At 67.9% G+C, this 115,343-nt stretch carries 99 protein-coding genes and 5 pseudogenes; 34 read left to right on the plus strand and 70 right to left on the minus strand.

All coding sequences use genetic code 11. From position 1 onward, the window contains the following. Nucleotides 1-358: 358 nt before the first annotated feature. The 4 genes from EIZ45_RS28915 to EIZ45_RS28930 all read right to left on the minus strand — a co-directional run bounded on the left by EIZ45_RS28915 (nt 359) and on the right by EIZ45_RS28930 (nt 3,894). Nucleotides 359-1,138 (minus strand): class I SAM-dependent methyltransferase, encoded by a 780-nt coding sequence (locus EIZ45_RS28915; protein ID WP_101438577.1) that lies wholly within the window; start codon nt 1,136-1,138, stop codon nt 359-361. Between the two features lie 95 nt (nt 1,139-1,233). Continuing rightward, nucleotides 1,234-1,824, minus strand: coding sequence for a hypothetical protein (locus tag EIZ45_RS28920; protein ID WP_101438576.1), 591 nt, complete (start codon nt 1,822-1,824; stop codon nt 1,234-1,236). A 95-nt stretch (nt 1,825-1,919) separates the two neighbouring features. Beyond that, nucleotides 1,920-3,200, minus strand: a complete 1,281-nt coding sequence (locus EIZ45_RS28925) for a HAMP domain-containing sensor histidine kinase (protein ID WP_101438575.1) — start codon at nt 3,198-3,200, stop codon at nt 1,920-1,922. 4 nt (nt 3,201-3,204) lie between these two features. Further along, nucleotides 3,205-3,894, minus strand: coding sequence for a response regulator transcription factor (locus tag EIZ45_RS28930; protein ID WP_101438574.1), 690 nt, complete (start codon nt 3,892-3,894; stop codon nt 3,205-3,207). A gap of 169 nt (nt 3,895-4,063) precedes the next feature. On the opposite strand from EIZ45_RS28930, the gene EIZ45_RS28935 reads away from it, so the two are divergent. The 3 genes from EIZ45_RS28935 to EIZ45_RS28945 all read left to right on the plus strand — a co-directional run bounded on the left by EIZ45_RS28935 (nt 4,064) and on the right by EIZ45_RS28945 (nt 7,704). Further along, nucleotides 4,064-5,224: a phosphodiester glycosidase family protein gene (locus EIZ45_RS28935; protein ID WP_101438573.1), complete on the plus strand. Its 1,161-nt coding sequence runs from the start codon at nt 4,064-4,066 to the stop codon at nt 5,222-5,224. Nucleotides 5,225-5,589: 365 nt separating this feature from the next. Next, nucleotides 5,590-6,333, plus strand: a complete 744-nt coding sequence (locus EIZ45_RS28940; protein WP_101438572.1) for a type 1 glutamine amidotransferase — start codon at nt 5,590-5,592, stop codon at nt 6,331-6,333. A 144-nt stretch (nt 6,334-6,477) separates the two neighbouring features. Further along, a complete protein-coding gene (locus EIZ45_RS28945) occupies nt 6,478-7,704 on the plus strand; it encodes a hypothetical protein (protein ID WP_101438571.1) in 1,227 nt (408 codons plus the stop codon). A 939-nt stretch (nt 7,705-8,643) separates the two neighbouring features. On the opposite strand, the gene EIZ45_RS28950 is transcribed toward EIZ45_RS28945, so the two are convergent. Next, nucleotides 8,644-8,832: a CsbD family protein gene (locus EIZ45_RS28950; RefSeq protein ID WP_101438570.1), complete on the minus strand. Its 189-nt coding sequence runs from the start codon at nt 8,830-8,832 to the stop codon at nt 8,644-8,646. A 264-nt stretch (nt 8,833-9,096) separates the two neighbouring features. Between EIZ45_RS28950 and EIZ45_RS28955 the strand changes: the two genes are divergently transcribed. Further along, on the plus strand, nt 9,097-10,065 hold the full coding sequence (locus EIZ45_RS28955) for a magnesium transporter CorA family protein (protein WP_101438569.1): 969 nt from the start codon (nt 9,097-9,099) through the stop codon (nt 10,063-10,065). Nucleotides 10,066-10,367: 302 nt separating this feature from the next. Here the strand turns inward: EIZ45_RS28955 and EIZ45_RS28960 are convergent, their stop codons facing one another. The 7 genes from EIZ45_RS28960 to EIZ45_RS46525 all read right to left on the minus strand — a co-directional run bounded on the left by EIZ45_RS28960 (nt 10,368) and on the right by EIZ45_RS46525 (nt 17,166). Further along, nucleotides 10,368-10,754, minus strand: a complete 387-nt coding sequence (locus EIZ45_RS28960) for a hypothetical protein (RefSeq protein WP_134667126.1) — start codon at nt 10,752-10,754, stop codon at nt 10,368-10,370. An 88-nt stretch (nt 10,755-10,842) separates the two neighbouring features. Beyond that, nucleotides 10,843-12,876 (minus strand): glycosyltransferase, encoded by a 2,034-nt coding sequence (locus EIZ45_RS46980; RefSeq protein ID WP_240690807.1) that lies wholly within the window; start codon nt 12,874-12,876, stop codon nt 10,843-10,845. Continuing rightward, entirely contained in the window at nt 12,873-13,502 is a 630-nt protein-coding gene (locus EIZ45_RS28970; protein ID WP_158242528.1) for a DUF998 domain-containing protein, read from the minus strand. The genes EIZ45_RS46980 and EIZ45_RS28970 overlap by 4 nt, the downstream gene beginning before the upstream one ends. Before the next feature lie 248 nt (nt 13,503-13,750). After that, on the minus strand, nt 13,751-15,142 hold the full coding sequence (locus EIZ45_RS28975) for a sensor histidine kinase (RefSeq protein ID WP_101438566.1): 1,392 nt from the start codon (nt 15,140-15,142) through the stop codon (nt 13,751-13,753). Continuing rightward, nucleotides 15,139-15,831, minus strand: a complete 693-nt coding sequence (locus EIZ45_RS28980; protein ID WP_101438565.1) for a response regulator transcription factor — start codon at nt 15,829-15,831, stop codon at nt 15,139-15,141. The genes EIZ45_RS28975 and EIZ45_RS28980 overlap by 4 nt, the downstream gene beginning before the upstream one ends. A gap of 266 nt (nt 15,832-16,097) precedes the next feature. After that, on the minus strand, nt 16,098-16,853 hold the full coding sequence (locus tag EIZ45_RS46520; protein ID WP_240690808.1) for an integrase core domain-containing protein: 756 nt from the start codon (nt 16,851-16,853) through the stop codon (nt 16,098-16,100). Further along, on the minus strand, nt 16,816-17,166 hold the full coding sequence (locus tag EIZ45_RS46525) for an integrase (protein WP_240690809.1): 351 nt from the start codon (nt 17,164-17,166) through the stop codon (nt 16,816-16,818). The genes EIZ45_RS46520 and EIZ45_RS46525 overlap by 38 nt, the downstream gene beginning before the upstream one ends. A 1,812-nt stretch (nt 17,167-18,978) precedes the next feature. On the opposite strand from EIZ45_RS46525, the gene EIZ45_RS28990 reads away from it, so the two are divergent. The 3 genes from EIZ45_RS28990 to EIZ45_RS29000 all read left to right on the plus strand — a co-directional run bounded on the left by EIZ45_RS28990 (nt 18,979) and on the right by EIZ45_RS29000 (nt 22,448). After that, on the plus strand, nt 18,979-20,472 hold the full coding sequence (locus tag EIZ45_RS28990; RefSeq protein WP_158242527.1) for an alpha-L-fucosidase: 1,494 nt from the start codon (nt 18,979-18,981) through the stop codon (nt 20,470-20,472). A gap of 133 nt (nt 20,473-20,605) precedes the next feature. Beyond that, nucleotides 20,606-21,223 carry a cysteine hydrolase family protein gene (locus EIZ45_RS28995; protein WP_101438562.1) on the plus strand — a complete coding sequence of 206 codons (618 nt, stop codon included), beginning with the start codon at nt 20,606-20,608 and terminating at the stop codon, nt 21,221-21,223. Between the two features lie 1,000 nt (nt 21,224-22,223). Continuing rightward, complete coding sequence (locus EIZ45_RS29000) at nt 22,224-22,448, plus strand: hypothetical protein (RefSeq protein WP_134667128.1); 225 nt, start codon at nt 22,224-22,226, stop codon at nt 22,446-22,448. Between the two features lie 787 nt (nt 22,449-23,235). Here EIZ45_RS29000 and EIZ45_RS29005 read toward each other — a convergent pair. The 11 genes and pseudogenes from EIZ45_RS29005 to EIZ45_RS47690 form a co-directional block, all read right to left on the minus strand. Continuing rightward, entirely contained in the window at nt 23,236-23,955 is a 720-nt protein-coding gene (locus EIZ45_RS29005) for an MgtC/SapB family protein (RefSeq protein ID WP_101438560.1), read from the minus strand. An 809-nt stretch (nt 23,956-24,764) separates the two neighbouring features. Beyond that, entirely contained in the window at nt 24,765-25,562 is a 798-nt protein-coding gene (locus tag EIZ45_RS29010) for a hypothetical protein (RefSeq protein WP_101438559.1), read from the minus strand. A gap of 210 nt (nt 25,563-25,772) precedes the next feature. Further along, nucleotides 25,773-26,144, minus strand: a complete 372-nt coding sequence (locus tag EIZ45_RS29015) for a hypothetical protein (protein WP_101438558.1) — start codon at nt 26,142-26,144, stop codon at nt 25,773-25,775. A gap of 211 nt (nt 26,145-26,355) precedes the next feature. Further along, complete coding sequence (locus EIZ45_RS29020) at nt 26,356-27,672, minus strand: D-arabinono-1,4-lactone oxidase (protein ID WP_240690810.1); 1,317 nt, start codon at nt 27,670-27,672, stop codon at nt 26,356-26,358. A 1,102-nt stretch (nt 27,673-28,774) separates the two neighbouring features. Then, nucleotides 28,775-30,208: pseudogene (locus EIZ45_RS29025) on the minus strand (M1 family metallopeptidase); the annotation flags it as partial. A 102-nt stretch (nt 30,209-30,310) separates the two neighbouring features. Then, entirely contained in the window at nt 30,311-31,294 is a 984-nt protein-coding gene (locus tag EIZ45_RS29030) for a hypothetical protein (RefSeq protein ID WP_240690811.1), read from the minus strand. Between the two features lie 409 nt (nt 31,295-31,703). Beyond that, nucleotides 31,704-32,783: a lytic murein transglycosylase gene (locus tag EIZ45_RS29035; RefSeq protein ID WP_101438556.1), complete on the minus strand. Its 1,080-nt coding sequence runs from the start codon at nt 32,781-32,783 to the stop codon at nt 31,704-31,706. Nucleotides 32,784-33,231: 448 nt separating this feature from the next. Beyond that, nucleotides 33,232-36,156: a penicillin acylase family protein gene (locus EIZ45_RS29040; RefSeq protein WP_205670153.1), complete on the minus strand. Its 2,925-nt coding sequence runs from the start codon at nt 36,154-36,156 to the stop codon at nt 33,232-33,234. 256 nt (nt 36,157-36,412) lie between these two features. After that, nucleotides 36,413-38,116 (minus strand): hypothetical protein, encoded by a 1,704-nt coding sequence (locus EIZ45_RS29045; RefSeq protein WP_134667131.1) that lies wholly within the window; start codon nt 38,114-38,116, stop codon nt 36,413-36,415. Nucleotides 38,117-38,534: 418 nt separating this feature from the next. Next, on the minus strand, nt 38,535-38,894 hold the full coding sequence (locus EIZ45_RS29050; RefSeq protein WP_134667133.1) for a hypothetical protein: 360 nt from the start codon (nt 38,892-38,894) through the stop codon (nt 38,535-38,537). A gap of 81 nt (nt 38,895-38,975) precedes the next feature. Next, on the minus strand, nt 38,976-39,143 hold the full coding sequence (locus EIZ45_RS47690) for a hypothetical protein (RefSeq protein ID WP_369333437.1): 168 nt from the start codon (nt 39,141-39,143) through the stop codon (nt 38,976-38,978). A 7-nt stretch (nt 39,144-39,150) separates the two neighbouring features. Here EIZ45_RS47690 and EIZ45_RS46535 point away from each other — a divergent pair, with 7 nt between their 5' ends. Further along, on the plus strand, nt 39,151-39,324 hold the full coding sequence (locus tag EIZ45_RS46535) for a hypothetical protein (RefSeq protein ID WP_205670154.1): 174 nt from the start codon (nt 39,151-39,153) through the stop codon (nt 39,322-39,324). 181 nt (nt 39,325-39,505) lie between these two features. Here EIZ45_RS46535 and EIZ45_RS29060 read toward each other — a convergent pair whose 3' ends face one another. From EIZ45_RS29060 to EIZ45_RS29070, 3 genes are read right to left on the minus strand one after another with little or no spacing between them, the layout of a single operon-like run. Further along, complete coding sequence (locus EIZ45_RS29060; RefSeq protein ID WP_101438554.1) at nt 39,506-40,405, minus strand: SDR family oxidoreductase; 900 nt, start codon at nt 40,403-40,405, stop codon at nt 39,506-39,508. A gap of 34 nt (nt 40,406-40,439) precedes the next feature. Then, the gene (locus tag EIZ45_RS29065; RefSeq protein WP_101438553.1) at nt 40,440-40,769 is read right to left on the minus strand and encodes an adenylate cyclase; all 330 of its coding nucleotides are present in this window, start codon (nt 40,767-40,769) and stop codon (nt 40,440-40,442) included. Nucleotides 40,770-40,787: 18 nt separating this feature from the next. Beyond that, nucleotides 40,788-41,543 carry a nuclear transport factor 2 family protein gene (locus tag EIZ45_RS29070; RefSeq protein ID WP_205670155.1) on the minus strand — a complete coding sequence of 252 codons (756 nt, stop codon included), beginning with the start codon at nt 41,541-41,543 and terminating at the stop codon, nt 40,788-40,790. 123 nt (nt 41,544-41,666) lie between these two features. On the opposite strand from EIZ45_RS29070, the gene EIZ45_RS29075 reads away from it, so the two are divergent. Further along, entirely contained in the window at nt 41,667-42,530 is an 864-nt protein-coding gene (locus EIZ45_RS29075; RefSeq protein WP_158242526.1) for a helix-turn-helix transcriptional regulator, read from the plus strand. 302 nt (nt 42,531-42,832) lie between these two features. On the opposite strand, the gene EIZ45_RS29080 is transcribed toward EIZ45_RS29075, so the two are convergent. Next, nucleotides 42,833-43,252: an AMP-binding protein gene (locus EIZ45_RS29080; protein ID WP_240690812.1), complete on the minus strand. Its 420-nt coding sequence runs from the start codon at nt 43,250-43,252 to the stop codon at nt 42,833-42,835. A 1,241-nt stretch (nt 43,253-44,493) separates the two neighbouring features. On the opposite strand from EIZ45_RS29080, the gene EIZ45_RS29085 reads away from it, so the two are divergent. Next, nucleotides 44,494-44,742 (plus strand): hypothetical protein, encoded by a 249-nt coding sequence (locus EIZ45_RS29085; protein ID WP_134667137.1) that lies wholly within the window; start codon nt 44,494-44,496, stop codon nt 44,740-44,742. Nucleotides 44,743-45,934: 1,192 nt separating this feature from the next. On the opposite strand, the gene EIZ45_RS29090 is transcribed toward EIZ45_RS29085, so the two are convergent. Then, nucleotides 45,935-46,876: a hypothetical protein gene (locus tag EIZ45_RS29090; protein ID WP_134667140.1), complete on the minus strand. Its 942-nt coding sequence runs from the start codon at nt 46,874-46,876 to the stop codon at nt 45,935-45,937. Nucleotides 46,877-46,937: 61 nt separating this feature from the next. Continuing rightward, the gene (locus EIZ45_RS29095; protein ID WP_134667142.1) at nt 46,938-47,606 is read right to left on the minus strand and encodes an HAD family phosphatase; all 669 of its coding nucleotides are present in this window, start codon (nt 47,604-47,606) and stop codon (nt 46,938-46,940) included. 567 nt (nt 47,607-48,173) lie between these two features. On the opposite strand from EIZ45_RS29095, the gene EIZ45_RS29100 reads away from it, so the two are divergent. From EIZ45_RS29100 to EIZ45_RS46985, 3 genes are all read left to right on the plus strand, one after another. Further along, nucleotides 48,174-49,208, plus strand: coding sequence for a DUF2891 family protein (locus tag EIZ45_RS29100; protein ID WP_158242525.1), 1,035 nt, complete (start codon nt 48,174-48,176; stop codon nt 49,206-49,208). A 302-nt stretch (nt 49,209-49,510) separates the two neighbouring features. Beyond that, nucleotides 49,511-49,714, plus strand: coding sequence for an LxmA leader domain family RiPP (locus EIZ45_RS29105; RefSeq protein ID WP_101438547.1), 204 nt, complete (start codon nt 49,511-49,513; stop codon nt 49,712-49,714). Between the two features lie 115 nt (nt 49,715-49,829). After that, nucleotides 49,830-50,180, plus strand: a complete 351-nt coding sequence (locus tag EIZ45_RS46985; RefSeq protein ID WP_183123040.1) for a hypothetical protein — start codon at nt 49,830-49,832, stop codon at nt 50,178-50,180. A gap of 14 nt (nt 50,181-50,194) precedes the next feature. Here EIZ45_RS46985 and EIZ45_RS47695 read toward each other — a convergent pair. From EIZ45_RS47695 to EIZ45_RS29155, 9 genes and pseudogenes are all read right to left on the minus strand, one after another. Further along, nucleotides 50,195-50,386, minus strand: a pseudogene (locus tag EIZ45_RS47695) (hypothetical protein); the annotation flags it as partial. Between the two features lie 41 nt (nt 50,387-50,427). Further along, on the minus strand, nt 50,428-50,862 hold the full coding sequence (locus EIZ45_RS29120; protein WP_101438546.1) for a heme-binding protein: 435 nt from the start codon (nt 50,860-50,862) through the stop codon (nt 50,428-50,430). Nucleotides 50,863-50,973: 111 nt separating this feature from the next. Then, entirely contained in the window at nt 50,974-51,402 is a 429-nt protein-coding gene (locus EIZ45_RS29125) for a helix-turn-helix transcriptional regulator (protein ID WP_158242524.1), read from the minus strand. A 53-nt stretch (nt 51,403-51,455) separates the two neighbouring features. After that, a complete protein-coding gene (locus EIZ45_RS29130; RefSeq protein WP_101438544.1) occupies nt 51,456-52,952 on the minus strand; it encodes an aldehyde dehydrogenase family protein in 1,497 nt (498 codons plus the stop codon). A gap of 422 nt (nt 52,953-53,374) precedes the next feature. Beyond that, on the minus strand, nt 53,375-54,634 hold the full coding sequence (locus EIZ45_RS29135) for an MFS transporter (protein ID WP_101438543.1): 1,260 nt from the start codon (nt 54,632-54,634) through the stop codon (nt 53,375-53,377). Then, nucleotides 54,631-55,521: a sphingomyelin phosphodiesterase gene (locus EIZ45_RS29140; RefSeq protein WP_101438542.1), complete on the minus strand. Its 891-nt coding sequence runs from the start codon at nt 55,519-55,521 to the stop codon at nt 54,631-54,633. Before EIZ45_RS29140 ends, EIZ45_RS29135 begins: the two co-directional genes overlap by 4 nt. Nucleotides 55,522-55,677: 156 nt before the next feature. Next, the gene (locus EIZ45_RS29145) at nt 55,678-56,883 is read right to left on the minus strand and encodes a sensor histidine kinase (protein WP_101438541.1); all 1,206 of its coding nucleotides are present in this window, start codon (nt 56,881-56,883) and stop codon (nt 55,678-55,680) included. 173 nt (nt 56,884-57,056) lie between these two features. Then, nucleotides 57,057-59,288, minus strand: coding sequence for a hypothetical protein (locus tag EIZ45_RS29150; RefSeq protein WP_101438540.1), 2,232 nt, complete (start codon nt 59,286-59,288; stop codon nt 57,057-57,059). Between the two features lie 162 nt (nt 59,289-59,450). Further along, on the minus strand, nt 59,451-61,235 hold the full coding sequence (locus tag EIZ45_RS29155; RefSeq protein ID WP_134667147.1) for an Ig-like domain-containing protein: 1,785 nt from the start codon (nt 61,233-61,235) through the stop codon (nt 59,451-59,453). 541 nt (nt 61,236-61,776) lie between these two features. Here EIZ45_RS29155 and murC point away from each other — a divergent pair. Next, on the plus strand, nt 61,777-63,207 hold the full coding sequence (gene murC / locus EIZ45_RS29160) for a UDP-N-acetylmuramate--L-alanine ligase (RefSeq protein ID WP_101438538.1): 1,431 nt from the start codon (nt 61,777-61,779) through the stop codon (nt 63,205-63,207). Nucleotides 63,208-63,238: 31 nt separating this feature from the next. On the opposite strand, the gene EIZ45_RS46990 is transcribed toward murC, so the two are convergent. Continuing rightward, nucleotides 63,239-63,451 carry a hypothetical protein gene (locus EIZ45_RS46990; protein WP_240690813.1) on the minus strand — a complete coding sequence of 71 codons (213 nt, stop codon included), beginning with the start codon at nt 63,449-63,451 and terminating at the stop codon, nt 63,239-63,241. Here EIZ45_RS46990 and EIZ45_RS29165 point away from each other — a divergent pair. From EIZ45_RS29165 to EIZ45_RS29195, 7 genes are all read left to right on the plus strand, one after another. Then, nucleotides 63,444-63,872 carry a hypothetical protein gene (locus tag EIZ45_RS29165; RefSeq protein WP_240690814.1) on the plus strand — a complete coding sequence of 143 codons (429 nt, stop codon included), beginning with the start codon at nt 63,444-63,446 and terminating at the stop codon, nt 63,870-63,872. The two genes, EIZ45_RS46990 and EIZ45_RS29165, sit on opposite strands and share 8 nt — an antisense overlap. After that, nucleotides 63,869-64,876: an NAD(P)-dependent oxidoreductase gene (locus EIZ45_RS29170; RefSeq protein ID WP_101438536.1), complete on the plus strand. Its 1,008-nt coding sequence runs from the start codon at nt 63,869-63,871 to the stop codon at nt 64,874-64,876. The genes EIZ45_RS29165 and EIZ45_RS29170 overlap by 4 nt, the downstream gene beginning before the upstream one ends. Next, complete coding sequence (gene vanA / locus EIZ45_RS29175) at nt 64,869-65,903, plus strand: D-alanine--(R)-lactate ligase (RefSeq protein ID WP_101438535.1); 1,035 nt, start codon at nt 64,869-64,871, stop codon at nt 65,901-65,903. Before EIZ45_RS29170 ends, vanA begins: the two co-directional genes overlap by 8 nt. Beyond that, nucleotides 65,900-66,508, plus strand: coding sequence for a D-Ala-D-Ala dipeptidase VanX (gene vanX, locus EIZ45_RS29180; protein ID WP_101438534.1), 609 nt, complete (start codon nt 65,900-65,902; stop codon nt 66,506-66,508). The genes vanA and vanX overlap by 4 nt, the downstream gene beginning before the upstream one ends. Continuing rightward, the gene (locus tag EIZ45_RS29185) at nt 66,498-67,595 is read left to right on the plus strand and encodes a glycosyltransferase (RefSeq protein WP_255443453.1); all 1,098 of its coding nucleotides are present in this window, start codon (nt 66,498-66,500) and stop codon (nt 67,593-67,595) included. The genes vanX and EIZ45_RS29185 overlap by 11 nt, the downstream gene beginning before the upstream one ends. 190 nt (nt 67,596-67,785) lie before the next feature. Continuing rightward, complete coding sequence (locus EIZ45_RS29190; RefSeq protein ID WP_158242523.1) at nt 67,786-68,520, plus strand: LuxR family transcriptional regulator; 735 nt, start codon at nt 67,786-67,788, stop codon at nt 68,518-68,520. 51 nt (nt 68,521-68,571) lie between these two features. After that, nucleotides 68,572-68,943 (plus strand): helix-turn-helix transcriptional regulator, encoded by a 372-nt coding sequence (locus EIZ45_RS29195; RefSeq protein WP_101438531.1) that lies wholly within the window; start codon nt 68,572-68,574, stop codon nt 68,941-68,943. A 217-nt stretch (nt 68,944-69,160) separates the two neighbouring features. Here EIZ45_RS29195 and EIZ45_RS46240 read toward each other — a convergent pair whose 3' ends face one another. From EIZ45_RS46240 to EIZ45_RS29225, 7 genes are all read right to left on the minus strand, one after another. Then, nucleotides 69,161-69,316 carry a hypothetical protein gene (locus EIZ45_RS46240; RefSeq protein WP_167442035.1) on the minus strand — a complete coding sequence of 52 codons (156 nt, stop codon included), beginning with the start codon at nt 69,314-69,316 and terminating at the stop codon, nt 69,161-69,163. Further along, nucleotides 69,313-70,035, minus strand: a complete 723-nt coding sequence (locus tag EIZ45_RS29200) for a class E sortase (RefSeq protein ID WP_101438530.1) — start codon at nt 70,033-70,035, stop codon at nt 69,313-69,315. Before EIZ45_RS29200 ends, EIZ45_RS46240 begins: the two co-directional genes overlap by 4 nt. Beyond that, a complete protein-coding gene (gene wecB, locus EIZ45_RS29205) occupies nt 70,032-71,180 on the minus strand; it encodes a non-hydrolyzing UDP-N-acetylglucosamine 2-epimerase (RefSeq protein WP_101438529.1) in 1,149 nt (382 codons plus the stop codon). Before wecB ends, EIZ45_RS29200 begins: the two co-directional genes overlap by 4 nt. 59 nt (nt 71,181-71,239) lie before the next feature. Next, nucleotides 71,240-71,407: an LPXTG cell wall anchor domain-containing protein gene (locus EIZ45_RS29210; RefSeq protein WP_101438528.1), complete on the minus strand. Its 168-nt coding sequence runs from the start codon at nt 71,405-71,407 to the stop codon at nt 71,240-71,242. A 58-nt stretch (nt 71,408-71,465) separates the two neighbouring features. Then, nucleotides 71,466-72,827, minus strand: a complete 1,362-nt coding sequence (locus tag EIZ45_RS29215) for a glycosyltransferase family 2 protein (RefSeq protein ID WP_134667149.1) — start codon at nt 72,825-72,827, stop codon at nt 71,466-71,468. A gap of 332 nt (nt 72,828-73,159) precedes the next feature. After that, nucleotides 73,160-74,362, minus strand: a complete 1,203-nt coding sequence (locus EIZ45_RS29220; RefSeq protein ID WP_158242522.1) for an iron-containing alcohol dehydrogenase — start codon at nt 74,360-74,362, stop codon at nt 73,160-73,162. A gap of 567 nt (nt 74,363-74,929) precedes the next feature. Beyond that, nucleotides 74,930-75,139, minus strand: a complete 210-nt coding sequence (locus EIZ45_RS29225) for a hypothetical protein (protein WP_134667151.1) — start codon at nt 75,137-75,139, stop codon at nt 74,930-74,932. Nucleotides 75,140-75,141: 2 nt separating this feature from the next. Between EIZ45_RS29225 and EIZ45_RS29230 the strand changes: the two genes are divergently transcribed. Both EIZ45_RS29230 and EIZ45_RS29235 read left to right on the plus strand, forming a co-directional pair. Beyond that, nucleotides 75,142-76,356 (plus strand): sensor histidine kinase, encoded by a 1,215-nt coding sequence (locus EIZ45_RS29230; protein ID WP_101438525.1) that lies wholly within the window; start codon nt 75,142-75,144, stop codon nt 76,354-76,356. Continuing rightward, the gene (locus tag EIZ45_RS29235) at nt 76,350-76,958 is read left to right on the plus strand and encodes a response regulator transcription factor (RefSeq protein WP_101438524.1); all 609 of its coding nucleotides are present in this window, start codon (nt 76,350-76,352) and stop codon (nt 76,956-76,958) included. The genes EIZ45_RS29230 and EIZ45_RS29235 overlap by 7 nt, the downstream gene beginning before the upstream one ends. Before the next feature lie 486 nt (nt 76,959-77,444). On the opposite strand, the gene EIZ45_RS46995 is transcribed toward EIZ45_RS29235, so the two are convergent. The 3 genes and pseudogenes from EIZ45_RS46995 to EIZ45_RS46545 form a co-directional block, all read right to left on the minus strand. Beyond that, on the minus strand, nt 77,445-78,191 hold the full coding sequence (locus EIZ45_RS46995; RefSeq protein WP_240690823.1) for a DUF2637 domain-containing protein: 747 nt from the start codon (nt 78,189-78,191) through the stop codon (nt 77,445-77,447). A gap of 459 nt (nt 78,192-78,650) precedes the next feature. Further along, a pseudogene (locus EIZ45_RS47000) lies at nt 78,651-79,265 on the minus strand (site-specific integrase); the annotation flags it as partial. 134 nt (nt 79,266-79,399) lie between these two features. Then, nucleotides 79,400-79,693 (minus strand): annotated as a pseudogene (locus tag EIZ45_RS46545) (NlpC/P60 family protein); the annotation flags it as partial. 52 nt (nt 79,694-79,745) lie between these two features. Between EIZ45_RS46545 and EIZ45_RS46245 the strand changes: the two are divergent. Continuing rightward, complete coding sequence (locus EIZ45_RS46245; RefSeq protein ID WP_158714542.1) at nt 79,746-80,072, plus strand: hypothetical protein; 327 nt, start codon at nt 79,746-79,748, stop codon at nt 80,070-80,072. 298 nt (nt 80,073-80,370) lie between these two features. On the opposite strand, the gene EIZ45_RS29250 is transcribed toward EIZ45_RS46245, so the two are convergent. The 13 genes from EIZ45_RS29250 to EIZ45_RS29310 form a co-directional block, all read right to left on the minus strand. Continuing rightward, on the minus strand, nt 80,371-80,985 hold the full coding sequence (locus EIZ45_RS29250; protein WP_240690815.1) for a TetR/AcrR family transcriptional regulator: 615 nt from the start codon (nt 80,983-80,985) through the stop codon (nt 80,371-80,373). 17 nt (nt 80,986-81,002) lie between these two features. Beyond that, a complete protein-coding gene (locus EIZ45_RS29255; RefSeq protein WP_158242519.1) occupies nt 81,003-81,506 on the minus strand; it encodes an LLM class flavin-dependent oxidoreductase in 504 nt (167 codons plus the stop codon). Continuing rightward, the gene (locus tag EIZ45_RS29260) at nt 81,503-81,985 is read right to left on the minus strand and encodes a (2Fe-2S)-binding protein (RefSeq protein WP_020661359.1); all 483 of its coding nucleotides are present in this window, start codon (nt 81,983-81,985) and stop codon (nt 81,503-81,505) included. Before EIZ45_RS29260 ends, EIZ45_RS29255 begins: the two co-directional genes overlap by 4 nt. Then, nucleotides 81,982-82,800: a xanthine dehydrogenase family protein subunit M gene (locus tag EIZ45_RS29265; protein WP_020661360.1), complete on the minus strand. Its 819-nt coding sequence runs from the start codon at nt 82,798-82,800 to the stop codon at nt 81,982-81,984. Before EIZ45_RS29265 ends, EIZ45_RS29260 begins: the two co-directional genes overlap by 4 nt. 10 nt (nt 82,801-82,810) lie before the next feature. Beyond that, entirely contained in the window at nt 82,811-83,536 is a 726-nt protein-coding gene (locus EIZ45_RS29270; protein ID WP_020661361.1) for an enoyl-CoA hydratase, read from the minus strand. Further along, a complete protein-coding gene (locus EIZ45_RS29275) occupies nt 83,533-85,866 on the minus strand; it encodes a xanthine dehydrogenase family protein molybdopterin-binding subunit (protein ID WP_101438521.1) in 2,334 nt (777 codons plus the stop codon). Before EIZ45_RS29275 ends, EIZ45_RS29270 begins: the two co-directional genes overlap by 4 nt. Continuing rightward, nucleotides 85,863-86,627 (minus strand): SDR family NAD(P)-dependent oxidoreductase, encoded by a 765-nt coding sequence (locus tag EIZ45_RS29280; protein WP_134667155.1) that lies wholly within the window; start codon nt 86,625-86,627, stop codon nt 85,863-85,865. Before EIZ45_RS29280 ends, EIZ45_RS29275 begins: the two co-directional genes overlap by 4 nt. A 2-nt stretch (nt 86,628-86,629) precedes the next feature. Continuing rightward, nucleotides 86,630-87,424: an MBL fold metallo-hydrolase gene (locus EIZ45_RS29285; protein WP_134736087.1), complete on the minus strand. Its 795-nt coding sequence runs from the start codon at nt 87,422-87,424 to the stop codon at nt 86,630-86,632. After that, nucleotides 87,421-88,533 (minus strand): zinc-binding dehydrogenase, encoded by a 1,113-nt coding sequence (locus EIZ45_RS29290; RefSeq protein WP_037817659.1) that lies wholly within the window; start codon nt 88,531-88,533, stop codon nt 87,421-87,423. The genes EIZ45_RS29285 and EIZ45_RS29290 overlap by 4 nt, the downstream gene beginning before the upstream one ends. Beyond that, nucleotides 88,530-89,930, minus strand: a complete 1,401-nt coding sequence (locus EIZ45_RS29295) for an aldehyde dehydrogenase family protein (protein ID WP_101438520.1) — start codon at nt 89,928-89,930, stop codon at nt 88,530-88,532. The genes EIZ45_RS29290 and EIZ45_RS29295 overlap by 4 nt, the downstream gene beginning before the upstream one ends. Next, nucleotides 89,927-90,637: an SRPBCC family protein gene (locus tag EIZ45_RS29300; RefSeq protein ID WP_101438519.1), complete on the minus strand. Its 711-nt coding sequence runs from the start codon at nt 90,635-90,637 to the stop codon at nt 89,927-89,929. The genes EIZ45_RS29295 and EIZ45_RS29300 overlap by 4 nt, the downstream gene beginning before the upstream one ends. A gap of 75 nt (nt 90,638-90,712) precedes the next feature. Beyond that, nucleotides 90,713-92,257 (minus strand): class I adenylate-forming enzyme family protein, encoded by a 1,545-nt coding sequence (locus tag EIZ45_RS29305; RefSeq protein ID WP_101438518.1) that lies wholly within the window; start codon nt 92,255-92,257, stop codon nt 90,713-90,715. A 111-nt stretch (nt 92,258-92,368) separates the two neighbouring features. Beyond that, nucleotides 92,369-92,980: a TetR/AcrR family transcriptional regulator gene (locus EIZ45_RS29310; protein ID WP_037817664.1), complete on the minus strand. Its 612-nt coding sequence runs from the start codon at nt 92,978-92,980 to the stop codon at nt 92,369-92,371. 686 nt (nt 92,981-93,666) lie between these two features. Here EIZ45_RS29310 and EIZ45_RS29320 point away from each other — a divergent pair. Next, nucleotides 93,667-95,031, plus strand: a complete 1,365-nt coding sequence (locus tag EIZ45_RS29320) for an MFS transporter (RefSeq protein WP_134667157.1) — start codon at nt 93,667-93,669, stop codon at nt 95,029-95,031. Nucleotides 95,032-95,104: 73 nt separating this feature from the next. On the opposite strand, the gene EIZ45_RS29325 is transcribed toward EIZ45_RS29320, so the two are convergent. From EIZ45_RS29325 to EIZ45_RS29340, 4 genes are all read right to left on the minus strand, one after another. Then, the gene (locus EIZ45_RS29325) at nt 95,105-96,715 is read right to left on the minus strand and encodes a CdaR family transcriptional regulator (RefSeq protein ID WP_134667159.1); all 1,611 of its coding nucleotides are present in this window, start codon (nt 96,713-96,715) and stop codon (nt 95,105-95,107) included. After that, a complete protein-coding gene (locus tag EIZ45_RS29330) occupies nt 96,712-97,788 on the minus strand; it encodes a DUF917 domain-containing protein (protein ID WP_101438515.1) in 1,077 nt (358 codons plus the stop codon). The genes EIZ45_RS29325 and EIZ45_RS29330 overlap by 4 nt, the downstream gene beginning before the upstream one ends. Nucleotides 97,789-98,022: 234 nt before the next feature. Beyond that, complete coding sequence (locus tag EIZ45_RS29335) at nt 98,023-99,285, minus strand: FAD-binding oxidoreductase (RefSeq protein WP_167756589.1); 1,263 nt, start codon at nt 99,283-99,285, stop codon at nt 98,023-98,025. After that, the gene (locus EIZ45_RS29340; RefSeq protein ID WP_037817670.1) at nt 99,282-100,247 is read right to left on the minus strand and encodes an ornithine cyclodeaminase family protein; all 966 of its coding nucleotides are present in this window, start codon (nt 100,245-100,247) and stop codon (nt 99,282-99,284) included. Before EIZ45_RS29340 ends, EIZ45_RS29335 begins: the two co-directional genes overlap by 4 nt. 161 nt (nt 100,248-100,408) lie before the next feature. Here EIZ45_RS29340 and EIZ45_RS29345 point away from each other — a divergent pair, with 161 nt between their 5' ends. From EIZ45_RS29345 to EIZ45_RS29380, 8 genes are all read left to right on the plus strand, one after another. Continuing rightward, a complete protein-coding gene (locus EIZ45_RS29345) occupies nt 100,409-101,476 on the plus strand; it encodes a DUF917 domain-containing protein (protein ID WP_020661376.1) in 1,068 nt (355 codons plus the stop codon). Nucleotides 101,477-101,484: 8 nt separating this feature from the next. Next, a complete protein-coding gene (locus EIZ45_RS29350) occupies nt 101,485-103,035 on the plus strand; it encodes a hydantoinase/oxoprolinase family protein (protein WP_134667163.1) in 1,551 nt (516 codons plus the stop codon). A gap of 11 nt (nt 103,036-103,046) precedes the next feature. Further along, entirely contained in the window at nt 103,047-103,442 is a 396-nt protein-coding gene (locus EIZ45_RS29355) for a nuclear transport factor 2 family protein (protein WP_167756590.1), read from the plus strand. After that, on the plus strand, nt 103,439-104,482 hold the full coding sequence (locus tag EIZ45_RS29360; RefSeq protein ID WP_134667167.1) for a dipeptidase: 1,044 nt from the start codon (nt 103,439-103,441) through the stop codon (nt 104,480-104,482). The genes EIZ45_RS29355 and EIZ45_RS29360 overlap by 4 nt, the downstream gene beginning before the upstream one ends. Further along, nucleotides 104,479-105,255 carry an aspartate/glutamate racemase family protein gene (locus EIZ45_RS29365; RefSeq protein ID WP_051729383.1) on the plus strand — a complete coding sequence of 259 codons (777 nt, stop codon included), beginning with the start codon at nt 104,479-104,481 and terminating at the stop codon, nt 105,253-105,255. Before EIZ45_RS29360 ends, EIZ45_RS29365 begins: the two co-directional genes overlap by 4 nt. Continuing rightward, the gene (locus tag EIZ45_RS29370) at nt 105,252-106,235 is read left to right on the plus strand and encodes a zinc-dependent alcohol dehydrogenase family protein (protein WP_134667169.1); all 984 of its coding nucleotides are present in this window, start codon (nt 105,252-105,254) and stop codon (nt 106,233-106,235) included. Before EIZ45_RS29365 ends, EIZ45_RS29370 begins: the two co-directional genes overlap by 4 nt. A gap of 367 nt (nt 106,236-106,602) precedes the next feature. Continuing rightward, the gene (locus EIZ45_RS29375; protein WP_134667171.1) at nt 106,603-108,300 is read left to right on the plus strand and encodes a cytosine permease; all 1,698 of its coding nucleotides are present in this window, start codon (nt 106,603-106,605) and stop codon (nt 108,298-108,300) included. Between the two features lie 20 nt (nt 108,301-108,320). Further along, nucleotides 108,321-109,166, plus strand: coding sequence for a carcinine hydrolase/isopenicillin-N N-acyltransferase family protein (locus EIZ45_RS29380; RefSeq protein ID WP_134667173.1), 846 nt, complete (start codon nt 108,321-108,323; stop codon nt 109,164-109,166). A 247-nt stretch (nt 109,167-109,413) separates the two neighbouring features. Here EIZ45_RS29380 and EIZ45_RS29385 read toward each other — a convergent pair. From EIZ45_RS29385 to EIZ45_RS29400, 4 genes and pseudogenes are all read right to left on the minus strand, one after another. Continuing rightward, nucleotides 109,414-109,625 (minus strand): annotated as a pseudogene (locus EIZ45_RS29385) (sugar kinase); the annotation flags it as partial. Between the two features lie 1,064 nt (nt 109,626-110,689). Further along, entirely contained in the window at nt 110,690-111,640 is a 951-nt protein-coding gene (locus EIZ45_RS29390; RefSeq protein ID WP_199817981.1) for a nucleoside hydrolase, read from the minus strand. A gap of 127 nt (nt 111,641-111,767) precedes the next feature. Then, nucleotides 111,768-112,130, minus strand: a complete 363-nt coding sequence (locus EIZ45_RS29395) for a cupin domain-containing protein (protein ID WP_027927857.1) — start codon at nt 112,128-112,130, stop codon at nt 111,768-111,770. A gap of 216 nt (nt 112,131-112,346) precedes the next feature. Further along, a complete protein-coding gene (locus tag EIZ45_RS29400) occupies nt 112,347-113,444 on the minus strand; it encodes a phosphotriesterase (RefSeq protein ID WP_101438507.1) in 1,098 nt (365 codons plus the stop codon). Between the two features lie 861 nt (nt 113,445-114,305). Between EIZ45_RS29400 and EIZ45_RS29405 the strand changes: the two genes are divergently transcribed. After that, nucleotides 114,306-115,256, plus strand: coding sequence for a flavin reductase (locus tag EIZ45_RS29405; protein WP_037817683.1), 951 nt, complete (start codon nt 114,306-114,308; stop codon nt 115,254-115,256). The last annotated feature ends 87 nt before the right edge of the window (nt 115,257-115,343 follow it).

Here is a 115,343-nt window from a genome sequence, read left to right on the forward strand (position 1 = left end):
GGTCAAACCGGGGTTGCCGCATTCTCGACCAGGACAGGCCGCATTCCTCCTGCACAAGGCACGAGGGCGGCAGAGCTGCGTTCAGGCTCAAATGCCAGGAACCCAGGGCTGCGAAGTGGACGCGCTTCCGGCGTGTTCCCAGCTCAGCTGGTTCGGTCAGGTTGCTCGCCGGACGCTGCGGGCTCCCGATGCCGCGAACTCAAGCCCCGAGGCCTCGGCCCGCTGACCGTCTGCAAAGGACGCCAATGGCATCGAAATACCCGATTTGTCGCCAGGTGACCGTGTCTTGTGGTCCCGGCTTCCGCTCCCGGGTCCCAGGCCCACGGCGGCTTGAGTTCCTGGCACTGGGTGAAGCCGGCTACCGCACCGCCAGCAGCACACGATTGGACAGTTCCTGCCAGATCGTGCCCGCCTCGCGGAATCCAGCGTCACGAAGTGCCGCGACGTGCGCGTCGAGATCGAGCCGCGTCTCCGGCCGCCGCTTGCCGGCGAACCGTGCCTTCCGCTTCGCCAGCAGCGGCGCGGCAGCCGGGTCCGCCGCGAATGCCTCCCACCATTGCTCCGCGGTCTCGATCCCCCGCGCCGCGAACTCGGAGTCCGACCACTGCTCGGCCAAGGCGCGTTCGCTGAGGCCGGCGAAGGTGGGCAGCTCGGGGCCGAACGGCAGATGGTCGCCGTTGAGGAACAGGCCGCCGGGCGGCAAAACCCGCGACAGATCACGGTAAAGGCGGGTCAGCGCGGCCGGCTCCAGCCAATGCAACGCCGTCGAACTGAACGCCGCGTCCACCCGCGCGCCGCCGAGCAGGCTCAGCCACTCCGAGGACGCCAGATCCGCCTCGATCCAGCGCAACCGCCCGCCACCGGAGCCGAGAGCCCCTCGCCCGACCTCCAGCATCACCGGATCGATGTCCACGGCGAGGACCCGCGCTTCGGGGAACCGGGCGAGCAGCCGCTGGCTCATCGACCCCGGCCCGCAAGCAAGGTCCAGTGCGACGAACGACGCGGGAAGCAGCCGCGCCGCCACGTCGAGCATCGCGCTGAACCGTGCTTCGCGGCGGTCGACATAGCCCTCCTGCTGCGCGTCCCACCGCCGCAGCCATCCCGCCCAGTCGGTCCCGCCGCGCCGTGTCCGGTCCATGGGGCCCCTCACCGCCATCCGCGACCGTGCGGGTCACGGCCGATCGCACGATACGACCCGGACTCGGCGGCGAGCGCGAGAAGCGCTCGTTTGTGTCACGAAGAGTTTCTCGCGTCGTCGAGGCGCGCCCATTGCCGTGCCCACGTTCGGTGCCGTCCGGCGTCGAGCAGCCCCCGGACCGACCGGTACAGACCGGCCAGCAGGATGAGCGTGCTGGCTTCCCAGCCCGCGGCGAACGCGATCGCGACGACCAGCGCGTGCGCGGGATCGTCAGGCGCCGCGACGCGGTCGCCGCGGCCGTCCACCCAGATCCGGGTGGTGGCGGCAGCGGGCGAACCCGATCGAAGCGGGAGGTCGGCCTCGCGAAGCGAGCCGTCTGGCGCATGCCAGCTGACGCGATACCGTCGCAGCAGCGGAAAACCGGCGGCGCCTGCCTCGGCCGCCGGGCGCTGATCCGGGTGCACGAAAGCAGTCACCGCGTGGCCCGAGCCGCCGGTTCCGGAGTGGACAATCGCGGCGGCGAACCAGATCCCGGCCGCCGACGAGACGGCGACGACCGCCCCGAGGACGATCAGCACCCAAGCCTCGAGGCGGTCCGACCACCGCACGAGCGGCCCGCCGCGGACCGCCGGCCGGAGCAGCCGCGCGAACGCGCGCAGCCGGTACCTGCCGCCGGAACGATCCACTCGGCAAGAATGCGCCGGAAAATCGGCGGGCGCAGCCGAGTTAGCCGAAGTTTTACCGGCCGCTCGCGATCTTCGGGGATCGGACAGCCCTCCGTTCAGCGCCGCAGCGGCAGCAACAGCGTGAAGATCGCCGGAATCGGCTGCTTCACCCGAAGGCGGCCCCCTTCGGCCTCGGCCAGACGACGGGCGAGAGCCAGCCCGATGCCGGTGCCCCGCGCGCCTGGCGAACGTCGGCGGAAGATGTCCGCTCCGGCGGGAATTCCAGGGCCTTCGTCGCCGACGTCGACCGCGAACGCGCCGCCGGCGTCCCGTGCCACGACGGTCACAGCGCCGCTTCCGTGCCGGGCGGCGTTGTCGAGCAGCACCGACAGCACTTGGCGCAGCACCGCCTCGGAGACCGGGCTGTCGGCGACGCCCCGTTCGACCGTCACCGTCAGCTCGCGTCCTCGGCGGCGGAGCACGGGAGTCCACTCGCGTTCGATCTCGGACAGTTGGAGGTGCGCCGCCGCCGCGTCGCGTACCGGGGGCGTGTCCCGAGCCAAGGCCAGCAGATCGGTGACGGTCCGGTCCAGCCGGTCGAGCGCGCGCAGATTCGCCTCGGCCGCTTCGCGGCCGTTGCTGTCCGGGTCCTCCAGAGCGACCTCGATCTGGAGCCGCATCGCGGCCAGCGGCGTACGAAGCTGGTGGGACGCGTCCGCGGTGAAGGCCCGTTCCCGGGCGAGGAGGTCATCCAGCCGGGCCGCGGTCGAGTCGAGGGACTCCCCCACCGAATCGATCTCCGCGATCCCGGACCGTCCGGCGCGCGCGGTCAGATCGCCGTCGCCGAGCCGGGTCGCCGCCTCCGACAGCGACTCGAGCGGGCGGGCCAGCCGCCGGCTTTGCCGCCGGGCGACCAGATAGGCCGACAACAGAGCGACCGCCGCCAGGCCGGCCATGCCGGCCCACACGGCGACCGTGCGCTGGAAAAGCTCGGTGCGCGGAGTCGCGGCCCGCACCAGTCCCACGACCGTCCCGTCCTCGGCGATCGGGATGATCGCGACGAGGTTGTCCGGATCGTCCGCCGCGCGGACCTCGTCCGGCCGCACGTCGCGGTCAGCGGGGTCCAGCGCCGCCGGGCCGCTTCCGGCCAGCAGGCTCCCGGAGGCGCGGTAGACGGCGAGTTCGGTCGGATCCTCGCCTGCCGCCGACGGGTCCGGCGCACGGTTGCGCAGGACGTCCGCCGACACTTCCAGCGCATACCCCTCGGCCGCACGTTCGAGCTCGGCTCGTTCGGTAGCGGTGAAGTACCGCGTCGCTGCCACCGCGAGCGGCACCCCGAAAAGGCAGATCGCCACGAGTGCGGCGAGCATGGTGCCGACCGCGATCCGCCGCCGCACGCGTTCAGCCCGCCGGGGCTTCGAGCCGGTAGCCGTGCCGCCGCAAGGTCACGATCTCCGGCATCTCGCTGCTGCCCCCCGCGTCGGCGAGTTTGCGGCGGAGGGCGGCGATGTGCACGTCGAGCGTCTTGGTCGACCCGAACCAATGCGCGTCCCACACGTCCGCCATCAGTTCTTCCCGGCTGACCGCCTGGCCCGCGACCGCGGCCAGCCGCAGCAGCAGCTCGAACTCCTTGGCTCGCAAGGCTATTTCAGTTCCGTCCACGGTCACCCGCCGCGCGACGGCGTCGATCCGCAATCTTCCCAGGGAAAGGTCAGGCGGCGCTTGGCCGCCGACGCGCCGCAGATGCGCCCGCAGCCGCGCGTGCAGTTCGCCGAGCGGAACCGGCTTGACCAGATAGTCGTCCGCGCCGGCCTCGAGCCCCACGATGACGTCCATCTCCTGCCCCCGCGCGGTCAGGACCACGATCACCGACCCCGGGCACTGCGCGCGCAGCTCGCGGCACACTTCCGTGCCGTCGAGGTCGGGCAGGCCCAGGTCCAGCAACGCGAGATCCCAGTTCTGCCGCGCCCCCGCGCGCACCGCGGCCCGCCCCTCGGTGACCCAGGCGACCTCGTGGCCGTGCTGAGCCAGGCTGGTGCGCAGCATTTCGCCGATCGCTTCGTCGTCTTCCACGAGCAGGATCCCGGCCATGCGGAACAGTTTATCGCGACGCGATCCCGGCATTCGGCCGCGCACGATTTTGCCGCGCGTTAACTTTATGGTGATTTCGCGATACGCGACAGCTGAACCCGAATGCGTTTTCCCGTTTCCTAACGTTCCGCTGCCTGGCCGCACACCTGAGCGAATCTAGCGTTGGGTCATGGCGGCTGTGCCCACTCTGACCGGATCTCCCCGCCGACGACCGCGCCGGAGGCTCCGCATCGCGCTGATTCTCGTCGTCGCGCTGCTGGCCTACCCGGCCGGCAGCTACGTCCGCGCCCTCACCTACCCCGGCGACGCCAGTTTCGCGGTCCGCACCGTCGATTGGCTGCGCGACCTAGGTCTCGGCGGCGTGGTCAACACGGTCGAAAATTGGTGGTACACCCGGCATCCGCCCGCCAACGCGATGCCGCGTTCGTCCGATCTGCCCGCACCTGCCGGTTCCCGCGTCGCGGCCGCCGGGCCGCGGCCTGCTCCGCTCCGGCCGAGCCCGGGCGCACCGGCAGGCGAAGGCGTCTGGGTCGCCGGGGCTCGCGCCGGCGGTCAGACAGCCGAGTACACTACGTTCATCCAGCCGGATCCGCGGCACGCCAGCGTCGTCGCGGGAGTCGCCTGGCTCGACCAGAACCTGGTGCGCACCCAGCTCTTCGCCGGCACCAAAGACCCCCAAGGTCCCGGGCCCAACGCCGTTCCCGCCGCGCTGCGCGACTCCCTCGTCGCCGTCTTCAATTCAGGGTTCAAAATGAAAGACAGCCGCGGCGGCGTCTATCTCGACGGCGCCACGCTTGCCCCGCTGCGAGCAGGAAAGGCTTCGGCGGTAATCGACGACAGCGGACGCGTCGCGATCGTCCAATGGGGACACGACCCCTCTCCGGGCCGCCAGGTCGCCGCGGTCCGGCAGAATCTCGATCTGGTCGTCGACCACGGCAGTCCGGTCCCCGCTCTGGACCGCAACCCCGCCGGAGCCTGGGGCAGCGCCTCCAACCAGTACCAGTACACCTGGCGCTCCGGACTCGGCACCGACCGGGACGGCAACCTGATCTACGTCGCGGGCAACGGACTGACCCTGACCACGCTCGCCGCCGCGATGACCCAGGCCGGCATCCAGCAGGGCATGGAACTCGACATCCACTCGCCGATGGTCACCTTCGACAGCTATCGTCCTGATCTGCCCGGCCACGGACCGGTGAAGCTTCTGCCCGGAATCCCCGGTGCCGCGGACCGGTACCTGCAGCCCGATCAACGCGACTTCTTCGCGACCACGCTGCGACCGCCTGGATCGTTGCCCGCCAACGCCTCCCGCGCCGCCCCCAGTGGATGACCGGCGCGAAACAGCGTGTCCGCTCAACGTTACGGCCTGGTGCCGCACGCCGGGAGAGGTGCGGCCGGCCTTCGGCCCGGGTCAGCGATCGCGAGTCCAGCGGTGAAACTGTCTGCCTGCCTTGCCGGGAATCCAGCGCCTTCCAGAACACGGTGACCGGGTTGTCCCGGTCGCCGTTGACGTCGCAGACAGCGAGACGTCTGCCGTCGCGGGTGCTCGTCAGCACGTCCAGAACCGTCGCTCGAGGGGCGCGCGAGCACAGCCGCGACCTGGTGTGGGGACAACCCACGGTTTGCTGCGCGTTGCCCCGATCCGGCGCATGATCGGAAGCATGAACAGACCAGCCCGCCTCGTCCCCCGCGCCGATGCGTGAGTCGGTGGCGCGCGTCGGGCTCGTCCTCCCCGAAATACTGGGCACCTACGGCGATTCCGGCAACGCCACAGTCCTGGTCCAGCGACTGCGCTGGCGAGGCATCCCCGCCGCCGTCACAGAGATCGGCCACAACACCCCGATCCCGTCGTCCCTCGACCTTTACCTCCTCGGCGGCGGCGAGGACGCCGCGCAAGAGCTCGCCGCGAGCCGCCTGCGCCGCGACCCCGGTCTGCGGCTCGCCGTCGCCCGAGGCGCCGCGGTGCTGGGGGTCTGCGCCGGTCTGCAAATCCTCGGCTGCGGATTCGCCGCCGGCGCGGGGTCCTGGCAGGCCGGCACCGGGCTGCTCGACCTGACGACCGTCCCCGGCCGATGCCGCTCGGTCGGGGAGATCGTGGTGCGAGCAGGCTCCGGAATCGGGCTCCTGACCGGATTCGAGAACCACCTCGGCAGGACCCGGCTCGGGCCGGACTGCCAACCTCTCGGCAGCATAGTGACCGGCTCCGGCAACGGAGACGGAACTGACGGCGCCGTCGCCGGCAAGGTCGTGGCGACCTATCTCCACGGGCCGGTGCTCGCACGGAACCCGGCGCTGGCCGACTTTCTGCTGAGCTCGGCGCTCGCGACCACGCTGTGCCCCCTGCCGCTGCCCGAGGTCGACACAATGCGCGAAGAACGCATGCGAGCGGCCGGATGCCGCCGGACCCGTCTCGGCCGCATGGCTTTCAGCCGGCGGTAGGCCGTCGCACGGAGATCATTTGCCGCACCCTTACCTCGCGCACGCCAACTCCTCACCAGCTCTCCCCTAGCGTCGCAAACGCCCGCCGTGCTACGCGGAGTAGCCGGGCTGTCCCTCTCCCAGACCGAAACGGACCAGCACCCCATGACCGCACCCAGCACCCTCGCCGGGCAGCGCACCCTGCTCAACAAGGTTCCCGAAGTCACCGCCTGGTTCTGGATCGTCAAGGTCCTCTGCACGACCGTCGGCGAATCCGCGGCCGACTTCCTCAACGTGAACCTGAACCTCGGACTGACCGGCGTATCCGTCGTCACCGGCGTCCTGCTGGCCGTCGCGCTCGCGGTCCAGTTCCGCGCGGACCGCTACCGCCCGGTCGCCTACTGGGTCGCCGTGGCGCTCGTCAGCGTGTTCGGCACACTGGTGACGGACAACCTCACCGACGCGGCCAGCGTGCCCCTGGAGACCAGCACCATCATCTTCGGGGTGCTGCTCGCGGTCACGTTCCTCGCCTGGTACCGCTCGGAAAAGACGCTGTCCATCCACTCCATCGTCACCCGGCGGCGCGAAGCCTTCTACTGGCTGGCAATCCTCTTCACCTTCGCGCTCGGCACCGCGACCGGCGACCTGATGGCCGAAGTCCTCGGCCTCGGCTACCTGCCCACCGGACTCATCGTCGCCGGGCTCATCGCCGTCCTCGCGATCGGCTGGCGGCTCGGGCTGCACCCGGTCCTGGCGTTCTGGTTCATCTACGTGCTCACCCGCCCGCTCGGCGCGTCGATCGGCGACTACCTCTCCCAATCCCCCGACAACGGCGGCCTCGGCCTCGGCACCACGACGACCAGCCTGATCTTCACCCTCGGCATCATCGCGGTCGTCGTCTACCTGAGCCTGTCCAAAATCGACGTCACACCCCGGGAAACGACCTCACAGAACACCGCGCGCGGCGGGCTGTGGCAGACGGTCGCCGTCGTCGGCCTCGTGGTCTTCGCCTCTATCGTCGGCTACTCGCTGCGGACTTCCGCGCTCCAGGGCGAAACCGCCTCAGCCTCGCCCGCGCCCGGGCAGACCGGAACCAGCGGCGCCCAGCCGGTCCACCAGTCCCCGCTGGGCGACCTGTCCCAGTTCAAAACCATCACCCAGGACACGTTGGCCAAGCTGAACTCCGGCGACCAGTCCGGCGCGACCAGCCGCGTCGACGACCTCGAAACCGGCTGGGACGACGCCGAAGCCCGGCTCAAACCCAAGAATCAAGCTGCCTGGACGACCGTCGACGGCAAGATCGACACCGTTCTCCGTCAGCTGCGCGCGACCAGCCCCAACCCCACGACCGAAAAAGCCGCGCTCAACGACCTGCTCTCCGCCCTCGGATAGCGTCGCCTGGCTCGTGCCGGTCCGCCTCCGCGCACCGTCCCGAGTCGGACCGGGAAAACGGTTTGCCCGGGTATCGGCACCCACGCTGCGCCGCTGTCGCTCACACGTCATGGCGCGGCTGGCCTCCGAGACGCCGAGCCGAGCGGCCTGCGGAAAAGGGCCGCGGCAGTCGCATTTCGCGGTTTCCCAGCACACCCGATCGCCAAACCGGCGGGTCGGCTGGTGCACGCACCCGCGCTTGGGCGGCGGGGCCAGGCGGGCTGCCGGTCAGTCTCGACCGTGCTTTGCGGGAAGATCCTCCGGCCGACAACGGGGGCGGATTCGCCGCTGGCCGGCAGGAGAACGCCCGGCAGCACTGGACAAGATGCGTCGCCGCCGCCCGGGAAATCCGCGGGAAGGCCAAAAGCCGGCCCGACCGCCGCTGCGACCTCGACCGGACTGGCGGTTCCGACGAGGATCGCGCTGCTCCTGTTCGCGCCGCCCGCTGCACCGGACGCACGTCCAGCTGCTAGAGCCGCTGAACAAGGTGCATCCCAGTGCCGCGGCGGGCTGCCACCGGTGATCCGCCGGGTGGGGAGCTGTCTGTCTTGAACGGCGACCAGGTCACCACTTCGCGCCAGGACGCGGCGGGCTGTGTCGACACGAGCGGGGTCAGCCCTCGCCGCGCCCGAGAGCTTCGCGTTTCACGAGGCCGGTCGCCGTGGTGGCGACGAACAGGATCCCGCCGAAGATCAGCAGTCAGAGCAATCCCTTCGCGACGATCCGGGCCACGAGGCACATTGCTCAGATCGCCAGCAGTAAACCCAGCAATGCCACCGTGTTCTTCTCCTAGTCGCCTCGTTGATCCGGCCGCCGCCCGGAAACGGCTGCGCGGCGGGCCGCACCCCGCGGCGCGGCCCCGCCAAGCCCCTGCGCTGACCGTGCAGCCGCGGCCGATCGTCACTCGTCCACGACGTCTTTGACCGCGTCCTTGATCTTTTCGCCGGATTGCTTCAGATTCCCTTTGCCCTGCTCGGCTTTGCCCTCTGCTTCCCACTGCTCGTTGCCGGTCGCCTTGCCGACGGCTTCCTTGGCCCGGCCTTTCAGCTCCTCTGCCTTGTTCCGGGCTTTGTCGCCGACACTCGTCACGGATCCTTTCCTCGCTGAACCTCGACAGTCCGGGAATCCGGGGTATCCCCCGTCATCGCCGCTCCGAAACCTCGCTTCGCCGAACCGGGCAGCCCAGTTCTCAGTGTCCTCACAGCGACTCTCGTGGAGGGTGCGCCAGTGGCCCGTTCGCCGTGAACAGGCCGGTCCCGCGATGCGTTTGGAGCTGCTGACGTGCTGGTTGCCGCGATATCTTCCCGTGCCGTTGCCGGTGACCTGGCGTCGTCGTTCTGAGCGGGGCCCGTCATGGCACGCACACGGGTGTATCGCGACGGAGTGCTCGCGGCCGAAGGGATCCCGGTCGCGGAGGTGTCCGACTACCTCGCCGACCCCGAAACCACTGTGTGGCTCGACTTCTGCGCTCCGACCGAAGCCGACCTGGCAGCCATCAGCGAAGAACTCGGCCTGCACCCCCTCGCCGTCGAGGACGCCGTGCACGAACACCAACGCGCGAAGCTCGACCGGTACGACTCTCATTCTTTCCTGACCGCCTATTCGGCCGCGCTCGACACCGACGGAACACTGCTCGTATCGGAACTAGCGGCCTTCATCACCGACCAGGCCCTGGTCACCGTCCGCAAAGACGAGAACTTCCCCGTCGACGCGGTCGTCGCTCGCTGGGACTCCGCGGCGGACCTGGCGAAAAACGGCGTCGGATTCCTGCTGCACGGGCTGCTCGACCACATCGTCGACGGTCATTTCGAAGTCGTGCAATCTCTCGACGAGCAGATCGAGGAACTCGAAGACCTCGTCTTCGACGAACGTCCACGCTACGCCGACATGCAACGGCGCTCATTCGCCCTGCGCAAGAGCCTCGTGCGCATCCGGCGCGTCGTGCTCCCGATGCGCGAAGTCGTCAACACCGTCATGCGCCGCGACATGCACCTCGTCGACGCCGAGCTGCAGCCCTACTTCCAGGACATCTACGACCACGTCCTGCGCGCCTCGGAATGGACCGAATCCCTGCGAGACCTGGTAACCACGATCCGCGAGACGCAACTCAACATCCAGGGCAACCGCCTCAACACCATCATGAAAAAAGTCACCAGCTGGGCGGCCATCATCGCCATCCCGACCGCCGTCACCGGTTTCTACGGCCAAAACGTTCCCTACCCCGGTTTCCAGACCACAGCCGGGTTCTGGACGTCCACCCTCGTCATCGTCATTCTTTCCGCCGGCCTCTACGCATCCTTCAAAAAACGGGACTGGCTGTAATCCGGCCATCGCACCGGGCCTCCGACGGTCCGGTGCGTTCCGGCGGTTCAATCAGCGGGACCGCCGGCAACCAGGAACGGCGGCACTGCCCGTTGAGCGGGGCCAGCTGACAGAATCTGGTCGCTTAAGGTCTGGCTTGCCCGTGCTGCCATCGGCTCAAGGCGAGACAGGTTGAGCCATTGACCGCGGTAGCACGAAGCACGGCACTTCCCAGCTCGCCGGGCGCTCACCGGGCTCCGCCGTCACTCCGGCTCGCCCCGCTGGCAGCTCACGATCCCCGCCACGGGCAGAAACCCCGGAGCTCAGAGGCCGTTCTTTCTGACGCGGACGTTGTCCGAACCACCCGGGGGGCGGACGACCTCTGCGCACAAGCGAGCGCTCGCCTGAGCGGGTGAACCTTGTGCGTCAGTCATCTGATCCGCGATTCCTTCCGCCGCGTCCGGAACGTCCCCGGCGGGCGGAGTGACGGCAATCTCGACAGGATCGTCATACAGCAATCGTAGTTCGAGCCGGAGCACGTCGAAGAACTTCCTCAGCAGCTCCGGCGGTGCCGCGGCGAGCTTCAGTGCAAGCACGGGCAACGGGTCAAGCAGAGCCGCCTTGTCGGGCCCCGGCCGCTTCAGTTGGCTTTCCGCCTCCATGTCCAAAGCCGCTATCCGCGCGGCAATCGTTTCTTTCTCGGCCTCCAACTCGTTGTGTGTGCCTCGAATCGCTGGATGTGTTCCGGACGAAAGGGGGTGCGGGCGCCTGAGCCGCGAGACTGCGGCAGGCGCTGGGCTAGGGCTGGAAGAGCGGCGGTAGCGGCGTTTGCGCTACACCGCCGGGTCGGCTGCGCGGGTGTGCCCCAGTCGCGGCTCGGTAGAGATCCTCGTAGGCGTCCAGGGTCCGGGCTATTCCGTGCCTGGCAACGGCTTCTTGGCCGGCTCGGCCCATTCTCGCGCGCAGGGCGGGATCGGCGGTCAGTTCCAGCAAACGTTCCCCCAGCACCTCCGTCTCGCCGGGCGGGTAGAGCCACCCGGTCCGGCCCGGGGTCACCAGGTGGGGCAGGGCCATCGCGTCGGCGGCGAGCACCGGGAGGCCGGCGGCCATCGCTTCCATCGTTGCCAGGCTTTGCAGTTCGGCGGTGCCCGGCATGCAGAAGAGGTGGCTGGTCCGGTACGCGCGCACCAGTTCGGCGTCGGGCACGAAACCGCGGAACGTCACCCGGTCCGCGACGTCCAGGCGGGCGGCGAGGTGTTCCAGTTCGGTCCGGCACGAACCGTCGCCGATGAGGGTGGCGTGCAGGGTCGGGACTTTCGGCAGGGCCCGGAGAAGGTCGTGCACGTTCTTCTCCGCGTCCAGGCGGCCGACGAACAGGACGCGGACGGGATCGGCGGGCGCGGGTACGGCCGGGGCGTAGTGGCCCAGGTCGATTCCGCACGAGACCACTGCGACCGGGCCGGGGAAACCTTTTTCCTCCAGCAGTTGCGCGGCGCGCGGGGTCGGCGTGGTGACGACGCCGGCGCGGCGGAAGACCCGGACGAAGTCGCGCCAGGCCCAGCGGGTCAGCGCCGACGTCACCGGTTCGGGCAGCGATACGAAGCCGAGCAGGTTTTCCGGCATGAAGTGGTTTGTCGCGACGGCGGGGACGCCGCGTTCTCCGGCGGCGGCCAGCAGACCGCGGCCGACCGAGAAGTGCGACTGGACGTGGACGACGTCGGGGCGGAGGTTGTCCAGCAGTTCGGCGGCGGTGCGACGGGCGCGGCGCGGGGTGCTGAAGCGGAACGTCGGGTGGAAGGGCGTGCGGTGGGACGGCACGTAATGGAGCGCGTAGCCCGCGTCCGGACCGGGGACCTCGGCGCGCTGCGGGGTGAGGATGTGGACCTCGTGGCCGCGGGCGCTCAATCCGCGGGCCAGGCGTTCGGCGAAGTGGGCGGCGCCGTTCACATCGGGAGGGAAGGTGTCGGCGCCGATGACGATACGCAACCGGGAATGCGGCATGGGACGCTCCTGAACAGTTCGAGGTGACGGTTTCGCGTAGGCCAGCACGACGACGCCGGCGATGGCGACGGCGGCCAGTCCTATTTGGACAGTGGCGGCGACGGGCGACGCGACTGGTCGCTCGCCGAACAGCAAGGCGCTGGCGAGGATTGCGGTGAACGGGTCCACGACAGTTGTCGCCGCGACAGCGACCGCGGCGGGACCGCTGGCGTAGGCCCGGTGCATCAGCCAGCCGCCGGTCAGCAGGAGCAGTCCGGCTTCGGCGGCCACTACCGCGCCCGTGCCGGGAGTCCCGTGGACAAGATGCAGGGCAGCGACGCGCATCGTGGCGGAGCCGAGTCCGAAAAGGACTGCCGCGGCGGCGGCTTGGGTCAGGCATCTCGCACGGCCGCGGACAAACCATGCTCCGGCGGCCGCGCACGCTCCGGCCAGCAGCGCCGGTTGGACGCTGGCGAGGCTGGGGACGGCAGCGACTCCGACGGACGTGGCGGAGAGCAGGACGAATCCGCCGACTCCCGCACATACCGCGACAGTCGCGCCGACTGCCCGGCTGGAACGGTCCGGGTTTCGGAAGCCGACGGTCAAAACCAGGCTGAGCACGCCGATCGGCTGGACAACCGCCAGCGGCGCCAGCGAAAGCGCGATCAGGTGCAGCGCGCTGCCCAGAACGGCGAGGCTGGTGCCGCCGAGCCAGATCGGGTTGCGCAGGACTGCGCTGACGGCGCGCAGACCGGTCCCGTCGGCGGATTCGACCGATCGGTGCTGAAAGCGGACGGCGGCGGCGAAGAAACACGCGGCGAGCACCGCCAGCGCGATCGCGACGAGGGTCATCGGCCCGCCCTTCCGATCGCGCGGGCACCGGTGATCAGGATGACCAGTTCCGCGGTGAGCGCGACGCGTTCGAGCAATCCGGCCGGCAATGCCGTGACGAACTGGGCGGCGCCGAAACCAGCGGCGGTGACCAGGCCCGCGATCGCGCAACCGGTGAGGCGGCGCGCGGTCCTCGCCCAATGCGGCTGGGCGCTCAGCCGTCGCCCCAGCGACGCGCAGGCCAGCGGCAACGCTCCGAAAAGGACAGCGCCGCCGATCCGGTGGACAGTGCCGTGAAAGGTCGATTCGCCCACCGTCGCGTTTCCCTGGAACACCAGCTCGATCACCAGCGCGACGCCCCACAGTCCGAAAAGGACGATGGTGGTGCGCCCGGCGGGCAACGCCGTGGCCCGGGCGGCCGCGACGAGCAGGACTCCGGCGGTCAGCACCAGGAGCACGGCCAGGGCGAACCAGATCCGGGCGACCCGGTGCAGGGCGTAGTCGCTGACCGGGTCGCGGAACGGGTCGACGGTCGAGTCGAAGGCGAACGACAACGTGCCGATCAGCGAAAGCGCGGCCGTGGTGAGGCCGATCGCCCACCAGGCGAGCCGCTTCGCGGGAGTGGCGCTGACAAGGCTTCCGGTCACCTGCCCCACAGTCGGCGGGCCGGATGAGAAGCTGATGAGAATTCCCCGGGGTTCGGTTAAGAAGCGCTCGGCGGGGTTCGGACTCGGGGGCGGAACCCGCCGATATCGGTATCGGACGGGAGAATTCGCGGCGGATTCGCCCGGCGCGGCGAGTCCTTCAGCGGCACGAGCGGATCCGGCCGGTTCGGGCGGGATGCCGCATTCCGCTCAACCGTCGCCCTGCGACCGGATCCTCCCGACTGACCCGATCACGCGCCCGCGGCCGGGAACGCCAGCTCGAACCGCGCTCCCCCGCCGTCGGCGGCTCCGGCGCGGACCGTCCCGCCGTGCTGGCCGACCACCTGCTCCACGATCGCCAACCCCAGCCCGGAACCCGGCTTCGACCGCGCCGCCTCGGCCCGGTAGAACCGCTCGAACACGTGCGGCAGGTCGACCTCGGCGATGCCCGGCCCCTGGTCCGAGACGACGATCGCCGGGATCTCCGGCAGCACCGCCGCCCGGACCGTCCCGCCCGGCGGGCTCCACTTCGCGGCGTTGTCGAGCACGTTCAGCACCGCCCGCTCCAGCGCCCCGGCCCGGCCCTTCACCTCGGCGCTCGCCAGCGTCACGGCGAACTCCACCTGCGGCGACCGGGCCCGGACCCGGTCCGCGGCGGCGGCGAGCACGTCCGCGAGATCGACCCGGTCCACCGGTTCCGGCTCCCGCTCGCCGGTGGACAGGTCCACCAGCTCCCCGACCAAAGTGGTGAGTTCGACCGACTGGACATCGAGGTCCGCGAGCAGCCGGGTCCGGTCCTCCGGCGGCAACGCCCGGTCCTGGCCCTCGGCGTGGATCAGCAGCTCGATGTTGTTGCGCAGGCTGGTCAACGGAGTCCTCAGCTCGTGCCCGGCGTCCTGCACGAGCCGCCGCTGCTCGTCGCGCGAAAGGCGGAGCGCGCCGAGCATTTCGTTGAACGCGTCGGCCAGCCGCGCCAGTTCGTCCTTGCCCGCGACAGTGATGCCGGCGGCGAGTTCCTGAGTCCTGGCGACGTCCTCGGCGGCGACCGTCAGCGCGGCGACCGGACGCAGCGCGGTCTTGGCGATCGCGCGCCCGGCCAGCGCCGCACCGGCAACGCCGACCAGCCCAGCCAGGGTCAGCCACCCGCCGAGTTCGGCGAGAGTTCCTTCCAGGCCTTCGGAATTGCGCGCGACCAGCACCGCTCCCCCACCGGGCCGCGGCACGCTGCGCACCCGGTAGCGGTCCCCGCCGATGCGTTCGACATCGAAGCCGAGCGCCGCGTCCCCCGCCGCGACGAACCGGGCCTGCGGGCCAGTCGGAAACGGCGGCGCGCCCGCCACGCCGACGCTCGCCCCGTCCGCGTCGACGAACTCCACCGCCATCCCCTCGGCCCGCCCGGAGCCTGGACCCGACTTGTCCTGCTGCACCGCACGCAGCGTGGCCAGCGCCTCCGCCGGATCCGCGGCCTTCGCGGCGACCTGCGCGTAAGTCTGCAACTGGGCGTCGAACTGCTGATACAGATTGGCCCGGGTCAGGAACCACGCGGCCGAGAACGTCGCGACCACCGCGACGGCCATGGCGAGCGCGACCATCGCGGTGAGCCGGGTGCGCAGCGAGCGCTCCCGCCACCGCAGCCGTTTCACAGCGGGTCGTCCCGCAGCACGTAGCCGACCCCGCGCACGGTGTGCAGCAGCCGGGATTCGCCGCCCTCTTCGAGTTTCCGGCGCAGATAGCTGACGTAGACGTCCAGGCCGTTGGACGAACTGCCGAAGTCGTAGCCCCACACCTGGTCGAACATCGCCGCCCGGGTCAGCACGATCCGCGGATGCCGCAGGAACGCCTCCAGCATCGCGAACTCGGTGCGGGTCAGCCGGATCGGCCGGTCGCCCCGGCGAACCTCCCTGGTCTCCGGGTCCAGGACCAGGTCGGCGAAGGAGAGCGCGGCCCCGGCCGGACGCGCCGGGGCGTCGTACTCGACCCGGCGCAGCAGCGCCCGCACCCGGGCCAGCAGTTCCAGCAGCGCGAATGGTTTCACCAGGTAGTCGTCGGCACCCGCGTCGAGACCCGCGACCCGGTCCGTGACGCCCGTGCGCGCGGTCAGCATCAGGATCGGCACGAAGTTGCCCTCGGCACGCAGCACTCGACAGCTGTCCAGACCGTCGAGCACCGGCATCATCACGTCGAGCACGACGCCGTCCGGCTTCTCCGCCCGGATCACGTCGAGACCTTCCGCCCCGTCCCGCGCGAGCGAAACGGTATAACCCTCGAAGCGCAGCGTCCGCGACAGCGAATCCCGGACCGCTTCCTCGTCGTCGACCACGACCAGATGCACCGCAGCCTCCTTCCGCCTGGCCCCACTCTCCCGCACGAAAATGAGAACTCAGTGAGAAGTCGCCCGTTCCGGGAGTTCAGTACCAGCCGCGCGCCAGCCGCCAAACCTGTTCCCTCAGATCGGGCCGAAGACAGTGCGCCGCGTTCAGAACGGGTTGGTTGTTTCCGTTTGACCTCCGTCTGGCGGATCGTCGACAGGCGGGTCGCGGAGACAGCGGTGCAGCCTGTGGGGTTCCAAAAGTCAGTCACCGGCGCTGACCAGTAGCTTTACGCGGCCCGTTCGTACTCGTTGATCAGGCCTCCGAGAAGCCGCTGTCGCTTGATCCGTCGGGAGCCGAGGTTAGTCACGGGGTGGGTCGGCCGTGGCGGACGAAGCTCGCGGGACCGGTGCGGCCGCCGACCGTCGTAGTGCCGGACGTACTCGGCGAGCACGGCCTGCAGATGCCGCTCGCCCACGAGCAACATACGATCAGTGAGTTCAGTCCTGACCGTGAGCACAAAACGTTCCGCGTAGCTGTTAGCCCGTGGACAGCGCGGAGAGATCTTTACCGCCTCGATGCCCGCGTCGGCCAGGACGGCGTCGAACGACGCCGTGAACTGGCCAGCCCGGTCACGGACGAGCACTCTGAACTCGTTCACTCGATCACCGAGATCGATCACGAGGTCGCGGATCTGCTGCGTGGCCCACCCGCCGTCCGGGCGGGCGGTCGTGCCGAGAACGTGGACGTAACGGCTGCCGACCTCCACCACGAACAACACGCAGATCCGCTTCAGGGCGAGCGCGCAGTCGACATGGAAGAAGTCGCAGGCCAGCATCGTCGAGGCCTGCGTGCGCAGGAACTGCCGCCACGTCGTGTCGTTCTGCCGGCCCGGCGCAGGAGGTATCCGAGCCCGCTTCAGGACCCGCCGGACCGTCGAAGAACCGACCCGGTGTCCAAGCTTGAGCAGCTCACCTTGAATCCTCTTGTATCCCCAGTGCTGGTTCTCAGCGGCCATCCGTTCGATCAACTCGGCGAGCGCCACGTCGACAGGCGGACGGCCGACTCGGTGTCGATACGTCCGACTTCCCGGCGACCAGACGCCGGTGCCAGCGCAAGATCGTGGCCGGAGTGACCAACCGGCGCAGCCGCAACCCTGTGGGCAGCACGCGAACCAAGGCAGCAATCACCGCCCGGTCGGCCCAATCCAGGCGCTGCTTCGGGTTGCCGCCGCGCAGCACGGCCACCTCGTGGCGAAGCACCAACAACTCGATGTTCTCGGACGCTGACGAACGACCGAGCAACACCAGCAGACCCACCAGCCGGAGGAAGATCAGATACACCAAACGCAGCGCCACGACCGGCGATCACGCGACGTCCTCGACGACTGGCACCGCGAACACTGATCCACTCCCCGCTTGCTCCGGGCCGTTCCCCGCTCAGGTCCGCATAGCGAATCCGGCAGGTTCGTAACCGACGGACGCTCGACACCGATTCAGCTCGTGACCATTGCCGACGATATTGATGCGCCAGTGCGCGGACTGGTACGGCTACGTCAAGGACGAGTCCCGCACATCGCACCGCCCGCCGATACATCCGCTCGCGAACCTCAGCCCGTCAACGCTCACCGGCTGAGCATTGTCCGTGTCAATCAGCACCGCCGAATTCGCAAGGTTCTCACTCACGAGGTACACGCTTCCTGTGTCTCGGGCGCTGCTGGCTCCGCAGGAAAGGTTCGATTGGGCAGGTATTTCAGGTAGTGGATCTCTGCCAGAGTCCGGGCGAGGGCGTCGGGAGTTCGGGGGTCTGCAGATCCCCTTGCGCAGCGAACGCCCGATGCTCTCCAGAACGCGTTCGGCGCGCCATCGAGCGGTCCGCCGAGCCAACGCCGTGGAGTTTGTCGCCGACACCCGCCGCGACGTGCAGGAACGCAAGTTCGCCGCAGCGACGGCCTTCACAGACCCGCGGGAACACCTCGATGTCCCCGCGGGTCTGTCCGTCCATGGGATCCGACTCGACCGATTCCTCCCCATAGCCCGCGCACAGCACTCTCGCGGCGACCTCCCCGGCCGATGAGAAAAAGCCTCGATTCGATCGGCATACGCTGGGAACTCGCGACGCAGAAGTCACGCGCCCGTGACGACAACGCTTCCCGCCGGCCCCGCGAGATACCCATTGGTGCGTCACGTGCCCCACCCTCCGGCCGAGCCGGTCTCGGGCTGAGTCCCGCAACCGAACTTCAGAACAGCCCCAACGCGGACAACAGGACGATCCACTTCCCACGCATCCAAATCACCCCTAACGTCACCTAGTCAGCACTTCATAACCCCACGGCGCGCGTAGATGCTCCGCAGCAGTCTCACGTCATGTTCGCAAGACGGAGGCGGAATCGGCAAGCATTCCCCAGGGTCGTTCATCCAGGTAATGAATTTCTTCATATCGCAGTAGTGGATCGTTCATGCCGAACTCGGGAAATCCGCTACTGACAACCGGTGCGGTTGCCACTCGTGATTAGGGCAGAATTCCGCATGGCGATCGACGCGCACCCGTCCGCGGTTGACTGCCTGGCGTGGCTCGCAGCCCGTCAGAGGCTCGCTAGTTCCAGCGCGTTTCTGTCGGGAGGTTCTTGACCTCCACCTCCGTCCTTGCCCTTGACGAGAGGATCTGGCGAATCGCTGCGATTGCACAACCACGCACCGCGCGCCGGTTCGACAACCGGGCAGTGAACATAAATTCTTCACCAATCGCCACTAGCACTGGACACGAAATCGATGTTCAGGCATCGTGCGGTTACACTGGTCATACTCCGCTGCGGACTCTCACCCCCTCCCCCACGGCCCACAGCGGAGTTCAAGTTCCCCGATGGCAAGCGGTCTGGGCCGGATTGCGCCGCCTAAGGGTCCCGCTCGGGCACGCATTGCACCAGAAAGCCCAGCGGGGGCGCTGGTTCGCTCGACCGCGGAGGTGCTGGGGGGGACCAGCACCGACTACTCAAGACTCGCATGCGAGTCGCAGGAATCGGGCGATTCTCACGAAGTCCGTATCCCGGGAATCGGAAATATTCATGATACTGTTTCGGAACTCTCGCGGAAGTTCCAGCTTCCCCGCGAAAGTTCCGACGCGTCCGGGATGCGAACGAAAGGCCGGGGATCACGATGACAGGTGACCCAGTGGAGCTGCCACTCGGCAGAGACAGCTCGCACACTGGGGAGCGGCCAGCGTACGAACCGACGCGGGAGTCGCTGGCCCGCCATCCGCTGCCCGAGTGGTGGGACGACGGCAAGTTCGGCATTTTCGTGCATTGGGGCGCGTATTCGGTGCCCGCGTTCGGTTCCACGTTGCTACCGGGCACGGACCGAATTCGCTCCCGGCTGCCGAAGACGCTCGGGGAGTACTGCGCGGGCGAGTGGTACGCGCGCCTGCAGCAGATCCCGGGCACCTCGGCCTGGCTGCACCACCTGCGCCGCTACGGCCCGGCCGCGCCCTACGACCATTTCATCGAGCAATTCGGCGCGGAACGATTCGACCCCGACGACTGGGTGAGCCTGTTCGACGACGCCGGCGCACGCTATTTCGTGCTGACCGCCAAACACCACGACGGGCTCGCCCTGTGGCCGACCGCCACCACGGGCCGCAATACGGCCGAGTTGGGGCCGCGACGCGACCTGGTCGGCGAACTGGTCGACGCGGCCCGCAACCACGGCGGCGTCAAACCGGGGCTGTACTACTCCGTGCCGGAATGGTTCAACCCCGCGCCCTACCGAGGCGGCAGGTCGAGCTGGGGCGAGAGCGCGCTGGTCAACCGGCTGATGTTCCCCCAACGGCCGCCGCGCAATGCCTACACGCGCCGTCGCGTCCCGTACACCGGCCAAGGAATGGTCTACGACTACGCCGAGAGCATCGTCCGTCCCCAGCTGCGCGAACTCGTCGACCGGTACCGCCCGTCGATGATCTGGTGCGACATCGGCGGCGACGAGAAGTACTTCCGCAGCAACGAAACCATCGCGTATTACTACAACCGGGCAGCCGCCGCGAATCCGGACGGCGTCCTGGTCAACGACCGATTCGGCGACGGCCGCACCCACCGCGACTACACCACCGTCGAGCAGGGCGCCGGCATGAACCAGCAGCCCACCGGCGAACGCTCCGAAGTGTGCCGCACGATGGCGGAATCCTGGGGCTACGACAGCCGCGAAACCGCGGACTCCCTGCGCGGCACCAGCGAACTGGTGCACCTGCTCGTCAATTCCGTCGCGGCCAACGCGAACCTGTTGCTCAACATCGGCCCACGCGCAGACGGCACCATCCCCGAACCGATGCGCGAGCGGCTGCGCGGCATCGGCGCGTGGCTGAAACTCAACGGCGAGGCAATCTACGGCACGAGACCGTGGACCCAGCCTACGACGGGAAAGCTTCGATGCACGGCAAGCAAGACCACCGGTGTGCTCTACCTGACCGCGCTGTCCTGGCCTGGCCGCGAACTCGTCGCCGACTTCGACGTCCCGACCAGCGAGCGGACGCGGATCACGCTGCTCGGCTCCGACGGACGGCCGCTGGCCTGGCACCGCGACGGCCCCCGCCTCGTCATCACCACCCCGGGCACCGACCCAGCCTGCGCCACCACCAGCCAGCACGCCTACGTCTTCCGCATCGACAACCAGTGAACGGATCCGCCGCAGGGACGGATTTCGTCGTGGTCCGCGTCGGCTCATGGCGTCCACCGCGGCTGGAATGGTTAGCTCGGCACGGCTTCGCCGCACACATTGACCTGTTCCCGACCAGAAGGGACCCTCCCCCATGCCCACTATCGACCCGACGCGCACCGCATTGATCGCGATCCACCTGCAGCACGACATCGTCGGCGCCGACGGTGCCTTCGCACCGTTCTTCCGCGCCGAAGTCGAGCGCACCGGCGTGCTCGACACATCCGCTCGGGTCTTGGCCGGAGCACGCCAAGCTGGCGCGAAGATCATCTACACCCGCGTCGCATTCAAGCCCGGACATCCTGACCTCGTCGCGAACTCACCCCTCCTGGGCATGGTCGCCGCGAACAACTGCCTCCTCGACGGAACGCCCGGCGCGGCACTCGTCGAATCGGCCGCCCCAGCAGACACCGACACGATCGTGACCCACACGCGGATCACTGGTTTCCACGCCAGCGCACTGGATGTGGTCCTGCGTGCCGGCGGAATCGACACCGTCGCGTTCGTCGGCGTGGCCACCAACATCTCGGTCGAAGGCACCGCACGAATCGCCTCGGAACTGGGCTACCGCACCATCGTGCTTTCCGATGCCTGCTCCGCCGGATCCGAAGCCGCGCACCAGGCGTCGCTGGAGTCGCTCAACCTCCTGGCCGAGGTCATCACCGCCGACGATTTGCTCTCCGCACTCACCGGCGAACGCGCGGCCGGATGAACAGCCGCATGGGTCTCGAGCCGACCGCGTTGGCGCGCCCGGGCAGGAGCCCGCCGCAGTGGCGATCGTCTGTTTGGCGGCCCCACCTGCCGTCAAGACGGTGCCCGCATCGAGCACGAGCCCGTTGATCCCAGGCCCGCCAGATCACCGGCGCCGTGATCGCCGAACCGGTGACCTCTCCGGAACCCGTTGCCCAGTGCGTGCTGTCAGCCGCCGCGGTGCTGAGCCATCGAATAGGAGGCGTTCTGGATCACTGTGTGCTGAGCCGTTAGAGTTACCCCGTCTCGCACGTACGTGATCGTCCAGGTGAATACATAGTCTCTCCGCCGCGATGGAACGTGACAAGTGCGTTTCGACCCGTGATCTCAACCGTGATCCGCCCCTCCAGAGCCCGCAGGATTGACGGCAAGCCGCGCTGATTCCCATTCTTTCCATTGGCGAACTTTCCGCCGCAGGCTTGGCTTCCCTGTCCGCCTTCAGTCGGACACCGGCTGCAATCGGCAATTATCTCCGCCTTTCGACGAATCCGCCAAGTCCCGGACTACCTCCCCCTCCGGCGGCGTAGTACCTTAACCGCCGATCGGAGGGGAGTAAACCTCGCATGGGGATCATGCCTAAAGGAAGCATCGCCAGCGAAGCGCCGACAGCTTAACCGGAAATGCCGCCGTGCGCGCCATAGAGCGAATTCTCTTCAGCCCAGAAGCCGATTTTTGACGTGCCGCATTGTAGGCGACGACGCCCGTTGAAATACACTGCCGGGAACGAGTGAATAATTCATGTCGGATTATATGTTTGCAGACTGAGCACCATTGATCCTCAACAATGGAGTGCCAACCCGGAAGGCAGCGCACTGTTCGACTTCTCGATCACCAAGATCAAGGTCCATCCGAAATGCGGTCCGACCGGCCGGCGAACGGCCAGCAGGCACGTCGTAGTCCTGGACCTGACGGACTGGACGCACAGTCCGCAGAATCCAGGCGACCTCAGCGGCATCAGCGCGTTGCTGAACTGGGGATCGTTCCAGACCAGCGGTACAGGCGACGTCGCCCACACCGTGGATGCCAGCAGCTGCGCGGAGATCACGGCCTTGCCGATCGCCCACGCGGCCAGCAGCAAGTACACCGGACAGGTCGAGAACGCGGCGGTCGACAAGAGCAGGCCGCTGTTGCTGCTGGCAGGCACCAGATCCACCAGCAGCTCCCTCGGCTGGATGTGGACCTACTAGCGGCCGTCGCCAGGACAAGTCGGCTGCGAAGCGAGAATCCGGCGCGGGCGGGAACCGAGCGCCGTCCGCGCGGGAAGATCGGCACCGCGGGTACTGCGCGTGCGGCTCGCGGTTTGCTCAAAACGGTGTTCCGCACGGTCAAGTCCAGTCCACTCCGGACTCGACCAACAGAAACTCGGCCCGCCACGGACCACCGTGCGTCTCCGCGAAGACCGTGTTGCGGGCGTTCGCCTGATCGGACCGCTTCGGTTGGCTCGCCCAGTACCCGAGGCTCCCGCCGCGCACGCTGGTGTCAGCGCGATCACGGTCTATCGCTGCCGGAACCGTCGCGCCAGCTGCCGTTGCTCGCTGGCTGCACGATGTTGCCAGCCGAACCGCAGGTGTCCTGTTGGACCGCACCTGCCGATTTGTCGGCGCGCTGGGTGGCTTTTTCCGCTGCTGCCGTTCGCGGTTTGCCGCACGCGCACGGCCGACGACCTCGTTCACGCTGGCCAGGAACTCGTTCGCGGAATTCCTCCACGCCCGTCGAACCCGCTGATCTCGACGCCCTTGCTGACGACCACGGTAGTCGGATAGGTTCGCACGCCATATTTGGCGGCAAGGCCGGGTGTTCGTCGGCGGCCTCGTGGACATGCGGCCAGGAACCGTTCGACGTGGCCGCGGCCCGAGAGGCGACCAGCGCCAGCCGGTTGCGGTAGCGCGCCAACGGGTCCAGGACCACCGGGGTGCGCTGCCTCGCCGAAGTCGGAGTCCGGCCCGACCACCGCACGGCGGGCCAGGAGAGACCTCACCCCTCGATCCGGCGGGCCCGTCCGGCCACCGCGCTGCGGACTCCGGGGATTTCCGACAACTCCGCGGTCAACTCGAACAGGTCGCCCCGTCCGTCGAGACGCAGCGCGACTGCAGTGGCCTTCCGTCCATCGTCGTGCACTGTCTCCGGCTCGACCACGATCTCCCGCACTGTCCAGCCCCGGCTGGTGCAGGCTGCGAGAGCGGCCCGCAGGACCCCTTGGCCGTCGTCGTAGCCCAGCTGCAGGATCGGCGGTTCGCGCCGATGTCTCGCGGCGAATATCGCGAGACGCGACAGCCCCCGGGTCGCCAGGAAGAACCCGGCGGTCCCTGCGGCGGCGAGCACAGGGAGCCCCGCTCCGCACGCCATTCCGATCGCCGCGGTGACCCAGACCGTCGCCGCCGTCGTCAGTCCCTGCACCGCGTTGCTGCGAATGAAGATCAAGCCGCCGCCGAGGAATCCCACGCCCGAAACGACCTGCGCGGCGACTCGCGACGGGTCAAGCGAGACGTGCGGGTTGGCCAGGAAGTCGTCGAAGCCGTACTTGGACACCAGCATGAACACCGCTGACCCGACTCCGACCAGCGCGTGCGTCCGCAGCCCCGCGGACTTCATGCTCAATTCCCGTTCCAGTCCGATCAAAGTGCTCAGCACGAGCGCGACCAGAACCGGGGCCAGCAGCGACCACTGCTGACCGGTAGACCACAACGGCCCCATGAACCCTCCCGCGGAAGCTGAGCGCGCGGTGCCGCATCAAGGCAGCACAATCGCATGACCGCATGAATTGACCAAGCTAATTTGGGGACGGCCGCCGCGCTACTGCAACCGGTCACATCATGGGAATGAATTGTTCAATTACGGCTTCGAAACGACATCGGCATATCCGCCGCCCTCACAGAACGCGGGTCTCGGCGTTGTCATCGAGCGGACAGCGGCCAAGGCGGTTTCAGGGTGAACCACGCCGTAATGCGTCGTCCGGCGATCCGGCGGCCGCTCCTCTGCTCGCGGGCGGCGAGCCGGAAACCTTGCTGATCGCCTGGTCCGTGCCGGGACCGCATGCTCCGGGGCCAACGACATTCGCGGAACCGACCACGATGCCGACGACCAAGGCCGCGCCCAGGCCGAGCAGCCACGACACCCATCGCAGGCTCCTCGGCGCAGATCGTTCCGGCACGAGCGCGGGTACCTGTGGCTCGGGTAGGTCGTGCCGCTGATCATGCGCGGCATGCCGAGGCGTACTGCTTCGCGGATTCCGCCGATCGTGCGGCGCAGGCCTGCGGTCAGCGTGGCCTGGCGAACCGTCCGATGGCTCCGATCGAGGGGAAGGGATGGACACGGAATGCTCCTCAAACGACGACGGCGCATGCTTTGCCAGCTTGAGTTCACAACATGTCAGGCATTCGCGCCGCATCGAGTCACTGATTCACGACCATCGAGGAAAAGCGATGGGAAACAGCATGATTTCATCACGAATCCGGGGCTGGAAGTGTCCGCTGCCGCTCTCACGCTCATGCTGCCGCGGGGGGCTACCCGGCGTTCGCCTCGGCCGCGCCCGGGTGGCATTCGACGTGCCCGAGGTTGACCTTCTGGTCCCCTGTGCCGACCGAAACCGCGTCGAACGAGACACCGCCGTCCGGCAGTTTCTGTACCACCTTCGTGCTCAGGGTCAGCCCCCTGCCGAAGTCGTACCCGCTCCCCTCGAACCGCTTCACATCGACCGACTGGTCGATCTTCGCGCCGAATGGCAGATCTGCCTCGAACCTGCCCTCCGCCAAAGACCCGCCTGCGGTCGCCCCGGCCGGACCGGCCTGACAGCTCTCATTGAGCCCCGTGACGTACAGAGTGGCCGTAACAACTGGGAGGTCGGAAATGACATCCAGCCGATCCATCAGCTTAGGGAAGTCGGAATTGACGACGTGTGCGTCGACCAGATTGACCACCTGGCGGAGAGTCAGCTTCAGGGTGACCTTGACGCCCGCACCGGAGATCTGCGCTGCCGACCTGCCCGCGGCTGGGTCCGCGGTCGTGGTCGCCTTGAGCTTTTCGAGACTGCCGTCCGCCAAGCCGAGCTTGAACTCGCTGGCGCCCAGCACCTCGCTCTCCGAGGCGGTGGCGTCGGAATCAGTCGCCGGCGCCACCGGCGACGCCGCCGACCCGACAGGCGCGTGGAGATGGACGGCGACCAGCCCGTCCAGCCCGGCGAGGTAAGCGTACGAGGTGGGACCTTGTTCGGCAGTGCTGGCCAGGCCGGCCGTTCCAAATATGCCCGCGAAGCCTACTGCCCCTGCCGTCGTGGACAACGCGACGATCCGTTTGATTCCCATCCGAAACCAGCCCTAACGTCGTTGTCGAAGCACGTTCACCCGCGGCACGAAGTCGACCCTCAGATTCAGAAGCAATTCTTTCGCCCGAGACTCTGAACTGTCAAGGACATGCTTCGGATTCACTCTTTAAGCAATGTAATTATTCCTGCTGACTACGGGAATAATTCACGTCTGCCGAAATGAGGCGGCGAAGTGGCTCCTGGCTGCGTTCTAAGAGGGTGCGTCGCTCGCCCTCGCCTCGACCGTCAACGGGTCGGTGCGCTCCTTGCCGCAGCTCGCGCTCATGGCGTAGGTACCAGGCTTGGCATCGGCGCTGATCGCGCCTTCGCCGCAGGCGACGTTCTTGATCGGACCACGGTACTCGGCGAGTTTGATCGCGCCAGTGACCGGTGAGACGACTGTCCCCCCGCCCGGCCCGCAGGAGAACGCGACCACGATAAAACGGTGCCCCGGCTCGACGGGGACGGGAAACACGGGCCTCGCGGTCGTGCTCGCCGACTGAGCCGATGCGGCCGGAGCGAGCCCGATCGCGCACGCGGCCACCCCTAGCGCCACGGTCCACTTAGTCCGCTTTGCCGCCATCGCAATCTCCTCGCGTTTCCCGAAGGGCCTAGCCACCTTCGTACCGGCAACGACGCGTCAACGCTCGAAACCGTTGGGTTCGGGTACCAGAAATGCCCCGAAAAGGGGGCTATTCTCAGGCAGGTGGGCCACCGAATGCCCGCTCAGGCGCGTCATTTCGCGCGGTCGCGGCAGCGCGGTCTTCCCGCCCTCGCTGTTCGAGCCGAACTGATCAGGCGCTGCCGAGGACCCGGTCGAGGTAGGTGTTGGCGAACGTCCCGGCCGGGTCGCATTCCTTGCGGATCCGCAGGAAATCGTCGAAGTGCGGATAGCGGGTGCGCAGCACGGACGCGTCGAGGTCGTGCATCTTGCCCCAGTGCGGCCGTCCGCCGACCTGGCCGACGACGTTCTCGAACGCGGAGAAGTACTCGCGATAGGGCATGCCGAGGAACTGGTGGATCGCGATGTACGCGGAATCGCGGCCGTTCGCGGTGGACAGCCAGATGTCGTCCGCCGCGGCCACGCGCACCTCGACCGGGAACGCCACCGGGTCTTTCAGCCGCGGCACCACTGTCCGCAGTTCGGCCAGCACATCAAGCACTGATTCGCGCGGGACCGCGTACTCCGACTCCACGAACCGCACGCCGCGATGGGTCACGAAAACGCGGTGCGAAAGATCGCTGTACTCCCGAGGCGACGACACCTGCGAGGCGAACGCGCCCAGCGGCCGCACCAGCTTCGGCACCGCACGGCCGAGCCGGCAGAGCCCGCCGAACGCGACGTTCTCGGTGAGCTCGTAGTCGACGAACTGCTTGAGGCGGGACAACGGTTTCCGCTCGGCGTCCACCGGCAGCCGGTTGTTGCGCTTCACCAATGCCTTGGCTCCGTAGGGAAACCAGTAGAACTCGAAGTGGTCGTTGTTCGCCGCGTTGTCGTCGAAACCCTCGAGAACCTGCTCCAGCGGCTCCGGACGTTCTTGCGCGGAGAGCACAAAGGACGGTTCGCATTGGAGGGTCACGGTGCTGATGACGCCCAGCGCGCCAAGGCCGACGCGGGCGGCGTGGAACAACTCCGGCCGCTCGTCGGCCGAGCAGCGGGCCACCGAACCGTCCGCGAGCACCAGTTCCAGCGCGACGATCTGCGTCGAGATTCCGCCGAACCGCGCACCGGTGCCGTGCGTGCCGGTGGAAATCGCGCCGGCGATCGTCTGTGCGTCGATGTCGCCGAGGTTCGTCATCGCGAGCCCGAGCGCGTCCAGCGCCGCGTTGAGAGTGCGGAGAGTGGTGCCGGAACGGACCGTGACCTGCTGCGTTTCGAGGTCGGCGCGTTCGATGCCGGTCCAGGCGGCGAGGTCGAGCGCGTCGGAATCGGCGGCGGCGATCGCGGTGAACGAATGCCCGCTGCCGAGCGCGCGGACGCGGTGCCCCGCCTCGGCGACCCCGGCCACGACCTCGGCGATCTCGGCCGCGCTGCGCGGCCGGTGCACCCGTTGCGGGGTGGCCTTGGCCGTTCCGGCCCAGTTGCTCCACTGGCGACGCTGAATCGGCAAGAATATCGCTCGGCCCCTTTGAGGGATACAATTATTCCCGTTGACTACGGGAATAATTCAGTTCACTCGGCTGAGCAGCACATAGATTCGAAGGCAGTTCGCGCACCGTGAATCGAATCCCGCTGGATTCACCCTCCGGACGAACTCGGGACTCAGGGAAAGCGGAATCCCCTCCGGTCGGCGGAGTCCCTGAACCGCCAACCGGAGGGGAAGAAGCCCCGCCATGGACTGCACTGGAAGGGAACAGCCCATCGCGAAGCACTGCCCGTCTAACCCGAAATACCTTCGCGCGCAGCATATCCGCGAACATTTTCAGCCAAAACCCCGACATTTCCAAGGTGTCGCATAATACCTCGCAGAACCCTTTTAATCCTGCCGCGCGGAAGGATGGTTGAGAAATTCATGCCGGGTTGCGGATTTCCGTCCCGAGCGCTCAGGCGGCACGAATTGTCCCGGAAAGGGGGACCGCGGGTTGGGTGCCGATGGTGAGCTGTCCGTCGGTGTGCGGGCCGATGGCGCTCTTGTCCGCGGTGACGGTCATCTGCAGGGTGCGGTGGTCGGCGCCCGCGGGGGATCCGGGAAGGTTGAGCTGGATCGGGTCGAGCACGACGAGGATTCGGCCGTCGTCCTCGATCCGGGTGCGGAGATCGCGTCCCGGGCCGCCGGTGTCGGCGACGTGGGTCGCCAGGCCGGTGAACCGGAAGCCGGTGGGTGCGACGAATCGCTGTTCGGCCGTGGTGGACACGGGCATGCCCTTGGGGGCGGCGAACGACACGGTCAGGACGGTGTTCGCGCCGGCTCGCGCCTCCGGGACGAAGGTCTGCTCGGTGTGCAGTGCCGACTCCCCTGCCGGCGTCAGAGTGAAGGGGACCGGCGCGGACTGACGCTTCTGTCCGGCGGACGCGGCGGTCAGGGTGTGCTGCCCGGGTGCCAGGTTCACCGGCAGCGTCGTGCGCCAGGCACCGTCCTTCGACGCTCCCGTTTCAGCAACGGCGGCACCGTCAACGGTCACGCTCACCCGCTGGCCCGGCGCGGCGGTGCCGCTCACCGCGGCGCCGGGCCGCACCGACGCGCCCTTTGCCGGCGAAGCTACTACTGGCACTGGTTTGAGGTCGCCTGGATAGAGGTACTCCGGGGCCGGCTTGCCATTGCGGTAGATCCAGGCATCGAAAAAGCCCTGCAGATCCTTGTGCGACACCTCTTCGACGTAGCGCTGGAACTCCTGCATGTTCACGTTTCCGTCGCGATGCAGTGCGGGCCAAGTCTTGAGCACGCGGTCGAACGCCTCCTGCCCCACATACTTGCTCAGTGCGTGCAGCATGACCGGGCCCTTGAAGTACACGTCGGTGAATTCGTTGCCCGGGCCCATGTCGTAGAGCTTGCCCGCCCAGAACTTTTCACCGTTCGCGGCGATTTCGTCGAAGTACCTGGCGTCGAGGTCCACGCCGTCCTTCGCCTGCTCCCACTGCCAGGTCGCATACGACGCGAAGCATTCGTTGAGGCAGATGTCCTTCCACTTGTCGACGGCCACCGAGTCGCCGTACCACTGGTGCGCGTTCTCGTGCACGATCGTGCCGATGTCGCCCGCGCCGCCGGAGTAGATCGGACGGCTCATGGTCTCGAGCGAGTAGGGGATCTGCTCGTTCAGGTAGATGCCGCCCGCGGCGCTGGCCGGGTACTTCCCGAACTTCGACTCCAGGAAGTCGAGGATCTCCGGCAGCCTCGCGTCGGCCTGCTTGGTGGTGTCCGGGATACCCGGGGCGTACGCGCTGACGATCGGGGTGCCGTCCGCGCGCTGACGCTTGTTCAAGGTCCACTTGTCGATCGCGAGCGTGGTCATGTAGGGCGCGGCCGGAGTGTCCTCGGACCACACGTGCGTGGTGCCCCCAGCGGTCTTGAACGTTCCCGCCTCGCGGCCGTTGGAAATCGCCTTCCACTCGTCCGGAACCGTGACGGCCAACCGGAACCGGGCCTTGTCGCGGGGAGTCTCGTTGGCCGGGTACCAGGTCATGGCCGACTGCGGCTGGCCTGCCGCGAACGCTCCGCCGGACCTGGTGTGCTGCCAGCCGTTCGAGCCGTCCTCGCCGATAGCACCCGGTATCGCCTCCGGGACGCCGTGGTAGGCGATCTCGGCGCTGAAGCGCAGCCCGCGCGCGAGCGAGTTGCGCGGCGTGATCACGAGTTCGTGGTCGCCAGTGCGGCTGAACTGGGCGGGAAGGCCGTTGACCTTGACCGAGTCGACGGTGAGGCCGCGCAAGTCGAGGTTGAACGAACTGAGCGATTGGGTCGCCCGTGCGTTGACTGTCTGCAGGCCGGTGAGCTGGCGGCTGTCCGGCGCGTAGGCGACCTTGAGGTCGTAGTCGGACACGTCGTACCCGCCGTTGCCGTCCTGCGGGTAGTAGCTGTCCCCGGCCCCGTCCGCGCCCGGGGCCGGCCTGTCCTGGCCGGCCGAGGCGACGGTGGCGCCGAACGTCAATGCGGTGAGGGTGGCGGCGACGGTAACTGCCGGACGACGCCAGCGTTGCGGTGCTGTCATGACACTCCTGATCGTGGTGGAAACGTCGGTGCCCTGAGTCCGTGGGTCGTCTCGAGAGGACCGCGACGGCCCACGGTCAGGTCAACGTGCGGCGACGAGCGCCTAGGCCTGCGACTTCATCAGCTTCGGGTATTCCTTCTGGAACTTCTCGATCACCGTGGCGGACGGAACGATCTTGTTCGGGTTGTCCTGCTTGAGGGCTTGCTGCTCGCCCCACGTACCCGCGGCTTTGCGCTGGGCGGGAGTGCCGTGGCTGTGCTCGCAGTCGCCGATGGAAGCACTCAGGTAGGCGAACTCCTGCTGCGCGCGGGCATCCCACGCCGCGCCCTTCGCATGCGCGAGGAAATAGCCCGCGTAGGCGTCCGGACCCATTTCCCCGGACTCGTCGCTCGGCGAGTTGTCGTGCGCGAAATCGACGTGGTGCCCGTACTCGTGTCCCAAGATCCCTTCCACCGACACATCGCCGAAGCCGTCCTGGCCGACCAGGTCGAGCAGGCCGTCGCCCAGCAGGATGCGCTTGCCGCCCGCGCTGTCAGGCGGAGCCGCGAACGCGTTGCCCGAAAGCAATGGGTTCCGTCCGCCCTGCAAGGCCGGCACCTCGTGCACGACCTTGCTCGCCAGCGCGCCCGCCGCCGCGGCCCGCTCCGGGGCGAAGCCGCGCGCGAACGTCTCCTTCATTTTCTCCGGGCTGGCCGCGTCCGTGCCCTTATACGCCACCAGCTGAATGTTCCAGCTCTCGATGTCCCAGAACCCGCGCAGCTTGTCGATCGCGGCAGTGGCGCGGGGCGTGTACTGGCCGTCGGTGCCGAAGACCTGCGGGCTCTTGTCGTTCGCGACAACCGACGCGTACAGGTTGTTGAGGCTGTCGACCACGGACGCCGCTCGCCTTTCCACATCCGTGAGCGATGCTTGGAGCTTTTCGAACTCGGAAATCAGCGCCCCGGGGGTGCAACCCGGAATGGCGCCCGGCTCGCCTTCGGCTTTCCGGCCGGACCCGAAAATCGGCGACTCGATCAGCGGCTTGCTGTCGCGCAGCACGCTGGCGACTCCCGGCTCCTGCACGAGATCCTGGAATTCCCGCTCCAACTGTGCGATGTCCTTCTCTACCGAAGAAGGCTTCGCCGGATTCGGCGCGGCCGCTTCCGCCGGGACGGCCGTACCGGCCGCAGCCGCTACGAGAACACCGACTGCGACAAAGGTCCTGCTGAGAGTTCGGGGGCGTAGTGACACGAGGTACCTCTCCTCCGGTTCATCAGTGCGAAGCTGCGAACGTAAGTCAATATCCGCCGAGAGAACAGGTACGCGAACTAAAAACCCCAGCATCGAGGCAGAACTTTAGTATTGAATCGGACCGCCGGGTTCCCCTTTGCCGGAACGCGAGCGAATGGTCAAGCGTTCCCACGAAAGTCATGAGAAAAATAATGTCCACGAGCCGATTCCGTCCAGGACGGTCAGAGCGCGGAACGGGAACGACCGCGCCAGCAGCGAAAGCGGACTATCGCGGCTCGTGCCCCGAACCGCTGGCCGGAGAACTCGCTGAACTGGCCGCCGACGTTTCGGTGCTTGGCCCGCATTCGCCGCCAACTCCGTCGCCGGGGGACTTCTCTCCGCTGCGGCGGCTTTCTCGCGTCGATGACTCCGGAGACCGCGACGCCTTTTCGTCAAGCGTCGACGGAACTTCGTCCGGACTCGGCGTTTCGCACCTCGGGGGCGTCGTGCTGGCCGAGGTCGGCGGGGTGCCGGTCGTGCTGGCCGGCGGAGTCGTCGGTTCCGGCTTCGTCGAGGTGGCGGGCAACTCCCCGCTGGCGGGTGCGCCGCTGCTCGGCGAGTTCGAGTTCGCAGGCCCCGTGCTGTCGGGAGCCGCGGAGGTCGGTGCCGCGGGCGCTTGCGGGACCGGTACCGCGCTCGGCGTGCTCTCGGCCGGTTTCCCCGGCGGAACACCGATCGGCGCGTCGGCGTCGGGCAGTTCCGCGGCTCCGCCGCGGTAGCGGACCGCCCAGGCCATTACAGTGTCCACATAGGATTGCGAGTTGTTGTACCGGCGCACGGCGACCCGCTGGCCGCCGTCCGAGGAAAGGTCAAGACCGCCCGAGCAGAGGTAGCGGCCCGCGGCGAGAGTTTCGTCGTAAACGTTGTTCGGGTCGGAAACCCCGTCGCCGTTGCCGTCGGAAGCGTACTGGCGCCAGGTGCCGGTGATGAACTGCATCGCGCCGACGGCGTGATCCCACACCGGGTCGCCGGTGAACACGCCGCCGTCGGAGGAGCGGATCGCCGCGAATCCGCCCGTCCCGTTGAGCGCCGGGCCCAGGATGCGCTCGAGGGTGTTCCCCTTCTCGTCGACGTAGCCGCCGCGCGCGTGGTTCGACTCGATGCGGCCAACGCTGGCGAGCAGTGCCCAGTCGACGCGACAGCCCGGCTGTTGCTTGCCCATGAGGGCGGCCGCGTTCCGGTATGCCTTGAGCATGCTGGCGGGAATTCCCAGCGGGCCGGACGCTCCGGCTGAGCCGGAATCGGCGCGCGGCTCGGGCGGCTCGGGTATCTCGGGCAGCTGCGGCAGACGTCCGTCGACCGACATCGGCGGGACTTCGGCACGAGGGCCCGCCGGCGCGGGGAGCTGCTGAGCTCCAGGCCGGGTGAGCGCGACCGGCGAACTCGGCCCGCTGGCCGCGACCCCTGGCAGGATCGCCAGGACGCCGCCAGCGAGGGCAGCCGCAGTCCGCCCTCGAGCCGAACGCGTTCCGCGTTTCCCATCAGGCCACATCGCCGCCTACTCCCCGCCATTCCAGCCAAGCGTTGAGCGTTAATTACGAATCCCCTCGATGGGTCCGCGTAACGTCTCCTCGATCCACGTTAACTCGCGCTGATGCGGCTTTCGACAATGAAATATCACTGACCCGCTGTGCAATTTTTCATGCGGTCAGTCTCACTTTCGCGCGGGCGCGCTTCAGCAACGCGAGCCGCCGTGGCGGAGAGGCTTTCGCCTCGCCTCCACGGCGGCTCGTCAACCCCGGCCCCGCTGGTGATCAGCGGTGTTTCGGGAACTCCACCAGCTGTTGATACGTCGGACGGTTCTGCCATCCGATGCTGGGCGCCAACGCCGCGCCCATGGGCGTGAACCGGATCTTGTCAGCGCACCACGCGTCGCCGGCCTTGCACTCGTCGTCGCCCGGGTAGACCTCTGAACTCGGCGTGTCGACGGCTTCCTTGAGCGTGCGCAGCAGGGTGCCGCGGCAGTCTTCCAGCGTTCCGCAGAAGCGGGTCGGCATCGGACCGTTCACCTGCTGTCCCAGCGTGGCCCGCAGGTCCTTGTCCACATAGGACCACCAGCCGTATTCGAACGCGGATCCTCGGTGCGGAGCCGTCTTCCCACCCGGAGTGGGCGTCGAGGGCGCCTCGTCGACCTGCAAGTTCCGCTCCGTGGCAGCGTACAGTTGGTCGCCCATGCCCGGCCGGAACATCGCATCCACCAGCCGCGGCCACCACGCGTCCATGATCTTGATGGCGCGGTCGTCGATGTAAATCTTGGCCCCCGGCATCGTGTTCCGCTTGGCGCCGTGCTCCTTCCACCTTCGCAAGTCCTCAAGGCCCTTCTTGACCGCCGGATCGACGCCGCCCGAGCCGCTGTCGAGCACCTGCAAGAGGTTCGGGAGGATCATCTCGCCCCGCAGGTCCGCGACCGCCGCGTCCTCCATGGTCTTCGCGAGGTCGGCCCGGTCGATTTTCTTCCCGTTCGCGATCAGGTCCTTCACTCGCCGGTCCAGCAGGTCCGCGCGATGCACGGATCCGTCGCCGAAACTTCCGTCCACCTGGCCTTCCGCGGACTTGTTGTTCCAGCTGACGTAATAGTCCTGGTCGATCGAGGCCGGATGCTGCTCGCCCGGCATGCCCTGCACCACATTGGTCTTCGGGTCCCAGTTCCGCCATTCGGTCTCCGGATTCGCCCAGATCGGGAGGTTCGGGTCGACGTTCGCCGCCCGGACCGGCTGGAGACCGGAGTTGTAGTACGCCGTGTGCTTCGAGTCAGCGTAGAACCAGTTGAAGGTGAATCCGATCTCCGAGGCCGCCTTCTGGAAGTCCTCAGGCCCCTTCATCTGCTCCGGGTCGTTGAACCTCATGAACCCCAACGCCACCTGCATTTCGTTGCGGTAGGTGGACCGCAGCTCCGTGTAGGCGACCGGAACCCCCTCGACGGTGGCCCGCTGCCGCACGATGCCGTATTTCGTCCGCAACACCCGCAACCCGTCCGCGCTCTCCACCGGATCCAGCTTCTCGCACTTGCCGCCGTCCAGGTAGCCGTCGGATTCCTTGCCGGCCGGGCGGCCGTCAACGTTGCAGAGCTTCACCGTGTACGTGTCGATGATGCTTTGATGCGCCGACGTCGCGCTCCACGAGTAGTCCGGGCCACGACCGATCAGCACGTAAGGACCGGTCCCCGGGAACATGACCCCGTGCGCGCTGATCCCCGGCCCTTGAATGTCCTGGAGCATCAGGATCTCCGGAGCGAAATAACCCGTCTGCGGCCCGAACATGGCGATCGGGCTCCCGCTCTTCGTATGCGCTCCCGAAACCACCAGGGCGTTCGACATTCCCTTTGCCCGGCCGAGATAGTTCCTCGGCAGCGCCTCCGGGGACGAAGACGTTCCCTCGGTTGGCGCACCCGCGCTCGCCGAACCGCCCGAACCGGCCTCCACCGGCTCTTCTGTCAGCGACCCCGGGTCAGGCATCGCCACGTGCTGCGGGTCCTTCGGGCTGGCCCCGTAGGGGACCTTCGCGGCACCGCGCTGCGTCACGGTCGTTTCCGGATCGTCCGCCGACCGCAGCGAGTCCCACACCTTGCTGCCCTGTTCCTTGCCGTACTTCAGCTCCGCCGCCACCTTCGCGACCGCCGCGAGCGCCTGCCCGCCGCCCGCGGCGCCGAACTGCCCGCCCAGCAAGGTCGCCGCTCCGACCACGTCGTTCAGCGAGAACGGCTTGATTTCCGGCGCATGCAAGACCTCGAGCAGTTTAGGAGCATTGGCGATCAGCTTGCCGAGGTCGATGGAAGAAAAATTCCCCTGCAGCAGCTTCGAAAGCTCGCCCACGACCGCGGTGCCCGGCTCCAAGAGCTTTCCCCAGTAGTCGGCGGGAAGATCCAGCTTGAGCGAATCAATGAATGCCCTGTCCCCAGCGGACAAGTCTTTCGCCGTGGAAAGGTTCTTGAGGTATGAGCTGCTCCCGCTGGCGTCCTTGATGTACCGGTTGATCCCGTCCACGTAGTTTTGGAGGTCGCGCACAATCTTCACGCCGTCCGGCCCGCTATTGCGAAGCTGCTCAATCTGCCGGTCCCGGTCTTCGACGGTCTCCGCGATCTTCGGCCACAATTCTTTCTGGAAGTCCCCCGCGACGCTCCCGGCGAACTGCACCGCGGAACCGTTCACCATGTTGCGCAGCAGGTCCATCATGAAGAGGCGGTCCTGGCCTGCCGCGTAGCCGGAGCCGTACGTCGTGCCGTCCCGGGTCGTTCCCTTGATGTACGGGACTCCGCGAGCATCCCGGGAAATGGTCACGTCGTCGCGGCCGGGAACCGGAACCGGCCCGGTACCGCCTTGCGGCACGGCGAACGACGAGGAGTTCATGAACTCGCCGATCTTCTCGTTCGTCAGGTTCTGATAGTTCGTCCGCAGCGAATCGTAGGCTGCCACCTGATCGCGTCCGTGCGGCACTTCGAAGGAGAACGACCTGGTCTTCGCGAACTGCTGAAGCACTTCGGACCTCGACAGATTGCTGCCCTGCCCGGGCGGCAGAATGTCGTGGCACTGGTCCCTGCAGTAGTCGGCGTAGCCGCCTGGATCGGGGCCGGGAGCGCCTGGCGAGGCGCCCGCCACGCCGGGCATGGCCACCGATGCCAGGACGATGACCAGGGCCTGACACGCAAGGCTCACTTTTCGAGCAACGCTGCTCTTTGACATGCGACACTCCTTGGTGCACGTCCGACGACGCGCGAACGGACTCGTTCTCCTCCGGAAACGACGAGGAATTCTCGAAGAAAGACAAATCCATATCCAGCATGGAATTGAATTACTGTACCCGCATCATTGCGGAAAACCTCTTCAGCTGACTGACCGTCGTGCGGTCAGCGATGCGGTCCTGGAGACCGGCGTGTCCCCGGTCTTCGGAACGGCGGCCGCGGTTCGCCCGCACTCAACAGCGGCTGTTTCCCGCTGTTCACGTCGTCACCCGCCCGGTGAACTGAGCGGCGCCGAAACCGTCGACCGTCACCTGTCCGCCGGTCTTCTCGCCCGCGGTCGCGTTCGCGTCGGCGGTGACGTGGAACGTCACCTGAAGCTGGTTCGGCGGGTAGTCGCCACCGGACAGCTTCTTGACGACGTCGTCGCGGCTCACCGGGTCCACGGACGGGAAGACGAAGGTCATCGTCTTCCCGTCCGGGCTCACCGAAACGAGATCGGCCAGCCACGTGCACGCGCCGTTGTTCCGGCCGTCCTTGTCACTGGCGTTCGCCGTGATGTTGTAGCGGCCGCGCACCGTGGATTTCTCGTCCGAGATCGGCTGGAACGTGAAACCGTCCGGAGCCTTGATGGTGATCTTCTTGCCCACCACCGACGAGAGGTCGCCGTTCTCCGGCTGGATCGCGAAGGTCGCCAGGTGATCCCCGCCAGGCGCGGCGGACGGTGACCAGAGCAAGGAGATCGCGCTGGCTTCAACCGTCTTCGGGTCGGAGAACAACGCATCCGAGACCGGGGTCGCCGCGTCCGTCGCCCGAATCCGGACGGCCGTTCCGAGCGGCACGTTCTTGTCCAGCGAGACTCGAGCCGTTCCGTTCTCGATTGTCGCCGGGGACCCGAGCGGCTTGCCGTTCTTGTCGACCGGGGTGACCGTGGCTCCGTTGCTGCCGGAGACCGTCAGCACCTGACCGGGCGATACCGCGCCGTCTTCGGGGTCGGTGATCACCGGCCGGGCCAGGGCCGGAAGCACCGTCAGCCGGCGGCCCGCCGACTGGCCCGTGACCTTGCCGTCGCTCGTCTCGGACGTGACGAACACCTGGTGCGGCTTGCCGTCCGCAGGCACGACCGGCGGCACCCGCAGCGCCCACTTGCCGTCGTGGCCGACGTAGGCCGTAGGGGCCGGAATTCGCGCACCGTCGATGTTCCACCTGATCAGCGTGTCCCTGGGGCCGGTCCCGGTCAGGCCGCCGCCCTCGTGGACGACGAGGTCGTCCGGGCCGTCGACGGCCGGAGCGGCCGGTGCTTCCGGGAGATCCACGGGAAGAAAGGCCCGGCCCGCGATGTCGGCCGCGTTGCCGCCGCCGGACTGGACGATGCCCGCCACCTCGATGTTCCGGACCAGGTCCGACGGGACGCGGAAGCGACAGGACGCGACGAGCGAATAAGCACGCAATGCGGCGAGATCGGCGGCGGGGTCGGAGCCCTTGCTCATCTTCGCGATGATGTCCTGCACGAACGCCGCGAACGCGGCACCGTCGACGTCGCGGCCGTCCTGCTGACCGTCGGTGACCCGCAGGGTTCCCATCGCGTCGTCGTAATCCTCGCACCGGTACCCGTCGAGCTTGATCGTGGCGAGTTTCGACGATGCGAAATGCTGAAGGCCTTGCAGGAACTCGATCTGCCCGCCGGCGACCCCTCGCCGCGGTGCGACGACCGACATCCGCGCCAGCGCCAAGGACATCTTGACTGTCACGACACTGTCCGGCTTGGCCCCCGCCCGCGGCGCGTCCGTGGAGAACTGCATGCCGGGCGGCGTGCCGGCTTCCGCCGAAAGCTCCCGGAACTGCGCTGGGGCACCGGCCGACGCGACCCCGCCGAACGCACCTCCCGCGGCGGCAGCAATCAGCGTCGCCACGGACACCGCTCTGCGAGTGGTCGACGCGACGCGTCTCATCGCGTTTGCCATGAAGCGCCTTCTTTCGCCCTGAAGACCGAGGAATTCAGCCTTTGCCAAACATCGGCCCCGCGCCGACGAGCTTCGCGTAATTTACGAGAACTTTAAGCACGCGGAACCCGTGTTGGCAACGTCACAACTCGCATTCGTTGGACCATCCCGCCGGGGATATGCATTTTCATCCGTTGAAACGGTGATATTTTCATGTCGTCCGAGTGGGGCTCGGAAGGTTCGACGGGTGGCCCTGAAAAGGAGCGACACCGCTTCCGAACGTGCCGTCGCGCGGCAGGAGACATTCATTCGATTACCGGGAACTTGCACACTCGCGTGCCTCAGCGCGACGCCCGAGAGGGCACCGGGCTGCTCGACAACAAGACGCTGAGTCCTACCTGCGCTGAGCCGGGTAAATCGCCGACGGCGGCAGAGGCAGTTATTCGGTCCGGGCGTGGCAGGCCAGCGTGGGATCTCCCTCGGGCTCGGCGACAGCGACGGTGTTGTTCCGCGCATCCGGTGTCGTCGCCGCGGGTGCGAGCAAGCCGCCGCCGAGTTCCTGACGGCCGCGACGCGGACTGGCCTGATTGCCGGAGGTGAACATGCCTCCATTGTCGGCCGAGCCCGCGGCCACTGCGCCATTGACAATTCGAACGAGTGAGCCGCGCTGCTTGCGTGCCGCCACGTCGAGGAAACGGGTCTGCCAAGAGATGCCCCGTGAGCTCCAGGGTTCCTCGGCGGAGACCCGAGGGTCCGTACCGGCCAGGACCAGGGCGTTCCCATTCCTGCGGGTGATCATCTGTCGTTCTGACTCAACCTCAGTCTGGATGAACCGATCTCGGAGAGGTCGAACATCACGCAGGGCTTGCGGACGGCACGATCAGCTCGGACGTCGGGCACCTGGAGCAGGTGCGCACCAGGTTCGGGAAACCGTTGTGGGACATGGAACCCACCGACGCCGACGCCTACGTCGCACGAGCAGGACCTCGAGGAGGTTGCGGCCGAGTCGGTCGACTTCCTGCACGGTAAGCATGTCGCCAGAGCGCATGTAGTCGATGGCGGCGGTCAGCGCGGGGCGGGGCGTCGACGGCGAGCTTGCCGCTGATCTTCTCCTCGAATACCTTCACGCACAGTTCGTCGAGCGCGTCGCGCTGCCGCGCGGTCTCCTGTCGCTCGTGCTGACCCGTACCAGCCCGACCAGCTACCGGTTGTTGAACACCTCCACCTAGATGGAGGCTTCAGCGGCGCGGCGACGGGCGGACATTCAGTAATCGTTCGATTGTTGAACGCCGGAATGCGTCGGCCCGAGATGTCGATGGTCGGAGTCCGCTGCGCAGGTGTCAGAAGGGTCGTGCACCCCAATCGCGCCAGTTGAACGCGCCGCGTTGGGGACATCAGGCCGGGCAGGTTCTACTTGCGGTGTTGGCCGGTGAGCAGAAGGTGTTCGAGGGATGTCGGGGGGTGGCCGGTGAGGGTGGCCACGTCGGTGGTGACCTGGGCCAGTTCGCCGGCGGCGATCGCGGTGTAGGTGGAGATCCAGGCTTCCCGTTGCCAGGCGGGGGCGTTGTAGGCGGCTCTGGACGCCTTGGCTTGGTCGAGGGTTTCGCGTTGGTAGCGGGTTTCCCGGCCGGTGATCCTGGTGATCAGCTCGGCGATCTCGGACAGGCCCAGCGCCTGCGGTCCGGTGAGGCTGTAGGTGTTGCCGGCGTGCGGACCGGGGTTTCGCAGCACGGCCGTTGCCGCGTCGGCGATGTCGTCCTGGGTGACCGCGGCGACCCGGCCGCCGCCGGCCGGGCCGCGGATCACACCGTCCGGCCCGGCCAGCATGGGCAGGAAGTCGGCGTAGAGGTTGTCCCGCAGGAACGTGTACGCCAAGCCGCTGGCCCGGATGTGCTGCTCGGTCGCCGCGTGGTCCCTGGCCAGTGTGAAGGTGGCCGAGGGGTTTGCGCCGTAGAAAGAGATGTAGACCAGGTGAGCGACACCGGCCTCGGCCGCCGCGTCGACGAACGTCGTGTGCGCGGCGACCCTGGCCGGGTCCTCGTGCCCCGAGACCATCAGCACGGTGTCCACCCCGCTCAACGCCTCGGTGACCGCCGGGCGGTCCGCGTACTCGGCCACTGCCACCTCGGCGTTACGCAGTACGGGCGCCCTGGAGGCGTCCCGCACGATCAGCCGCTGGGCGCAGTCGGCCGCCTCCAGCCGCCGGGCGACTCTGCCGCCGAGCTGCCCGGTCGCCCCGGTCACCGCGATCGGGCTGGTGGACCGGAGCCGGGCGGTTCCGGTTCGGGGGAGGGATGGACGGTTGATCATTGTGGGCTCCTTTGGAGTGTGGCGGGGTCGACGATCAGCGAGCGAGCTCGGTGAGAGTGCCGGTGTGCAGTTCGCCGACCCGGCCGTGCGCGGTGGAGTAGGTCCAAAAAGCGTGAACGGTGTCGGTGACGAGGTTCATCGCGTGGGTGACCGTCATCCCCGACTTCTCCGTCCAGCCGACCAGGAACACGCCTGGGGCGATCTCGGCGGCGTGCAGGTCGACGTTCTCGGTTGCCCCGACGGCCGGGCCGGCGAGGACCTCGTAGTGCAGCCGGGTGCCGTCGGCGGCGTAGGTGTTGCGGAACACCGCACCGTTGTCGACGGTGAACCGGTAGGTCTTGCCGGCATAGGTCAGATCGCTCATCTCGGGTTCCTCGCCTTCCTAGAACAGGCCGTTGCCGTGCGGGAGTTCGGCGAGAACAGGGGCGATGACGTCCCAATGCTCGACGATCTTGCCGTCGGCGACCCGGAACAGGTCCCAGTAGGCGACCGGGACGCCGAACTCGCCCTCGGACTGCACCAGGACGAACTCGCCCTCGGCGACGACCCGATGGATCGTGCGGTAGACCAGGTTCTTGCCCTGCTCGGCCCAGGCGGCGGCGGCCGCGCCGAAGCCGTCCAGCCCGTCCGCGGCCTCCGGGTTGTGCTGCCGATAGGTCTCGGCGGAGATGTAGTCGGTCAGCGCCGAGTAGTCGGCGTCCTTGAGCACCTTCTGCGCGAACTCGGTCACCAGCTTCCGGTTGGCCTCGGTGTTGTGCAGGTCGCCCGGTGTGGTCGGGCCGTCGGTCTGCGATCGGCCGGACACGGTGTCGGCCACCACCGGGGTCAGTGCGTCCCAGTGCTCGGTCAGCCTGCCGTCCTCGACGCGGAACAGGTCGAAGGCGACCAGCGGCTGGGGGCCGAAGCCGTGGTAGGTGCCGTGCAGCGCGACCAGATCACCGTCGGCGATCACCCGTGCCGGCTCGTAGCGGAAACCCTCGGGCAAGGTGGCCACCAGTTCGCGCAGCGCCTCGGGACCGTCAGCCGCCAACGAGCTGTGCTGCCGGTAGCCGGCGGCGACCCAGCGGTCCACCGCGGCGGTGTCCTTCGCGCCGAACAGCTCGCCGGTGGCCCGCACAACCAGATCCTTGGTGTTCATCATGTCCTCGTTTCGTTTTTCGCGGGTGTGGCGTTGACGGACTCCAGGTTCGTCCGAACAGGACGGGACGGCGAGGTAAGATCGGGAACCGCTATGGTCAAAACTGGACAACCCGATGCTTCCGTGGCCGTTGCCGAGTTCAGCTTCGGCAACCCGGACCGAGCCTTGCTTGACGTCGAGGTCGTCGACCTCGGCCGCCTGACAGGCAGAATCTCACCCGAAACGCGCACGGTCGTGCACCGCACCGACTTCCACCAGATCTTCCTCGTCACCAGAGGCCAGGCCACCATCATGGTCGATTTCGTGGATCACCCCTGCGCCCCGGGCACGCTCCTCCACGTCACGCCCGGACGCGTCCTGCGCCTGCCCCGCCCCAGCACCCCCGACGGCGGCCTACAGGTGCGGATGGTGCTGTTCGCCCCCGCCTTCCTGCCCCGGCTAGAGCCGGCCCGCGCCCTGCTGAGCCCGTTCGGCCCCGTCGTCTTGCGCCTGCCGGCCCACCAGCGAGCCGGCATCACCCGCGCGATCGACGACCTGGCCACCGAATACGCCCACGCCGTCGCCGACACCGACGAGATCGCCATCGAGGTCCTGCGGCACCTGCTCAGCGCGCTGATCCTGCGCATCGCCCGGCTCCCCCAGCCGGACGACCTCGCCCCTGCCGCGAACGACACCTTTATGCGCTTCCAGCACGAACTGGAACGCTCTTTCGCCGCCACCCGCAACGCCAGCGACTACGCCACCCGGCTCGGCTACACGCTCCGCACCCTCAACCGCGCCTGCCACACCGCCACCGGCCGCACCGCCAAAACCCTGATCGAAGCCCGCGTCATCCTCGAAGCCAAACGCCTCCTGGCCCACACCGACCTGCCCGTCGCCGCCATCGGCCGACGCCTCGGCTTCACCGAACCCACCAACTTCGGCAAGTTCTTCCACCGCGAAACCGGCCACCCACCCGGCACCTTCCGCACCCGCGAACGCACATGACCCACAGGCGGCAGCAGCCGCACATCCAGGTGGATCCGGCGAGCCCGGGGCGAGGTTTGCGGTTGCGAGGCGGCGTTGACGTTGCGGGATACCCGTCGTTGCCAGGCAAGCTGAGCGGGGATCGGGTCGAGTGAACTGGCCGGACACTGCCGTCGCTGACGCCATCCGCGACGCCCCGGAAACAGAACACCCACTGACACGGCATATCGGCGACTTCCTCATCGACCAAACCCACGCCGGGCTCACCGAGCGCGCGATGCGCGCCCGGCCACCGGCATACACCACCAACGAGCAAGCCAACCTCATCCAGACCCGCCGGTGGTCGCTGACGCACCTGGAGCGAAGCTCCTGCCCCCGAACCTTCCCGCGCTCCTGGACGACATCCTGCGCGGAACACTGTGTACACCGCTGTTCCGCAACACCTGACTCCACCGGTTTACCGGCCCGATCTCCGGGGCGGTCAGCAGCGGATTCAGCGGCATCATCGCCAGCCCGGCCTTGAGGATGCCGAAGTAAGCGAGGACGAACTCCGGCACGTTCGGCAACTGGACCGCGACCTTGTCGCCGGGTTCGAGCCCGAGCCGCACCAGAAACTCGGCGACCCTCCCGGAGAGCCCGTCGACCTCGGCATAGCTGAACAAGTGGCCCCCTGCGTACAGAAACGGCTTGTCTGGTCGCGCCGCAGCCGATCCGACGAGCATCGTGGCGAGGTTGAACGACATCGGTCACCATCTTTTCGGAGAGACTGTTCGGAACGTCGGCGAAATCCAGCCGCAGCACGCACCCGCTCGCCGGGTTGCGCGGCCGCCACAGCCGTGCTTCCGGATCGCGGGTGTTCAGTTGGTCCGGCACCATGGCGCGTCTTTCAGATCAGCAGCCCGCCGACGACGACTGCTTGTTCCCCGCTCAGACACAAAGGAGTAAAGCACGCCAATCATGAATCGTCATCACGTCTGCCCGGCGCGGGGCCGCTCGCGCGGGCACGACTAGCCGTCGGCTCACCGCGACCGGCTGCCTTCGCGCGCAGCCATCGAGCCCGCGGGAGCGCGACGAAGGCGCTCGCCCCCGCTTCGATCACTCCGCGCATTCCGCAGCCGGACCTGGACCATTCACGTTCTCCCGCCCTGCGACAGACCGAACGAGGATTCCCTTGGGTATTGCCCGGGACCTTCCGGACACCTCGTCAATATCACGCGAAAGACGTGAAGATCGCACTGTTGCCTCAGCAATCTTCCTGGTTAGAATCACGGTGCCCCGTCGCGGACGGTGATTCCCCCATAGCCCGCGGCGGGTCCTCCTTCCTGGCGGGCGACTTTCGCCGGGAGCGGCCGGAGATATCACCCTCGCACGGGTATGACAGATTCCCGTTCCCGGCAGCGAAAGAGATTCTCGCCTCGACGGCCGTTCCGGACGCAGTCCGTGCGGCGCGGACTCAGCGGAAGGGGCCGACCGGATGGCGGTCACCGGGAATGCGCCGCTGCTCGGCATCGGCGGTCCGGCACGAAGGTTCGCGCGGAACCGGGCTGTGCGAAGGCCCCGTCTCCACACGTGCGCGAACAGGTCAGAATCGCCCAAGGCCGCGAAGGCGCCCGGCGCCGGAGCGACAGCACTCGGATTCTCCGGCCCGACCCGCGAAAGCCCGCCCCTGCACGCACTCCGCCCATCGTCGCCCGCACCGCGACGACAACTGTCCGGTCATGCGGACGACCTAGTGCGCAGGAAAGCCCGTGTCCGCACTCCTTGGCACGCAAGCCGATCCCGGCCTCTTCATCGCGGATCCGGGAACCGCCACCGGCCTGGACGAAGGTAAACCGCGCCACGCCGCCGACGATGACGCAGGACCGCCGCTGACTCGCCGACGGCTGAAACCGCACCACCGAACGCCAGCGGGGCTGGGACAGCTTTCGCCACCGCGGGGAGAGGCCCTGGCATGGGCACACATCGCGCTCTGGAGGACTGGAGGATGCCGATTTTGTTCAACAGGGCGCAAGCTGCGAGTGTCGGCGCCGAGGCCGCCCGCGCGGCGCGCCGAGGGAGGACTGTGTTCGCGGCGATGTTCAACGCCCCGTTCACGGCCAGCGGATCCGTCGCCGGATGGGCGGAGCAGATCGAGGCGGTGGAAGCGGAGGGCTGGATGCTCTCCGACTTCTCCGCGGTGTTGGACGACACCGGACGCCCGCGGGCCTACTGCGTCTTCAGAAGGACGCTGTGACCAAGAACGCGAACAACTGCCGCATCCGCGCGGGACAGCCGGTGCCCGCGCGATAACTCCGCTGACCGAGATGAGGTATTCATGCATCTTGGCGTCCAGCAGGAAACAAGGCGTTACCCGATTGCCATGTCGCGCATGATGCGCCGGGGTGAGAAATAGCGCGCGCTAGCTGAATTCTGCGGGATTTCCGGTTAGCCTTGCGTCGCTCCGCTGTGGACCTGTCACCCGCCGTCCACAGTGAGGCTCAGATTCCCCCGCGGCAAGCGATCTGGCTGGGTTGCGCTGCCGGAAAGGCCCGCCAGGGGCCCGTCCCGCGTTCAGCGGGCCCCTGGCGGAGCGCTGGTTCACCTGGTCTTTGGGGTACCGGGGTGAACCAGCGCTGACCTGCGGTGCGGCAGATCGCTGTACTCCAGCGGCTCCGGACGTTCCTGCTCGGCGAGCACAAAGGGACGCTTCGCGCCGCAGCGTGACCGTGCTGATCACGCCCGGCGCACCGGTGCCGTGCGTGCCGGTGGAGAGCGCGACGGCGACGGCCTGCGCGTCGAAGTCGCAGGTTCGTCATCACGAGCCCGAACGTGTCCAGGGCGACGTTGAGTGCGCAGCGTGGTGCCGGAACGGACCAGTGACCACGCGCGAGAAGGCCTTTCCGGTCAGATCCCTGGGCCGCGGGGCGCCTTCCGTGGTTCGAACGACGAGCAGGTACGCACTCACGGACGGTTCGTCGCGAACCGGGAGCTGAATATGATCGGGTCGCGCGAGTGGCCCCCGGCATGCCGCGGAAGGTGTGGAGCCGATCTACGCTGCCGCGCGGCCAGCACTCCTCGGCGATCGCGGGCACCGGCACCTGATCGGTCGGCACAACCCCGGTTGCGCGGGCGATTCGAAGCGACGGTGGCAACCACCCGGCCCACGCCGGACCCGGGCGGTTGCCGTCCGCTCAGTCTTCCGCACGTCCTCGTCGGCGAACCTCCCGGACCAGCAATGCTCCGAAGTCCAGCAACGCCAGGGCCGTCGGGAGAAAAGCGAACATGGTGAATCCAGTGCGTGCGCGAACCGAACGCGGTGGGTGAAGCTCGACGAGGCCGCGCTTCACCCACCGGTTGCCGATCAGATGCCGAAGGACTCAGCATTCTCCCGACCGAGGGACGGCACCAGCGTGTCCGCCGACAGAGCTGCTAAACGGCCGGGAACCTCACTGAGCGTCCGCGGCCGGCGTGCCCGGGCGGCACTCGACATGTCCGAGGTTGATCCGCTCGCTGCCGAAACCGGCCGAGACGGCGTCGACCGAGATGCCCCCGCCGTCCAGCTGGGTCACCGTGTTCTTCTTGACGCTGAAAGGTTTCCCGTTGACTTCAAGGTTCAGGGGCGATTCCAGATCGATCAGTGCGTGGTCGAGAACCTTCCCGGCGATCGGCAGCGTTACCGTGATGTTGGCTTTCACGCCCGTCGCGGTCGCGGTCGGCTTGGCGCCCGACGGACCGGCCTGACAGCTCGAATCAAGTGCCGTCAGGGAAAGCGAGACGTCAGCTTTCGTGTCCAACCCGACAAACTCGGCCGCTGTGCGGAGGGTGGGGCCAACCACGGGAAGCGCGCTGATGATGCCGCCGAGTTCCGCCTTCGCGTCGAGGGTCGCGGAGCCGCCGCTGACTTTCGCCGTCGAGACGCCGGTGGCCGGGTCTGCCGTCGTGGCGACCTTCAACAACGCGGCGTTGCCGTCGACCTTGAGAAACGTCCCCGAACCAAGATTGAACTCCTTGTTTCCGGCCAGAGCATTGGTCGGAGCCGTCGCAGCGGGGTCGGCGGCCGGCGGCCGCGGCGACGCCGCCGACACGTACTTAGCCGACAGCACCTGCTCGACAATGTCGCCCTGCCCTCCGAGGACGTACCCGTAGGAGCTGGGAGCGACTGGTTCCTGAGTGGCGGCACTGGCCAGACCGGCCGTCCCGACGGCTCCGGCGAACCCGACCACGCCCACCGTCGCGGAGAGCGCGGCAATCCTGGTGAATTTCATGCGTACAGTCCTTACATCACTCGGACGGAATTTGACGACCCGCTGCGCGAACCTTCCCAGCTTGGCCGGAACACATATTGCCGATCTCACATCGAAAACGGCAAGTAAATTCCAGAAGATCATCCTTTTAGCCAATGAATAAATCATCGGCGAGCAATGAAATAATCACGTCCGCTGGCGAATGTCAGGGAGCGAGGCCACGTCCCGGCGCGGGCCTGTTCATCAGGTCGTCGACCCGCCGTCCGACGAGCGAGTCCCACAGTTCGTCGACCGCGTCCGCGGGCAGCGGACGGTAGAACGGGGCCCCGATGACCCACATCCCGGCGCTTCGCGCCGATGCCGCACCGGTCTGGCTGTCCTCGACGGCGACGCAGTCGCTCGGATCGACGCCGAGCAGGCCGGCCGCGCGCGCATACGCTTCCGGTGCGGGCTTTCCTTCCGCTACATCGTCTCCGCTCACGACAACCGCGAAGAAGCCGAACCCCACGTCCCGCAGCACCCGATCGACCACCACGCGGTAGGACATCGTAACGAGACCGACCCGGATCCCAGCCGCGACCAGGGCCGCCAGGAGGTCGCGAGCGCCATCTCGCCACGGCACCGATTCCCGGAGCCTGGTCACGACCCCGGCCATGATGTCGTCGATGACGACCTCCGAGGGCACGTCGAGGCCAGCCGCCCGGACGAGCGCGGCGAGCGTCTCCATCGACGAACCGATGGCTGCGATCCGCGCCTCCTCGCTCAATGTCAAGCCGTGCGCGCCCAGCAGTTCGTCGGCGACCTCGAGATAAAGTTCTTCCGTGTCGATCAGCGTTCCGTCGAGGTCGAGGAGGACCGCTCGGGGCAGGGTCATGCGGGCACCGTCACTTCGTCGTCGAATGCGTTTGCGCCGGCATCACGGTCCGCGCGCCGAAAGGGCACCCGCCTATCCCAAGGCGGGTGCCCGCTCCCGTCGCGACACGTCCCCATTTCGCGAGGGAGTCGACACCCGGCCGGCGCACGGGAGGGGCCTGCATACGCCGACCGGGCTGCTGTGAAAACGGGAATTTCCGCCGCCGTCAATGCCCATGCCCCGGACCGGGGCGAGGCGTTCTTGCCGCAGCTTTATGCGCAGTGTGCACGACGTAAAGCGCCATGTCACCACCCGAATAAAGCCAGTGCATTTTTCCCGTCCGCCACGTGATATTATTCATGATCGGCGAAGGAGTTACTCCCCCGTACAACATTATTGTAGATTTGTTGAACGATCCTTAGAATGAGCAGTGCGCAACAGTCGCCACAGCGAGCCAGTTCGCTCTTCGCATTCAGTCCCGTCCCGCTCTTCCGAAAGCAGGCATGTGACATGGTCGTATCTTCCCGCCCACTCCGATGGCGCTCGCTCGTTCCCTTGGTACTGGCTGCCGCGCTGACACTGCCCGGAGTGGCGCATGCCGATCCCGCCACGCCCAGCTGGCAGCAGTTCGAGGACAGCCGGACCGGCATGTTGAAGAAGCTGGCGGAGCCGGTACTGAATTGTACCAGAAAGAAGGACGATATAGCAGCGGACAGCCCGATTTTCCACGGCTGTTACGACTGGCATTCGGCCGCGCACGGGCACTACGCCCTCTACGCGACCTATCTGGCCACTCACGACAAGAAGTACCTCGACGCCGCAGAGAAGCAAATACAGCCCGCGGGCGATCCCGGCGTCGTGGCGCGAGAACTGAAGTACATGCAGGACGGTTCGATCGGCGAGGACACCGCGGACAGCCCATATGGAATGGCCTGGCTGCTCGAGACGGAGAGGGCGCGCGAGCAGGCCACGGGAACCCGCGCGACCCGGCCGCTGGCCGACGAGGCGGTCAAGCAGATCAAGTCGTGGCTCGCCGACGGCAACGCGGAACAGAATCTCTTCTACGACATGCATTCCAATCTGTCTTGGACACTGCAGACTCTGGCCGGATGGGCGCAGTACACCGGCGACAACGCCCTTCTCTCGTCGGTGCGCGCAGACGTGTCGAAGTATCTGAAGACCGACCAAGCTGACCAGAAATGCGCGAAGGTGCTACCGGGCGAACTCTCCGGCGAACTGGAACCCAAGAGCGACATCACCGAGAATGGCTTCCTGGCACCGTGTCTCATGCGTTTGGCCGCGGTGGCAAAGGCAGGAGGGCCGGGCACCGCGGAGTGGGTTTCGCGCCGGCTGCCCAAGGATGTGTCGGTGTCGCTGCTTACCGATCCGCGGTCGGCACATTCGGCAGGGCTCAACTTCTCCCGGGCCAACGCCCTGTGGGAGATCTACCAGACCACTCGCGACTCTGCCGTTCGCGACGGCTTCGTCAAGCTGGTCACGGCGGAGGTCACCCGCCCGCAGGACTGGGACACGACTTCGGACTACCTGAACTCCCACTGGATCGCGCAATTCGGAATCCGGGCCATCGATCAGACTTTCACTCACACGGAGCAAATCCGCTGACCGAAGCAGCGCGTTTCCCGCAGTGCCATCGCCGCACTTCGGCAGCGCCCCGAAGCGGGAATATTTCAGCGCCGAAAATCCGCGAAGGTTGACACGGCCGCGGCAAATGTCCGATTCTCGAGTTGTCCGCAGCAGCAGCTGATGCGCTCATAAAAATTGAGGTCCTTCCGTTCAACATTTCACGGCACCAAAAATCTTGCCTTCCCTTAAGCGAGGCGATTGCCTAAAAACGTTGAACTCATGCTTGACCGCTCCATATTCGCGAGAGAACGCCTCCGGGCGAACGGTGATGGGAGAACGCGATGCACACGATGACCGAAACCGGTCTGCTGAGCGGTTACACCGCTTACACCACCGCTGAGGAGCTGGACCAGTTCGACGGCAAGACCGCGCCCGCCGCGACCACCCCCGCCCTGGCTCCGATCCTCATCCGGGCCAGCATCATCGCCGCGCGTTCCTCGCAGCAGTGCGCGGCGGGGAACGCCGCCGCGGGCGGCGGGATCTGAAAGACCATCAGGAAGGTCTGCTGACCGCCGACAGCCGGCTCGGCAAGCCTCGGGGCCGGCGTTCTCGCCGGTCCCGAGGCCCTTTCCCGGCAGCGCCAACGATCCGGAAGCGACTATGCCCGAACTCTATTCATCCGACCTCGAAGCGGTCGACGTCGTCACCGGCGAGGTGACGTTCGAGCGCATGCTGCTGGTCGGTTCAGGAGCGCTGAGCGCGGCATTCCTGCCGTACTGGATCAACTGGATCGACGCCATGCTGCCGTCGGTCTCGATGAAGGTCGCACTCACCAGGTCCGCCGCGAATTTCGTTTCCCGGCACGCCGTCTCGGCGTTGTCCCGGACCGATGTCCTGCTCGACGAATGGACGGACGAGCCGAGCCGGGAAGCACCGCACGTCGCGCTGGCGAAGTGGATGGCCGACTCGGGGTGCACGAAGAAATCGCGATGGCTGATATTGCAGGCGTAAGCACCAGCCATCGCGAAGAGGACGAGAGCGCCGATCGCCAGCCTGCGCAGGCGAATGTCGCGGGCGAGGAGGTCTTTCGGCGTGCACAACTGTCCGACGAAAGCGGCCTGCTGGTTCGCGGCCAGAGACGGTCCCAGTGCTCGACGGGCAGGAGCGCGCAGGTGGTGTGCGCCGCCCACGCACTGCGAGACCACCTCGAAACCCACCGCGCGACAGGGCTTCCTGAGTGCATGCCGGGCCCCGGCAACTACACCTGTTGGTCAAAATTCCGCAGGGAGGCGACCGCCGATCGTGCGACCGCGACATCTTGCCGCCAGGTTCCGCCGGAAACGCCAAGTGCCCCCAGGCATCGCCCTTGCAGGGAAATCGGTTCTCCCCCGGGCAACGGCACGAATCGCTCGAGGGCCATCAGGTCGCGGGAAACGATGAGATCGTCTTGGAACATGCCGGACCAGTCCGCGGTTGAGCGTCCGGTCCTCCCCGCGGTGTACGCCTTGTCCTGCGAAAGAGGGCAGGTGTACAGGGGCGCCTCCGGTTGCCGCTCGAAGTAGAGAAGATCGGCTCGCGAGTCGACGACAGCGAAGCTGAACGCCACCCCCAGGTCCCGAGCCTCCGCCTTCGCCACGTCGATCAGGACCGAAAGCCAATCATAATCGGGGTATTCGCCGACTGGTTCCGGCATGATCAGGAACCGTGAACCTGTCCGGCAACCCAAGAAAACACCATGATCATTCCGATCGGCTGTTGGGAGACCACTCACTCAACCCGGGTGGCCCGGCCGGGAGCCCGCGAATCACCGCAGGATGTCCCATTCGTGGGCGATGTGCACGGCGTGCGAACGATTCCGCGCACCCATTTTGGCCAAGACCTTGCGCACGTGGGCCTTGATCGTGTCGACGGACAAGCCCAGTTCCCGGGCGATCGACTGATTGTCCCCGCCGACGGCGATCAACGCCACGATCTGCCGCTCTCGCACGGAGAGGCCTTGCGCACCCGCCTTTTCCTGCCGGCGGGAGCCGGTAATCGAGTAGCGCGGGATCTGGCTGGGCCCGGCGTGATGCGGTTCGACGGACAACCCCGCCGAATGGAGCGCGTTCGCCGCGACCGCCGCGGCCTCGCCGGCAACCAGATAAGCGGCGACGAAGCCACCCGGCGATTCCGTGCCGGGCACCGTTTTCAGCAGCGCCGGACCAAAATTCTTCGTATCTTCTCGAAGTCGCACCCTGATTTCTCCTCACCGTTCGGCTTCCGGCCCGCGTCGGTCTCGTGTAGTTCTCAGCGCTTGCCGTGCAGGACGGTCACCAGCTTGGCGACCAGTGCGTCCGTGGATTCCTTGCGGGAGAAGGAAGTGAGCGTGAGCGGCGCGGTGAACCGCTGCCGGGCCACTGCCTTCGGGCGGGCGAACTCGCGCAGCCCCTCCGGGCCGTGGATCCGGCCGAACCCGGAGTCGCCGACGCCGCCGAAGGGCAGCGAAGCGATGCCGGCGAACGAAAGCGGCGCGTTCACCGAGGTCATGCCCGCGCGCAGCCGCGACGCCAGCTCGGCGCCGCGCGCCCGCGAGAACACCGTGGAACCGAGGCCGTACTTGGTCGCGTTCGCCTTCTCGATCGCTTCGTCCATGTCGCGGACCTTGGCGATGGTGACCGTCGGGCCGAACGTCTCCTCGCGCACCGCCTCGGAGTCCTCCGGGACGTCGACCAGCACGGTCGGCTGCACATAACGGTCGCCGACGCTCTCCACGCCGCCGACCAGCGCCTTTCCGCCGCGCTTCAGCGCGTCCTCGATGTGGCTGCGGATCACCGAAAGCTGCGAGGGCATGGTGATCGGGCCGTACTGCGCGTCCTCGTCGGAACCCGCGCGCACGTTCTTCGCCTTCTCCACCACCCGCGCGACGAACTCGTCGGCCACGCGTTCGTGCACGTAGACGCGCTCGACGCCGATGCAGGTCTGGCCGGAGTTGGAGAACGCGCCCCAGACGGTGGCATCAGCCGCCGCTTCGAGGTCCGCGTCCGTGTCGACCAGCAGCGCGTCCTTGCCGCCCGCCTCGATCACGACCGGGGTCAGGGTGTTCGCGGCGGCGGCCATGATCTTCTTGCCGGTGGCCGCGGAGCCGGTGAACGCGATCTTGTCCACACCGGAGCCGACCAGCGCGGCACCGGTCTCGCCGAAGCCAGTGATCAGCTGCAGCACCGGCTGCTCGGGCACGATCTCGGCGAACGCGTCGACCAGCCACTTCCCGACGCCGGGGGTGTACTCGCTCGGCTTGAACACGACGGCGTTGCCCGCGGCCAGCGCGTACGCGATGGAGCCGAGCGGGGTGAACACCGGGTAGTTCCAGGGCCCGATCACGCCGACGACGCCGAGCGGGAGGTACTCGACGGTCGCGGCCTGGTTGGCCATGAGGAGGCCGGACGAACGGCGGTGCTTGCCGAGCACCTTGCGGGCGTTCTTCGCCGCCCACGCGATGTGCTCGATCGCCAGCACACTCTCGAGCTGGGCATCCGCGACCGGCTTGCCGGTTTCGTCCCGCACGACCTGGCACAGCTGCGGAAGCCGCCGGGTGAGCACGCCCTTCCAGCGCTGCAGCCGCTCCGCACGACCGGCGAAACCGAGGCCGTCCCACCAGCGCGCGGCCGCCCTTGCCCGCTCGACAGCCGCGCCAACTTGGCCGTCCGTCTGCACCCGATAAGTGCCGACGACCTCGCCAGTCGCCGGGCTGAGCGAATCGAACGTCTCGCCGGCCTGCGCCGGATTCGGCTGGACCGAGGTCATCGGCACCTCCCCGTTTCAGTGAACACCCAGATTACGATCTTGCTAGCACACTGCCAACAGTTTCCCTGGCTCCCCGAACGCAGTACCCCGCCCCCACCAGCGGTTCAGCTTCCGCGACGAGAAAAGTGAGGCAAAATTTCATCGTCGTCGCAGGAAGAATTCTCGGCTGAATCGCGATCGAACCCCCTGCGGGGAAAGACCGGCGAAAGGCACCCGGCCGATGCGTGACTGGGGGGCCACACGCATCGGCCGGGCTTCCGCCGCCCATCAATCTGCCGGAACCGAATGCTCAGCTCCCCGAGCGGAGAAAAGCGCTTTCAGCCGGCGGGCGTAAGCACAGGCTGCCCGAATCGACGCGACCTGTCACTTCCTCGCGAAGACTCGTGAATATTTCATGCCTGGCACCGCCGCTGCGAGGGAATTCAGGACACGCTTCGAATCGGCAGCACACAAGCCGCGGCGGCCAATCCAGTGACCGCGGAGGCTAGGAACAACGAAGGGAAACCGCCCGGTGAAGTGATGAGGACCCCGCCGATAGCGGCGGCGGCGATCGACGGCAGCGCGCTCGCGAGCTGCAGCACACCGAGATCCTTGCCGCGATCTTCCGACCGGGGCAGCACCTGCGTCACCAGGGCCTGGTCGACAGACAGATAAGCGCCGTAGCCGATTCCGAGAAGCGACGCGCCCAGGATGGCAGCAGACATGGTCGGCACGAAGGCGAGGACCAGCGCGGCCGCGCCCTGGATGGCCGAAGACCACACGACCACCCGTTTGCGCTTTCCGCTGCGGTCCGAAGAGCGCCCCACTGGGATCGCGACAACGACAATGCTGGCCGTGTAACACACCATCAGGATCAAAGTGCCGAAGTCGGGGTCGACGTGCACCGCGTCTTTCAGGTACTGGTAAAGGAAAATCTGCGCGAGCGCGTTCGACAGATTGATCAGCGACCGTTGCCCGCACGCCCAAGCGAAGTCCGGGCTGCGCAGCGGCGCGAAGATGCCGACGGCGATCGCACGGAGCGCCAGCGGAGGACGTTCCGCTCTCCGCAACGGTGTCCCGCGGACGCGGAGCCCGAACGGGAGCACGCACAGCAACAGCAGCAGGGCCAATCCAACGTAGGCATCGAGGATTCCGGTGAACAGGAAGGTCACCACGGCGACCCCGAGCAGCGGCCCGACCGCGGTTCCCACCGCGAAGTAGCCGGAAACCCGGCCCCGCTGGTTGACCGGCACGTCGTCGGGCACCGCCGCGGACAACGCGACCATGACCGCGGAGGAGCCCGCCGTGAAGAGGGCCCACCCGACGACAACGCCCACGATGCCGTGTTGCAAGCCCTGGAAAACGAACGCGACGGCGGACAGCACGGCGCCGTAAAGGATCCACACCTGCCTGCGCCCGGTGCGGTGCAGGGTGCGGTCGGACAATGCCCCGACCAGAATCGAAGCGACCACGGTCACCACCGCGGCGCAGGCGTTGGCCCAGCTCTGCGCGACCACCGCGGCGTTTCCCTCGCCCGCGATCGCGTTGGTCTGCCGCGGCAGCAAGACCTGCTGAGTGCCGTAGTTGGCCAGGAACAGTCCCAGATTCGCGAACGACCAGCAGACCGTCCACACGCGACTGACCGGGCGTACCGGTTCGTCCAAAGCGGACCGGCCGCCTGCCGCTGCCACGCCCGCGGTCACGCCGGCCCCAGGGTCACGTTCGCCACCACCGGAAAGTGGTCGCTCGCGGGACGGCGAGGCCGTAACGGGACCGTACAGGTGGTGATGCGCGGGACCGGCCGCAGGCCGTTCTCGTTGATCGACCCCACGTAATCCAGCACATTGCGGTACCCCGGCTGGGAACGCGCCACGAAGCGGTTGTTTGCGCTGTCGAACGTGTGCTCGTGCATGTCGCCGTCCGGTTCCAGGCGGCCGCCGACCGCATCGGCCGCGTCGTCCAGGTCTTGGCCGCGATCACCGGGAACACCGCGCGCGTCCGCCGCGTAGTACTCGACGTTCAGATCCCCGACCAGCAGAACGGGCGCCTCCGGCGGTGCCGTCCTCGCGACGAACTCGCGCAGCTCTTTCAGCTGTTCCAACCGCACCGCACGGGTCGCGGACACCGGCGTCGGCGGCTCGTCGGCCTGCAAATGGGTCGCGGCCAGCCATACCCGGCCGTCCGGGGTGTCCAGCTCCACCAGCGCAACTCCCTTCGCGGACAACGCGTCCTGAGTTTTCCGCTGGACCGCGCTGTAAAGATGCTGGCCGCACCACCGGAACGGATACCGGCTCAGCACCCGGACTCCGCCGCCCACCAGTGTTCGCACCGGCGAGACCCGGGGCACTTCCCCGTCCCAGCCGCGCCGGCCCCGCAGCGCGCCGATCTGGGGCGACGCGTGATAACCGCGCCGCTTCAGCCGCGAGACCAGCCGCCCGGCGGCCGACAGCGCGAACGCCTCGTTCAGCACGATGACGTCCGGATCGACGGCACGCACGGCGTCGACGGCCCAGCCCGCCCGGCGCCAGCCACGAGGCGAAGCCGAAATGAAAGGGAGCTGCAACACGTTGAATGTCAGTAGACGAAGCATGGAATGCACGCCTCCTGCCTGGCTCGAAGGGCGGCCCCACACTGGGCCGCAGAACCACACCGTAGATAGAATGTGAATTTGATTCAAGTTTTTCGCCGCGCGATACCCCTGTGGGTGAGCACCGCGTGTGTTCGCTGTCAAACGCCCGGCTCGCGCTCATTCGTCAGCCGGCACGTCCTCCGGCACCGGGCTGTTCGACGGCAGCGTCACGCGAAGCAGGAAACGGTCGCCGACGCTTTCCGCACCGTAGGTTCCGCCGATCCGCTCGACCCGCTCGGCGATGCCGGCCAACCCGTGTCCCGGCACCACCGATTCCGTGGAGAGCAGGCCGTCGTTGCCGATCAGGAACTCGAACCGGTCTTCGATCCGGACCAGCTCCAGCGTGCAGTTCACCGGCTGGCTGTGGCGCAGGATGTTCGTCACGGCTTCCCGGACCACCCAGGCCAGGGTCTCGGCGGCGGCACCCTCGGGCTGTTCGCCGATCCTGATCTGGCAGACCGCTCCGCGCGACTCCAGCAAGTCGATCGCCGCGGCGAGTTCGGCGTCCAAATCGGCGACCAGGGTGCCGTGCGCGATGCTGCGCATCTCCTGCAGGGTTTGCCGGGCCAGGAGATGCGCGGCCCGGCTTTCCCGTTCGGACTGCCTGCGGTCCCCCTCCGCCAGCCGCTCCGCGAGTTCCGTGCGCAGCATGATCGACACGAGATTGTGGCCGAGGCGGTCGTGCAGTTCCCGGGAAATCCGGGTGCGCTCCTGGTGCACGGTCAGCCGCGCGATCTCGGCATTCGCCGCGGCCAGCTCGACCGTTCGGAGAGCAAGCCAGGACGTGGCCCGCACGGCGACCGCACCGACGATCCCGACGACAGCTCCCTGCGCGATCGAGGCGTCGTCCGGCATCGACGATTCAGGCATCGGCCACAACCAGAACGTTGCGAGCGCGATGAGACCGATGCCGCAACATACTGCCCAGACCCACTCGTTGCGGACCAGAATGAGCAAGAGCGCCCCGACCATGGAGATCGAGCCCGCTGGACTCAGCACATCGTGGAAGGCGGTCGCGACGACGATTGTGATCAGCGTGCTCGGCACGGTCAGCGGCCACGTTTCCCGGAACGGCACCCCTGCCGCGCGGAACACCAGCCCGTGCAGGCAGATCAGCGTCTGCAGCAAAGTCAGCACGGCATACCAGGCGGACAGCTGAAGGTCGGCGGTGTCCACAAGGATCTTCCCCGTGCCCGGCGTGACGACTCCACCGACGACGACGCCGACAATCCCGGCCGCGGCGAGCAGAAACGCCCGGCCGCCGATGCGAATGGTCCGCCAGTAACGAGCCTTGCCCAGCACCGGCCACAGGAAACGGCCCACCTCGTGCCCTGCCCCTCGCCAGACCTGCCCTTACCGGAGCGCGATGCTAACCGCGCCGCGGGCGTCCCACCGAATCGGATCATCCGTTCGGGTGGCAGGAACCGGCTGGAGACACGCCGCTCGGCAACGCTAACCAGCCGCGCATGAGCGAATAGCAGGACACCGCCGCCCCGCTACTTCGTCAGAAACGAGAAGTTCCAGAGGTTGTCCACGAACACCTGTGCGTCGGGCTTGTCGTTCTGTGCCTTGGTGCGCATGAAGACAGTGCCGAGCCGATCGGACAGCGGGGTTTTCTGCCACTGCGGGCCGATCCAGTAGTTCAGGTAATAGCCCGGCCCGGCCACCGCGCCGTTGGCCGACCAGAAGCCGTTGCGCGGGTCGCGCACGTAATCGAGGACGGAGGTCGAAGCCCCGCCGGTCCACGCCGACCCCGCGTCGTCCGAACCGGACAGCATGACCGCGAGCTGCAGGTTCCGGCTCCGCAGCCATTCCGGGCTGAGACTGCCGGCGGACGACTCCCGGCTCGCGAGACCACCGAGGTCGATCGTGGACCGGTCGGCCTCGTACGGCAGCACTCCGGAGTCGCCGATCGCGATCGCACCGTCGGGCAACTTGGTCTCGCGGATCGTCTCGCCGACTTCCTGATGCGCCATGATCCGGTACCGATACGCAAGCAGGTTCGTCGTCTCCGCAGAATTCCCGAAACCGAGCACCGCGGCCAGCCCGATCGCCCCTAACAGGGCAGCCCCGGCGATCTTCCGGACACCGCCGGCGTACAGGGCGATCGCCACGATGCCCGCTCCCACCCAGACATCCGTCGTCAGGTTTCCCGGATCCCAGACCACCCCGGTGCAGGCCGCGACGGCGACCGCGATCAGCGCCAGGAGTGCGGACCGGTCCAGCTCGCGCGGACCGGAGAGGCGAATCCGCCGGCTCAGCACGACCAGCACCACCGGGAACAGCAGCTGCCAGTAGAAGCGGTGCCCGGGGTCCATCACCAGCATCGACTGCCGGTAGAGACCGAGAACGACGGCGGCCGAGGTCACCGCGAGCAGTACCGGCACCGCGTCCCGAAGCAGATCCGGGCGCGCCAGAATCGACGTCTTGGTGCTCCTCCGGTAAAGCGCGACCCCCATTGCCAGACCCAGCACGATCGGCAGCAGGATCGGCCCCACCACGGGCATCGCGTCCAGGATCTTCGTCGGCAGCGGAATGTCGCCTGCGACCTTCTTGTAATAGGGATTCGGGAAGAACGACCCGAAATACCACCATCGGGCACACCAGTAAACCGCCCAGCCGGCCAGCACCGCGATCGCGCCGCGCAGGTTTCCCCGGCTCCGGTCGATCAGCAGCGACCAGCCGATCGCGACCGCGGCCAGCACGATTCCCTCCGGCCGGCTCAGCGCGACCGCGGCGGCGACCGCGAAACCGGTGCGGCCCAGCCCTCCCCGCCGGTAGACGATCGCGTACAGCCAGCCGATCAGCAGTGCGAAAGAGGCGGTCTCCAGGCCCATGAACAATTGGAGAAAGAAGATCGGGCTGGCCAAGGCGACCGCGAGCAGCACGAACTCCTGGACCCGCGGCAATCCGGCCCGGCGGACCACCACGACGTAGCCCACCGCGAGCGCGACCGACACGATCTTGAAGAACAGTTCGGCGGACATGCCCAGCAATGCCGGGATGATCGACAGGAACGCGTAGAGCGGATTGCTGTACCCCTCGACCGGCGGGCCGTCGGCGTTCCAGCCCCAGACCCCGTGCTCGACCAGGTTTTCCCCGTACCGCCAGGTGATGAACGAATCGTCGATCGTCACCCGGAAGAACAGGAACGCCAGGACCAGCGCCACCAGGCCGAGCATCGCATAGCCCAGCCGCCACAAGCCCATTCCCCGGGAGGTGCCGTCCTCCGCCGGGGCTTCCGGTGCGGGTTCTGCTTCGCCGTCCTGCTCAGCCGCGTCCTGCGGATGCTCCCGCCACGCGCGCAACGCCTCCGGGGCGCCGGCCCCCGTCACCGACTCCTGGTCGGCGGGTACGAACTCGGTGACTCCGTCCAGCCGGATGACGGCGATCTTCCGGTTCAGCGCGTCGCCGACCGCGAGCAACCTGGCGCCCGGCCCGCATTCGCGGAACGCCGTCCAAGCCGCGATCGGCTGGCCGAACACCTGCGGGGCTTCCCCGTCGTCGCCGTACACCGCGAAAGCGGCCGCCGGATTGTCCGGCGCGAGCGCGAGGAACTCGGTCAGCCGATCGGAATCGCCGACACTCGCCCAGCTGTCGGCCAACTCGGCCATCAGATCCCCGCTGACCACTGCCGTGGCGGCGGACGAGGACGGCGCGGGACCGGAGGACTCCGGCTGTTCGGGGGCGCCGGTCCGGCCGGACGCCGGATTGCCCGTTGCGGACATGTTTTTCTCCAGGGACTTTCCAAACGGAGGCCGGTCGGAAAGTCCGGCCGGAACGAAGCACAATTGAGCGATGTGGCCGCAACCACGGCAGACTCCCGACCACGGTTACGGCCACATCGGCGGAACTTCAGGCGACCGGGGAAATCTCCCCGGCGAGGCTCGTTACTGAGCCACGGTCACCTTCAGCGGAGCGGTGTATCCGTCCACCGTCGCAGTGCCATTGGTCTTCTCGCCCGGGGTCGCACCCTCAGCCGTGGTGGCGACCGCCGTGACCTTGAACTCGACCGTCTTGGAGTTCTCCAGGTCCTTGGCAGCCGGCAGCGGCACCGTCAGAGTTTTGCCGCCATCACCGACCTCCGCGATTTCTCCGAGCCATTCCCCTTTGCCCTTGAGCGGGTTGTGGGCAGCGTCAAAGGTCTGGTAAGACGCCTTTTTGATGAAGGCCACCCCGTCCGGAGCCGTCAACACCAGTTTCTTGCCCGCGATCTTGGTGAAGTCGCCGTCCCTCGGCACGAAGCTCACGTTCACCACGCCTTCCTTGCCCAGCTGCACCGTCGACGGGTCGCTCTGGAACAGTTCCGGCTTCTCGGCGACGACGTTCTTCGGGTCCGAGGCCTTGCCCTCGCCGCTGCCGTCCTTCGGCTTCGCGACGACCTTGATCTGCGTGGCGCCGCCGAGGTCCGAAGGCAGCTTGATCTTGACCTGACCGTTGGCGATCGTCACCGGACCGGCGAGCACCTTGCCGTTCTGGTCGACCGCGCTCACCTGATTGCCGTCGGTCCCGGTCACCGTCAGTTCGTCGCCCGCCTTCACGTCGCCGGTCGGCGAGGTGATCACGGGCTTGTCGACTACCGGCTTCGGCTCGTCAGCCGACTTGATGTTGACGAACAGCGACCGCGACTTGGCGGGCTTGCCGCCGTTGTCGGATTCGGAGGTGGCCACGATCTGGTGCCCCGAGCCCGCCTTCAGGTCATCCGGCAACTTGATCTTGAAGTAGCCGTTGGCATCGGCCTTCACGTTGGGATTCTCCCGCGGCGCGCCGTCCACTTCCAACCGGATCGTGGTACCCGGGTCGGCCTTCCCGGTCAGCTCGCCGCCCTCGTTGACTTCCACGCTCGCAGCCGAGGTCGACCACTGCGGGGCGTTCGGCGAGTCCGGCTGCTTGACCGGCAAGACCGCGACACCTGTCTGGGTCGTGTTGAAGATGAACATGTTGCTCAGCGCGACATTGCCGCCGACGTTGATGTCCGTCGCCTGCTTCTTCTTGACGGTGAACTCGCAAGTGGCGCGAACCCTCGACTGGAAGAATTTCGAAATGGCGTTGTCGTTGCCGCCGGTCGGCAGCGCCGCCGCCTTGGACAGCAGGTTCCGGATCTGGGCGACCAGCCCGCCGAGGTCGACCGGCTCGTAGTTGGTGCCCCCCTCCGCCTTGCCCATGGCCGTCTTGCCGTCGCGGTCGCCGTATTCTTCGCACTTCACGCCGTCCAGAGTCAGGCTGGGCGTCTGAGAAGCGAAGATCTTCACCACGTCCTGAAGGCCGTCGACATTCCCGTTGGCCTTGTCGGTCTGGAACTGGCTCCAGATGTTCCACAGATCCCACTCGACCGCGACGGTAGCTTTTTCGCCCGGCACCGCGTAACCGCCCGGGGCGTTCGTGGTGATGTGCATCCGGGCCGGCACGTTGTTGAAAGGAGTCAGTTCCGCCCAGCCGTCCGGGCCGCGGCCTGCCGCCGAGGCGACATTCGGCACGATCGCCCCGCCGATCGTCGCGGCGCTCAGCGCAGTGAGGACGGCCGCGCGAGCGACAGTTTTCATTCCCCTGCGCTTCCGTTCTTTATTCGTCATAGGTATATCCCACCCGTAATCTCGGAACCCCCACTCCGCGGGGGATTGCAATAAGCCTGACCAGGCCCGCCGTTCCCGACAAGCAAAACCGGAAATCGCCACTCACTTGGGGTGTACCAGAATCACCGTGCCGGCTGTGAAGCTTTCACGTCGCCCCTGGTCCGGATCCGGTTTTCGGCGAAACCGCGAAGCGCGTTTCCGGTCGCCTCGCCGTGACCCGCCGGAGCCAGTCAGGCTGCCAGCGGCCAGGAATCCGTCCGACTCTCCCCGGCCGCCAACCCGCTCTGCCACGACTATATCCGCACAGATCTGCCGGCCGCTGGCCGCATCGCGGGCTCGTCGGCGCCCGCCGCCGCGGGGTCCGCCTGGCAAGCGCCAATACCCTTGAGACGGCCGAACCCGGCTCCGCGGACCAGCGAACGCCCCGACCGGGCCGTCCACCGCCGCGCAGAAGGAGAAGAGGCCGGGATTCACTCCGCTTCGGACTCCTGAGAGATCGCCCGCCGGCCGTTAGTACAACTATTCACCGGCATTCCGTGAAATTTTTCATCTTCCCCTGAAATTGACAGCGCACATACGCGTGTTACCCAACGGTGACAGAATCCGAACGCGCTCGTCGAAGTGGAAACGGAGCATTATCGGCATGAGCTTTTCGTCGCAGACGGCCGGTATCCGGGACAACGGTCTCGGCCTCGTCGCGCAACTGGGCCGGGTCCACCTCGTCGGGTGCGGCGGCGTCGGCATGGCCAGCCTCGCCGAGGCATTGAGCTTGCGCGGCTTGCGGGTGAGCGGCAGCGAGATCGAAGACCGGCCTGAGCTCGCGCGGCTGCGTGCGGCCGGATGCACGATCTACACCAGCCACCGCGAGAGCAATCTCCACAGCGTCGACACCGTCGTCTATTCCACCGCGGTTCCGCCGGACAACGTCGAGTTGCGCGCGGCCGCGAAGCGGGGCATCCGGGTGCTGCATCGTTCGGTCGCGCTCGCGACGCTGTTGCAGGCACGGTTTTCGGTGGCCGTCGCGGGCACGCACGGCAAGACCTCGACCGCCGCGATGCTGGTCAGCGCGCTGTCCGCGGCGGGAGCCGTTCCGGAGTACGTGATCGGCGGCCGGCTCGCCAACCAGTCGGGCGCGGGCGCCGGCGAAACGTCCACCATCGTCGTCGAGGCGGACGAGAGCGACGGGTCTTTCCTGACCTATCAGCCCGACGCCGTCGTCATCACCAACATCGACACCGACCACCTCGACCTCTACCACGATATCGACGCACTGACCCGCGCGTTCTCCAGATTCGCCGAGCAAGTCGGCGAAAGCGGTTTCGTCGTCATGCCGGAAGACGACCGCTATTGCCGTCGGGTGGCCCGAGACCTTCGGGCGAAAGGCATCCGGGTTCGCACGTTCGGCGACGGGCCTGCCGCCGATCTGCCGGTGCGCGTCGACGCCGAACTTCCCGGCTCCGTGCGCTTCACCGCGCGATTGTCCGATCAGGACGAAGAAGTGCTCACGGTGCCGGTCCCGGGACGGCACATGGCGTTCAACGCCGCCGCCGCGTTGCTGACCGCCCTCGAATTGGGGGCCTCCCCCGTGGGCGCCGGGCTCGGGATCGCGCAGTACCCGGGAGTCGCCAGGCGGTTCGAGTTCAAGGGCGCGCCGCGCGGCATCCGGGTCTACGACGACTATGCGTGCCACCACACTTCCATCCGGGCTTCGCTGACCGCGCTGCGGCACACCGCGGAGGGCGGCCGGCTCATCGCGGTGGTCGAGCCGTGCCGGCAGTACCGCATGGATCAATTCCAGACCGAGATCGCCGACGCGCTCTCCGTCGCCGATCGCGTCGTCGTGCTTCCGGTCTTCGACTCCGACGACTCCTTCGACCACGCCGCGCCTTCGGAGGCCTTGACGTCGTTGGTGAACCTGCCAGACCACGACAAATTCCTGGCGCGCACTCCGGACGCCGCGGCTCGCGCGGTCGATGCCTTCGCGCGACCCGGCGACTTGGTGGTCACGCTGGGAGCCCCGGGCGTGGCGCGCGTCGCCGAACAGATCGTCCAGACCCTCGAACACACCCGCTGACCGAGAAAGGCCGGAAGATGAAATTTGCCAGCTACATCCGCGAATCGGCCATCGCGAGGACGGACGCCCGCCGTCGCGTTTGCAGCGCCTCGAGCATCCGCACGCTGGCGCGAGAAAGCCAGCCCACCCGGAACTTCCGGCGCGTCTGCCAGTCCTGCCGGCTCTCGGCGGTCTGCGAAGTCAGGTCCGCCGGCCAGGCACGGACCGCGGTGGCGCGCGGCTGTCCCGCGCTCAGCGTGCGCACCTGGCAGGATCATGACCTCGACCTGTTCGCGGAGCTGGCGGACGTCTGCCTGGCGACGAGCGTTCCGACGCTTCAGCGCGATCTGATCGCGTCCGAGTACCAGGTATGGGAAGCCCGTGCTTTCGGCGCGGACGCCGTCACCTTGCTTCCAGCGCTGGCCGGGCCCGCCGAGCTGGCGCGGCTCGCGGCACTCGCCGACGAACTGGGAATGACCGCGGTTTTCGAGGTCTACGACAAAGAAGACGCGGAAGTCGCTTTCGATCTCGGCGCACAGGTGACCGTGGCGGCGGGTTCCGACCTCGCCACGTTGCGAAGCATCCGGGACAGCCTTCCGCCGACTCTGCTCGTGCTCGCCGAAGCGGGCGGCAACATGGCGCTGATCGGCGGGGAACTCCTGCAGGTGACCGGCGAGGCGGCATGACCTCCCTCGAACCCGCTCGCTCCGCGGCGCAGGCGCCCCCGGCGACCGGAATCACCGTCTATGACTGCGAACCTGCCGAGGCCGAGCTGGTCCGGCGGCTGGCCCGTCGTCTCGGCGTGGAGCCGGTCGTGACGACAGCCGCCGTGTCCGAAGCGAGCGCCGAGCTGGCTGCCGGAACCCGGTGCGTCAGCGTCGGCCACAAGACCCCGATCGACAATGCCGCGCTGCTCGCACTCAGCCGGGTCGGCGTCCGGTACCTCTCCACGCGAAGCATCGGCTGCAACCATCTCGACCCGGCGTACGCGAAAAGCGTCGGCATCACCGTGGAGAACGTGGCCTACTCGCCCGACAGCGTGGCCGACTACACCGTGTTGCTGATGCTGATGGCGGTGCGCGGCATGAAATCCGTCGTCCGCCGGACGGACGCGCACGACTACCGGCTGAACGAAGCACCGGGCAAAGAACTGCGCGACCTGACCGTAGGCGTGATCGGCACCGGGCGCATCGGCGCGGCGGTCATCGAGCGTCTGCGCGGCTTCTGCTGCCGGATTCTGGCCCACGACGTCCGCGCCGCCGCATGCGCTGATTACGTTCCGCTCGACGTGCTGGTGCGCGAGTCCGACATCGTCACTCTGCACACTCCGTTGACCGCGGACACGCGCTGGATCCTGCACCACGGCCAGATCGAGCAGATGAAACCCGGCGCGTTCGTGATCAACACCGGACGCGGGCCGCTGCTGGACACCGATGCCCTGCTTTTCGCGCTGGAGAGCGGGCGGCTGGGCGGCGCGGCGCTGGACGTCCTCGAAGGCGAGGAAGGCACGTTCTACGCCGACTGCCGCGACAAGCTGATCGAAAGCACCGCGCTGACGCGGTTGCAGCGGCTGCCGAACGTACTGATCAGTCCGCACACCGCCTACTACACCGACCACGCGCTGAGCGACGCGGTGGAAGACAGCCTCCGCAACTGCCGGAACTTCGAAAACGGGACGCACCATGAATAGAATCCGGCTCGGCATCGTCTTCGGCGGGATGTCCGAAGAGCACCCGGTCTCGGTCAAGTCCGCGCAGGAGATCGCGAAACACCTTGACCCCGCGAAGTACGAACCGCACTGGGTCGGGATCACCAAAAGCGGCGCGTGGAAGCTGTGCGACGGCCCCGGCGACGGCTGGGAAGACCGTCCCTGCCCGTCCGCGATGCTCTCGCCGGACCGCGGCGTGGGCGGACTGCTCTTGCTGGACCAGGGACGGTACGAGGTGGTCGGCCTTGACGTGGTGCTGCCCGTGCTGCACGGCAGGTTCGGCGAGGACGGCGCGACGCAGGGCCTGCTGGAACTCTCCGGCATCCCCTACGCGGGCTGCGACGTGCCCAGTTCCGCGCTGTGCATGGACAAATCCCTCGCCTACCTCGCCGTCTCCGCCGCGGGCATCGCCACGCCGAACTTCTGGACCGTGGGGACCGGCGTCGATCCGGGACGGTTCAGCTATCCGGTCTTCGTGAAGCCCGCCCGGTCGGGTTCGTCGTTCGGGGTCAGCAAGGTCTCCCGCGCCGAGGACCTGTCGGACGCGGTGGCCGCCGCGGCGGAGTTCGACGAGAAGGTGCTGATCGAGGAACCGGTCGAGGGCAGTGAGATCGGCTGCGCGGTGCTGGGCAACGGATCGGAGCTGATCGTCGGCGAACCGGACCAGATCCGCCTGTCGCACGGTTTCTTCAAAATCCACCAGGAGGACAGCCCGGAAAGCGGCTCCGAAAACTCGACCGTCATCGTCCCGGCCGACATCCCGGCCGTACTGCGCGCACACGTCCGGCAGACCGCGCGGGAAATCTATCGCGCGCTGGGCTGCAAAGGCCTCGCCCGGGTCGACATGTTCCTCAAGGACGATGGAACAGTGGCGCTGAACGAGGTGAACACCTTCCCCGGCATGACCTCCTACAGCCGTTATCCCCGGATGATGGCGGCTTCCGGACTGCCGTTCCCGGCCATGCTGGACCGGATCGTCGCGCTCGCGTTGTCCGGGGAGGCGCGGTGAAAGACGGTTTCGGCTACGTGGACGAGGCCGTGCCCGGGATCCGCTGGGACGCCAAGTACGCCACCTGGGACAATTTCACCGGAAGGCCGGTCGACGGGTACCCGGCGAATCGGATCGTCGGGACACAGGAGTTGTGCACGGCGCTGCGAAACGCACAGGACCGGGCCGCGTCGCTCGGGTACGGCCTGCTGCTGTGGGACGGATACCGGCCCCAGCGCGCGGTGGAATGCTTCGCCCGATGGACCGGACAGCCCGAGGACGGGCGGAAAAAAGCACAGCACTACCCCAATATCGAGCGGGCGGAAATGTTCGAGCGCGGATACGTGGCCCGCAAGTCCGGGCACAGCAGGGGAAGCACTGTCGATCTGACTCTGTATTGCCTCAGTACCGGCGAACTGGCCGCCATGGGCGGGCACCACGACCTGATGGACGCCGTCTCGCACCACAGCGCACCGGGAATCACCTCAGCCGAGGCGGACAACCGGTGGCTGCTCCGGTCGGTCATGGAATCCTGCGGGTTCGCCGCATACGATGCCGAGTGGTGGCACTACACACTGAAGGACGAACCGTATCCGGACACCTACTTTGATTTCGTTGTCGCCTAGAATCGTCGTCGCGGGCGGCCATTCGGCCGGGCACATCGAACCCGCGATGAACCTGGCGGACGCGGTGCGCCGCCTGAATCCCAGCGCCAAGATCACCGCCCTCGGCACCGTACGGGGCTTGGACACGACCCTGATCCCGGCCCGCGGCTACCCGCTCGAACTCATCCCGCCGGTGCCGTTGCCGCGCGCGGTGAACCGGGCACTGGTGCGCATGCCCGGGCTGCTGCGCGACGCGGTCCGCACCGCGGGAGAAGTCCTGGACCGCACCAGGGCCGAGGTCGTGGTGAGCTTCGGGGGTTACGTGGCCGCGCCGGCCGTCCTCGCCGCCCGGCGAAGACGAATACCGATCGTCGTCCACGAAGCGAACGTCCGGCCCGGCGTCGCCAATCGGCTCGCCGCCCGGATGACGACCCGCGTCTTCACCGCGTCGGCCGAAGTCCGGCTCGCCAACGCCACCGCGATCGGAATCCCGCTGCGCCGCTCGATCACCGGGCTCGACCGCGCCGCATCGCGAGCCAAGGCCCGCTGGCAATTCGGCTTGCGCGCCAAGGGACCGGTGCTGCTGGTCACCGGCGGCTCGCAAGGAGCGCGCACGATCAACGCGGCGATCTCCGGCTCCGCCGCGATACTGCGGGCCGCCAACGTGCAGGTGTTGCACATCAGCGGACCGGGCCACAAGGTCACGGCGCCCGAAAGCGACCCGCCGTACGTGGTCCTCCCCTACGTCGACGAAATGCGCTACGCCTACGCGGCAGCCGACTTCGCCGTCTGCCGTTCGGGCGCGATGACGTGCGCCGAATTGGCCGCTGTCGGACTGCCCGCCGTTTACGTCCCGCTGCCTGAACGCGGCGGCGAGCAACGGCTCAACGCCGAACCAGCGGTAGCGGCGGGCGCGGCTCTGCTGGTCGACGACGCCGAGTTTTCCCCGGCGTGGATCGAAAAGTCACTGCTGCCGGTGCTCACCGACCCGGGTCAGATCGCGGCGATGTCCAGCCGCGCGTCGGCGTCCGGAGCATCGGACGCCGACGTGGTCCTGGCACGGCACGTGCTCGACGCGATCGCCGAGAGGCGCCGATTCAGCGGTTAAGGAAATATTCATGCGCTAATCAGGAATTTCCGCACATCTCATGCGCCGGGTGTCGCTTCGCCTACCAATCGCCGCGCATTTTCGGCTAAAGTCGTCTCGCACTCGCCCGAATTCCCAGGAAAACCACGGATCTGCCCGCTGCCGCGATTCTCGCCTGGCGCGAATCGCGGCACGTTGGAAGGACAACCTGATGGCTTCGGTCCCCCTGCTCGCGCAGAAGACGCAGAACGGCCGGACGCGCCGATCAGAGGAGACAGCGTTCACCCTGTGCTCGGCCGACCAAGACGTCCTTTTCCAGCTCGGAGTCAAGGCGGTGGTCGACCGGTCGCGCCGACTCAGCTGGATCGGCGCGATCAACGACGGGAACCGCGCGCTGACGCTCAGCAGCCGGATGCGGCCCGACATCCTGCTTCTGGACGCCCGGCTCGACGTCGGCGGCAACCTCATCCGGACCGTGACCTCGAGCCCCGCTGTGGAGACCGTAATCGTCCTGGTCAGTGCCGCGGAACTCACTCCAGAGCGGGTCGGCAAATTCGCCGAATACGGTGCCGTCTGCCTGCTCGACCGGGCAGTCGGCCCGGTCAAGCTCGCCGAACGGATCGTGCAGTACCACCTCTGGGGAAGCTCCGCCGAATTCCGTCCGGGAACGCCGGAGCCGCGCGTCCCGAGGGCCCGCCGCCGCAACAGCGACGAACTCACCCTGCGCGAAATGCAGATTCTCGGCTTCATCAGCATCGGGCTGACGAACGCCGAGATCGCGGATGCGCAGTCGGTATCCGCGGAGACCGTGCGCAGCCACGTCAAGAACGTGTACCGGAAGCTGGGTGCCCGCAACCGCGCGCACGCGGTCGCGATCGGCCACCTGGAGAACTTGATCGGCCCCCAGGCGGCACAACCGGCGCCCGCGCAATCCGCCGCCCGGTGACCGACACCGGCCAAACCGCACAATCCATCGGTTGAAGAGGAGAACTGAACCATGGCGGAGCAGACCGAACGGCAAGGCCCGGTTTTTGTCGGCGCGGACCCGGAGGCGCTTACCCGTGCCCGTGACTATCTGGAAGCCAAGGGCATCGCACTGACCTCGATCAGCAGGCCGGTGAGCCCGCTGCAGGTTTTCGTCCGTACCACGGCGATCGACGAAGCGCGGGCGCGGACGGGCGTCATCTCCGACTCCTCTCTGCTTCAGCTGCGCATGATCGCCGGAGGGATGACCAACGCCGAAATCGGCAACCGGCTCGGCAGGTCCGAGAACACCGTCAAGGCAAGCTTGAAAGCGCTGTTCAGAGCGATCGGAGCGCGCGATCGCGCCCATGCGGTGCTGATCGGATGCCGAGCGGGACTGATCTGAAGCCGAACCAGCGCTCCTTCGGCGACGAGGCAACGGTGCCAGAAATAGCCGACGGCACGGGATTCCCGGCAAGCGTCCGCCAAATCCAGGTGGCGTGCGCGCGTGTGACGTCCTGTCCAAGCGCTGAGATCAGGTACGCGTCGGGCACCGAAGGCACCGCCGAAACCGACAGGCGTCGCGTCTCCACGGGTCGTGCGCGGGCGTCACCGGTGCGCGATCAGTCCAAGACCGGGCTCGTCGTCATGAACCAGTCGTCCAGCAAGGGATACAGGCCGAACCACAGTCCGGCGCAGGCCGCGGCGAACAGCACCGCGAGCAGCACTGCCCGCACCCAGGCCGGGCCGGGCAGGATCCGCCAGAGGCTCGCGATCATCGTGCTCCCTCCGAATCCGCTTTCGCCGCGCTGCCGACCAGGTGCGCGTCGATGATCAGCCGTTCGTAGTTGTCCCACTTGGGATTGCAGGTCGTCAGGGTCAGCCGGGCTTCCGTCGGGGTCTGTCCCGGCTTCCCGGGAACGGGCAGGAGCACTCCGACGTCGTCCGGGCGGACGATCCGGTTCGCGTCGACCTCGTAGACGTAGCGGCGGGTCCGGTCCTCCACCGTGATCTGGTCCCCTGGCTTGATCGTGTCAAGATCCCAGAACATGCCGCGCACCCGATGTCCGGCCACCGCGAAGTTCCCGATCTGGCCGGGCGGCGCCGTCCCGGCGTAGTGCCCCGGCGCGTGCCGGAGGTCCTTCGACCTGGTTCCCTCGACGACCGTCCACTCCAGACCCAGTCGCGGTATCGCGAGGACCGAGGCCGGGGTGCCGTCGGCCGGGGGCTCGGCGACCGCCCGCGGTGCGCCGCGGACAGTGGGATCGCTGTCCCACAAGGCCTTGCGCTCCTGGTCGAGCTGGCCCTGCGCGGCGTTCAGTTCGCCCACAGTGCCCCACATCTCATACCCGAGGAAGCCGAGCATCACCAGCCCGAGAATGAGGACCGTCTCCCCGGCGATCCCGAAAATCCGCCACCGCAGGCTGGCGCGCGGCTTCCGGGGGCGGGTGCCCGCCGGCCGTTGTTCCGCCTCCTCCGCGAGGCGCTGCGCCGTCATGCCGCGCCGGGGCCGGCGGCCAGCACCCGGGCGGGATCGGCGATCCGGCCGCGGATCGCGTCCATGGTCAGCCAGGCGGCATCGCCGGAGCCGAACGGATTCCCCGTTCCGGGGCCGGTTTCCCGCCCGCTCAGCACCGCGCGTGCGGCGGTCACGACCTCGGAGAAGTCGGTGCCGACCAGCCGCGCCCAGCCCGCGTCGACCGCCTCCCGGCGCTCCGTCGTGTCGCGTGCCACCAGCACCGGAACCCCGAAGGTCGGCGCCTCTTCCTGGATGCCGCCGGAGTCGGTGATCACCAGTGAGGACCTCGACAGCGCCCAGATCAGGTCCGGGTAGTCCAGCGGCTCGGTCACCGTCACCGCGTTGCATGTCCCCAGGATCCGATGCACGATCTGGCGCACCTTCGGATTCGGATGCGAAGGAAGCAGAAACCGCGCGCCGGGGAACTCGCGGGCGATCTGCATCACCGCGCCCAGGACTTCGCCGATGCCGCTTCGCCACGACTCCCGCCGGTGCATCGTCACCAGGATCCGCGGCCTTGGCCCGGCGAAGGCCGCGGCGACCGCGACGTTCTTGGGCGGCAGGCCCTGTCCGGCGATGTGCAGCGCCGCGTCGACGACCGTGTTCCCGGTCACGACAATCTTCTCGTCCGGCACTCCCTCCGCCCGCAACGCCGCGGCGGCCGCCGGCGTGGGCGCGAGGTGCAGGGCGGCGATGCGGGAGACCAGCTGGCGATTGGCTTCCTCGGGAAACGGCGATTCGAGATCTCCGGTGCGCAAGCCCGCCTCGACATGCACGACCGGAATGTGCCGCCAGAACGCGGCCAGCGTGCAAGCCAGGGAGGTGGCCGTGTCGCCCTGGACGACGACCGCGGCCGGGCGGCGTTCTGCCAGCACCCGGTCCGCTTCAGGCACGAGTCGCGCGAACAACTCGCTCAGCGTGCCGGTCGCCCGCGACAGGACGATCCGGTCGTCGGGCACCACCCCGAACGGGGCCAGGCCCTGGTCGACCATGTCCGGGTGCTGCCCGGTGGCGACAATCCGGGCCCGAAACCCGAATTCCCCAGCAGCGAGCGCGACGGGCGCCAGCTTGATTGCTTCCGGCCGTGTGCCGGCAAAAAGAATTAGTTCTGGATTCGTGGTCATTTCTTCCCCTCCGCGAGTGGCGGACGCCCGTATTGACGACAGGCGCCCGCCATCTTCGATCATTTGTCGGATTCCTCCGCCATCCTGCGTCGCCGCCGGGCGAACAGGACGAACATCGTCCCCAAGGCCACGAGGGCGACAGCGAGTGCGATCCACCAGCTCAGGCTGGCTCCGGTGACCGCGAGGCCGCCCGCCGTGCCCGTGCCGACGCGTCCGTGCTTGTACATCCAGATCCTTTCGGTGCGATTGTGTGACTAGTGGCTGTCGACGGGCATCCCCGGTTGCTCATGCTTCGACGGCAACCTCCTCCTGATTGAACGATTCGGCGTTCCGCCGCGTTTTGGCCCAGCCGTGCCGGCCTCGCATCATCCGATACACCGCACGCAGCGAAGTCACGTAGAACAACCCGACGTACAACGTGAAGGCCAGTCCGTAGCCGATGCCGGCGAGCAGATTCGGTCTTCCGATGCAGCGGAATTGGTAAATGATTCCCCACACCACGAACGGCCCGGTGGATATCGCGACGAAAAGAAGGAGGAGAAATACGGTTCGCATCGACGCCGCTCCCGCCAGCATCGCCGGGTCGCGGATCACCGCGCCCAGCAGCAGCGCGACCGGAACCGGGTAGACGACGGCACCGATCAGCTGGAGCCACGGCTGGATCAGGTAGTAGCTCGCCTCGATCACGCCGAGTTCGCTGAAATGCGAAGACCGCCAGATCGACGGCAGGTACCGGGCGCACTGCATCGTGCCCTGACCCCATCGGGTGCGCTGCGTGACGAATCGCCGGAGGCTGTACAGCCCTTCCTGGGACACATAGGAATCCGACGTCGCCGCGGTCCGCCAGCCGGCCATCAGCAAGTGCAGTCCGAGTTCGTAATCCTCGAGCAGCAGCCCGCGCCACGGCTGCCCGGTTCCCCGGTCGATGGTGCGCAGCGCCGACATCCTGGTGAACTGCCCGTTGCCGCCCATCGCCACCGTGCCCGCGTACGCACGCGAATGCTGCACGGCCGAAATCGCCGTGCGGAACTCCATGTCCTGCAGCTGCACCAGCTTCAGCGCCGCCCAGCGTTGCCAACGACCGCCGGCCGACGGCGGGGTGTGCCGGTTCAACATGCGCACTTCCAGCTGGACCGCTCCCACCGACGAGTCGCCGAACAGGTGGCCCGCCGCGCACACGTCCAGGCAGTCCGGAGCGAGCACGCCGTCGGCATCGACCACCCCGACGATGACCTTCTCCCAGTGCTCGTGCCTGCCCAGCCAGGTCGCGAGCTGCTGGTAGGCGGAGTTGAGCGCGTCGCCCTTCCCGGTGCGCGCGTGCGGCGGACGCCGGCTGACCAGGTGGACGAACGGATCCGGGCTTTCCCCGGAGGCGAGCGACCGGACGATCTGCGCGGTGGCGTCGCGCGAGTCGTCGTCGATGACCCACACGTGCGCGTCGGGGAATGTCCTGCGCAGCCGCCGGACGGTATCCCCGATCACCGCTTCCTCGTCCCGGCACGGAACGAAGAAGTGCCAGGAGAAGTCGGCTTGGGACCCCGCTGGTGCCCGCTTCCGGCCGAGGAACGGCACGACGATGGCGCACACATAAGCGATGAAGACGCCGCTGCTCACGAAGGTGAACACGCCGATAATTGTCGCTAGCATGTCCGGGCGAGCCTCTCCGTGACGCACCACGCGGAGCGGGGCCGGCGTTCAGCGAGCCCGGGCCCCGGGGTCACGGCGAGCACACCACCGACGATGATCCGACTGGTTTCCGGCATGACGTTCCCCGCAGCCCCTCGTGATTGCCTTGCACAACTCCGCAGAACGCAATCAATCCATTCACGCTCGGCGATTCCGAGAATTTTCTACCCAGAGTATGGACATTGCCGTCAACGCAGATCAAGAAGATCGGCGTTTTACCCCCCGCTGGGCTATAGCAGTTTTAATAGGGGACGCGTGAAACATTCACGCTGTCCGAGGTCGCGAGGCGCGGTTCAACTGCACACCTCGGCCTGAACCGCGTCCCCGATCCATCCGGCCAGTTCCGACGCCGACCGGCCGGCGAGCGCGGGGACGCCGGCCTCCCAGAAGCGAAGCGTGCGCACGCTCGCCGCGGACGCGACCGTGGCATCGCACGCCAAACCGGACCCCAGTTTCCACGACCGGAACATCGCGGCGAAGCCCGGCCCCGGCTCCGCGGGCCACTCCGGCGAGCCCGCGGCGCGAATCCAGCTCCACACGCGACGCAGCCTGGCCCTGCTTCCCAGCAATGCGTCGCCGCCGTCGACGGCTTGCCACATGGCCGGCAACAACGCCGCCAGCACACTGTTGAGCGGCTCCCCCATTTCGAACGCCAATTCGGCCGAGACCGCCCGCGAAGCCGTGACGATCGGTTGATGACCGGCCAGCGGAAGACCGAACTGGGCCATGTCCGCGCAGCTGGCGAGCAGTCGATCGTGCGCGTCCAGCCCGTCTTTCCCCGCTCGCATGCCTAGGGACACGAGCAAGCTCACGGCGGTCCTGGTTTCCGCCTCGGTCAACGGGTTGGCGTCCTCGTCCGCGACGTACCAGTCGGCCGCCCGCATGACCGACGCGGAGATCCCCTCGACAATGGCCTGCGGCGGCAGCGACGTGGTGAACGCGCTGTCGACGATGGCGATGTCCGGCGTCAGTCCCGCCCCTTCCACCAACCTGGGATGCCCCCGGAGCACTACCGACGCGAATGGCCGCACCGCCGCGGCCGCGCCGATCGTCGTCGGGACGAAAGTCCGATGCAGCTGCGCCGGCGATTCGGGCGGCAACCGGACGACCCCCCGGCGGGTGCCACGGGCGCGCACGGTCGGCAGAGTCCGCCGGTCGGCGAGATGGCGGCAGGCGAGTTTCGTCAAATCCAGCACCGAGGAGCCGCCGACCGCCACCACTCCCTCTGCCCCCGCCCTCTCCAGCGAGCCGGCCAGCTCTTCGACCTTGCCGAACGTGCAGGGCGACTGCACGAACAGCACCTGGTCGGCCTCGACGCCCAGGCGAACTCGCAGCGTCTCCACCAGAAGGAAGTTCGCCGCGGCGAACCCGGCGCTCACCACCAGCATGAGACGCGATCCCAGCGCCGCCCCGGACGGCACGGCACGCCACACGTCATCGCCCGCGTACACCCGGGTCCCGCATTCCCACCGCACCACATCGTTGGCCCGTCCCATAACCCCTTCGCCTAACTCCCGTCGCGGGTGGTGGCGCATTCCGCGTCCCGATCGCGTGCCGCATCGGGGCCGGACGGATTGCCGACCCGGCCACTGCCATCGAATTATGCCCAGATGAGCGCGACGGACCTACACACAATGGGGCACGGTTTGCGACCGAATGGCAAACCGTCGCCGCAGCAGGTCAGGCCTGAACCGATTAATGCCGTGATATTTTCACGCCATAGTAGTCAGGAATAAATGAATGGCATTGCGCCGCGGCCTGGGCAAGACCTTCGGAGCGGATCGGCGAACGCGGTCCGCGCCCGCGCTCGCTCGGGGCCGGACGGCGACGCCGTGGCCGGCTTCCCTGCGGCGGCCGTCCAACCGGCTCGCGCGCTACGGATAAGGGGTGGCCATCCAGCCGCGTCCTCAGCGCCGCCCACCGGTGCTACTGCCAGCAACACCAGCGCCTGAACTCGCTCTGAAGTGTCGAACACGAATCACCCGAACAGGTAGGTTTAGCGCGCCGGTATGAGCTGATCCCGCATCTAGTATGAAATTATCCGCATTCAGCAGGCTGCGGAATCACAGCTCGGCGGGCACGCTGCCGGGGCAGGAGGAATGCGTGACCGTGGCGACCTCGTGGTGGACCCGGCGACGTCCACCGGTCGCCGAACGGCCGGTCGGCCGAGCGAATTCGTCCCGCGGCACGGCGATTCCGCCGGGCTTGCCGGGCACTGCCCGCTCAACCGCGCGGAAATCCGGGCCGTCGCGCAGAACGCGAGGATGCCGCACCCATGCATAGCAGGCTGCTCAACCCCGTAACCGGCCTCGCCAAGACCGTATGGGTGAACGGGCCCGGTGTCCGGCTGGCGACATTGGGCATTTGCGCGTTCTTCCTGTGGTCCGCAGTGCTGGGCGAGTACGAAACCGCGAAGCCCGCGCACGGAGAGTTCGGGGCCGCCCTGATCGGGGCGAGCTATCTCCCGTTCCTCGCGGTCTGCATGGTCGGCCTCGCCTTCCGAATCCGGTCGACCGCCTCCGCCAGGGCCGTCATCACGCTCGGCCTTGTCCAGCTTGTCCTGGTCTCCGCCAGGGCGCTGGGCGTTCCAGGAAACTGGGCGCCCTCGCTCATCGTCGCGGGCTGGCTGTGCCTCGTCGTCGTCAGCGAGCCACGCCTCGCATGGTCGGTCTACGGCCTGCTCCTGGCCGTCGGCATCGGCGGCTCCGTGGCGCCGATGCCGTTCAGCACCGGCGAGAAGATATATCACGGGATCAATTTCCTCGTGCAATTCATTGCGATAGGAATCAGTATTCGTGCCTTGACCACTATGGCCGTGCTGACGATCGAGCTGAGAAAGGCGCATTCGGAGATCGGCCGCCTGAGCGTGACACAGGAACGCGCCCGGATGTCACAGGAACTGCACGACCGGCTGGGCCACAGCCTGGTCGTGATCATGCTGCGCAGCGAACTCGCCGGACGGCTGGCCGGCACCGACGCGGCGCAGTCGCGGTCCGAGATCACCGCGGTGAACCACATCGCGAAAGACTCGCTGGACGACATGCGCAGCATCGTGCACGGCGGACTGAACACCACTTTCGACCGGGAACTCGACGGCGCGGTCGAGCTTCTCGAAGCGGCCGGCGTCCACTGTGAACTCCGCGTCGCCGCGTCCCCGGACGGGATCGCGGCCGAGGCGCTGGGGTGGATCGTCCGGGAAGGAACCACCAACATCCTCAAACATGCTTCAGCCTCCGAATGCACCATCACACTGGTGGAAGAAGACCACGAGTACGTTTTCCGGCTCGAGAACGACGGCGCGGGCCCAGGCGGGGAAACGGCCGGTCCGATACCGCGCAGCATCACCGATCGGGCGGACCGGCTCGGCGGCTCGGTCAAGGCCGAGCATGCGAGCGGAAAGTTCACCCTCGACGTACGATTGCCCACCTTGCCGTTCAGTTCGGGCAACACCCAAGAATCCTTGTCGCGACAGGAGGCAACCGCGTGGTGATCCGGGTAATGCTGGCCGAGGACCAGCGAGTCCTCCGCGAGGCCTTGGTCGCGTTGCTCCAGCTGGAGCGCGACATCAAGGTGGTCGGGGTGGCCGAACGGGGAGAGGAGGCGGCCCAGCTCGCCGACAGCCTGAAGCCGGACGTGCTGATCCTCGACATCGGGCTGCCCGACATCAGCGGCCTCACCGTGGCCGCCCGGGTCCGGGCCCAACTCCCGGCGGTCCGGATCCTGATGCTGACCTCGCTCGACAAGCCCGGCGTCGTCCGGGAGGCGCTCACCCTCGGCGTGAACGGTTTCCTGCCCAAGGGCGTCGCCGCCGCCGATCTAGTCGAAGCCGTCCGCGACGTCCACGCGGGCAAGCGGGTCGTTTCGCCCGACCTGGTCTCCTCCGCGCTGGCAGCCGGCGAAAACCCCCTCACGCCTCGCGAGCGCAGCATTCTCCAACTGGCCGCGACCGGTACTCCTCCCCGGGAGATCGCCACGCAACTGCACCTGGCCGAAGGAACGGTGCGGAACTACATCACGCGGATCATCGCGAAACTCCGTGCGCGCAACTCGACGGACGCCATCCAGATCGCCAAGCATTACGGCTGGCTCTGACCGGATACGGTTCAGCGGCGGCAGCCGCACGACAGGGCTGAGACCGGCGGGGCGCGAGTCGAAACCAGCCCGTCTTCCACCCGTTCGCGCCGATGCGCGGCGCGCGAGGAAATCGTCCTGCTGAGCGTTAACAAGGCTCTGGGCTTGTTCACCCGGGCCGCCGACCGGCATCTCGTCGGACCTGCTCGGGCTACTTCGACGAACCAGACACAAACACATCCTTCCCCAGGCCAAGGATCAGAGTGTCCGGCCCACCGGGGGTACCCCACGGCCGACCGGAACGAACCCTGACAGGTGCGGTTCGTTTCCGCACCGGCAAACCCAGTGGTCCTCCGCCAATGCCTCAATCCAGTCGATATCCGCAGGCAACAGTGCACAAATGAAAGGCAGGCGGTTCATGCGACCAGTGGTCGCTTCGTCGTTGACATGCATTGACATCTCCATTGGCGCTCGTTCGTTTACGAGACAGCACGGCACACTGCTTCGTCAGCCGGCAGCTAGAAGCGCATCTGCCGCCGACTCCTCGGCCTTGCCGGAATCGGCGGCAACCGTCGCCACGCGGCCCGATCGCCGCCATCGGCGAAGGACACGACGACCATAGTTGTGCGTCCCCGCCACCCGATCCAACTCCGCCCCACTCGGCGAACGCCCCACAGCAACCTGCTCCGAATAGTGAACCCACATCCGTTCCTCCGCCGTCAACACACCCTCCCCGCCGAGACCCTCCGCGACTGCGCCCCGGCCCGCTGGCATGGTCCCGGTCCCGCGACGACCCGCAACCGTCTCGGTCTCGCCTCGTTCACACACGGTCTCGGAGCAGGTCTCGAAATTCCGCTGCTTCAACGCACGGTTCAACAACTCCACCGCGAACAACAAAGCCACCGGCGGACACGCCGCGACCACCACCTGGAGAGGACTCGCGACCGGAGCCGACCCCACATTCGCCAGCAACGACAGTCCAATCCCGAACACGAACGCCGACCACGCCACCCACCGACCGCGTTCCCGACCGACCTTCCTCTTCTTCCACAGCTCGACCGTGGCGATCGTCAACAACCCGTCGACCAGCAACGGCCAGATCGACGCTGTCGACATATCCGCACCGAACCTCAGCGCAAACTCCCGGCCATGCCGATACGACGCATACGCCGCACCCACCGCCACCAAGCCCGTACACGCGCACTGCACCCACAGAGCAAGGTTCGGAGCAACCCCACTCCCGGTCTCCCCCATCACCGCACCGCCCCGACAACGCGCGCCAACGACCGGAAGTACAACCGCCCGGAGACCACCGGGCCGGCCGACACAACCCAGCACCTGCGAGCCCGAGGGGAGCCCGAGAGCGCAGAAACACGACGACAAACCGCGACACCGCCCGACACCAGCGACACACCCACACTGAGGAAAACGGCCCTGTCCGACATCACTCGGCACCACCCGGTACGTCACTCTTAACCAGCGGGTTCGGGGTTCGAGTCCCTGATGGCGCACCCTCACACCCCAGGTGGTCGGAAACGATGACCTGGGGTTTTGTGTTATGCGGACGTTGTTCTTCCGGTTCTCGACTGTCCATTGTGGTCTCCTGCGAGCCCGAGGGAGCCCGAGAACGCTAGCCGGCCGCAACGCGGCCTGCCGGGGGATGGCCCCGGCGAGCCGGCGGGCGCCGTCGGCGGCGAGTTCCTGGGCGACGTTGGTGTAGAGGTCCATCGTGACCTTGATCGACGAGTGCCGGAGGATGTGCTGGATCACCTTCATCTCCACCCCCGCCGCGAGCATCAACGTCGCCGCGCCGTGGCGGAGTCCGTGGAGAGTGATCGGGGGCAGGCCGGCCATCACGATCAGGCGGGCGAACTCGTCCGCGACGTCCGCCGGATGCAACGGGCTCCCGTCGGGGCAGGTGAAGAGCAAGTCGTGCTCCCGCCAATCGCTGCCGAGTCGGGTCTTCGCCTCGTCCTGACGGGCCAGGTGCGCGGCAAGGACGAGCACGGTGTCCGGGTCGAGCGGCACAATCCCCTCCGACGACGGGGTCTTGGGCTTGGACTGGCCGGTCTCCCACCCGTACTGCACGATCTGGTTCGCCACCTCCAGACAGCCCGCGTCCAGGAACGTGTCCGAGCGGCGCTGCCCGCACGCCTCGCCCCGCCGCAACGCCGCAACGCCGCATACGCGATCAGATGGAACAACGGGTAGAGCGGGTGGTCGACCGCGAAGTCGAGGAACCGCCCGGTCTGCTCCCCCGCCCACACCATCACCGGGAACGGCACCTCCCCGGTGCGCCGCCACTTCGCCACCCGCTCCGGCGTCCACAGCCGCGGCTTCGGCCGCTCCGCCCGCGGCAACTCCACCAGCACCGCCACGTTCACCAGCAACAACCCTTCCCGCACCCGCCGCTTGAGCAAGGCTCGCAGGGTTTCCCGGATCCGGTGCAACGACAAGAAGACGAGGTAGCCCGGATGCAGCGCCTCGATGCCCGCGGCCCGGGGCAGGCGATCGCCCAGGGCGAACTGGGCTCCGCGCTGGTGCGGCAGCGTGATGCCGACGCGGGCGCGGGTGTAGCGGGCGAGTCCGCCGCAGTCGAAGCCGATCTTGTTGTAGTCGCCGTGCCGGTCGGGCACTCTTCCGTCGCGGATTCCCTGGCTCGGACCGGCGGCGGTGCCGCCTCCCCAGGCGTAGGACACCGATCTGGGACATGGCCGCGTCGATGACCTGCCTGGCTCGTCCGCTCGCCGGTCCATGGGCGGCGGGGCGGAGTTGCAGCGCGTCGTAGCCGCGGGTGTCGGCGAGGACGTGATCGACGTAGACCCGGCTGGCGTTGTACGAGTAGATCGCGTCGCGCACGTCGGCGTCCTTGCCGAGGTCTCGGGGGCCGCGGCCGCACAGGTGGACGACGGCGAGGGCAGCGTCGAAGGCGTTCTGCGGGTTGCGGATTCCGTCATCGTTGCCGTCCTGCGCCACGGTCTGCCAACTGGTGGAGAGGAACTGGAACAGTCCTTCGGCGCAGGCGAAGGTGCCGTCGGGGTTGCGGATCGGGGTGTGGTTGCCGCCGGTGCCGGCGCCGTCCAGTTGGGGCCGAGGATCGGCGGGTTGATGTCGCCGTTCGGTGCGATGGCGTAGCCGGCGGCGTGGCGGGATTCTTCCCCGGCGATGCCGGCGAGAATGCTCCAGCGCATGCCTCGGCAGCCGGGGCGAACCCGGGCGACCCGGTGTGCGGCGCGCGGGTGGGCGGTGAGCATGACGGACGGGGTTCCGGGGCTTCTCCGGGTGCGTCGGTGGTTCGGTCGGAGGCGTCGTCGGCGATTGCGATCAGGACGCCGGCGGCCAGGACAACAGCGAGAAGCGGTCCGGCCAGATGGGAACAGCGGGGTCCAGAGCATGTCGACCCCGCATAGTCAGACCAGAAATAGCCGAGTGCTCAACTGTCCCTTGGGACTGCTGAGACAGGAGCCCTGGCCGGATTAGTTCTTATCGACTCTGCGCCAGCGATGCTCAACGCGTAACGGCTGTATTGTTCCGCGACATCGTCGGCGGACAGGTTTCCGTCGTCCCGGAACCACCGAGCGATGCTCACGCACATCTCCCGGATCGCGAATGAGGCAAGTGCCGGCGAATCGACATGGAAAGCTCCGGCAGCAGCTCCACCTGCGATGATCGCGCGGAAGGCGTGCTCGTGCTGCCGGCGCCTGCTCTGCAGGCGGCTGCGATGCGGCTCGTCGAGAGAATCTGTGTCGCGGTTGACCACCAGGGCTTGGCGGCGGTGTGTCGCGTGGCGGTAGGCGTAGACCCGGGTGGCCCCGCGCAGCCGAGTTTCCCAGTCTCCGTTCGCGGTCGCACGGTGGAACTCCTCGAGCACGGTCGCCGTGGTCTCGTCCACGATTGCGCGCAGCAGGTCCTGTTTGGACCGCATGTGGTTGTAAAGGCTGGGTGTGCGGATGCCCAGAGTGTCGGCGATCTGGCTCAGAGCGGTGCCGTGGAAGCCGCGCTCCGCGAAAAGGGTCAGGGCGACGTCGAGGACGATTCGCTCGCTCACGCCAGCTCGGAGTTCGCTCACCGCGTCACTCCGGCGAGCCAGGCGGACGCATCGCCCACGGATTGGAGGCATCTCGTCAAGGGAGTCATGGCTTCGTCGCGTTCCGGATGATTCCGGGAAGCGAACTCGGCGGCCAGCCGGGCGGGTCCTCGGCCGCTGCCCGCCACGAGCACAGGGAGCTTCGGCACGCGTGCGAGAACCTCTTCGAGGATCCTTTCTGCTGCCGCTGCTCCGCTGTAGGGGCCGTCGTCGGCAAGCAGCGGGCCAACGCCGAGGATGAAGCGGCCATCGCTGAGGTAGTCAAGGGTTTCGGCTGCCTCCGCCACGGCCGGCGCGTCCTTGGAAGTGGTCAAGCAGCAGATGCGGACCCGCCGGGTCACCACGGCCGCCGCCGCGCACGAGACGAAGTCCTCTTCGAAGTACAGCGTGTCGCAGCCGGCTTCATCGAGAACTTGGCAGGTGCGCCCAAGCCCGGCTGCCGGCGCGCCGCGGAGCCGCAGGACGACCCCGCGGCGCGTCACGACGGCTCCGGTTCGGCGGCCAGTTCGCTCGCCGCCGCCTCGACAGCGTCGATGATGCCGACGTAGCCGGTGCACCGGCAGATGTTGCCCGACAGCTCTTCTCGGATGCGGGCCCGGCACGGCCGTTCTTCGCGGTTGAGCAAGTCGAGCGCGGACATCAGCATGCCCGGAGTACAGAAGCCGCACTGCAACCCATGGTGCGTCGAAAACGCCTCCTGAAGAGGGTGTAGGCAGCCGTCTTGCCCGGCCATCCCCTCGACCGTCGTCACCGAGGTGCCTTCCGCTTGGACCGCGAACATGAGGCACGCGCGGACCGGGTCGCCGTCGACCAGAACGGTGCACGCGCCGCAGACCCCGTGCTCACAACCGACGTGCGTGCCGGTCAGTCCGAGGTCTTCGCGCAGCGCGTCAGCGAGCGTTCGCCTCGGCTCGACGTCGATCTGCTGACGATCCCCGTTGACAGCGAGTTCGATCTTCATGCTGCGACACGCTCCTTTTCCTGCCCGAGGGCACGGAGGACGAATTCCTCAGTCATCGCACGCCGGTACTCGGCCGAGGCGTGGATGTCGGAGCTCGGCGAGGCGGCTGCGGCGGCTGCGGCAGCCACCTCGTGCGGTGGAGCGCCGGCGTCGAGCAACTGCTCAGCCTCCTCGGCGCGCAGCGGGACGCCGCCGACGCCGCCGATCGCGATCCGCCAGTGTCCGCCGACCTCGGCGGCGGCGACGGTGACCAGACCGAAGTCGCCGTGCCGGCGGGAGAACTCCGCGAATCCCCAGCGCTGCGGCAACGGCATGTCGACCGCAGTGACCACCTCGTCGTCGGCGAGCGTGGTTTCCAACGGACCGGTGCAGAAGTCTGCCGCGGAGCTTGTGCGAGTACCGTGCAGGCTAGCGATGTGAACGGTCGCGCCGAGCGCAGCGGCGACCACTGGCAGTTCCGCGGCCGGGTCGGCGTGGGAGATGCTGCCGCCGCAGGTGCCCCGGGAACGGATCGCCGTGTGCCCGATCCACCGCGCGGCCTCGGCAAGCATCGGGTGTGCCGTTTGCTCCACGAGGCGGGCGTGGCGGACGAGCGCCCCGATCCGGAGGGCGCCGTCAACCGGCACGATCGTGGACAGCCCGGGGATCCGGTTGATGTCGACCAGGACCTTGGGCCGCGCCATGCGCAGCGCGAGTACCGGCACCAGGCTCTGTCCGCCGGCGATGATCTTCCCGTCGCCGGCTGCGTCGGCCAGGGCCTGCACGGCTTCCCGGACGCTCGTGGCGCGGAGGTAGTCGAACGGAGCTGGTTTCATGGCGGACCTTTCAGCGCCCGCGGAACCGCGGGGCGCGTTTCTCGTCGCGGGCACGCTGGCTCTCGGCGAAATCTTCACTGCTCCAACAGGAATCGAAAAGCTGGTCGAGGCGGGGATCCCACCGCCGAGGCTCGAACAGCGACTCCAGCGCGGTCTTGGCGTACCGCAACGACAACGGCGCGAACTCCGCGATCTCCCGGGCCCACGCGGTCGCCTCGGCGTCCGTCCCTAGCCGGTCCGCCAGACCGCAGCCGAGTGCGCGTGCCGCGTCCAGCCGCTCGCAGCCGAGCAGCACTGCGCGCGCTGCTCCGCCGCCCGCCAGCAACGCCAGCCGCCGGACGGTCCACGGGTCCACCGCGAGCCCATTGCGGGCTGTCGGCACCGCGAAGACCGCGGTGTCGGCCGCCACGCGCAGGTCGCAGGCGATCGCGAGCTGTGTCCCGGCCCCGATCGCGGGACCGTTGACCGCCGCGATCACTGGTACCGGCGCGGCGGTGATGGCGTGCAGAGTCGCGTAGAGCGCGGTGCGGAACCCTTCGCCGTAGACACCGCCGAAGTCGGCACCGGCACAGAAGCTCGTGCCGGCACCGGTCACGACGATCGCGCGGGAGGTGTCCGCGAACTTCTCCACCGCCGCTCGCAGCGACTGCAGATGTTCGATGTCGAGAGCGTTGCGCTTCTCGTGGCGGTCGAGCACGATCCGCCCTACGCCGCCCTGTTCCTCGGTGGTGATCATCGCAGTGCCTCCCACACGGCAGCCGGGGACAGCGGCAGGTGGGTGACCCGGACGCCGAGAGCATCGGCAACGGCCCCGGCCAGCACCGCGTTCGGGCCGAGGGTGCCGCCCTCGCCGACTCCGCGTACCCCCAACGGGTTGTCCGCCGGATTCGACAGGTGGTCGATGACAAGGTCCGGGACCTCGGCGCTCGTGGGCATGAGGTAGTCCATCAGCGTTCCGGTGGACAGGTTCCCTGACTCGTCGTAGATCAGGTGCTCGTACAGCGCGCCGCCGATGCCCTGGGCGATCGACCCGGCGATCTGCCCCTCGACGATCTGCGGGTTGATCACCGTGCCCGCGTCCTCGACGCACACCCACTTGAGGATCCGGATTTCCCCGGTCGCCCGGTCGACTTCGACGACCGCGGCCTGCGCGCCCGCCGCGAACGCGCCCCGGATCGGGTCGTAGAACTCCGTCGCCTCCAGGCCTGGCTCGATGCCCTCGGGCAGTCGATTCGACTCGAGGTAGGCGACCCGGGCGACTTCGGCCAGCGTCCCGAGCGGCTTCGGCTCGCCCACGACCCTGACCTCGCCCGCCTTGATCTCGACATCGGCCGGGCCTACCTCGAACAACTCGCTCGCCAGCCGGATGATCTTCTCCCGCACCGACGTTCCGGCACGGTGGGCGGCCCCGCCCCCGATGACGGCCTGCCGCGAGGAAAACGCGCCGAACCCCCACAAGGATTCGTTCGTGTCGCCGATGCGCACCTCGACGTCCTCAAAGCGGACACCGACCGCATCTGCGACGATCTGCGCGACTGTCGTCTCCAAGCCCTGCCCCTGCGACGTGACTCCGGAAAGGACAGTGACGCGGCCATCGGGGTCGACCCGGACCGTGCAGGCGTCGTGTCCGGTGCGGAACGGCATCCGCGGCCCCGCGGCAGCAGCCCGGCCGAGGCCGGTCAGCTCGTTGTAGCAGGCCATGCCGAGCCCGATCGGATTCTTCCCTTCCTCTCGCCGCCGACCTTGCTCCACGAGGAAGTCGTCGTAGCCGATGGTGGCGATCGCCTTCTCGAGGCACTCGCCGTACCACCCGGAGTCGTCGACGAGCCGGGACGGCATCCGGTACGGGATCTCCGCCGGGGTGATCAGATTTCTTGTGCGGATGTCCAAAGAGGACATCCGCAGGGCGGCTGCGGCTTCGTCGAGCAGGGTTTCCATCGCGAAGACGCTCGCGGGGCGGGCGACGCCGCGATATGGCCCGGATGGCGACGTGTTGGTCGCGACGCCGCGGACGGTGCACCGGTAATTCCGCAGCCGGTACGGCCCAGACAGGAGCCCGCCGGCCATCAGCGGCTCGATGCCGGCTGTCCACGGGTAGACCGAATAGGCGCCCACGTTGCACGTGACGTCGGCGTCCAGCGCCACCAGCTCGCCGTCGGCGGTGAACCCCGCTCGCACCCGATACCGGTGGTCTCGGGCGTGCGTCGCGGCCAGGAGGTGCTCGGCACGGTCTTCGACCCACTTCACCGGGATGCCGGGCATCTGCTGTGCGACCAGGCAGACAGCGACGTCTTCGGGATAGAGCACCGCCTTGACGCCGAAACCGCCGCCGACATCGGGAGCGATGACCCGGATGGTGCCCTCGGGCAGGCCCAGCAGCTCGGCGAGCATGTTCCGCGCGATGTGCGGCACCTGGGTGCCGGACCAGAACGTCAGGCGCTCGCCGTCCCAGACCGCCGCCCCGGCTCGGCACTCCATCGGGTTTCCCGCGTGCCGGTTGGTCACCAACTCGCGCTCGATGACCAGATGGGCCTGCGCCAAGGCATCCGGCACCTCGCCGGTGTCGAAAGTGCGCTCCAGCAGGACGTTGTCCGGCGCGTCTGCGTGCACCGGCTCCTTCGGCGCCACCCATGCGGTGACCGTGGCGGGCAACGGCTCGTAGTCCACGTCGATCAGCTCGAGCGCGTCCTCGGCCTGATACCGGTCGTCTGCTACCACTACGGCCACCGGCTCACCGGCGAACCGCACCTTGTCCCGGGCCAGGATCGGCTGCTCGGTCTCCACATAGGACGGCAACGCGGACCTCGCACGGAGCCCGATCGCCGCGAACGCCGGGTGGTCGCCGCTGAACACCGCGCGCGCGGCGACGCCTAGTGCGGAGGTGTCGACGGACTTGATCCGGGCGTGGCCGTAGGGGCTGCGCAGGAACGCGAGGTGTCGCATCCTCGGCAGCTGCAGGTCGGAGACGTACCGGCCGCGGCCGGTCAGCAGCCGCGTGTCCTCTTTGCGGCGGAAGGCTCGTCCGACCGCGCGCCCGTCGTCGGGCTCGTCGTCGTGCGCGGTCATGGCATCGTGTACCCGCCGTTGACCGACACGATCTGCCCGGTGGTCCAGGACGACAGCGGCGAGGCCAACAGCAGGATGGTCGGGGTGAGGTCGGCGGGCGTGCCCAGGCGGCGCAGCGGGTACGCGGAGAGGATCTTCTTCATCTTGGCCTCGTCCGCGTTGCCGGTGTGGGCGTCGAGGCTCTGGGTCTGCACGAGCGCGATCGAGACGGCGTTCGCACGGATCTTGTGCCGCGCCAGTTCTTTGGCCAGCGATTTGGTCAACCCGACGGTTGTCGAGCGGGTGGTCGCCGTGACGAGCAGCCGCGATTCGCCCACGCGGCCGGAGTCGCCCATCAGGCTGACGATCGACCCGCCGCCGTTCTCCGCCATCTGCCGAGCCACCGCCTGGGTGACGCGCAGCGTGCCCGCCACCGTCACCCCGATCTGCGGTGCCCAGTCCTCTTCGGTCGTCTCGAGGAACGGCTTGCTCTGGGTCGCGGCCGCGTTGTTGACCAGCACGTCGATCGACCCCATCTGGTCGGCGACCTCGGCCACCGCGCGCGTCACGGATTCGCCGTCCTGCAGGTTCGCGCCCACGGCGATCGACTTGACGCCCAGAGCAGCCGCCTCCTTCGCGCCTTGTTCCGCGCCGTCGGAGGAGGAGTTGTAGTGGAAGGCGACATTGGCGCCTTCCGCTGCGAACGCGAGCCCGATCGCACGGCCCAGGCCCTGCCCGGCACCGGTTACGAGGACGTTCTTGCCGCGGAGCTGAAGATCCATGGTCATTCCTTCTCGAGTGGGGTGAACCGGCGCTCGCCGTCCACGGTGATCAGGCGGCCGGGCGGGAAGTGCGCGGCGGCGACGAAATCGGGCTGGTCCGTGACGACCGCGACGAGGTCCGCGCGCACCTTCCGCGCGGCCACCGGGTCAAGGTCGAAGACGGCTTCCCATGCGGGATCCGTGAGTTCGACCGGGGAGTGCGCGACATCGCCGAGCAGCATCGCCCGTTCCCCTTCGCTCGACACCACGTAGACCGCAGTCCCCGGGGTGTGGCCGGGCAGGTGGCGGACGTCGAACCCCGGAGCGAGGGTGGTGTCGTGCTCGAACGTCTCCAGCCGCTCGGTGAGCGGGGAAAGCTTGCGCACCGCGCCTGGATCGGCGTCGGGACTCTCGACGAAGTGCGCCCAGTCGGCGCGGTGGACGCGGTAGGTCGCGTCCGGGAACACGACCTCGCCCTTCTTCGTGGCCCACCCCACGTGGTCGAAGTGCAGGTGGGTGAAGACGACGTCGGTGACGTCCCAGGGATCCACCCCAAGCGCACACAGGCTCTCCAGAAACCGCCCGCCGTGGTACTTGTCGTTGTCGATCGTCCCGACACCCGCATCCACCAGGATGACCCGTTCCCCGGTCCGCACCAGGAAGCCGCCGAGCTCGAGCCGCAGGCGGCCGGACTCGTCGAGGAGATGCTCGTGACAGGACCACGCGTCCGACCGCCCCGGGTAGGTCAGCACCTCGCGGGCAGGCTCCTGGCCGTAGCCGTCGTAGACGGGTTCGACGCTCAGCGCCCCGACCTTCATCGGGCACCGTCCGGCACGACCAACGTGCGGATGCCGCGTCCGGCGGCCATTTCCGCCAGCGCAGCCTCCACATCGGACAGTTTGCCGTGCCCGGTCACCATCGCCGCCAAGTCGAGCCGGCCGTCCCGGATGTGGTCGAAGTAGCGCGGCAGGTCTCGGTTCGCGTCCAGCGAGCCGGCGACACAGCCCACCAGGGTTCGGGCGAAGTGGAACAGCTCCAAGGCACTGAAGCTGACCTGGTCGTCCTTTCCGCCGATGCCGACCACGCACGCGGTCCCGCCGCGCCGGGTCATTCCCCACGCGTCGCGGATCGTCCGCGAGGAACCCACGCAGTCGAAAGCGAAGTCGACGCCTTGCTTGTCGGTGAGCCCCCGGACGGTCTTCTTGGTGTCGTCGTCGGCTGGCACGAAGTGGTGCGCGCCGAGCGCGATCGCCAGACTCGCCTTGTCCTGATTGCGATCCACCGCGATGACATTCGCAGCGCCGGCGAGTCGGGCGCCCTGCACCGCGGCCAGTCCGACGCCGCCGAGGCCGACGACGAGCACCGACGAGCCGGTAGTGACGGCGGCGGTCTTCGTGACCGCGCCCACGCCAGTCGTGATGGCGCAGCCCAGCAAAGCGGCGTCTTCAGTGCTGATGTCGTCGGGCACCTTGACCGCGGCCGCGGACGGGACGACGGTCTGGTCGGCGAACGAGCCGACCGTCAGTCCGGGGTAGACCGGCTCACCCGACGAGTCCAGCGCGTAGGGCTCGGCACCCCGCGCGGACCCGTTGACGCACAAGTGCGGTTCGTTGCGCGCGCAGCTGACGCAGTGCCCGCACGGCGTGATCCACAGCAGGATGACGCGGTCGCCTTCCCGCAGGTCTGTGACGGCGGAACCGGTCTCCACGACGGTGCCGCAGGCTTCGTGCCCGAGCACCGCGGGCAACTGCTGGGCGAGCACGCCGCGGGCCAGCGACAGGTCGGAGTGGCAAACGCCAGTGGCGTCGATACGTACCCGGATGTCACCCGCCCCAACGTCCTTCAGCCGGATGCGTTCGACCTCCATCGGCTTGTCCGGCGACCGCAGCACGAGCGCGTTCACTTCGACCTGGTATCCGTCCGTCACAGCTGCACCGCCTTGATCTCGAGGACGTCTTCGATGCCGAAGTCGCCGATCTCCCGGCCGATGCCGGACTGCTTGTAGCCGCCGAAGGGGGCGCGCGGGTTGAACGGCGCCGCGTTGACGTCGATCTGGCCGGTGCGGATCCGGGCCGCCCAGTCCAGCGCCTGGTCGACGTCGCCGATCCACAGCGCGCCGCCGAGGCCGTAGATCGAGTCGTTGGCCAGCTCGATCGCGTGGTCGTCGGAGTCGGCCGGCAGGATCGACAGGACCGGGCCGAAGATCTCTTCCCTCGCGAGCCGTGAGGCGGGGTCGACCTCGCTGAAGACGGCTGGGGCGACGAAGTGTCCCTTGTCCGGAACCGGAAGGCTCCCCGTGACGAGCTTGCCGCCCTGCGGGTCGAGGAAGCTCTCGACCTCCTTGCGCTGCCCCGCCGAGATCAGCGGGCCGAGCCGGTCGCCGGGCATGTACTTGGCCGCCGCCGCGGCGGCGAGCTGCTCCACCTGCGCCAAGCGGGACGCCGGGACGATGAGTCGGGACAACGCCGTGCAGGTCTGGCCGCCGTTGAGGAAGCAGTTGGCCACGGTCACCTTGACCGCCTTCGCCAGCAGCTCGTCGGACACGTCCGAGAGCACTACGCTCGCGGACTTGCCGCCGAGTTCCAGGGTTACGCCCTTGACGGTCTCGGCCGCGGCCGCGGCGACCTGCCGCCCCACCGGCGTGGAGCCGGTGAAGGAGACGTGGTCGACGCCCGGGTGGCGAGACAGCAGGTCACCCACCACCCGACCGCCTCCGGTGACCAGGTTCAGCACCCCGGGCGGGAACTTGGCGGCCTCGAAAGCGCGTGCCAGCTCGAACGCGGTCAGCGGGGTGAGGGCGGCGGGCTTGAGCACCACTGTGCAGCCGGCCGCGATCGCCGGAACGACCTTCACGATCACCTGGTGCAGCGGGAGATTCCACGGCGTCACCGCCGCGACGACGCCGACCGGCTCGCGCAGGATCACCGAGTTGTCGCGCTGGGCGCGGAAGGGGAATTCCGCGAGGGCGTCCGCCGTGCGGGCGATGACGGCGAGCGGCACGTCCACGTGCAGCTTCCGTGCCAGCGGCAGCGGTGAGCCTTGTTCGCGGTTGATGAGGCCGGCGAAGGCGTCGGCCCGGTCCGCGAGGACGTCCTTCAGGCGGCGTAGCGCCGCCACCCGGTCTTCGACCGGCGTGGCCGCCCACTTCGGGAAGGCCGCGCGGGCGGCGCTCACCGCCTGGTCGACGTCGAACTCGGTCCCCTGGGTCACTACACCGGTGATTTCCTCGGTGGCCGGGTTCTCGACTTCGCTGTCGTCGCCGTGGCCGGCGACCCAGTCGCCGCCGATGTAGAGCGCGGGTTCGCGGATCAGCTCGTCCGTCACAGGACCGCCTCCTCGGGGTAGGTCCGGCCGGTTGCGACCGGAAACGACAGGTTGATCACTACGGGCGGGGACGCCGACGGGGCACCGGAGCGGCCGCGGTTGCGCAACACCAGGATCCCGGCCAGGAGCGCGATCAGTCCGCCGACGACGGGCAGCGCGCGCTTGGCGATCAGGCCGCCCATGCTCGAGAAGACATCGAGCGCTTCGACCTCGTCGGCGGGAGCGGCGGCGCGGGCCGCGGCAGGCGCCTCGGTCGACGCGGAGCCCGGGGCGAACTCGGCTTCCAGCCGTCGCACGAACTGGCCGATCAGCTTGTTCGTGACGTCCGAGATGACTCCCCGGCCGAACTGGGCGACCCGCCCGGACAAGTCGAGCTCGGTGCGGACGTCGACCTTGGTTCCCGACCCCTGTTCGGCCAGGCTCATGGTCACCGTCGCCGCGGCGTTGCCTTGCCCGCCCGCGTCTTTGCCTTCGGCACGGACCACCGCTCGGTGCGCTTTGTCGTCCTTCTCGGCGAACCGGGCGGTTCCCCGGTACTGCGCCGACACGGGGCCGACCTTGATCTTGACCCCGCCGCGGTACACGCCGTCCTCCACGCCCTGCAGCGAGGCGCCCGGCAGGCACGGTGCGACGCGTTCCAGATCGGTCAGCACCCGCCAGGCTTCATCGACCGGCAGATTGACCGTGAAGGTGTTGGAGAGCTCCACCTGAACCACCTTACTAATTAACGTTAGTTTGCATGCTACGGGCAGCCGGATGCCAGGTCAATGACGCGAGGCCCCTCAGCCGGCCGGCGTCGGCAACTGCTTCTGCAGAAGGAACCGCATGATCTTGCCCGAGCCTGTGCGCGGGATCGACTCGATCTCGAAGACGCCTGCCGGGACCTTGAACTTCGACAGTTCGCGGGCGCATCGGCCCAAGAGCGCGTCGACGTCCAGCTTTCCCGGTTCTTCCGGGACGACGAACGCCACCGGCACCTCGCCGAGATCGGGGTGCTCACGCGCCACCACGGCGGCATCGCGGACCTCGTCCGCTTTGAGCAGCACGGCTTCGACCTCGGCCGGGTAGATATTCTCCCCGCCCCGGATGATGAGCTCCTTGGTCCGGCCGCTGATGGTCAGGAAGCCGTTGGCATCGCGCCTGCCCAAGTCTCCGGTCCGGTACCAGCCGTCCTGGAGCACTTCGGCGGTGGCCTCGTCGAGGTTGTGATAGCCGCGCATCACATTCGGTCCGCTGACCCACAGCTCGCCTTCTTCGCCTACGCCGACATCGCGACCGCTCACCGGGTCCACCAGGCGCACCCCGATCCCCGGCATCGGCAGCCCGCACGAGCCGAGCACACGCCCGCCGTCGGGGGTGTTCATGGTGACCATCGTCGAGGTCTCGGTGATGCCGTAGCCCTCCAGCAGCTTGACTCCGAACACCTCCTCGAATTCGGCGTTCAGGGCAGCGGGCAGGATCGCCCCGGCGGACAGGCACAGCCGCAGTCCTTCGGCATCGACCGTGCGTTCCCGGGCGGAGTGCACGAGGTACTGGAACATGGTCGGCACCCCGGGCAGGATGGTGAAGTCCTCCGTGGCCAGCAAATCGAGCACCCGGCCGGGCGAGAATTTGGGCAGGATGCGTTCGGTCGCGCCCGTCGCGAACACTCCCAGCACGCACAGGACCAGCGCGTAGGAATGGAACAGCGGCAAGGGACACAGCACCCGGTCCTGTTCGGACATTCCGGCGATCGGGGCCCAGCACGCGGCCACCACCCACAGGCAGCCGCGCTGCGTGAGCACAACACCCTTGGGCCGACCGGTGGTCCCGGAGGTGTAAAGCATCCACGCGGCGTCGTCCAGTCCCAGGTCGTCGCGCGGCGGGCCGGCAGGCTCGGTGGTGGCCAGTTCCTCGTACGACCGCGCGTCCTCGACCCGGCCCGGCCGGACCACGAGAACCATCGCGCCCCGGAGGCGGCCGAGCTCGCGGGCGTGCGCGAGGTGGGCCCGGTCGGTGATGATGACCGAGGCGCCGGAGTCGACGAGCATGTGCTCGATCTCCGCGGGAGCGGCATCGGCGTTCACACAGACGCCGACCAGCGAAGCCCGGGTCGTCATGAGGTAGGCCTCGGCGATATCCGCACTGTTGTCCAGGTAGATCAGCACGCGATCACCCCGGGCAATGCCCGCGCTGACCAGGTGACCGGCCACCCGGCGGGTGCGGTCGGCGAGGTCCTGGTAGCTGACTGAACGACGGTCGTCGCTGAAAACGATCTTGTCGCCCCACCGCGCAGCCTGCTCGACGAGCAGCTGCGGCACGGGACGGATCAGCTCGACTCTGAGCATGAGCACTCCTGACGGGACAAGTTACTAACTAATGCTCGTTAGTTTTGAGAGGGTAGCGCTGCCCTTCTCACTGCACAAGGGGTCGGCCGGGAGAGTCGGACCGAGGGCCGGTCAGCTCAGGCCGGCGACGCGGAGCGCATAGCGGCTGTAGGTTTCGGCGACGGCTTCGGCCGACTGCGGGCCGTCCTCCCGGAACCACCGGGCGATGCTCACGCACATTTCGAGGATGCCGAATGCGGCCAAGGTGGGCTCCGGTTCTGTGAACCGGCCTTCGCGGACGCCCTCCTCAATGAGGTCGCGGATGGCACCGGCATGGCGGCGGCGCAGCTCGAGCACCTCCGAGCGCACTGGTTCTTCCAAGCTGTCGACGTCGCGGTTGACGATGATCGCCTCACGGCGGTGGGTGGCGTGCCGCAACGCATAGACACGCGCTGCCCGACGCAGCCGTTCCACCACGTCGCCGACGCTGTGCACCGCCTGCTCGTAATCCGCCCACACCTGCTCGGTGGTGTCGGCGATGATGTCCCGCAGCAGGTCCTGCTTCGACTTCATGTGGTTGTAGAGGCTCGGCGTGCGGATGCCCAAGACGTCCGCGATCTGGCTCAGTGCGGTGCCGTGGTACCCCCGCTCGGCGAACAACGTCAGCGCGGCCTCCCGAACCGCACCCGGGCTCACGGTCGCCTTGGTCTCGCTTCGCCCCGCCGACGTCTTGGAACTCACCATCTCATGATGACAGGGCCGCCGCCCGCACCCGTCCTCCGGGCACCCCCCGCAGGCACCCCGTGGTCATCGGCATGTCCCGGATCCGCCTGTGAGCGACGTGCAGCCACAGGTATAGGTCAGCGATCGCGTCGATCGGGTCGACCGCGCTGGTGGCCCCGGTGCCGCACGTCGCTACCACTCACCAGGCGACGGGAACCGGTGCGGACCGCCGGGTGGTGGCGCCGATCTACCGGGCCGAGATGGTGTACCGGATCCGGCAACTGAGCAGTACCCGCGGCTGCTGGAAATCGCGGTGGTGGCGCGCAACCCGGTTAGAGAGGTCGTCTCCTACGTGCAGGACAACACGTCCGAGCCGCTGACGGTGACCGATATGGCGTAACGGGTTTCGCTCAGCCCGTCGGCGTTTTCGCACCTCTTCTGTGAGGTGACGGGGAAATCGCCGTACCAGTTCGCGAAGGAGATGCGGCTCAACCGCGTCCGTGACCTGTTGATCGGAGGAACGCTGAGTGTCACGCAGGCTCACGATTCGGGGGCGACCCCGCGCGTATTCCGATCTTCGCCCCGCCGGGATTGGACGCATCGCCCAAGCCGGGCTGCTCGAGCAGTGCGCACAGCACATCGTCGGCTGAATGACCGGGTGCCTACAGTTCGCACACTTCTCAAGCCGTCCGCCCGGAGGTCGTCCGATGAGCAGCGAAGAAGCGGGCCGAACCCGCGCCCCGTCGACAGAGGCGTTGGGCAGATCAGCCGCGACCGTCTCAGTCGGGTCCATGTTCCACCGGATGCCGCTGTCGCGGGTCCACATCAAGATCGGAATCGCACTCTACGCCGCTCTCGCCATCGAGTCGTGGGAAATGCTGAGCCTGACCTACATCGCCCCCGCGGTGGAGGCCGGACTGCGCGTCACCGCAGCGCAGTTGGGACTCGTCATCTCCGCGCTCTTCTTCGGCATGATCCCCGGAGCCCTCGCCTGGGGGCCGATTTCCGACCGGATCGGCAGGCGCGCGACCTGCACGTGGAGTCTCGCCGGGTACGGCGTAGTCACCCTGGTCGGCAGCTTCTCCCCCAATTACGAAATGCTTCTCGTGACGCGGGCCGTGGCGGGTTTCCTTTTCGCCGGCATCCTGACCATCACGTTCCCCTACTTCGAAGAGCTGCTGCCGGTACGGCATCGCGGCCGGCTCACCGTGTACCTGGCAGCGGGCTGGCCGCTCGGCATGCTCCTCGCCGTCGGCATCACCGCGCTGCTCGGCACGCACGAATGGCGCGGCGTCATCATCGCGAGCGCGGTCGCCAGCCTGTGGGTGCTCGTCATCCGCCGTTGGGTGCCGGAGTCCCCGTACTGGCTCGTCCAGCGCGGCCGCCAGGACGAGGCGCTGACGACCCTGCGGCGGCTCGGCGCCGCGGACGCGGAGAACCTCAGCGCGCAGTCCTTGTCCGTCCCCGAGGTGCGGGCGGGTTCGTTCGCGGCACTGTTCCGGGGACGGCTCGGCCGGATCACTGTTTTGCAGCTGGTCGTGAATTTCCTGTTCTCCTGGGGATACTGGGGCCTGCAGACGTGGCTGCCGACCCTGCTCGAACAGCGCGGTCTGTCCGCATCCTCGAGCCTGGGGTTCGCCGCGATCAGCGCGGTGTTCATGATTCCCGGGTACGTCAGCGCTTCCTGGCTCACCGGCAGGTACGGCCGCAAAAAGATCTTCGTCGGCTACGTCCTCGCTGCCGCGGCCGGCGGATTCTACTTCGCGAACGCCAGTACGCTTGCCGAGTTGTACATCGGCAGCTTCGTGTTGTCGTTCTTCAGCCTTGGCGCATGGGGGGTTTGGGACACCTGGGTCGGCGAGATCTATCCGTCGCCGGTACGGGGCTTGGGCTACAGCGTCGGCTTCTGCGGCCAGCGCGTCGCGAACACGATCGCGCCCAGCGTGGTCGGGATTCTCCTGGCACACGCGAGCGGATTCTCCTCGACTGTTCTTTTCATCGACCTTTTCCTCGTCGCGACAGCAGTTTTCGCCGTGGTGATACCCGAAACGGAAGGGCGGGAGCTCGCGTAGCGGTCGCACGCGATACAGCACTGTGAGCCTGTCACCGCACTGCCTCCCGGCGAGTGCGGTGACAGGCTCGTCCTCAGCCGCGCAGCTTCGCCAATCGACACGCGAGCTGGACCGCGAGCCGCTCGTCCGGGTCGTCGAGATCCGCGGACAGCACGCTCTTCGCCCGGGAGATCCGGTTCACGACGGTGTTGCGATGGACTCCGAGGATTTCGGCCGTCACGGTCGGAGAGGACTCGTTGTCCAGGAACACTTCGAGGGTGCTGAGCAGCTCCTCTTGCCGGTCGATCTCGAGCACCGGGCGCAGCAGGCTGCGCGCGAGGTCGCGGGACTCCTCGGAGCTGTACCAGCCGACCAAGATCCGTTGCAGGCCGACCTCGTCGATGTGCTGCACGCCGCTGCGGGATCCGGCCCCCTGGGCGATAGTCATCGCCTCGTGGGCTTCGGCCAGGCTGCGTTTCAGTCCCTGCAGTCCGAGATACGGCCGGCCGATCCCGGCATAAACCCTGAGGTGGTCCCGTTTTTCCAGAAAACGTCGTACTGCCTGGCGGACCGCCGCGGTGTCGTGCGCGAAACTCGCGGCCGGTGGCTCCACAAGCCGTACGGTCCAGGTCGTCCATCCGTCGGAGCGTTCGACGAGGGGACCGTCGAAGCCGGCCTCCGCCAAGAGCGCCCGCACCGGATCGGTGAGCGCCAGGATCTGCATCGAGTCGACGGGCCCGGCGATCCGCAGATGCACGGCGGTGGCCCAGCCGTCGGTGATCCACCCTAGCGTGGCGACCTGCTGTACCAGCGCTGCGGACGGGCGGCCGGCGGTGGCGATGATGGCGTTGAGCACGCCGAGACGAGCGCGGGCGTCGCGTTCCTGTTCGAGCCGGTCAGAAATCAGCCGATTGGCGACGTAACTGCTGCCGATCTTCAGCAACGACCGGGCCGCGCTGGTGCGCACCTCGCCCGGCGCCTCCAGCTCGGCGACGATCCAGAAGCTCGGCCGTTCGCCGCTGGCCAGCGTCACCGGCTGGGTGACGCGGTGGGTTGTGCCGACCACAGTGGACAGTTGGACGTTGACCTGGTCTTTGCGGAGCAAGGGCGGCGTCAGAGGATCCCCGGCGAGCAGCTCGCCCTCCGCGGCGACGAGCGACACCTGCGCGCCGAGAGCCTGCCGCACGACGTCCAGGACGCCCGCGACCCCGCTGCTGGGGGACAGATGGGCCAGCTTGTCCACCGCGTCCACGATCACCCTGGCCAGCACGCGTTGCGGCGCTTCGACCAGCTCCCTCAGCGCGTCGGCCAGCTCGAGTACAGTGTCGTCGGTCTCGACCAGCGCGACCCCGCTGCGGTCGGCCAGACGGCAGCTGGCGATGCCCGGCGGCTGTTCCGGAGAAACGACAACGAGCATGATCGCGCCTGCCTCGCCCATCCAGCGCAGGGTGACGTCCACCAAGTACGTGTCGAGAGCGAGTTCACGACCGTCCAGCAGGACGATGGCGCCGGCAAAGCCGCCTTCGCGCGAACGTCCGGCAGGAGCGATCAGCACGCGGGTCGCACGCCGGTCGAGGGCGGACTCGCCACCGAGGAGAGTGGCCGCGGCCAGCCGGCCCCACCTGAGCACCTCGCCGAGACAGACGCCCGGTCCGTCCGGATCGCGCTGCGATGCGACGGTGCCGCTTCCGGCATCCCCATTCATCGAATCGTCCCGTTCAGCGGAGCGAAATCGACGTAGTAACCGAAGGCGGCAGGCCCGACCACGTCGAGGAACCCTTCGCGGTTCCACTGTTCGGCACAAGGCAAGCCCAGCACCGTGACCCGCTCGCCGTAGCTCAGCGACTCCGTGGTGACCGGTTCCGCCGTGTCGTGGTCGAGCATGCAGATGAGATCGGGCGGCGTCACGACGGGGAGCCCGTCCTCGATCGCGAGCAGAAGCTCGTTCTGCATCTCGATCCGCATCGTGCAGGTCGGATCGACGAACCCCTCGATCGTCACCGTGCCGCGGGCGAAGCCGGTCGTCGTCCGCCGGTCCAGGTCGATGATCTTCCCCTCGAAGACCTTCCGGCCTCCGGTGAACTCGAGGAACTCCTGCCACGCGCCGTTCTCCCGGCGCTGGATCGCGCGCAGCAACCGGCCGATCGTGCTGCAGTACTCCAGCGAGTCGGGGATCGCGGTCGCCTTCGCCTGGGCGACGGTCATCGGGTACGAGGCCAAGGCGTTCGCCAGCCCGAGCATCATCGCCGAGCCGCGGACCAGTCGTTCGCCCACCTGGTTCGTGATCGCCTCGAAGGTGATCTTGTTGCCCTTCTCGTCCGCGAGGCTCATCGGGGACGCGCTGATGCCGCCGAGGGTGAACGTGGTCATCTCGACCTGCGGGAAAGTGCGTCGCATCCCGTCCGCGTCCACGCAAGGAACGCCCAGTTCGACGGCCACCGCCAGCGGGATCAGCGTGTTCATCCCGCCTGCCTCGACCGGCATGATGCCGTCGACCTTGCGGCCGAGGTACGACGAGAGAGCGCGCACCGCGGCGATGAACTCCCGGCCGGCGGGGATTTTCTCGACGATGGCCGTGGACGCGCCCACTACCCCGACCGTGACCAGCTGCGCGTCGTCCGGGAACTCGTCGAGTTTGGCGACGGTGACCGGCCCGTAGTCGTCGATGGCCTGCTCCGCGATGAGCCTCGCGAGGGCCGGGTCTCCCCCGCCGCCGTTGCCCAGCAACGTGGCGCCGAGCGTCAACTCGGCCAACTCCGGTTTGCCGAGCTGCCTCATGGCACGTCCTTCCCCGGGCGACGATCCGAAGATTACGAGGACACCGTAAGCCCGGCGACCAGCAATCTGCTCAACCGGAATCCGGATTATTGTGCGTTCCGCACAATGGCTGCGCGTACCCACAAGCGTCCTCTCTCGGCGGCTCACCTGCCCGGCCAGTCACTCCGCGACGAGGGAGCGCCCAGGCATCCCGGCACTTCAGCCGGGTGGCCGCTGCCGGCGAGGTGCGTGGGATCAGCCTCTCTTGGACCGCGCCAGCCGGTGCCGGTCCGGGGCGAACGGGGCGAGCAGCGGATCGGATTCGCCGGTCACGATCTGCCTGCTCAGCAGCTGCCCGGTAATCGGTCCGAGGGTGATCCCGAGCATCGCGTGGCCAGCCGCGACGTAGATCGGCGCCCGCGTCGGCAGGCGTCCGACGACCGGCAGTCCGTCCGGGGTGAGGGGTCGCAACCCGCTCCAGGCCCGGGGAGCGCGGACCGGCCAGCGGGGGAAGTACGCGCGCATCGCGTTGGCGACACCGGCCGCGCGACGGTGATCGATCTCGCTGTTCTCCGCCCCGAACTCCATCGTTCCGGCAAGACGGATCCCCTGGTCCAACGGCGTCACGGCGACCTTGTGGTCGCTCAGGTACACGGCATGGCCGAGGGTGAACGGCGCTGGACGGTAGTCGAATCCGTAGCCCTTCCCGCCGCGGATGCGGACCGGCTTCGTCACCATCGCGGTGAGTGCGCGAGTGCCGACACCGGCAGCCAGCACCAAAGCACCGGTGGACAAGGAGACGCCGCCCGCGGTCAGGCGCACGCACCCGACGCCTTCGGCGATCTGCGTCACGGGGGCATGAAGACGCAGCCGCACACCGGCTTGCGCGCACGCGGCCGCCAATCCGTCGACCAGGGAAGAAGGGGCGACGTGTTGGTCGCCGCGGCACAGAATGCCACCGACGACGCCCTGGCCCGCCTCCGGCTCCAGCTCCCGGACTTCCCTGCCGGCAAGCAACTCCGCGCCCGGCAGGCCGAGCTTCTCCATGACTGTGAGGTCGTCGAGATGAGACTGAATGCCGTGCTCCTCGACGAAGAGCAGCAGGACGCCGCGGGCGTGCCGCTCGAAGTCCACGCCGAGCCGGACGAGTTCGTCGAATGCCGCGACCGCGCCGACCGCGAGCGACGCGGTCGCCGCCAGCCCCCGCCGGTAGGCCGCGGGACGGGCAGCGAAGAGCATGCGGGCAAGGAAAGAGACGTACCCGGCGGACGGTTCCAGTCCGATCTTGAGGGCGCCTTCTCTGCGGCCGAACCACTTCGCTGCGGCACGAAGCGCTGCCGGAGAAGGCACTGGCTCGCTCATCGAAGGCACAACCCAGCCCGCGTTGTTGCGCGAGGCGCCCGCACCGATGCCGCCGCGGTCGACGACTTCCACGCTCGCGCCGGCCTGAGCCAGGAACAGAGCCGTGGAGAGGCCGACCGCGCCGGCGCCGACAACCGTGACGTCCGGCCGGTTCACCACGGGATCCGCCGTCCCACCCCGGCACCGCTCGCGCGGTCGAGAATCGCCGCGGTGACCGCGGCGTCCTGAATTCCGACGCCGACGGTGTTGTAGTAGGTCCACTCCGCGTCGGGCGGGCGCGTGAAACCCTGGGTGAGCGCTTCCCCCAGAGTCGTGATCCGGTCGAGTCCGAGCACGCCCGCGGCGATTGCGTGCTTGACCGGGCCTGCGTGCTCGAGGGCAGTCGGGGCATCGTCGACGACCACGGCGGACCGGGCAACGATGTCGTCGCCGACCTCGCGCCGGTTCGGCCCGAAGGAGCCGACGCTGATCACCGTCGCACCGGCCGCGAGCCAGTCCGCTTCCAGCACCGGCGTGAGGCTCGTGGTACAAGTGATCACGAGGCCCGCACCGGCGACAGCCTCGCGACCTGACCGGCACGCCGTGATCCGGTCCGAAATGGTGCCGGGTTCCAGATGCGGCGCCCACACGCGAACCTCGGCGCCGGGGTAACGGCGCCTGATCGCGTCCGCGTGCGCGCGACCTTGGGTTCCGTAGCCGATGACCGCCACCGCCTCGGGCGGCGGGGCAAGGGTCTGGGCTGCCAGCAGCGACGCAGCGACCGTGCGCAGTTTCGTGACTGCCTCGCCGTTCACCAGCGCGGCGGGACGCCCGGTCACTGCGTCGAGGGCGACTACCATCGCGTGAATGGTCGGCAATCCGCGGGCGACGTTGGCGGGCACGACGCAACCAATCTTCGCGACCACCCCCGCGTCGAGAGATTGCCTTGCCACGTAAGCGAATGCGGTGTCGCCATGGGTCCCTTCGGAAAGGATCCGGGGCGCGAGGAACGCTTGCCCCGCGGCCAATGCGGTGAACGCCGCACGCTGCGTATCGACGGCCTCCTCCACCGAGAGAAGGCCGTCGACTTCGCTGGCCGTCAGCAGCAGCAGGTCGGATACGTCGGGTAGTTGAGTCACCTCCCCAGCCTGACCGAGCCGCCGATACGCCCCAATGGGCGTTCGGTCCAACGACCTCCGGCGAAGCAGTGCGAAGTGCCCATCGTCGGCGAGCGCGGCCGGGTTCTACCGTCCCTGCCAACGATTCTTCGCAGGACAGCTCGGGAAGGAACACTCGCGACATGCGAAAACTCGCACTGGACGCGCTCGATCAGCTGACGCTGGGCGCGACCCTCCTCGGCACCGGCGGCGGAGGTGATCCGTTCATCGCCAAGCTCATGGTCGAGCAGGCGATCAACGACCACGGTCCCATCGACATCGTGGGCCTCGACGAACTTCCCGCCGCGGCGCAGCTGGCGACCGTGGCGGTCGTCGGCGCGCCGACGGTCATCATCGAAAAGATCCCGTCCGGCAGCGAATTCGCCGATGCGGTGCGCGCGCTCGTCTCCTATCTGGGGCGCGACATCGACGCGATCATGCCGGTCGAGGTCGGCGGCATGAACACCTTGATTCCGCTGGCCGTCGCCGCCGAACTCGGCGTTCCCTGCGTGGACGCCGACGGCATGCGCCGCGCTTTCCCGCAGATCGAGATGACCACGTTCACCCTGGCCGGCCTGTCCGCTTCTCCGATGAGCCTCGCGGACGAGAAGGGCAACCGGATCGCGTTCGAGACTGTCTCGAACCAAGTCGGCGAGAAACTGGTCCGCGGCTCCGCCATGATGCTCGGCCTCGCGAACGCGCTGGCCGCCTATCCGATGACAGTCGCCGAAGCGCGCGACGCGGCCGTGTGGGGTTCGATGCAGTTCTGCAGCGAGATCGGCGGTCTCCTGCGCGCGGTGCAGCGCCAGGAAGACGGAAGCTGGGACCGGTTCCTGGACTTCGCCGACGGCCGGGTCGTGTTCGACGGCAAGATCATCGACCTCGACCGGCGGACCACGACCGGCTTCGCGCGCGGCACGGTCACCGTCGAGGACTTCGCCGACCCGAGCCGGACGCTCCGGATCGAAATCCAGAACGAACTGCTGCTCGCGATCGAGAACGGCCGTCCGGTCGTCACGCCACCGGACCTGATCTGCATGCTCGATTTCGAGACGGCCGAGCCGATCACCACCGAGAGCCTCGCCTACGGCCAGCGAGTGCGTGTCCTCGGCTTGCCCTGCGCCGACGGCTGGAAGCGCGACGGGATGCTCGACATCGTCGGTCCAGCTGCCTTCGGCTACGACGTCGACTACGTCCCCCTGAAAGGTTGAGCCGCCCCATGAGCCTGAAAATCGGTATCGATGTCGGCGGAACCAACACCGACGCGGTCGTCGTGGACAGCGCCGGCAAGGTCGTCGCCGCCACCAAGTCGGCCACCACCCCCGATCCCTTCGACGGGATCCGCGCGTCGCTGTCCAAGGTTGTCGCCGAGGTCGACCAGGAGCGGATCACCCAGGCGATGCTCGGCACCACCCACCCCGCCAACGCGATCATCCAGCGCCGCGGTCTCCAGCGGGTCGGGGTGATCCGGCTAGCGGCACCGGCCTCGCGCGGCGTCCGCCCTGGGGTCTCGTGGCCCGCGGACCTGCTTGAAACGATCATGGGCCCGGCCGAGATCGTCGGCGGCGGCAACGAGTTCGACGGCTCCGAGATCGCCCCGCTCGACGAGGACGCGGTCCGCCGGTTCGCGGCGCGCTGCGCCGGCACGGTCGCCGCGGTCGCGGTGTCCGCGCCCTTCTCCCCCGCGAACCACGTCCACGAACTGCGGGCCGCGGAGATCATCGCCGAGGAACTGGGACCGGACTTCCCCGTGTCGCTGAGCCATCAGGTCGGCGCGCTCGGCCTGCTCGAACGGGAAAATGCCACCGTCCTGAACTCCGCCCTCCTCGGCGTGGCACGGGACGTCGTCAACGGTTTCCAGACCGCGCTGGCGGATAACGGGCTGAGCATCGACTCCTTCCTGACGCAGAACGACGGCACCCTCATGACCGCCGAGGAGACGGCCCGTTTCCCCGTCCTGACGCTGGGGTCCGGACCGACCAACTCCATGCGGGGCGCCTGCTCGCTCGCCGGCCTCTCCGACGCGCTCGTCGTCGACGTCGGCGGCACCTCGGCCGACATCGGCATCCTCGTCGACGGCTTCCCCCGCGAGTCCACCGCGGCGATCGAGGTCGGCGGCGTGCGCACCAACTTCCGCATGCCGGACTTGATCTCGATCGGCCTCGGCGGCGGCACCGTGGTGCGCGGCACGGGGCGCGGGGTGACCGTCGGGCCCGATTCCGTCGGCTACCGCGTCGTGTCCGAGGCGCTGGTGTGCGGAGGGTCCACCCTCACCCTCTCCGACATCTCCACCCGGGCGGGCCGGCTGACCGGATTCGGCGACCCGGCGTCCGTCGCGTCCCTCTCGCCCAGCACCGTCGATGCTGCCCTGGCGTGGGTGGACGAGCAGATCCGGATCATCGCCGACCGCATGAAAGCCAGCCGGCACGAACTGCCGCTCATCGCCGTCGGCGGCGGCTCCCACCTCGTGCCGGACAAGGTTCCGGGAGTCACCGAAGTGGTTCGGCCCGACCACCACGCCGTGGCCAACGCCTACGGCGCCGCCATCGCGGATGCCTCGGGCACCGTCGATCGAGTATTCCGCTACGAGGACAAAGGCCGCGAGGCGTGCTTGGCCGAGGCCCGGGAACTCGCCGTCAACGCGGCCATCCGCTCGGGCGCGGACCCGGGCGCCGTCCGCATCACGTCCGTCCACGAGGTGCCGCTGTCCTACGTCCCCGGCCAAGCGTGCCGGGTGCAGGTCAAGGCAGCCGGGCCGCTCAAGTCATGAAGGAGCAGACGATGGACGCCGACGCGATCTGGCTCGCCTACAACAGCGCCGAGAACGTCGGCGACTTCGAGACCATGGGATCGCTGGTCGCCGCCGACCTCGATGTCGCCGTCAACGGCCAACCCGCGGTCGCCTCCGCACAAGACGACCTTGACGCGATGCAGGAACTCCGGGACGTGTATCCGGACTACCGCCGGCAGGTCGACGAGACCCTCGCCGTCGGCGACCGTGCGGTCGTCCGCTGGCGGATGTCCGGCACCTCGAGCCGGCCGGGCGTGCCGGACCTCGATGTCGCAGGCTGCTCGATCGTGACCGTGACGAACGGAGTGCTGAGCTCCGCGTACCTCTACTACGACGGAGCCACGCTCGACGCCGTGCTCGAAGCCGCCGCAAAGGAGCGCCCATGAGGTACCGCGTCGCGGACTGCCACAACGACCTGCTGATGGCCGTGCGCCATCTGCGCGAACGGGGACACGAAGACCCCTTCGGCGACTTCTGGCTGCCCCAGCTTCGCCAGGGCGGCGTGAGCCTCCAAGTGCTCCCGGTGGCGACCGAAGAACAGTTCGTGGGCGAGGGCGCGCTGCGCCGGTGTCTGCTGATGATCGAGGAAGCCAGGCACCTTGCCGAGGTGCACCGCGACGCCGTCGCGCTCGTCTCGACCCGCGCCGAAATCGCCGAGACGATCGCGTCCGGAAAGATCGCGCTCCTGCTGGCGATCGAGGGAGCCGAGCCGCTTGGTCATTCGCTCGAGCTGGTGAACGTGATGCGGCGCGAGGGCGTGCGGATGTGTTCGCTGGCATGGAACCGGCGCACGATGATGGCAGACGGCATCGCCGAGCGCGACACCGGCGGCCGCCTCACCCAACTGGGGATCGACGCCGTGCGGCGCATGGAAGACCTCGGCATCATCGTCGACGTTTCCCACCTTTCCGAGGCCGGCTTCTTCCACCTCGCCGAGGTCGCTCGCAAGCCGTTCATCGCGTCGCACTCCTCTTGCCGTGCGCTGGCCGATCACCCGCGCAACCTCACCGACGAGCAGATCGCGGTGCTCGGCGCGGCCGGCGGATTCCTGGCCGTCAACGCGTTCGGTCCCTTCCTGACCGACGAAGTCCCTACGCTGGACCGGTTCCTGGACCACATGGAGCACGCCATGGGCCTGCTCGGGCCGGACCGGGTGGGACTCGGCACCGACTTCATCGACGACGTCGCCGACGTCGTCGACCCTGTCTTCACCGGCCTCCTCGTCGACTGGACCCAGATCCCCAAAACCGCGGGACTGCAACGCCCAGCCGATTTCGCCGCGCTCGCCGAAGCAGCCGAGAAACGCTTCGGCAGGAACCTGGCGCGGCAAATCCTCGGCGACAACCTCACGGAGTTCATCTGTTCGATGCTCGATGGCCAAACCGCCGAAGAGGCGACATCGCACCGTCAAGGAGCAAGCACGTGACACGGAGAATCCTCTGGCTCAACCCCGTCATGAACAGTGCCTACGACGTCCCGATCGGCGACAGCCTGCGTGCTGAGGCGCGGGAGGACACCCGCTTGGACGTGGCGTCGCTCGACGGAACCGGGCCCGTCCACCTCGAATACAACGCGTACGAACTGATGGTGGCCGAGCCCTCGCTGCGGACCGTGCTCTGGGCCGAGCAGCAGTGCTACGACGCCATGGTGATCGGATGCTTCTACGACCCGTTTGTACGCGCCGCGAAAGAGGTGACCAGGCGGATGCCAGTCACCGCCCCGGCCGAGGCCTGCATCCGGGTCGCCCAGTCGGTCGGCGAACGGTTTTCCGTGCTCGTGGGGCGCGCGAAGTGGATTCCCGAGATGGAGGAGAACATCCACCGTTACGGGGCGGAGCGTTCGCTCGCCTCCTTCCGAGAACTCGGCATGGGCGTCAACGACTTCCAGACCGACCCGGCGTTCACCGAGCGACGCATCCTCGAAGAGGCGCGCGCCGCCGTCGAGCAGGACCGGGCCGACGCCGTGATCCTCGGCTGCACCATCGAGTTCGGGTTCTACCGCACCCTGCAGGCGGAACTGGGCGTGCCCGTCATCGACGCCACCGTCGCCCCGCTCCGCTATGCCGAGTTCCTCGCCGACGTCGCGACGCTGCAGGGCTGGACAGTGTCCGGACGCTTGGGCTATCAGAGCCCGGCAGCGGCAGAATACTCCGGCTTCCTGGCCCCGTTGGAGCCGAACCTGACCAAGGATCCGCGATGAGCGAGGCCGTCTACTTCACCGAGTTCGGGGGCCCCGAGGTCCTGCGTGTCGGACCGTGGCCGGAACAACCGCTCGGCGAGCGCGACGTGCGCATCAGGGTCTCGGCGTTCGCGCTCAACCGCGCGGACCTCATGTACCTGGCCGGCGAGCACTACACAATCCCCGCTTTCCCGTCCCGAATAGGCTCTGAAGCCTGCGGAGTGGTCACCGAGACCGGCTCCGAGGTCACCGCGTTCGTTCCCGGAGACAGGGTCACCACCATCCCGTTTTTCACGCAGAACGGCGTCCAGGGCATTAGTGCGGTCGTGCCGGACGATTACGTCACCACCGCGCCCGACGGGCTCGACGACCATGAGGCAACCGCGGTTTGGATGCAGTACCTGACACCGTATTTCGCGTTCAAGGAAGTCTGCGATCTCGGCGAGGGAGACGCAGTCCTGATCACAGCCGCGTCCAGCTCCGCCGGACTGGGCGCGCTACAGCTGTGCCGGGAGCTCGGCGTGGCCGCGATCGCGACCACCCGGTCGCCAGCGAAGGCGGAGATCCTGCGGCAATCGGGCGCGAGCGAGGTAGTCGTAGGCGACGAGAACCTGGCGAAGGCGATCTCCCGCGCCAGCAACGGAAAAGGACTGCAGGCGGCATTCGACCCCCTCGGCGGCGATTCGCTGCAGCGCTACGCCGACCACCTGGCTCCGGGCGCGACCGTCTTCGGGTACGGCACGCTGACCGACCGCCAGCCAGTGGTCCCAGCTGCCGCCATGTGCCGGGCGCGGGCGGTGTTCCACCCGTACTCGATGTTCAACCACGTGGACGACCCTGGCCAGCGTGCCCGCGGAATAGCCCTGGTCAGCGAAGCCATCCGGTCCGGGTGCCTCCGGCCCCGCGTCGACCGGGTCTTCGGCTTCGAACACGTGGTGGACGCGTACCGGTACATGCAATCCGGCAACCAGGCGGGGAAGATCGTCGTGACGGTTCCCTGACCTCTTCTCGGGGAAGTGAACGTCCTCCGGGTTCTCGGTGGAAGTACACCACGTGCGCGGGAGCTCTGCACCTAGCGTCTCGTGAAGCCGGTGTCTTTGCTTTGCAGGGTTGTCGACGAGTTTCTTGATGTTGGTCTGGTCGAGGCGGACCTTGACGCCGGTGAAGGCGCGGCGAGCCAGGCCCCGGAAGGGCCCCTTGCGGGAATCTGAGTCCGGCGAGGGCCCCTTCACGGCAGTTCCGCAGTAAAGCGAACAGAGTCGCGCGGCACTTGTGGGCTAGCGCCGAGACGCTGGCCTGGGTCACGCGGCGGAGCGCACGCAGGCTCGTGAGAGTCCCCCGCCCTCGACGAATTTCTGAGGAGAGACAGTGAGCGATACCGGTGACCTGCCCGCGCGAATCGGCTCCGGCAGCGTCGCACGCGACGACTACGCCTTGGGCAAGGTGCCGCCCACCTGGCGCTATCGCACGTCCGAGATCGTGCTTTCGCTGACGGGCGGTGCCACGGCGGCCATCTTCCTTTCGCTGCCCGCCGGACTGGCGGCATCTTTCGGCATCGCGAACGTGCTCGTCGCGATCGTTTACGCGGTCCTGGTGCAGACCCTGCTCAACGTGCTGTATGTCAAGACCGCCTCGCGCACTGGACTGGGCTCCGCACTCATGTCGCGCGGCCTCGCCCTCGGCTTCGACGGCGCTGCCTGGACCACGCTGCTCTACTGGGTGAGCTGGCTGACCTACTTCGCGACCGAAGGCCAGATCCTCTCCAGCGCCTTGTCCGCGCAGACGGGCATCCCGGTGAAGGTCTCGTACCTGCTGGTGGGTTTGGTGTTCCTGCCGCTGGTGCTGTATGGGTTGCAGTTCGTCGCCAAGTTCCAGAAATGGACGCTCTACGCCTACGTCGTCGGACTCGCGGCACTGCTGGTCATCGTGCTGTCCCGAGCGGATCTGTCGGTGACGCGCGAGTTCATCGCCGCGCACGTGGGCAGTGTGGGCGGAATCGGGCTGCTCGGCGCGGTCGCGTCGTACAACGGACTGGTCGGCAACGTGGCGTTCGGGCACGCCGACATGGGACGGCTGCTCGCGAACGACCACAGCCTCGTCCGCAGCGGCCGCCGCGGCACACTGTGTGTCGCGCTGCTGCCGTACGCCTTCGGCGCCTACGTCATCGCCGGCGCGATCGGCCTGCTCCTGTGGGCGGCCTCGGGCGGCGATGCCAACCCGGGCCAGTACATGGTCGCCATCATGGGCGTCGGCGGCTTCCTGCTCATCGTGATCACTCAACTGCGGATCAACCTGATCAACGCCTACAGTGGCTCGTTGTCGCTGGCGAACTTCTTCTCCCGTCTGCGTTTCACGCCGGGACGATCGGTCTGGGCGGTCGTCATGGTCGTGCTCGGCACTCTGGCGATGTACCTCAACGTCCTCGACCACCTGGGCACCGTCCTCGCCGTCGAGGGAGTGCTGCTGGCCGCCTGGATCGGCGTCAGCATCGCCGACCTGCTGCTGGTCCGGGGGCGGGGCGGACACGGGCCGGACAACGGCCGGTTCATCGAGTACCGCCGCGCCATGCTGCGCCACTGGAACTGGTCCGGGGTAGTCCCCCTGTTCGCCGCGACCGTCGTCGGCTCCTTTCTGGCCGTGGGCGGCCTTCTTGGACATCTGGGCGGCCAGGTCACGCTCTACCTGTCCAACTGGGTCAGCTTCCTGATCGCCGGCGGCCTGACCTGGTGGCTGGGCACGCGCGCTCGTGGCCGCGGCTACGCGATCCGCCCTCGGATCGCCTGGCCGCGAGAAGATCTCGTCGTCGAGTGCCCCCTCGACGGCGAGGTGGTCAGCACCGACGACCTGTTCCCGTGCCCGTACCACAAGCAGTGGATCTGTTCTCAGGACTGCATGCACACCAAGGAGTGCGGCGACGCCTGCCGCTCCATGCCGGAGCCGGTCCTGGTGCAGATCGCGCAACTGCCGCCGCGCACGCCCGGCCTCGAGGCGGCCAACGCGCGTCTGCGCGGCAAAACCCGGCCGCCGCAGACGGCAGCCCGCAATGCTGATTCCGCATCGGAGTAGTCATGTGTTTCCTGGCAGGAATGAACGGCCCGCGGCACTGGCTGCTGGCCAGCAACAGCGACAACCCGTACGCCACAAAGAATCATCTGCTGGCCGCGAGCGGCGAACGCCACTCGTACTTGGCAGTCCGGGTCGTCGTGCCGCCGGCCGACGTGCTCGTGCCGTGGGCGGGAATGCTCACTCGCGGAGTCAACAGTGCCGGGCTCGGCTTCACCTACGCGTTCGTGCCGGAGCGGAACATGGCGGACTACCCCACGCAGGAGTGGTCCGCCGGGATGCTCGCGAATGCGTCCACTGTGGACGAGGCGGTGGCCTACCTGCGCGAGGACAGCACGCTGCCGGGCAACTACCTGCTCGCCGACCGCGCAGGCGCCATGGCAGCGGTAGAGGTGGGAGGCGGACGGGTGGCGGTGTGCGGTCCCGCGACCGGCACCGAAGCGCGAGCCAATGTGTGGCAGCGCCTCGCCGAAAACCCGGGTCCTGCCTGGGACGAGGCCACCGCGTCGACACACCGGCACGGCCGGGGCAGCGAGCTGCTCGGCGCGCTGGACAGCGCTACACCGGAAGCGTTGCGGCAGGTTCTGCGGGATCACCAGGAAGACGGCGAGCCGGCCGGAAAGCACGGCCGATCGTTGTGCAACCACGGCACGAGCGACGGTACAATCTCCAGCGAAATCATCGACCCGGCCGGGCACCTGTGGTTTGGTTTCGGATTCCCGTGCGGGCGGTCCCGAGGGTACGAGCAGGACGGCCGCAGGCCGTGGGGACGGGTGGTCCGCTTCTCGCTGCCGGAGGATTCCGAAAGCGGGGACCTCACCACCGCTGACGGCGCTATCACGCCCCTTGGCGTGCGGCTCATGTCCTGACCGCGCCCCCTCCAGCGCGCTGGTGCGATCATGCGGGTCGGTGACGAACGGACGGCGCGGGGCATCGGACGGGCCGGAAGGTCGTCGCGGGTCTGAAGTGACGACGGCCGGCTTTCGTTCACCGCGCTCGCGCGCGGTCCGGCGGCCCCGGATCCCGCGCCCGCCAGCGGATCGCACCCCTGGTCGCCGAGACCGGAACGCCCGCCTCCGGCGGGTCGCCGCCGCGGCCCGCCGGAGGCGGGCTGTCTCAAGCGACCGCCTCGGCCAGCTGCGGGTGCCCGGCCGGGCTGCCGAGGTCAAGCCAGCGGGCCAGCCGGTCGGGCGCGAACAGCTCGTCGAGGACCCATGAAGGCCGCGCCCACGACACCGGCGCGGGCCCAGCGAGGAGCTGGCGATCCGCGGGTCGCGGGTGGCCAGCGGCAGCGACCGGCGGTAGATCGCCTCCCGGATGGCCGCCAACGGATCAGCCTGCTGTCTGGCCGCGCTCACCAGAACGGTCCCTTGAGCATGCCTGAGCTTCCGCCTAGGCTTTTGCCGCCTGCCGCCCCAGACCCCCGGCGAATCGGACGGAGACAGAATAGATCGCCGGGGAAGCCGATCCTCTCTGGCCACTCCGGCGAATCGTGATGCGGTCCCGGGCGCTCGCCTGCGCCGGGACGCAACAGCGCGGACCGGCCGGACGAGGGGGCCGGCCGGTCTGCCTGGCTGAGTCGGCGCCGAGAGTATTGCCGGCCGGGGCCGATCGGGTTGAGGGGAGCCATCGACGGGAACCCGGATTCGTAATGCCTCGGCCAGGCGGCCGGAACGTCCGGCGAGCGCGGAGACAGCGCACGAGCCGCGCATCGGATCGGTCTCGAATTGCACCAGCCGCACAGGGCGGCGTCCGCATCGGCCGGCCCAGCATACCGACCGGGAGCCACTCGACCGCGCAGCAGAATATGCGAGGGCCAGCAGGGCTGACTGCCGTACGGGCTCCCAGGTTCCCGGCAGCCACGCTCCCAGGCGGAGTGAGATCGCGAGCCCGTCCCGCAGCAAGGCAGAGGACACCGGGTCCTGCCGCAGCGGCGCGGCCGATCGAGCTACCCCCGGGAAACGACGAGGCGCGCCGGACGACCTTGCCACGAGCGTCAAAGGCCGACGAGGCCCTCGTCATCGGCTGCCTTTCGAAATTCAGCGAGAGCATCGTCACCGTTGCCCGGAATCCGATTCGCCGCCGCTGTGAATCGGCAATCCCCACCCCTCGGTGCCACCAGCGGTCTCCCCCGCAGGCAACTCCCGACGAGACACGGTCACCGGCAGCGGCTCGAGGCACCGCAAGCTCCCGGCCAAGCATTGCTATTTCGCAGCATGGGCACCGGGGAGGCGCAGGGGCCAGGTCAGCCCCGACCTCGGCCAGCCCCGCCCACTTGCTGCCTCCGCGAGGAAGTCGCGTTGCCCCGATGCGCACCGAAGCTGCCCGAAGCCGACTGGATCAACCAGCCCTCACCGGAGGCCCTCATACAGACCGGCTGGCAAGACGAGCATCAAACTGCTCGACATGTTCCGCGAAGGCACTCGTCGAGAATCCGGTGAAATCGAGCCGAATCCGCGTGCTTCGCGAAACGGGCATTCGCCGGCTCGCCTCGGTACCCGTGGAAGTCGACGGTTGTGCGCCCGTAGTTGTGCGGGCTCACCGTGTCGACCTCCACGTACGCCTCCGTGATGTCAAGGACTTTCGGGTCGATCGCATACGCAACGCACAACGCGTCATGCGGCGGCGCAGACGAGCCGGCTCCGACAGGACTGACAGACGCCTCGTAACCATCGATGTAGTATTCGGTCACAGCGGCCGCGACGTCTCCGGCCCGCGTTCCCAGCGCTCGATAGCGGTGCAAGTCGTCCCGGCTGACGAGCACTTCGTGCGTCGCGTCGAGCGCGGCCATCGTAAGGCGCGTGATGCCAGCTCTGAGCACTACGTTCGCTGCGACGGCGTCGGTGAACATGTTGAACTCAGCGGCCAGGGTTCTATTCCCGAAGGTCGATGCTCCGCCCATGAGGACGACCTCGTCGATCGCATCGAGGATGTCGGGCGCGACGGTGATCGCGGCGGCGATGTTGGTGAGCGGAGCGACCGAGATCAGCGTGACCTGCCTTGTTGTCTGGCGCAGAGTCTCGATGAGCCATTCGACGCCGTGCCGACTGAATGGTTGAAGCCCTGACGTGCCAACAGGCAATGTGCTCTCATGGAATACGTCCTCCACCTCGTTCGCGCCCGACGTGTAAGGCCTCGGAGCAAAGGGACGCGAGAGCCCGGTGTGGACCTCGATGTCGCTCCTGTCGATCGCGTTCAGCACCCGGAGAGTGTTGTCGGTGGTCTCTTCGAGCGAGAGGTTGCCGGCAACAGTCGTGCAACCGAGAAGCTCGATGGCGGGATGAGTCGCGGCCATGATGATTGCGACAGCGTCGTCGTTGCCGGTGTCGACATCGAGGATCACGGGACGGCGTGACATACGGGCCTCTCAAGATCGGGTTGATGCGGATTCGGGGACACGCTGGGCGATGGCTGCGGACAAGTCCCGCCGTACTCGGATCGACAACCGCGAGTCGGGCGCGCGCCGGCGGTCACGAGGAACGATGCTGGGCTCCGGAGTCCGACCAGACGGACACCTTGCGCAATCGCTCGAAGGTGCGCCAGGTGTTCCGTTGGCCGGCATTGAGGCGGACGACGTCGCCTGGGCCGATCTGGAGCCGCTCCTTCGTGTCCTCGAATGTCACTTCGGCGCGGCCCTCGAGAACGACGAAGATCTCGTCGGCAGTCAGCCCGCCGATGAGACCCGGCTCCGCCTCCCACACCCCGACGTTGACGCCATCGACCATTCCGATGTGACAGGCCCCCGTATGGATGGTTGTGCACCTGTCTTCCAGGGACTCGTAGCCCTCTGCAACGAGGTCGTAGTTGAATGCATTCCCGAGGTATTGCGTCACCTTCTTGGTCCTTTCGATGCGTGAATCCTGTTGTCGCAGCTGTCGCGCGAGCTCTTCGTCGCTACACTGCCTGCGACGCTTCCAGCCGTGCCGTCAAGGACGACCCCTCTGGGCAGGCCCCGCGGCCGCGCGTCCCTCCGACAGGTACCGGCAATTGCGGAGTGCTCAGGCGAGCGCAAGGCAAGTCGCTTCTGCTGTGCGTGGTCTCCCCTGCGTTCACCTCCGCGCTCCCGAGCCGCTGTCGCCAGCGGCCGAGGCAAGCGCGGAACCGACGAACAGGCGCCGGGGGTTGGCCGTCAGCAGATCGGCGGTCACCCCGCCCGGCACGCCGTGGCGCTGGAGCCGAGGGAGGAACAGCCGAGGCACGTAGCCGAGGCCGTTTCCCCCGTTCCGCGTCCACATGTTCTTGAGCGACAGGTCATGGCTGAGGAGGAGGCGGGAGGCGTGCCCAGCCGCGACGAGGCGCGCGATCGCCGCGGCCGTCTGTTCCGGCGCAGGCGACTGTCCCTCGCCCGGAAAGTAGTTGGACATGCCGATCATGTCGAACTCGAGCCAGACACCCCGATCAGCTACTTCGCGTTGGTAGACAACGTCCTCGCCGGATGGATCCATGTGACAGAGGACCACTGCCTCCGGCGCAACGCCCTCCTCGGTCAGGACAATGTCCAGCACCTCGAAGGCACGGCGTTGCCATCCCGGCAGGTGGATGAGAAGCGGTACGCCCAGTGCCAACTGAGCCCGAGCGGCCGCGCGGAGGCGGACCTCTTCTGCTTCGGTGAACTCGGGCGAGACGCCGATCTCTCCGATGACACCCGGCCTCGCCCCCGTGTCGCCGACGCCGTGCGCAAACTCGGCGAGGATCTGCGCGCAGAGCTCCGCTGCAGTGGCCAGGGCGGTCCCCCTGTCGTGATACCGGTGCACGTACCAACCAGAACCCATGACGATATTGAGACCGGTTCGCACCGAGATCTCGCGCAGCGCACGAGGGTTTCGACCGATGTCTCCGTTGGTGCAGTCAACGACCGTCCGTCCTCCTGCGTCGATGAAACACTGGAGTTCATCGACCGCGGCCGCGGTGTCTTCTAGGCGTGCGTTGTCGTAGCAGCAGGACGGATCCTCTGTGAGCAGCCAACGGATCGAGGGATCCACACGGCGAGCGAAGACACCGCGGTCAACGGCGCACTGCGGTTTGCGCAGGGCCTTCGTCCAGTCACAGATGAGGTGCTCGTGCGTCAGCGTCGTTCCGAGCTTGTCGGCCGGCACGGGACCCAGGACGGCGTTGACCTGGACCTGGCTGGCAGAGGCTTCGTCCATAGGTGCGGTTCCCTCATTGAATTCACGGTGCCGCGCCGCCGCGGCGCCCACAGACACTCGAATCGTTTCTAGTCGGAGCATAGCTCAGCGAGAACCACCCGCGCGGCAGCCGCATGGCACCCCCGACTTGAGCGCGCGTCGTTTCCGGATGCACAGATCGGCACCAACACCTCGTCGGGCGCGCGATCGACACCTGCGAGAGGATCAGCGCGAGGCTGCTCACGGTGCCTGCAGCATGGGCTTACACCCGCCGCTTGCTGGACGAATCCCTTCGCAGAGGCACCTTGGCCGACGTCGAGCGCACCGTCGGCCAGCGGTCAACCGGCATGCCGGTTGACCGGCAGCGAGCGCGCTGTTTTCCGCGCAACGCTGGCTCCAAAACCGCGAGGCCAAGGGCTTCGAGCAGTTGGCAACGCGCCGCAACAGGCAACGGGGCACAGACCCGCCGGGTTCCCTTCACGCGCGACCGCGCCGGTTCGGGAGCCCGCACGCTAAAGCAACGCCCCCGCCCCACGTCGGCGGACAGCCGGCGCGCGGCGATCGTGGGACGGCAGAAGGATGCGGGCCCTGCCACGACTGCTCGCGGTCAAGAGCAGCCAGAACTGTATCGAATCGCTTCCACAGGTGCCCTGAAGCGCCGTATCGCACTTCTATCGCCAGAAATGACAAGATCGGAGAGGTCGTTGACACCGAAAGTAGAATCGATAATACTTTTGCCCCAGAGCGTACCTGCAGTCCATGCGCCCAGCGAGGCCCGCGGCCGAGTTCGCACACCCCGGGGGGACTCGGCAAAGTCGACCAGACCGAGCCGCAACCGTGGAGTCGTGTGCCTCTCGGTGCCAGAAGTGAGGATGAGAAGAGATGTCGGACTTCAAAGACCTGGTGCGTTCGGCCTGGGATGCAGCCTGGAACCGAGGCGACTCCGATGCCTTGGACGAGATCGTCCACGCCGACTACGAGTTGGAGAACGCCGGGCTGGGGAGCACCTCAGGGCTGGCCGAGCTCAAGCGCCAGGTTCACGACATGCGGATGTCCATCCCGGACCTGCAGACGACGGTGGACAGCATCGTCGTGGACGGCGACGACTTCGCGCTTTTCTGGTCGGCAACCGGTACGTTCATGAACGCGTTCGGCGACGTCCCTCCGACAAGGTCTGCGCTGCACGCCCGAGGCGCAGTACAGGGAACGCTCCGCGACGGCCGGATCATTCGCGAGCGCGTGACCTGGGATCCGTCGGTCGACATGCTGTCCGACCTCGGAGCACCTGGCCTGGGATCGGCGCTCGAAGCGTCCGCCGCGTTCACCGGCACGGGCGACGCGGACGAGATGCCCAGCATCGAGGATCTCAAGGAGTTCAACCGGAAGTTCGTCACCGGTGTGACCGTGGTGACGACCATGGACTCCGCAGATCGGCCCCGCGGACTGGCTGTCAGCGCTTACATGCCCATCTCGCTGGACCCGCCGCTGGTGGCCTTGTGCGTGCAGAAGACATCCTCGACCTACCCGTCGCTCTTCGAATCCAAGCACCTTGGCATCAACATCATCGCTAACACACAGCGTGCGGTCATCGACAGATTCGCGTCCAAATCGGACGACAAGTTCGCCGGGCTCGATTGGCACTCCGGGCCGGACAATTCCCCTCTGATCCGCGGGTCTGCCGCATCGATCGAGGCAGAGATCAAAGAACGCTTCCGCGCAAAAACGCATGTTCTGATCGTTGCGCAAGTCACCTACCTGGAAGTTTCCAGCTCGGATCCGATGGTCTACAAGGCTGCGAAGTTTTACGACGGGGCCACGCTGGAAGAGATGTAGCCGCACGAGGCCATGGCGTTGGTGACGCCTGCGCGAAGCTGGGTGGCTGGTTTCCCGCCGCGGTGCGCGCTCGAAGCCAGCTCCTCT

Source organism: Amycolatopsis sp. CFH S0740, assembly GCF_004522315.1.
Classification (GTDB): Bacteria; Actinomycetota; Actinomycetes; order Mycobacteriales; family Pseudonocardiaceae; genus Amycolatopsis; species Amycolatopsis nivea.

Coding starts and splice junctions, on each gene's coding strand:
- EIZ45_RS29345 (WP_020661376.1), top strand. CDS start 100,409: ATGCGAAAACTCGCACTGGACGCGCTCGATCAGCTGACGCTGGGCGCG.
- EIZ45_RS29130 (WP_101438544.1), bottom strand. CDS start 52,952: ATGACCTCGGTCCAGCCGAATCCGGCGCAGGCCGGCGAGACGTTCGAT.
- EIZ45_RS29405 (WP_037817683.1), top strand. CDS start 114,306: ATGTCGGACTTCAAAGACCTGGTGCGTTCGGCCTGGGATGCAGCCTGG.
- EIZ45_RS29095 (WP_134667142.1), bottom strand. CDS start 47,606: ATGACCCTGCCCCGAGCGGTCCTCCTCGACCTCGACGGAACGCTGATC.
- EIZ45_RS46535 (WP_205670154.1), top strand. CDS start 39,151: ATGGCGGCGGTCAGCGCGGGGCGGGGCGTCGACGGCGAGCTTGCCGCT.
- EIZ45_RS28945 (WP_101438571.1), top strand. CDS start 6,478: ATGACCGCACCCAGCACCCTCGCCGGGCAGCGCACCCTGCTCAACAAG.
- EIZ45_RS29120 (WP_101438546.1), bottom strand. CDS start 50,862: ATGCCGGAACCAGTCGGCGAATACCCCGATTATGATTGGCTTTCGGTC.
- EIZ45_RS29070 (WP_205670155.1), bottom strand. CDS start 41,543: ATGAACACCAAGGATCTGGTTGTGCGGGCCACCGGCGAGCTGTTCGGC.
- EIZ45_RS29275 (WP_101438521.1), bottom strand. CDS start 85,866: ATGACCGCGCACGACGACGAGCCCGACGACGGGCGCGCGGTCGGACGA.
- EIZ45_RS29380 (WP_134667173.1), top strand. CDS start 108,321: ATGAACGGCCCGCGGCACTGGCTGCTGGCCAGCAACAGCGACAACCCG.
- EIZ45_RS29060 (WP_101438554.1), bottom strand. CDS start 40,405: ATGATCAACCGTCCATCCCTCCCCCGAACCGGAACCGCCCGGCTCCGG.
- EIZ45_RS28955 (WP_101438569.1), top strand. CDS start 9,097: ATGGCACGCACACGGGTGTATCGCGACGGAGTGCTCGCGGCCGAAGGG.
- EIZ45_RS29105 (WP_101438547.1), top strand. CDS start 49,511: ATGCACACGATGACCGAAACCGGTCTGCTGAGCGGTTACACCGCTTAC.
- EIZ45_RS29310 (WP_037817664.1), bottom strand. CDS start 92,980: ATGGTGAGTTCCAAGACGTCGGCGGGGCGAAGCGAGACCAAGGCGACC.
- vanA (WP_101438535.1), top strand. CDS start 64,869: ATGAATAGAATCCGGCTCGGCATCGTCTTCGGCGGGATGTCCGAAGAG.
- EIZ45_RS29040 (WP_205670153.1), bottom strand. CDS start 36,156: ATGTCAAAGAGCAGCGTTGCTCGAAAAGTGAGCCTTGCGTGTCAGGCC.
- EIZ45_RS28930 (WP_101438574.1), bottom strand. CDS start 3,894: ATGGCCGGGATCCTGCTCGTGGAAGACGACGAAGCGATCGGCGAAATG.
- EIZ45_RS29140 (WP_101438542.1), bottom strand. CDS start 55,521: ATGCTTCGTCTACTGACATTCAACGTGTTGCAGCTCCCTTTCATTTCG.
- EIZ45_RS29150 (WP_101438540.1), bottom strand. CDS start 59,288: ATGTCCGCAACGGGCAATCCGGCGTCCGGCCGGACCGGCGCCCCCGAA.
- EIZ45_RS29045 (WP_134667131.1), bottom strand. CDS start 38,116: ATGGCAAACGCGATGAGACGCGTCGCGTCGACCACTCGCAGAGCGGTG.
- EIZ45_RS29005 (WP_101438560.1), bottom strand. CDS start 23,955: ATGGGGCCGTTGTGGTCTACCGGTCAGCAGTGGTCGCTGCTGGCCCCG.
- EIZ45_RS29080 (WP_240690812.1), bottom strand. CDS start 43,252: ATGTCGTTCAACCTCGCCACGATGCTCGTCGGATCGGCTGCGGCGCGA.
- EIZ45_RS28995 (WP_101438562.1), top strand. CDS start 20,606: ATGCCCACTATCGACCCGACGCGCACCGCATTGATCGCGATCCACCTG.
- EIZ45_RS29090 (WP_134667140.1), bottom strand. CDS start 46,876: ATGATCTTCTGGAATTTACTTGCCGTTTTCGATGTGAGATCGGCAATA.
- murC (WP_101438538.1), top strand. CDS start 61,777: ATGAGCTTTTCGTCGCAGACGGCCGGTATCCGGGACAACGGTCTCGGC.
- EIZ45_RS47690 (WP_369333437.1), bottom strand. CDS start 39,143: ATGCGCTCTGGCGACATGCTTACCGTGCAGGAAGTCGACCGACTCGGC.
- EIZ45_RS46240 (WP_167442035.1), bottom strand. CDS start 69,316: ATGATCGCGAGCCTCTGGCGGATCCTGCCCGGCCCGGCCTGGGTGCGG.
- EIZ45_RS29215 (WP_134667149.1), bottom strand. CDS start 72,827: ATGCTAGCGACAATTATCGGCGTGTTCACCTTCGTGAGCAGCGGCGTC.
- wecB (WP_101438529.1), bottom strand. CDS start 71,180: ATGACCACGAATCCAGAACTAATTCTTTTTGCCGGCACACGGCCGGAA.
- EIZ45_RS29285 (WP_134736087.1), bottom strand. CDS start 87,424: ATGAAGGTCGGGGCGCTGAGCGTCGAACCCGTCTACGACGGCTACGGC.
- EIZ45_RS46985 (WP_183123040.1), top strand. CDS start 49,830: ATGCCCGAACTCTATTCATCCGACCTCGAAGCGGTCGACGTCGTCACC.
- EIZ45_RS29170 (WP_101438536.1), top strand. CDS start 63,869: ATGACCTCCCTCGAACCCGCTCGCTCCGCGGCGCAGGCGCCCCCGGCG.
- EIZ45_RS29305 (WP_101438518.1), bottom strand. CDS start 92,257: ATGCTCAGAGTCGAGCTGATCCGTCCCGTGCCGCAGCTGCTCGTCGAG.
- EIZ45_RS29260 (WP_020661359.1), bottom strand. CDS start 81,985: ATGAAGATCGAACTCGCTGTCAACGGGGATCGTCAGCAGATCGACGTC.
- EIZ45_RS46995 (WP_240690823.1), bottom strand. CDS start 78,191: ATGGGGGAGACCGGGAGTGGGGTTGCTCCGAACCTTGCTCTGTGGGTG.
- EIZ45_RS29200 (WP_101438530.1), bottom strand. CDS start 70,035: ATGACGGCGCAGCGCCTCGCGGAGGAGGCGGAACAACGGCCGGCGGGC.
- EIZ45_RS29280 (WP_134667155.1), bottom strand. CDS start 86,627: ATGGATCTTCAGCTCCGCGGCAAGAACGTCCTCGTAACCGGTGCCGGG.
- EIZ45_RS29210 (WP_101438528.1), bottom strand. CDS start 71,407: ATGTACAAGCACGGACGCGTCGGCACGGGCACGGCGGGCGGCCTCGCG.
- EIZ45_RS29330 (WP_101438515.1), bottom strand. CDS start 97,788: ATGAGGCAGCTCGGCAAACCGGAGTTGGCCGAGTTGACGCTCGGCGCC.
- EIZ45_RS29015 (WP_101438558.1), bottom strand. CDS start 26,144: ATGGCGGCAAAGCGGACTAAGTGGACCGTGGCGCTAGGGGTGGCCGCG.
- EIZ45_RS29400 (WP_101438507.1), bottom strand. CDS start 113,444: ATGGACGAAGCCTCTGCCAGCCAGGTCCAGGTCAACGCCGTCCTGGGT.
- EIZ45_RS29190 (WP_158242523.1), top strand. CDS start 67,786: ATGGCTTCGGTCCCCCTGCTCGCGCAGAAGACGCAGAACGGCCGGACG.
- EIZ45_RS28940 (WP_101438572.1), top strand. CDS start 5,590: ATGCGTGAGTCGGTGGCGCGCGTCGGGCTCGTCCTCCCCGAAATACTG.
- EIZ45_RS29050 (WP_134667133.1), bottom strand. CDS start 38,894: ATGATCACCCGCAGGAATGGGAACGCCCTGGTCCTGGCCGGTACGGAC.
- EIZ45_RS29360 (WP_134667167.1), top strand. CDS start 103,439: ATGAGGTACCGCGTCGCGGACTGCCACAACGACCTGCTGATGGCCGTG.
- EIZ45_RS29325 (WP_134667159.1), bottom strand. CDS start 96,715: ATGAATGGGGATGCCGGAAGCGGCACCGTCGCATCGCAGCGCGATCCG.
- EIZ45_RS28915 (WP_101438577.1), bottom strand. CDS start 1,138: ATGGACCGGACACGGCGCGGCGGGACCGACTGGGCGGGATGGCTGCGG.
- EIZ45_RS29195 (WP_101438531.1), top strand. CDS start 68,572: ATGGCGGAGCAGACCGAACGGCAAGGCCCGGTTTTTGTCGGCGCGGAC.
- EIZ45_RS29085 (WP_134667137.1), top strand. CDS start 44,494: ATGCCGATTTTGTTCAACAGGGCGCAAGCTGCGAGTGTCGGCGCCGAG.
- EIZ45_RS29350 (WP_134667163.1), top strand. CDS start 101,485: ATGAGCCTGAAAATCGGTATCGATGTCGGCGGAACCAACACCGACGCG.
- EIZ45_RS46980 (WP_240690807.1), bottom strand. CDS start 12,876: ATGACCCTCGTCGCGATCGCGCTGGCGGTGCTCGCCGCGTGTTTCTTC.
- EIZ45_RS29230 (WP_101438525.1), top strand. CDS start 75,142: ATGCATAGCAGGCTGCTCAACCCCGTAACCGGCCTCGCCAAGACCGTA.
- EIZ45_RS29265 (WP_020661360.1), bottom strand. CDS start 82,800: ATGAAACCAGCTCCGTTCGACTACCTCCGCGCCACGAGCGTCCGGGAA.
- EIZ45_RS29220 (WP_158242522.1), bottom strand. CDS start 74,362: ATGGGACGGGCCAACGATGTGGTGCGGTGGGAATGCGGGACCCGGGTG.
- EIZ45_RS29035 (WP_101438556.1), bottom strand. CDS start 32,783: ATGTCGGTCGACGGACGTCTGCCGCAGCTGCCCGAGATACCCGAGCCG.
- EIZ45_RS28935 (WP_101438573.1), top strand. CDS start 4,064: ATGGCGGCTGTGCCCACTCTGACCGGATCTCCCCGCCGACGACCGCGC.
- EIZ45_RS29010 (WP_101438559.1), bottom strand. CDS start 25,562: ATGGGAATCAAACGGATCGTCGCGTTGTCCACGACGGCAGGGGCAGTA.
- EIZ45_RS29270 (WP_020661361.1), bottom strand. CDS start 83,536: ATGATCACCACCGAGGAACAGGGCGGCGTAGGGCGGATCGTGCTCGAC.
- EIZ45_RS29065 (WP_101438553.1), bottom strand. CDS start 40,769: ATGAGCGATCTGACCTATGCCGGCAAGACCTACCGGTTCACCGTCGAC.
- EIZ45_RS29355 (WP_167756590.1), top strand. CDS start 103,047: ATGGACGCCGACGCGATCTGGCTCGCCTACAACAGCGCCGAGAACGTC.
- EIZ45_RS29320 (WP_134667157.1), top strand. CDS start 93,667: ATGAGCAGCGAAGAAGCGGGCCGAACCCGCGCCCCGTCGACAGAGGCG.
- EIZ45_RS29370 (WP_134667169.1), top strand. CDS start 105,252: ATGAGCGAGGCCGTCTACTTCACCGAGTTCGGGGGCCCCGAGGTCCTG.